This is a genomic window from Oerskovia flava (genome assembly GCF_026163685.1).
Classification (GTDB): Bacteria; Actinomycetota; Actinomycetes; order Actinomycetales; family Cellulomonadaceae; genus Oerskovia_A; species Oerskovia_A flava.
Map to the genome: position 1 here is coordinate 56,595 of NZ_JAOXSR010000007.1, position 114,914 is coordinate 171,508.

The following is a 114,914-nucleotide window of genomic DNA, read 5'->3' on the forward strand; positions in this document are numbered from 1 at the left end:
CGCGACGGCGTGCTCCAGGTTGCGCGCCAGCCGGTCGATGTCCGCGGCCGGGCGCAGGATGTCGTTGCCGCCGCCGACGAGGCTCACGAGGTCGGGACGCATCTCGAGCGCCGCGGGCACCTGCTCGGTGAGGATCGAGCGCAGGCGTCGGCCACGGATGGCGAGGTTCGCGTACTGCAGGGGCGGGGCGTCGCCGGCGGCGCGCCGGGCGGCCAGGTGCTGCGCGAGGAGGTCGGCCCAGCCGCGTTGGTGGTCCTCGTCGCCGGGGTACGGGTCCCACAGCCCCTCCGTGAAGGAGTCCCCGATCGCTGCGTAGCTGGTCCAGCGCGGGAGGTCCGTGGTCGTCTCGGGGCGTGTCGGGAGCGTGCTCACTCGTCCATTGTGGCCCGGGAGCAGACATCCGCTCGTCAGGTGGTCGGCAGGCGCCAGTCCACCGGCTCCGCGCCCTGGGCGACGAGCAGCTCGTTGACCCGGGAGAACGGCCGTGAGCCGAAGAACCCACGGCGCGCCGACAAAGGGCTCGGGTGGGCACTGGCGACGACCGGCGTGTCGCCGAGCAGCGGCCGCAGCGTCCCGGCGTCGCGGCCCCACAGGATCGCCACGAGCGGGGCGTCGCGCGCCACGAGGGCGCGGATCGCCGCCTCGGTGATCTCCTCCCAGCCGTGCCCGCGGTGCGAGCCCGACTCGCCGGGGCGCACGGTGAGGACCCTGTTGAGGAGCATGACGCCCTGGTCGCTCCACGCCGAGAGGTCTCCGTTCGCGGGGGTCGGGGCGCCGACGTCGGTCCCCAGCTCCGCGAAGATGTTCTGCAGCGAGCGCGGCACGGGCCGCACGTGCGGCTGGACGGAGAAGGACAGCCCCATGGGGTGCCCGGGCGTCGGGTAGGGGTCCTGCCCGACGACGAGCACCCGCACCTGGGCGAGGGGCCGGGCGAAGGCCCGCAGGACGTCGTCGGGCGCCGGCAGGTACTCGCGGCCGGCACGGACCTCGGCACGCAGGAAGTCGCCCGTGGTGCGCAGCACGCCCTCGACCGGGGTGAGTGCCTCGGCCCAGTCCGCCGCCATGAGGTCGGTCAGGGGCCGTCGAGCGCTCGCGGGCCCGTCGTGCGGACCGTCGGCGGCTGGGTTCGTGGTGGTGTCCGTCCCGTTCACGACGCCGAGGTTACGTCAGGGTGCGCCTGCATGACACGGGTGTAGTTCGCACGTAACCTGGTGTCCGACCCCGGCCCGTCGGGTGACGGGCACGCGGACCGAGCGCGAGGAGTGGTGATGACCGAGGCAGCAGCCCACGTCGAGGACGTCGCGGGCTCCCCGGACCCCGGCTCCCGGCTCTCGGAGCGGGACCAGCAGATCCTGGCCTTCGAGCGGCAGTGGTGGAAGTACGCCGGCGCCAAGGAGCAGGCCGTCAAGGATCTCTTCGACATGTCCGCCACCCGGTACTACCAGGCGCTCAACGCGCTCATCGACTCGCAGGCGGCGCTCGAGCACGACCCGATGCTGGTCAAGAGGCTGCGGCGGATGCGATCGACCCGTCAGCGGGCCCGCTCCGCGCGCCGTCTCGGTGGTCTCTGAACCGACCACTGAACCGCCCTCGGTGCTCCCCGACGGACCACCGAGATCGATCCGCACCGCCCCGCACGCTTTAGCGACGGCGGGCAGCCGGGCTACCCTGTCGCCGTGACCAAGAGCCAATACCCCTACGCGCCCGACGAGTTCGACGTCCCCGCGCCGGAGGGGGCACCGGTCGGAGTCCACCGCACACCGCGCAGCCGCTGGAGCAAGACGTGGCCGTTCCTGGTCGTCGCCGTGGTGTTCGCCGGCCTCGCGCTGGGTGGAGTCTCCCTGCTCTCGCGCGGCGACTCCCCGCCGCCGGTCGCCGAGACGCCCACCTCGCAGGAGCCCACCGAGCCGACCGACGGTGAGGATGCCGACGGCGCCGGGGACGAGGGCGCCGGCGACGTCGACGGTGAGACCGAGGGCTCCGAGGAGGGCGCCGAGACCGAGGGGTCGGAGGAGGGCGCCGAGGAGGGCACCGAGGACGAGTCGACCGACGAGCCCACGGGCGACGTCGACCTGACGCTGGGCGTGCGGGTGCTCAACGGTGCGGGTGTCGACGGCCTCGCCGGCGCCGGGTCGGACGTGCTCACGGAGGCCGGCTTCACGTCGGTGGAGGCGGTGACCTACGAGGGCGAGGCGCTCCCGGCGAGCGCCGTCTGGTACCAGGGTGCGGAGAACGAGGACACGGCCCGCGAGATCGCCCGCCTGCTGGGGATCAGCGCCGTCGAGGAGGTCTCGCCGCTACGCGCTCCCGTGGCCGTGATCTTCATGACGGACTTCCGGTCCTGAGCGCACCGCTCGCGCGGTGGCCCCTGCGGGCCGCGCCGCACTAGGCTCGAGGACCAGCGTCCGGAGACCCGGGAGGTGGCGCATGAGCGAGACGGTCGACGCCGTCGTCGTCGGATCGGGCCCGAACGGGCTCGCCGCCGCCGTCACGCTCGCGCGCGCCGGTCTGACGGTCCGGGTGCTGGAAGCCCAGCCCACTGTGGGCGGTGGCGCCCGCACCCTCGACCTCGGCCTGGCCGACGGGATCGAGCACGACATCTGCTCGGCGGTGCACCCGCTGGCGTGGGCGTCGCCCTTCTTCGAGGCGTTCGACCTCAGGGCCCGCGGGGTCGACCTGCTCGTCCCGGAGATCTCGTTCGCGCAGCCGCTCGACGAGGGCAGGGCGGGGATCGCCTACCACTCGGTCGAGCGGACCGCGGAGCGGATCGGCGGGCCCGACGGCGCGGCGTGGTCGGCGCTGCTCGGTCCGTTCTCGCGGAGCTGGCGGGAGGTCGTGGCGCTCGCGCTGGGTGACAAGCGCAGCATCCCGTCGGGCCTCGTGCCGGGCGGCCTGACGACGGCGGCACGGTTCGGCGCGGCGGTGCTCGAGCAGGGCACGCGTGCGTGGAACCGGCGGTTCGCCGGGGACGAGGCCGCGGCGCTGCTGACCGGGGTCGCGGCGCACGCGATCACCCCGCTCCCGTCGCTCGGCGGGGCCGGGACCGCGCTGCTGCTCGGGTCGCTCGCGCACGCCGAGGGCGGGTGGCCGATCCCGCGCGGCGGGTCGGGGGCGATCGTCGCCGCGCTGGTCGCGGACCTCCTCGCCCACGGGGGCGAGGTCGTCACCGACCACCCGGTGCGCACCCGCCGGGACCTGCCGCCGGCGCGGGCGTACCTCTTCGACACCACCCCGCGCGCGGTGCTGGAGGTCTTCGGTGAGCGGGTGCCGACGAAGGCGGCCCAGGCGCTCGCGCGCTTCCGGTACGGCAACGCGGCCGCCAAGGTCGACTTCGTCCTGTCCGGCCCGGTGCCCTGGGCCGAGCCCGAGGTCGGCCGCGCGGGCACGGTGCACGTCGGTGGGAGCCGCGCGCAGATGGCGGCGGCCGAGGCCGCCGTCGCGGCCGGGCGCCACGCCGGGCGCCCGCTCGTGCTCGTGAGCGACCCGACCGTCGTCGACCCGAGCCGAGGGTCGGGCGGCCTGCGGCCGCTGTGGAGCTACGCGCACGTACCCGCCGGCTCGACGGTCGACGTCACCGAGGCCGTGACGGCGCAGATCGAGCGCTTCGCGCCGGGGTTCCGGGACGTCGTCGTCTCCTCGCGGTGTGTGCCCGCGGCGCACATGAGCGAGCACAACGCGAACTACGTGGGCGGCGACATCGCCGCCGGTGCGGTGACGATGTGGCAGATGGTGGCCCGACCGAGCCTGCGCCGGGACCCGTACGACACGGGTGTCGACGGCGTGTACCTGTGCTCGGCGTCGACCCCGCCCGGCCCGGGGGTCCACGGCCTGGGCGGGTGGAACGCGGCCCGTCGTGTGCTGCGCCGGGAGTTCGACCTCCGCTCCGAGCCGTCCCTCGCCCCACCGCCCCCGCCGAGGTAGAACTCCTGTCGCCGAGGTAGAGCTCCTGTGCGTGACCGGGGTTCTACCTCGACGACAGGGGTTCTACCTCGCGGCGTCCAGCTCGACCAGGGTGAGCACGACGACCGCCGACGTCCAGGCGAGCGGCGCGACCGCCGCCGGCGAGCCGTCCGCGAGGACCTTCTCCGGCAGCGCGCCGGACGTGGTGCGGTGCTCCTCGAGCCAGTGCAGCGCGGCGCCCGCGATCTCGGGGTGGCCGTTCGACGCCGCGGCGAGCGCGTAGAGCGACGTCTGCGGCGTCCAGGAGATCCCGTCCTCACGCCAGCCCGCGCCGGGGGCGAGGCCACCCGCCGGTCGCAGCATCGGTGTGGCCGAGGCGGTCCAGGCCTCGGGCGCCCCGGCGAGCGCCTCGGGCTGGAACGGCGGCAGCACGAACGCGGTCGCGGCGTCCTGCGGCCCGCCCGTCGCGTGGCGGGAGTACTCCGGCCCGAACGTCGCCTCGACCGCCGACCGCAGGCGCTGCGCCGCGACGCGCGCGCGGGCCGCGCGGTCCGCGGCTCGCAGCTCGGCGGTCGGGGAACGCCAGTCGACGGTGGGGTAGAGGGCGGCCGCGGCCTCGAGCCCGGCGAGCAGCGGCGCGGCGGTACCCAGGGTGAGCACCTCCTCGTCGACCTCCCAGTAGTCGCTGGACACCGGCGGCAGACCGCTGGGCGTGTCGACGAGGTCGAGGACGTGGTCGGTGCTGGCGTCGAGCAGGGGAGCGAGCCCGCGCGCGACGGCGTCCCGTCGCGCCGGGTCGCCGATCTCGTCGAGGAGCACGCCCACGGACCACAGCGCCCACCCGTTGCCGTCGGACTGCAGGCCGCGGTCGTCGGGGACGCCCGACCCGTCGGGCAGGTAGCGCGCGTGGAAGGAGCCGTCGTCCTCCTGGACCTCCTGCAGGAACGTCAGGACCCGCACCGCGTCCTCGACGTGCCCGGTCCGGGCGTAGGCGGCCGCCACGAAGGAGCTGTCGCGAGGCCACACGTACCGCCAGTACGGCGACGGCGCCGCGAGCGAGGCGCCGTTCGGCAGCGTGAGGGCGTGCATGTCGAGCAGCGCGGAGACCCCCAGCTCCTCGAACCCGCCGCCCCGGCCGGGGGTCTCGCCCTCGGCGAGCCAGTCCTGCGACGCGCGGGCGGCGTCGTGGGCGGCGTCGGCGTCGGCGAGCGTGGTGGTCCGCGTCGTCGGGCCGGCGACGTGGGCGAGGCGTGTGCCGTCGTCGTCCCCCCACTCGATCCCCGCGGCGAACAGGGCCGGGTCGAGGGCGTCCGGGTCGAGCACCCGGCTCCCGTCGAGGTAGGTGACGCCGCCCCCCGGCGGGACCTGCAGGAGGGTGCCGTCCGCGGTCAGGGCCACACCGTCCTGGTAGAGGTCGATGTGCTCGCCGGGCTCCGCCGGGGGAGCCACGCCGGCGCCCGAGGCGAGCAGCGTCGCGGGCAGCGCGACGGCGAGCCCGACGGCGACGTACCGCCACCTCGATGTTGCGCGGATCACACGGGCATCCTAGATGCCGCACACGGGCGGCCGGTGCGCGCCCTGCGGTGCAGCCGTTCTTCGCTGCGCGCGATACCGGCGGTCGCGCCTTGCACTCTCAGGGGGAGAGTGCCAATAATGGCGTTAGCACTCGCACTACGAGAGTGACAGACTGAGGTAGTACCCGAGGTCGCCAGGTGAGGCTCCAGCGTTCGTGACGTGACCAGAACGTCGTGCGCGGGAGCCGTCCGTCGCGGGCGCCGGCCGACCACACCACGACCAGCGGAGGATCACACCCCCATGGCAAAGATCATTGCCTTCAACGAGGAGGCCCGTCGCGGTATGGAGCGTGGGCTCAACGTCCTCGCCGACACCGTGAAGGTCACGCTCGGCCCCAAGGGCCGCAACGTCGTCCTCGACAAGAAGTGGGGCGCGCCCACCATCACGAACGATGGTGTGAGCATCGCCAAGGAGATCGAGCTCGAGGAGCCGTACGAGAAGATCGGCGCCGAGCTCGTCAAGGAGGTCGCCAAGAAGACCGACGACGTCGCGGGTGACGGCACCACCACCGCCACCGTGCTCGCCCAGGCGCTCGTGCGCGAGGGTCTGCGCAACGTCGCCGCCGGCTCGAACCCGATCGCCCTCAAGCGCGGCATCGAGAAGGCCGTCGAGGCCGTCACGGAGCAGCTGCTCATCGCGGCGAAGGACATCGAGACGAAGGAAGAGATCGCCGCCACGGCCGCGATCTCGGCCGGCGACCCGGCGATCGGCGAGCTCATCGCCGAGGCGCTCGACAAGGTCGGCAAGGAAGGCGTCATCACCGTCGAGGAGTCGAACACGTTCGGCCTCGAGCTCGAGCTCACCGAGGGTATGCGCTTCGACAAGGGCTTCCTCGCCCGCTACTTCGAGACGGACCCGGAGCGCCAGGAGGCCGTCCTCGAGGACCCGTACGTCCTGATCGTCGAGTCGAAGATCTCGAACGTCAAGGACCTGCTGCCGCTGCTCGACCAGGTCATGAAGGCCGGTCGTTCGCTGCTCATCATCGCGGAGGACGTCGAGGGCGAGGCCCTGGCCACCCTCGTGCTGAACAAGATCCGTGGCACCTTCAAGTCCGTCGCCGTCAAGGCTCCGGGCTTCGGCGACCGCCGCAAGGCCATGCTGCAGGACATCGCGATCCTCACCGGTGGCCAGGTCATCTCCGAGACCGTCGGCCTCAAGCTGGAGACCGCGACCCTCGACCTGCTCGGCCAGGCTCGCAAGGTCGTCGTCACCAAGGACGAGACCACGATCGTCGAGGGTGCCGGCGACGCCGACCTCATCGGCGGCCGCGTGAACCAGATCCGCTCCGAGATCGAGAAGTCGGACTCCGACTACGACCGCGAGAAGCTCCAGGAGCGTCTCGCCAAGCTCGCCGGTGGTGTCGCGGTCATCAAGGCCGGCGCCGCGACCGAGGTGGAGCTCAAGGAGCGCAAGCACCGCATCGAGGACGCCGTCCGCAACGCGAAGGCTGCCGTCGAGGAGGGCATCGTCGCCGGTGGTGGCGTCGCGCTCATCCAGGCTGGTGCCGTGGCGTTCGAGAAGCTCGAGCTCGAGGGTGACGAGGCGACCGGTGCGCAGATCGTGCGTTCCGCGATCGACGCCCCGCTCAAGCAGATCGCGATCAACGCCGGCCTCGAGGGTGGCGTCGTCGCGGAGAAGGTCCGCAACCTCCCCTCCGGTCACGGCCTCAACGCCGCGACCGGTGAGTACGAGGACCTGCTCGCCGCCGGCGTGAACGACCCGGTCAAGGTCACGCGCTCCGCGCTGCAGAACGCCGCCTCCATCGCGGCGCTCTTCCTCACGACCGAGGCCGTCGTCGCCGACAAGCCGGAGAAGAACCCGGCTGCGCCTGCTGGCGACCCGGGCATGGGCGGCATGGACTTCTGATCCACCGCTGACACCGCGCGGCGCGAGCCGCACGCACACGAGGGCCGTCGCCCGGGTTCGCCCGGGCGGCGGCCTTCGTCGTGCCCGGAGACGTGCCCGACGCCGGCCGGGCACCCTGGCGAGCAGGCCGCACCGAGGCCTGGTACACGAACGTATAACGTGCCGTATACACGCCCGACACACGGGCCGTGAATCATCTGGTCATGCACCTGACACCGGCGGACACCGAGAAGCTCCTGCTCTCCGTCGCGGGCATCGTCGCCCGTGACAGGCGTGAGCGGGGGGTGCTGCTCAACTACCCCGAGGCCGTCGCGCTGCTCACCACGTGGGTGATCGAGCGCGCCCGGGACGGGCGCAGCGTCGAGGACCTGATGGTCGCGGGCCGCGAGGTGCTGCGCCGCGAGGACGTCATGGACGGTGTCGCCGAGATGCTGCCGGACGTCCAGGTGGAGGCGACGTTCCCCGACGGTCGCAAGCTCGTGACGATCCACGAGCCCATCGCCTGACCCGGTACGCGCACCCCAGCACGCCGCACCCCAGACCCGACATCCCCGACGCAGGAGGCACGATGGCCGGCATCACCACGAGCGGTCCAGGAGCGATCCGGCTCAAGCGCGGGACCGAGGACCTGCCCGTCGTCCTCAACGCCGACCGGACGGACGCCGAGCGCCTCACCCTCGTCGTCGTGAACACGGGCGACCGGCCCGTGCAGATCGGGTCCCACCTGCACCTGCCGGACGCGAACAGCGCGCTCGACTTCGACCGGGTCGCCGCGCACGGCTTCCGGCTCGACGTGCCGTCGGGCACCTCGCGCCGGTTCGAGCCGGGAGCCTCGGCCGAGGTGAACGCCGTGGCGCTGCGGGGGCGTCGGCGCGTCCCGGGCATCCAGCGCGGCAAGACCGACGGCGGCGCGCTCGCCGCGTTGCCAACCGAGTCGCCCGAGGAGGGCTGAGCCATGGAGATCCCTCGCGACCGCTACGTCGCCCTCTACGGCCCGACGACGGGTGACCAGGTGCGCCTCGGCGACACCGATCTGTGGATCGAGATCGAGCAGGACCGCACGTTCGGCGGCGAGGAGGCCGTCTTCGGCGGCGGCAAGTCGATCCGCGAGTCCATGGCGCAGGGCACGACCACCCGCGCCGAGGGTGCGCTCGACTCGGTGATCACCAACGCGATCGTCCTCGACTGGTGGGGTGTGGTGCGGGCCGACGTCGGCGTCCGCGACGGCCAGATCGTCGCGCTCGGGCGGGCCGGCAACCCCGACATCGCCGACGGCGTGCACCCCGACCTGCACATCGGTCCGAGCACGGACGTCATCAGCGGCGAGGGCAAGATCCTCACCGCCGGGGCGATCGACTCGCACGTGCACCTCATCTCGCCCTCCCAGATCCTCGAGGCGCTCGCGACGGGCGTCACGACGATCGCCGGCGGCGGGACGGGGCCGAGCGAGGGTTCGAAGGCGACGACCGTCACGCCGGGCGCCTGGCACCTCGAGGCCATGCACCGCAGCCTGGACCGGCTGCCCGTCAACGTGCTCCTGCTCGGCAAGGGCAACACCGTGAGCGACGAGGCGTTCCGCGAGCAGGCGCTCGCCGGCGCCGGCGGGTACAAGGTGCACGAGGACTGGGGCTCGACCCCGGCAGCGATCGACGCCGCTCTGCGCGGCGCGCAGGAGTGGGGCCTGCAGGTCGCGCTGCACTCGGACTCCCTCAACGAGGCCGGGTTCGTCGAGTCGACGCTGCGGGCCATCGGCGGCCGGTCGATCCACGCGTTCCACGCCGAGGGCGCGGGCGGCGGGCACGCCCCCGACATCCTCACGGTCGCGAGCCACCCGAACGTCATCCCGGGCTCGACCAACCCCACCCTGCCGCACACCGTCAACACCGTCGCCGAGCACCTCGACATGCTCATGGTGTGCCACCACCTCAACCCGGCCGTGCCGGAGGACCTCGCGTTCGCCGAGTCCCGGATCCGCGGCACGACCATCGCGGCCGAGGACGTCCTGCACGACATGGGTGCGATGTCGATCACGTCGTCCGACGCGCAGGCCATGGGCCGCATCGGCGAGGTCGTCACCCGCACCTGGCAGGTCGCGCACGTCATGAAGGCCCGGCGCGGAGACCTCGGGGGAGGGCTGCCGGCGGACAACCTGCGCGCGCGGCGCTACGTCGCGAAGTACACGATCAACCCGGCCGTCGCGCACGGCATCGACGCGTACGTCGGCTCGGTCGAGGCGGGCAAGGTCGCGGACCTCGTCCTGTGGGAGCCCAAGTTCTTCGGGATCCGCCCGAGCGTCGTCATGAAGGGCGGCGCCCTCGTGTGGGGTGCGCTCGGTGACCCGAACGCGTCCATCCCGTCACCGCAGCCCGTGCTCATGCGCCCGGCGCTCGCCGACGCGATCGGCGCCGACGTGTCGATGTCGTTCGTGTCGCCCGCGGCGCTCGCGGACGGCATCGAGGACCGGCTCGGGCTCGACCGCGCGCTCCTGCCGGTGGCCGACACGCGCGCCGTCGGCAAGGCGCAGATGAAGAACAACGACTACCTGCCCCGCATCGACATCGATCCCGAGTCGTTCGCGATCGAGGTCGACGGTGAGCTGATCGTGCCCGCACCCGCCGACCGGCTGCCGCTCGCGCAGCTGTACTCGCTGTTCTGAGGCCGGAGTGCTGGTGACCTCGGACGGCCGGGCCGAGCTGGTCCTCGCGCTCCTCGCCGACGCACGCCTGCCGACGGGTGGGCACACGCAGTCCGCCGGGCTCGAGCCGGCGTTGCGTGGTGGGATGGACGCGGCCGACGTCCCCGCGTACATCAGCGCTCGGCTCACGAGCGTGGTGCGGGTCGAGGCGGCGACGGCGGTCGTGGCGCGGCACGTCGTGTCCGGCCTCGGCGTCGTCCCGCCCGACGGCGTCCTCCCGCCAGGCAGCCTGTTGCCCGACGCCGTGCCCGACGCCGTGCCCGACGCCGCGCGCCGCCTCGCCGACACGTGGCTCGCCTGGGCGGCCCGGACACCCTCCCCGGCGCTGCGCGAGACGTCGCAGCGGCTCGGCCGTGGCTACCTGCGGCTCCTGCGCCGCCTGTGGGCGGGGCACCCGGCGGTCCTGGCGCTCGACGCGGCGGCCCGCCTCGTCGTCCCGACGGGCTGGGAGAGCGCACCGGGCCGCGCGGGCGACCCCGCGCCGTCGGGCCGGCGGGAACCGCCTCCGCCCCGTCCGCTCGTGCTCGGGGTGACGGCCGCGTGCGCCGGCCTGTCGGCGGTCCAGGTCGCGCGCCTCGTCGGGTACGAGGACGTGCAGACCGTGGCGTCCGCCACCCTCAAGCTCGAGCCGATCGACCCGGTCGTCGCGACCGGCTGGGTGCTCGCCGCCCATGCCCGCATCGACGCGACCGCGTGCGACGTCGCCCACCTCACCGACCCCCGGGGCATCCCCGCCGCCGGCGCACCGCTCGTCGAGCAGTGGGCCGAGAACCATGCACGCACCACCGAGAGGCTGTTCAATGCCTGACCACCTGCCTGACCACCTGCCTGACCACCAGCACGACCACCCCGCCGTTCCTGCCGTACCCGCCGTGCCCCCGGCCTCCACGCGGTCGCTGCGCCTCGGCGTCGCGGGCCCCGTGGGCACGGGCAAGAGCTCGCTCATCGCTCTGCTGTGCCGCGAGCTGTCCGCCGACCTGCGCCTCGGCGTCATCACGAACGACATCTACACCGACGAGGACGCCCGGTTCCTGCGCTCGGCCGGGGTGCTCGACCCCGAGCGCATCCGCGCGGTCGAGACGGGCGCGTGCCCGCACACCGCGATCCGCGACGACGTCACGGCGAACCTCATCGCGGTCGAGGACCTCGAGGCGGACTTCGCACCGCTCGACGTCGTGCTCGTCGAGTCCGGCGGTGACAACCTCACGGCGACGTTCTCGCCCGCCCTGGTCGACGCGCAGATCTTCGTGCTCGACGTCGCGGGCGGTGGCGACGTGGCCCGCAAGGGTGGTCCGGGCATCGCCCGGGCGGACCTGCTGGTGGTCAACAAGACGGACCTCGCCCCCTACGTCGGCGTCGACGTGCCGCAGATGGTGGCCGACGCGACCGCGGCGCGCGAGGGCCAGCCGGTGCTCGCGCTCTCGCGGATCGACCCGCCGTCGGTCAGCGCGCTCACCGACTGGTTGCGAGGGCTGCTCGCCGCGCACCGCGCCGGCTCGCACGTCCCGCAGGACCCCGGCCCGATGGCGCCGCACTTCCACGCCGACGAGGAGGGCGGCGGGGTCCTGCACACGCACGGCGACGGGGACGCCCAGCACGACCACGACCACAACCACGAGCACGTCGGACGCTGACACCGCTCGAACAGGCACGCGAGAAGGAGGAGGGGCGGATGGAGGTCACGCGCGTCGCCTCGCACGGCACGCCGGGCGGACGTGTGCGCTGCACGCTGGAGCCCGCCGCGCTGAGCCCACGCGTGCTGCGCACCGGCCAGGCGTCCGCACAGGTTGCGCTCATCGCCACGCGCGCTCTGCTCCTCGGGGGTGACGACGTCCGCCTCGAGGTCCGCGTCGGCGCCGGGACCGTGCTCGAGCTCGTCGAGATCTCCGGGACCGTCGCGTACCACGGGCGCGGCCGGGCGGCGTCGTGGACGGTCGACGTGCACGTCGAGGCCGGCGGCCGGCTCGTGTGGGACGCGCTGCCGTTCGTCGTGGCCGAGGGAGCGGACGTCGAGCGACGGACGCACGTTCACCTCGAGCCCGGCGCGGTCGCCCTGCTGCGCGAGACCCTCGTCCTCGGGAGAACGGGGGAGAGCGGTGGCCGGTTGCGGACGACGACCCGCGCCGACCTCCAGGTGGAGCACACCGGACCTCCCGCGGGCCCGGGCGCCCCCTCGACGCACGAGCTCTTCGTCGAGGACCTCGACCTCGGCGCCCAGCGGTCGCTGCCCGGGATCCTCGGCACCGGTCGCGTCCTCGACACCGTCCTGCTCCTCGGCGCCCGGCCCGCGCCGGACGAGGCACCCGGTCCGCTGCGGCTCGACCTCGCCGGTCCGGGTGCGCTCGCCCGCCACCTCGGACCCAGCACGCACGACGCCCGCACCCAGGGTGTCTTCGCCCGCTGGGCCGCCGGGACGCGCGCCGTGCCCGCACCTCCCGCCGCACCCTCCCCGACGCGACCCACGACCCGACCCACGACCCCGCTGGTGACCGCTCGACCCTCGACGACAGGAGCCTGACATGCACGTCCCCGACCACTTCCTCAACGACCCGACGTCGGTGGCGACCGGTGTCGCCTCCCTCGCGGCCGTCGGCTACGCCGTCCACCGGGCGCGACCCGAGCTCACCCGGGACCGGGTCGTCCTGGCCGCCGCGACGACGGGCTTCGTCTTCGCGGTCCAGATGATCAACTACCCCGTCGCGGCCGGCACGAGCGGGCACCTCATGGGCGGCGCGCTCGCCGCAGCGCTGGTGGGACCGTGGCTCGGGATGCTCTCGGTGACGCTCGTGCTCCTGGTGCAGGCGGTGGTCTTCGCCGACGGCGGGCTGACGGCCCTCGGGACGAACGTCCTGCTCATGGCCGTGGTCGGCACCCTCGTCGGCTGGGCGGTGACCCGGGGAACGCTGCGCCTGGCCCGTGGTCGCGGCGCACCGTTCGCCGCCGGGGCCGGGGCGCTCGTGAGCGTGCCGGTCTCCGCCCTGGTCTTCGCGGCACTGTTCGCCGTGGGCGGGACCGTCGCGGTGCCGCTCGGCACGCTCGTGGCGCAGATGCTCGCGGTGCACACCCTCATCGGTGTGGGCGAAGCCCTCATCACGGTCGGGGTCGTCTCGCTGGTCTTCGCGGTGGCGCCGGGCACGGCCGTGCTCGACACGCGCGCCCGGGCCCACTCCACCCGCGCTGCGGCGACGCTCGGTGCGGGGGCGCTGCTCGCCGCCGTCGTGCTGTCCTCCTTCGCCGCCGCCACCCCGGACGGGCTGGAGGCGACCGCCGAGTCCGTCGGGTTCGCGGGCGCCGCCCGGGACCACGCCCTCGGTACGTTCCCGCTCGCGGACTACGGGGAGGTCGGCGAGATCTTCGTCGGCGTCGCCGGGCTGATCGGCGTCGCGCTGTGCGTCGTGCTCGCGCTCGGTGGGCTCGTCGGCAGCCGCCGCGCGCCCCGCGTCGTGACCTGATCGTGACCGTCGGACACGCACAGTTAACAGCACGGTGAGACTCGGCGAAACACGGCGTCCCTAGCGTCTACGTCAGTGGGCACAGCGTTGTATACGCCTCCGCGGCACACCCCCGCCCGGCACCCGCACCCCCCGCTCGACCTCTGCCGTCCCTGCCCGAAAGGACCCTCGGTGACTCCCTCACGCGCATCGACCCGCCTCCTCCCCGCAGCCGCCATCACCCTCGCGCTCGTCCTGTCCGCCTGCGGTGCCCGGACCGACTCCGGCGAGACCGACGGCGGCTCCTCGGCCGCCGCGGAGAGCTGTGTCGACACCTCCGGCGACTCCGTGAAGATCGGATTCCTCAACTCGTTGTCCGGCACCATGGCGATCTCCGAGCAGACCGTCCACGACTCCCTCCAGCTCGCCGCCGAGGAGATCAACGCCGACGGCGGAGTCCTCGGCAAGGAGCTCGTCATCGTCTCCGAGGACGGCGCCTCCGAGCCCACGACCTTCGCCGAGAAGGCCGAGAAGCTCATCACCAGCGACTGCGTCGCGGCCGTCTTCGGCGGCTGGACGTCCGCCTCGCGCAAGGCCATGCTCCCCGTGTTCGAGTCCCAGGACTCCCTGCTCTTCTACCCCGTGCAGTACGAGGGCCTCGAGTCCTCGCCCAACATCTTCTACACCGGGGCCACGACGAACCAGCAGATCGTCCCCGGGCTCGACTACCTCAAGGAGCAGGGCGTCGAGTCGATCTTCCTCGTCGGCTCCGACTACGTCTTCCCCCGCACGGCGAACAAGATCATCAACGCCTACGCCGAGGCGAACGACATCGAGGTGCTCGGCGAGGAGTACGCGCCGCTCGGGCACACCGACTTCTCCACCATCGTCAACAAGGTGAACTCCGCCGACGCCGACGCCGTCTTCAACACGCTCAACGGCGACTCCAACGTCGCGTTCTTCAAGGAGTACAAGAACGTCGGCCTCGGCCCGGACGAGATGCCCGTCGTCTCCGTGTCCATCGCGGAGGAGGAGGTGGGCGGCATCGGCGTCGAGAACGTCGAGGGCCAGCTCACCGCCTGGAACTACTACCAGACGATCGACAGCCCCGAGAACGCCACGTTCGTCGAGGCGTTCAAGGCCAAGTACGGCGAGGACCGCGTCACGTCCGACCCGATGGAGGCCGCGTACACGTCGCTGTACCTGTGGAAGGGCATGGTCGAGAAGGCCGAGTCGTTCGACGTCGCGGACGTCCAGGAAGCGGCCGGCGGCGTCTCGTTCGACGCCCCCGAGGGCTCGGTGACGGTGAACGGCGACAACCACCACATCGCCAAGACGGCGCTCATCGGCAAGATTGGCGCCGACGGACTCATCCACACCGAGTGGAGCTCGGGCGAGCCCATCGAGCCCGACCCGTACCTCGAGGGCTACGACTGGGCCGAGGGCCTCTCGTAGTCGGTCCCGGGGGCGGCCTTCGGGTCGCCCCCGGTTCGCCTCCGGGTCGCCTTCGGGGGCTTTCGGGTCGTCTTCGGCGATGGGCGGGGTGGGGGGGGCGGGGGGGGGGGGGGGGGGGGGGGGTGGGGGGTGGGGGGGGGGGGGGGCCCGGTTGCGCCGGGGGGGCTGGGCCCCCCCCCCCCCCCCCCCCCCCCCCCCGCCGGCCCCCCCCACCCCGCCCTCCACCTCTCCCGTCAGGTCACCTCGGGCCCGCTCGGCCCCGCTCGACCCTCGGTCGGTTCTGTGGGCCGGGTGTGCCGACGAGCGACCGCCGCCCTCCTCCAGAGACCGTCACCCCCACCGAGCACCACACGTACGAACTGTCCGTCCGCACGCACTCACCGGAAGGCGCGACGCCCCATGGATGTGCTCTTCTCCCAGCTGTTCGCCGGGCTCAGTCTCGGCTCGGTCCTGCTCCTCGCCGCTCTCGGTCTCGCGCTGACGTTCGGTCAGATGGGCGTCATCAACATGGCGCACGGCGAGTTCATGATGGCCGGTGCCTACACGGCCTTCGTCGTCCAGGGGATCTTCTCGAGCGCGGGGGTCTCCCTGCTCGTGTCGCTGCCGCTCGGGTTCCTCGTGGGTGGTGTGCTCGGCCTGCTGCTCGAGGCGACGCTCATCCACCGGATGTACCGCAGGCCGCTGGACACGCTGCTCGTCACCTGGGGTGTCGCGCTCGTGCTCCAGCAGCTCGCGCGGGACATCTTCGGTGCGCCGAACGTGGACGTGCGGGCACCGGCCTGGCTGAGCGGCGCGGTCGACGTCTTCGGGGTGGGCATCCCGAAGACGCGCCTGTTCATCCTGGCGCTCGCGATCGTATGCGTCGTCGCCCTGGCCCTCGTGCTCAAGCTGACGCCGCTCGGCCGCCGGATCCGCGCCGTCGTGCAGAACCGCGACCTCGCCGAGGCGAGCGGGATCTCCACCCGGCGCACGGACCGCCTCACCTTCTTCATCGGTTCCGGACTGGCGGGCATCGCGGGGGTCGCTCTCACGCTGCTCGGGTCCGTCGGCCCGACGCTTGGCACCAACTACATCGTCGACGCCTTCCTCGTCGTCGTCGCCGGCGGGATCGGGCAGATCAAGGGCACCGTCATCGCGGCGTTCGCGCTCGGCCTGCTGCAGGCGACCATCGAGTTCTCGACGACGGCCAGCCTCGCCAAGGTGCTGGTGTTCGTCGTGATCGTCATCTTCCTGCAGGTCCGCCCACAAGGACTCGTCAGCGTCCGGACGAGGAGCCTCGCATGACCACGATCCAGACCACCGTCGGTGGCCTCTACCGCTCGAGCCGGGCCCGAGCGGTCACGGGCTTCGGGGTCGCCGCGATCCTGCTGTTCGCCGTCGCGCCCGCCACCATGACGATGTTCCGTCTCGGCCTCCTCGCGAAGTTCCTGTGCCTCGCGATGGTCGCCGTCGGCATCGGCCTGGCCTGGGGGCGCGGCGGCATGCTGACCCTCGGGCAGGGTGTGTTCTTCGGCCTGGGCGCCTACATCATGGCGATGCACCTCAAGCTGGCCGACGCCGGACCCGGCGGTGTGCCCGACTTCATGATGCTCTACGGCTCCGGCGAGGTGCCGTGGTGGTGGGAGCCGATGCGCTCGCCTGTCCTGACGATCGTGCTCGTCGTCGCCGTGCCGACAGGGCTCGCGATCCTGCTCGGGCTCGCCGTCTTCACCCGCCGCGTGCGGGGCGCGTACTTCGCGATCCTGTCCCAGGCGCTCGCCGCGGCGTTCGCGATCCTCCTTATCGGCCAGCAGGCGACCACCGGCGGGACGAACGGGCTCAACGGCTTCCGGTCGTTCTTCGGCTACGACCTGTCCGACCCGCTCAACAAGCGCATGCTCTTCTTCATCGCGGCGGGCGCCCTGCTCGTCATGGTGGCGGTCGTGCGCCAGCTCATGCACTCGCGCTTCGGCGAACTGCTCGTGGCCGTGCGCGACCAGGAGAACCGGGTGCGGTTCCTCGGGTACGACCCCGCGAAGGTCAAGGTCGTCGCGTACGCCGTGGCGGCCGCGATGGCCGCGATCGGCGGTGCGCTGTTCGTGCCGATCGTCGGCATCATCTCGCCGGCCGACGTCGGGGTGGTCCCCTCGATCGGGTTCCTCATCGGCGTGGCCATCGGTGGGCGGGCGACCCTGCTCGGACCCGTCCTCGGGTCGATCGCCGTGAGCTGGGCGCAGACCAGCCTCTCGGAGAGCTTCCCGTCGGGGTGGATCTACTTCCAGGGTGCGCTGTTCATCCTCGTGGTGGCGTTCCTGCCCGGCGGACTGGCCTCCCTCGTGGGGAAGTGGCGCCGTCGGCGCACCACGCAGGACCCGCCCGACGGCGCCCCTCACCCCTCCGTTCCCGCGACCTCGGGGAGTGCAGCATGACCGACCGGACCGGACCAGACGTCACGCAGGACACCGCGCCACAGACCGCCGTACCGACCGCCCCGAAGCCCGAGCCGAAGCCCGCGCCCGAGCTGAGCGGCGACCTGCCGCCCGACCCGACGCTCGCTCCGGAGACCGGGCCGGTGCCCGAGACCGGGATCGAGGGCGACGGCCTCGACCTCGACGCGGCGGCCGCCGTGCTCGGCGACGACGAGTCGCGGTTCCGCCACGACTACCTGGAGGTGCGCGGGCTGCGCGTCGAGTTCGACGGGTTCGTCGCGGTCCAGGGGATCGACCTCACGGTCGTCCAGGGAGACCTGCGGTTCCTCATCGGCCCCAACGGCGCCGGGAAGACGACGATCGTCGACGCCATCACGGGCCTGACGAAGGGCACGGGGTCGGTGAAGTTCGGCGGGACCGAGCTCCTCGGCAAGAAGGTCCACACGATCGCGCGGGCCGGCGTCGGGCGCACGTTCCAGACGGCGAGCGTCTTCGAGGAGCTCAGCGTGCTGCAGAACCTCGACATCGCCGCGGGCTCGGGGCGGGGGCCGCTGAGCATGCTGCGGCGTCGGCGCGGGGTCCCGGAGGTGGTCGAGCAGGCGCTCGAGACGATCGGGCTCGCGCACCTGCGCGACGTGCAGGCCGGGATCCTCGCGCACGGCCAGAAGCAGTGGCTCGAGATCGGCATGCTCCTCGTGCAGGACTCCCGCCTGCTGCTGCTGGACGAGCCCGTCGCGGGGATGAGCCACGCCGAGCGCGAGCAGACCGGTGAGCTGCTGCAGCGGATCGGTGCGCAGCGCACGGTCGTCGTCGTCGAGCACGACATGGAGTTCCTGCGCAGCTTCGCGACGTCCGTGACGGTGCTGCACCTCGGTGCCGTCCTCTCGGAGGGCACCTACGCCGAGGTCCAGGCGGACCCGCGCGTCCAGGAGGTCTACCTCGGATCGGCGGGCGCCACGCGAGGCGCCCGTCGCGGTACGAGCCGGAAGGAGAAGTGATGCTCGAGATCCTCGACGTCCACGTGGGGTACGGGCGCACCATGGTGCTCCACGGTGTCGACGTGCACGTGCCCACCGGCGGCGTGACCGCCGTCCTCGGCCACAACGGGGCCGGGAAGACGACCCTGCTGCGCGCCGCCGTCGGGCTGCTCAAGCCGCGCAGCGGCCGCATCCTGCTCGACGGCGAGGACATCACCCGGCTCCCGACGTTCGAGCGGGTGCGGCGCGGGCTGGCGTACGTGCCGCAGGGGCAGCAGTCCTTCGGCGAGCTCACGGCGCGCGAGAACCTCCAGCTCGTCGCCGACACCCGCAAGGACGGCGCGCAGCGCATGGCCGACGCCATGGACCTGTTCCCCGCCCTCGCGGGGTTCCTCGGACGGCGCGCCGGCCTGCTCTCGGGCGGGCAGCGCCAGCAGCTGGCGATCGCCCGCGCGCTCATCACCGGTCCCCGGGTGCTCCTTCTCGACGAGCCGACCGAGGGCATCCAGCCGTCGGTCGTCACGGAGATCGAGGACGCCATCCTCGAGCTGACGGACACCGGCGACCTGTCGGTGCTCCTCGTCGAGCAGCACGTCGGCTTCGCGCTGGGTGCCGCCGAGCGGTACACGGTCCTCGAGTCGGGCCGGTCCGCGACCAGCGGCGCCGGGGGTGAGGAGGCCGAGGAGGCCGTCCGCGCGGCGATGGCGGTGTGAGCGCTCAGGTTCGGCGCACGATGCGCGAAGATGGCGGAGGGGCCCAGGACGTGGCGGACGGACGAGCAGGAGAACGACGATGGACATCGTGAGCGCACCGACGGCCGGCGCCCCACCCTCGCTGCGGGACGCGGTCTACACCCGTCTGCGGACCGAGATCCTCAACGGGCAGGTCGACCCGCGCGAGCGGCTCACGGAACCGAAGCTCAGCAAGTGGTTCGAGGTCTCCCGGACGCCGGTGCGCGAGGCGCTGTCCCGCCTGCTCTCGGACGGGCTCATCGAACGGACCGACTTCGGGTACGCCGTCGTCGTGCCGAGCCTCGCCGAGCTCCGCGACCTCTACGAGCTGCGGGTCACGCTCGAGCTGCGCGGCGTCGACCGCATCATCGAGAACCCCGAGCTGGGCTACGACACGGACGCGCTCTCGGCGGAGCTGGCCCGCTGGCACGAGCTCCGGGCGGAACCGCCGGAGCCCGACCCGAGCTTCGTCGTCCTCGACGAGCGCTTCCACACCGCCCTGTCCCGTGCGGCCGGGAACACCCGTCTCACCGAGGCGCTCGTCGCGGTCAACGAGAAGGTGCGCGCCGTGCGGATGTACGACTTCGTCGAGCACGAGCGGATCGGCATCACCATCGCCGAGCACATCGAGATCCTCGAGCTCGCGATCGCCGGCCGTCTCCCCGAGGCCCGCACGGCGCTGCACCAGCACGTCGGCGAGTCGCTCGCCGTCGTCATGGAGCGTGCCGCACGAGCCCTGTCGCGCATGGCGCTCGCGGGCTGACGGCCGCTCGGGCGCCGGTCGGGCGCCCGGCGTAACCGCGCGGTTACACGATGAGCGACATCGAGAAACACCGCCGCCCTAACCTCGCTGGATACCGGGGTGTATACACCCCCTCCCGCTCTGTGGGAGAGCTGTCCACCGCGAGGAGCGCAGATGTTCAACCCGCAGTTCGACACGGTGCTGGTCGCGAACAGGGGAGAGATCGCCTGTCGCCTCGTCCGCGGGGCTCGCGAGCTCGGGCTGCGGACTGTCGCCGTCTGCTCGACGGCCGACACCGACGCCCCGCACGTCCGCCTCGCCGACGAGGCGGTGCTCCTCGGCCCGGCACCCGCCGCGCAGAGCTACCTGGACGCCGAGTCGATCCTCGACGCCGCGCTGCGGACGGGGGCGGGGGCGATCCACCCCGGTTACGGGTTCCTCTCCGAGAACGCCGCGTTCGCGCAGGCCGTCGAGGCCGCGGGGCTCGCGTTCGTCGGACCGACCCCCGAGCAGATCCGCGTCTTCGGGGACAAGTCGAGCGCGCGGGACGCAGCCCGCGCGTGCGGCGCCCCGCTCGTCGCCGGGACGGGCGTCCTCGACGGTGTCGAGGACGCGCTCGAGCGCGCCGACGCCATCGGGTATCCCGTGATGCTCAAGGCCGTCGGCGGTGGTGGCGGGATCGGCATGCAGGCCTGCGCCGACGCGTCCGAGCTCGCCGCCGCCTACCTGCGCGTGGAGCGCCTCGCGACCTCCAGCTTCGGGTCCGGCGGGCTCTTCCTCGAGCGGTTCGTCGCCCGCGCCCGGCACCTCGAGGTCCAGGTGTTCGGCGACGGCGACGGCCGGGTCGTCAGCCTCGGCGACCGCGACTGCTCCCTGCAGCGCCGGCACCAGAAGGTCGTCGAGGAGGCGCCCGCGCCCGGGCTGCCGGACACGGTCCGCGCCCAGCTGCACGCCAGCGCGCGCGCCCTGGCGGCGTCGGTCGCGTACCGGTCCGCCGGCACCGTCGAGTACGTCTACGACGTCGAGCGGGACGAGCTGTCGTTCCTCGAGATGAACACCCGCCTGCAGGTCGAGCACCCCGTCACCGAGGAGGTGACCGCGGTCGACCTCGTCCACTGGATGCTGCGCCTCGCGCAGGGCGAGGCCGACCTCCTGGCGGACGTCCCGGCGTCGGGCCCGCCGGTGCGCGGGCACGCCGTCGAGGCGCGGGTGTACGCCGAGGACCCGCGTCGCGACCACCGCCCGAGCGCCGGACTCCTCACGCACGTGACGCTGCCGGATGCTGACAGCTCTGACGACGCCGACTGCCCAGGCGGTGGCATCCGGGTCGACACGTGGGTCGAGGCGGGCCAGGAGGTCACGAGCCACTACGACCCGCTGCTCGCGAAGATCATCGCCCACGGTCCCGACCGCCAGGCCGCCCTCGACGCGCTCGGGGCCGCGCTCGGCCGGGCACGCATCACCGGTCTCCAGACGAACCTCCCGCTCCTGCGCGCCGCGGTCGACGCGCCCGCGGTGCGTGCCGCGACGCACACGACCGGGACGCTCGCGGGCGTGCACGACGACGAGCCGTGGATCGACGTCCTCACCCCCGGGGTCATGACGACCGTCCAGGACTGGCCCGGCAGGCTCGGGCACTGGGACGTCGGCATCAGCCCGTCCGGGCCCATGGACGACCTGTCGTTCCGCGCCGGCAACCGCGCGCTGGGCAACTCCGAGGGAGCGCCAGGCCTGGAGTGCACGCTCACCGGGCCGCGGCTGCGGTTCAGCCACGACACGCTCGTGTGCGTCACCGGTGCACCCGCGCCCGTGACCCTCGACGGCACGCCGGTCCCGCAGTGGGAGCCGGTCGCGGTCGCGGCCGGGTCCGTGCTCGACGTCGGCGCACCGCACGACACCGGCCTGCGCACCTACGTGCTGGTGCGCGGCGGGCTCGACGTACCGTCCTACCTCGGGTCGGCGTCCACGTTCACGCTCGGTGGGTTCGGCGGGTACACGGGGCGGGCGCTCGCGCTGGGCGACGTCCTCGTGCCCGGTGCGGTCCCCGACGACGCCCCACGGCCGGCCCCCGTGCCGGACGCCGCACGTCCGGCGCTCGGCCACGACTGGGAGCTGGCCGTCCAGGAAGGTCCGCAGCCGGCGCCGTCGTACTTCACGCGCGAGGACATGGCCCAGCTCTACGCGACGACCTGGGGCGTCCAGTCGCACGCCAACCGGACCGGGATCCGCCTGACGGGACCAGCGCCCACGTGGGCGCGGCCGGACGGCGGCGACGCCGGGCTGCACCCGTCGAACCTGCACGACAACCCGTACTCGGTCGGCGCGCTGAACGTCAGCGGGGACACACCCATCCTGCTCGGGCCCGACGGGCCCAGCCTCGGAGGGTTCGCGTGCCCGCTGACGGTCGTCGCCGGGTCGCGGTGGAAGCTGGGGCAGATCCGGCCGGGCGACACCGTGCGGTTCGTCCCGGTCGACGACGACGGCGCCCGCCGGCTCCGGACCGACGACACCGTCCGTGCCCGGGCACAGGTCACCGGTCCCCGCACCGCGCCGACCGACGACGGGGTCCTCGGGAGCTCCGGTGCGCCGCAGGGGGGCGCACCGGGCACCGCGGCCCCGACGCGCCCGGCCGTCACCTATCTGCGGGGCGGCGACGACAACCTGCTCGTCGAGTACGGCGACCCGGTGCTCGACCTCGGGGTGCGGCTGCGCGTGCACGCGCTCGCCGAGGCCCTGCGCGCCGCCGCACCCCGCGGCCTCGTCGACATCACCCCCGGGGTGCGGAGCCTGCACCTGCACACCGACCCGGACGTCCTGCCCCTCGACCACCTCGTCGGGCTGCTCGCCGAGCTCGAGGACGACCTGCCCGGGTCCGACGACCTCGTCGTGCCCAGCCGGCGGATCCACCTGCCCATGAGCTGGGACGACCCGTCGATCCGCGACGCGATCGACCGCTACTCGGCGGGCGTGCGCACGAGCGCCCCGTGGTTGCCGTCGAACATCGAGTTCATCCGGCGGATCAACGGTCTCGAGTCGGTCGACGACGTACGGCGCACGGTGTTCGACGCGGAGTACCTCGTGCTCGGGCTGGGCGACGTCTACCTCGGCGCGCCCCTCGCCGTGCCGCTCGACCCGCGTCACCGCCTCATGACGACGAAGTACAACCCGGCGCGCACCTGGACGCCGTCGGACGCCGTGGGCCTGGGCGGCACGTACCTGTGCGTCTACGGCATGGAGAGCCCCGGCGGGTACCAGCTCGTCGGACGGACGGTGCCGATCTGGAGCGGGCACCGCCAGCGCGGCGTCTTCGAGCCCGGTGTGCCGTGGCTCCTGCGGTTCTTCGACCGGATCGTGTGGGAGCCCGTGAGCCCGGCCGAGCTCACCGAGCGCCGCGCCGCGTTCGCCGCGGGCCGGCTCGACGTCCACGTCGAGGAGGGCGAGTTCTCCCTGCGCGAGCACCTGGCCTTCCTCGACGAGAACGCCGACGACATCGCGCGCTTCCGGGAGCGGCAGGGGGTCTCGTTCGCGGCCGAGCGCACGGCCTGGGAGCTCGCCGGAGAGCTCGACCCCGTCGCGGCACAGACCGACCATGTCTCGGCACAGACCGACACGGTCGCCGAGGCCGACGGAGGACTCGACGTGCCCGACGGCCACCACGTCGTCCACGCCCCGATGGTCGGGAGCGTGTGGCGCCTCGAGGTGGGCCACGACCAGCAGGTGGCCGCGGGCGACGAGCTCCTCGTCCTCGAGGCGATGAAGCTCGAGCTGCGCGTCACCTCGCCCGTCGCCGGGCGCGTCGCACGCCTGCTGGTCGAGCCCGGGGAGCAGGTCCGCCCCGGGACCGCGCTCGCGCTCGTCGCGGCCGACGGCGGCGCATGACGCCGCCCACCGTCCCGCACCCCACGGACGCCGCCGGGTCTCCCGCGTCGCCCGTCGCACCGTCCGCCCGAGGAGGCACCCGCATGACGACCACGCACGACCTCACCAGCACCGATGGCCCCCACCTCGTCCGCGACGACACGCCCGGACCCGTCGTCGAGCGGGTGCACCGTGCCCTGGCGCGCCTGGACGAGGTGGATCGCCCGGAGGTGTGGATCACGCTGCGCGGTGCGCAAGACCTGCTCGCCGAGGCGGCCCGGCTCGACGCGCGGGTGCGCCGCGGCGAGGACCTGCCGCTCGCGGGCCTCCTGCTCGCGGTGAAGGACAACATCGACGTCGCGGGTCTGCGGACGACGGCCGGCGCGCCGTCGTACGCGACCGTCGCGGAGCGGTCCGCGCCGTGCGTCGAGCGTCTGGTCGCCGCGGGCGTCGTCGTGGTCGGCAAGACGAACCTCGACCAGTTCGCCACCGGGCTCGTCGGGGTGCGCAGCCCGTACGGGGCGGTGCGCCACGCGACGCACCCCGAGCGGGTGTCCGGCGGGTCGAGCTCCGGGTCGGCGGTGGCGGTGGCGCTCGGCGTCGTGGACCTCGCTCTCGGGACGGACACTGCCGGGTCAGGCCGCGTGCCAGCCGCCCTGCACGGGATCGTCGGCATCAAGACGACCCCCGGCCTCGTCCCGACCGAGGGTGTGGTGCCCGCTTGCCGCAGCTTCGACGTCGTGACGACCTTCAGCCGGGACGTCGCGCTCGGCCGCCGCGCGACGGCGATCATGACGGGCGGACGTCGGACCGCACCCGCCGACGCCCGTCTCGGCCTGCGTCAGGCCCCCGTCGTCGGGGTACCTCGGCCACAGGACCTCGAACCGCTCGAACCGGCCTACCGCGCGGCGTTCACCAACGTGCCCGCCCGCCTCGAGGCGCTCGGTGCACGTGTCGTGGAGATCGACGTGCAGCCGCTGCTGGCTGCCGCCCGCCTGCTGTACGACGGCGCCCTCGTCGCGGAGCGGTACGCGGCCGTGGGACCGGCCGTCGAGTCGGGCGCGCCTGACCTCGACCCGACGGTCGCGGCCATCATCCGCGCCGGACGCGACGTCCCCGCCCACGCGTACGTCGCGGACCGCGCCCAGCTCGACGCCGCGCGTGCGGTGCTCACCGAGCTGCTCGACGGCGTGGACCTGCTCGTCACACCGACGACCACCGAGCACCCGACCATCGCGGACGTCCTCCGCGACCCCGTCGCGATCAACGCGCGCATGGGGACGTACACGAACTTCGTCAACCTCCTCGACCTGGCGGCGGTCTCGGTGCCGGCGGGGAGCGTGGGCGCGGCCGGGACCGAGCGGCCGTTCGGTGTGACGGTCGTGGCGAGGACGGCGGACGACGACCTGGCGCTCGACCTCGCCGAGCGCTGGTGCGGCTCGGCGCCCGGCACCGCGGTGTCGCCGAGCACCGCGGTGTCGCCGAGCACCGCGGTGTCGCCGAGCATCGCGGTGGCGGCAGGCACGCCGGTCGCGCGTCTCCTCGTCGTCGGTGCGCACCTGCGGGGGCAGCCCCTGCACCACCAGCTCGAGGACCTCGGGGCGCGTATGGTCCGTCCGGTCCGCACGGCCGACGCGTACCGGCTCGTCGCGCTGTCGACGGTGCCGCCCAAGCCGGGTCTGGTACCCACGAGCCCGGGGGAGGGCGCCGGTGTGGAGGGCGAGCTGTACGAGCTGTCCGCAGGTGCGCTCGGGGCGTTCCTCGCCGCGCTGCCCGCACCCATGACGCTCGGACCCGTGACCCTCGACGACGGCGAGGTCGTCACCGGGTTCGGCTGCACGGCCGAGGCCGCGGACGACGGGCACGACATCACGCATCTCGCGTCGTGGCGGGCCTACCTCGCGTCGTGAGCCGCGAGTCCCGTGCCGGTCACCGACCTCAGCGGGTGGTGAAGAGGCGCGAGGCCTGTGACTCGGCGTCGGCGTAGGTCTGCGCGGCGGAGCCGAGCGCGGCGGTGATCGCGTCGAGCGACGTCTCGACCTGCGTCTGCGTCGTCTGCCACTGACCCATCACCCCGGTGAAGGCGGTCGCGGCGCCGCCGCGCCAGCTCGACTGGAGGTCCTGCAGGTGCCGCATCATGGCACCGACCTCGGCCCGGATCGCGGTCACCGACCCGTTGACGGCCCCGCTGGCCTGCGCGACCCGTGCGCTGTCGACCTCGTACCTGCTCATGTCGCTCCGTCCTGGCCACACCCGTCGCGGGTGCCCCTGTGTCGTGGCGAGGTCGGGGTGTCCCGGCCTCGTAGCAACGACGGTAGGGGAGGAGGGGACGTGCGTGCCGGGCGCCGAGAGCAACCTGTGGACAACCACGTCCGTAGGACGTCTGTGGACCGGCGTGCGCCGGTGGCAGGGTCAGCCGCTCGTGGACGCCTGTTCTGGCGTCGTCGGCTGCGCCTCTGTCTGCGCGGCCTCTGTCTGCGCCGCTGCCTGTGCCTCGAGCTTGCGACGGGCCTTGTGCAGGCGCTGCAGCTCGGCATCGAGGTTCTGTCGGGCGGGTTCCTCCCACGCCGCTCCGAGCGGGCTCGAGAACAGGCTCGCCCGGTCCAAGAGCTTGGTGAGGATCGCGATGCGCGCGGTGACGTAGCGGTCGTCGGGGATGTGCGCGTACTCGCTGCGCACGTCACGCAGGTACTCCTTGTACCGCTGGGGCTCCGAGGCGAGCATCGACAGGTCCGCGTCGCACAGCACGGCGCAGTCGAAGTCGGTCGGGTCGGGAGCGTGCCGCACGAGTGCGTTGACGAGGTGGGCCACGCGGCGAGCCGACGCCTCGGGGACGCCGAGCGCCGTCAGCTCCTCGAGCGCGAGGCGGGCGCTCGCCGTCTCGTCCTCACCACCCTTGTGGGAGTAGGCGGCCTTGTCCTTCGCGTCGAACACCGCGCCGTGGTACCAGGCGGCGAGCCGGACGAGGTCGGGGTCGTGGGTCTCCTCGGACAGCTCGTCGACCCGGCCGAGGACCTCGGCGAGGTGGCGCAGGTTGTGGAACGAGCGGCCCGGTTGGTCCCAGCGGTCGAGGAGCTGCTGCCCGACGGCGCGGATCTCGTTCGCGGGAGCCGTGGCCCCTGCGCCGACGCAGCTGCGCGTCCAGGACGCGAGGAACCATTGCGGTGCGTCAAGACTGGTGACGCCCATGAGTTTGCCTTTTCGACGGGAACAGGTGATCTATCGGTGTGTCGCTCTCTCGAGCCTACGTCCAGCGAGCCGACGATCCGCCATCGTAGTCCGCCCGGGGCAGCCGGACGGACACCGTGAGCCCGCCGCCGTCGGTCGCCTCGACCGACACCTTGCCCTGGTGCGCCCCGACGATCGCGGCGACGATCGCCAGACCCAGCCCGGACCCGCCCGACGACCGGTTGCGCGAGGAGTCGGCGCGGTAGAAGCGCTCGAAGATCCGGGAGGCCTGCTCTGCGGACACGCCCGGACCGTGGTCGCGGACCTGCAGGACGGCGAAGCCCTCGTCGTCGGCACCTCTCCCTTCCTCGGTGCCGTCGCCGACGACGATCTCCACGGGAGACCCGGCGGGGGTGTGGCGCGCGACGTTTCCGATGAGGTTGGCCAGGACCTGCCGGAGCCGGTCCTCGTCGCCGGTCACCCGCACCGGGGCGGGGGGACCGCCGTCGGGCCCGGTCACGGTGACCTCGCGCTCCGGGTCGAGCGCGTGCAGGTCCTGGGCGGAGTCGCGGGCGAGCGCCAGAAGGTCGACGGGCTCGTGGCGCACCGGGCGGCCCTCGTCGAGCCGCGCGAGGGCCAGCAGGTCGTTGACGAGGGTCCCCATGCGGGTGGCCGAGTCCTCGATGCGACCCATGGTGTCGTCGACCTTCTCGGGGGTGTCGAGCGCGCCCATGCGGTAGAGCTCGCCGTACCCGCGCACGGTCGCGAGCGGTGTGCGCAGCTCGTGGCTCGCGTCCGAGACGAACCGCCGCATCCGCTCCTCGGACGCCTCCTGGGCGGCGAACGCCTGCTCGATCTGCGCGAGCATCGCGTTGAGCGACGCGGCCAGGCTGCCGACCTCCGTCGTGGGCGGCGCCGGGCGGACACGCCGGGCGAGGTCTCCTGCCGCGATGCCCGCCGCCGTCTCCTCGATCTCGCGCAGCGGACGCAGCGCGCGCTGGACGGCGAGGAACGCGACCGCGCCCCCGATGAGCGCGATGCCGAGAGCCGACACGGCCAGGACCTGCCCGAGGAACTTGACCGTCTCGTGGATCCCCGTGAGCGGTAGCGCGACGAAGGCGCTGTCCACGGTTCCCGTCGTCGTCGACCGGGTGAGCGGGATGACGCGCCACTGCGTCGGGTCGGTCGGGGCGCCCAGCGGGGAGGACATCGAGTCGACGGTGAAGGGCTCGCCGTCCAGGGCTCGGATCTCCGCTTCGGAGAGCGCGGGGATGTCCGGGGTCCCGTAGCGCTCCACGGTGCGTTCCGTCCGCCGCTCAGCCTCCGAGCCACCGGCGAAGCGGTACAGCACGAAGTAGTCCGAGGGCATGCTCGCGGAGCTGCCCGGGAAGGTCTGGAAGGGCTTGTTCGCGAGGTCCTGCGCGGTCCGTGAGAGCTGCTCGTCGACCTGGTCCACGAGGTAGTTCGAGACCACGGTCGTCGTCGCGAGCGCGGCGATGCCCTGTCCGGCGACGAGGAGGAGCACGATGATCGCGACCAGTCGTGCCCACAGGGGGGTGCGGTCGAGCCTGCTCCAGCGTGACGGGACGGGCCTGCCGTAGGGGCGCTGCATCGTCGGGCCGGGTGGGGGTGGTGGTGGCGGGTGCGTCGTCGTGGCCCGGGTGGTCGGCGCGCTCATGGCCGTGCGGCGCCGCCGGTCGCGCCGGGGGGCTGGCGCAGCAGGTACCCGACGCCGCGCTTGGTGTGGATGAGCGGCGTGACGGGAACCTCGCCGCCGTCCGGGCCCGGCACGGTGAGGTTGTCGATCTTGCGCCGCAGGTAGGAGATGTACGACTCGACGATGTTCGCGTCGCCGCCCCAGTCGTACTGCCACACGTGGTCGAGGATCTGCGACTTGGAGAGCACCCGGCCGGAGTTGAGCATGAGGTAGCGCAGCAGCTTGAACTCCGTGGGGGACAGGTCGACCTCCTGGCCCCCACGGCGCACCTCGTGCGAGTCCTCGTCGAGCTCGAGGTCTGCGAAGCGCAGCACCGCGTCGTCGACGGGCTCGGCGTGCGTACGACGCAGCACCGCGCGGATACGGGCGACGACCTCCTCGAGGCTGAACGGCTTGGTCACGTAGTCGTCGCCGCCGACCGTGAGGCCCTGGATCTTGTCCTGGGTGTCGTCGCGCGCGGTGAGGAACAGGACCGGGGTGTGGTGGCCCTTCTCGCGCATCCGACGCGTGACGGTGAACCCGTCCATGTCGGGGAGCATGACGTCGAGGACCACGAGGTCGGGCTCGACGTCGCGCACCAGGGCGAGCGCGCTCGCACCGTCGTCTGCCGCGAAGACCTCGAAGCCCGCGAACCGCAGGGACGTCGAGAGCAGCTCACGGATGTTGGGCTCGTCGTCGACGACGACCAGGCGCGCCTCGGGTGTGCTCATCCTCCCAGTGTGCGCGCGTCGTCTGGTAGTCGCCTGGGAACGTCCTCGGCCCGGGCTGACCTCGAGAGCTAGACCGCCGTGCCGAACTCCCGGATCGTGATCCCGGTGAAGCTCGCGGGGCCACCGTCGGTGTAGAACGAGATGCCGGTGTCCGACGCGGTGAAGTGCACCTGCTGGGAGAGCACCGTGTGCCCGGCGTTGACGAACACCTCGACGCTCTGGGTGTCGACGAAGATGCGCAGGTGCACCGAGCGGGCGTTCGCGTCGATCGGCGCGGCGGCGCGGGTGTAGGGCACCAGCGAGAACACGCCGAGGTCCGAGGGCCCGCGGTCGACGTACAGCTCGTCGCCGTACTTGCCGATGTTCGTGTGGCGGGAGCCGTCGGCGGACCGGCCGACGGACACACCGACGTTCGTCGCCGCGTCCCACGCGATGTCGAGCTCGAGCTCGTACGCGCGCCCGTTCCACGGCAGGACCGTGCTGCCGTCGACGGTCCGGTCGGGGAGCGTCGTCGTCGCGGTGGCGTAGGCGGCCAGCGCCTCGACGGGGCTGCTGAGCAGGCTGTACCAACCGCCCGGCTGCCGGTCGAGGCGCAGCTCGCGGACGATCGAGTTCTGACCGTTGTAGCCGTCCGTCGCATCGGTGGGGACGTCGCGGGCGGCGTACTTCCAGTTGTTCATCCAGGCGATCGCCAGACGGCGCTCGTCCGGTGCGTCGGCCTTGGGCCACGTCACGGCCCCGTACCAGTCCCAGCCCCAGTCGAGCCACTGCGGCGTCAGGTCGTCCGCGATGAACTGCTCGCCGTCCCAGGTGCCCGTCCAGTAGGCGTAGGTCATCGGCAGGCCGACGCCGTAGGCGTCCATGCTCGCGCCGAGCACCCAGTGGCGGGTGCCGTCGTCGGCGGTCATCTCGAACAGGTCGGGGCACTCGATGCCGCCGAGCGCGGTGTTCGGGAAGTCGAAGTTGCGCTGCAGCTGCCAGTCCCGCAGGTTCGGGGAGGTGTAGAACGCCGCGTAGCGCGCCCGCCCGATGACGCACACCCACTCGCCGCGCGTCACGTCCCAGTGGATCTTCGGGTCGCGGAACCACTCGGCGTTCTCGATCTCCGCGGGGGTCGTCGCGGTGCGGCCGTCGACGTTGACGATGACCGGGTCCGGCAGCGCGGTGAAGGTGTAGCCCCCGTCGGTCGACCAGTAGAGGTACTGCTCCTGGTACCTGCGGACGCCGTCGGTCGGTTGCGTCGCGAGGGCGACGACGGCCCCGGCGCCGAAACCGGCCGTGTCGGCCGTGTCGACGACGGCCGATCCGGACCACACGGGGAAGTCCGGCTGCAGGGGCATCACCGCGCCGTGGTGCGTGAAGGACACACCGTCGGCGGTCGTCGCGTGGTCCCAGCCGCCCGGGCCGTTGTTCTGGTCCGAGTGCAGGTAGTACAGCTGGTAGGCGCCGTTCGTGGTGACCGGCCGCTGCGGGTCGCAGAGCCAGCCCGAGGGTGGTGTCATGTGGTACCTCGCCCGCAGCGAGGTCTGGGCCTGCGCTGCGACGGGGAAGGCCCCGCCCATGAACAGGGCGAGCGCCCCGACTCCTGCGCCCTGCAGGACGGTCCGTCGTGAGATGCCATGCGTCATCGCTGATTCCTCTCGGTTGCGCGGGCGCGCCGGTGCGCCCGCCTCGGTCTGTCGGCGGTGCTAGGGGTGGCTCGCCTCAGGCGAGCGCGTCGGCTCGGTCGGCGAGGACGGGTGCACCCGCTCCGTCCGGGACGGGGACGTCGACCGCGGTAAGGGTGACCGGGCTGTGCCGCTCGGTGTCGAGCGTCATGGTCGTGGAGCCGCTGCCCAGCACGACGAGGTTCGACACGGTCGACTCCCCGTCGTTGACGAACACCTCCAGCAGCGGCCCGTCGAGGCTCAGCAGCAGCCGCGCGGGCGCCGCGGCGTCGAGCGCGACCGTGCTCGACCAGGGGAAGTCGGGATGCACCGACTCCGCCGCGCTGCCGCTCCGCGTGATCCGGAGCGTCCCGGACCCGGGCGTGTGCTCGACGTCCACCCGTGCGTCGCCCTCGCCCTGCAGCCCGAGCCGGAGGGCCCCGGTCGACGCAGGGTCCCACCGGAGCTCGACGAGCGCGTGGTCGCTCAGTGCGACGTCGCGGGGTTGCGCGGCGCCGAGCACGGTGGTCCGGGTCGCACGGGCCAGGTGCGCCCGGACGAAGCCCGGCGGTTCCTGCACGAGGCGCGGTGCGCCCTCGATCGTGCGCAGGGAGAGCCGACGGGGCAGGGACATCGCGCCCCGCCACGGCGCCGAGGGGAACGTGTCGGCGTAGCGCCAGTTGCTCATCCAGCCGAGCATGATCGCGGCCCCGCCCGGAGCGCCGTCGAAGGTGACGCCCGCGTAGAAGTCACGGCCGTGGTCCAGCCGGACGAGCCGTGGCTCGTCCGCCGTGAACCTCACCCCGTCGAAGTGCCCGACGACGTAGCTCATCGACGAGCCCTCGGGGTCGGCGTGGTCACCGACCGGGTTGGTGCTGAGCGTGAGCACCCACCGGACGTCGTGCGGGTCGCCGTCGACGGCCAGCGGGATCAGGTCAGGGCACTCCCAGACGACGTGCTCGTCGCCGAGCGGGCCGAAGGTGCTCAGGTGCTCCCACGAGCGCAGGTCGTCCGACGCGTAGAACAGGACCTGCCGGTCGTCGGCCTCGACGCAGAGCATGATCCACCGGACGCCGCCGGCGTCGTCGGTGACGCGGACGACCTTCGGGTCGCGGAACGCGCTCGTGCCGCGGTCGAGCACCGGGTTGTCGGGGTCGAGCTCCCAGGTGAAGCCGCCGTCGCGGCTGGTCGCCCTCGACTGCGCCTGGTGGTCGTCGTCGTAGGCGCTCGTGTAGTACGCGGTCAGCAGGTCCTCGTCACCGGGCCGCGGCGCGACCACGGAACCCGAGTAGATCTGCTCGCCGGGCAGGTAGGGCAGCGCCACGGGATGCTCGGTCCAGTGCTCCAGGTCGGTGCTCGTGGCATGGCCCCAGCTCATGTTGCCCCAGTGCGAGCCCTCCGGGTTGTGCTGGAAGTACAGGTGCCACAGGCCGCGGTGGACGACGAGCCCGTTGGGGTCGTTCATCCAGTGGCGCTGGGGCGCGAAGTGGAACGCGGGTCGCGGTACCCGAGGTGCGGTGCGCACGGTCGTCACCTCAGATCGACTGTCGCCGGACCGGCGGGCAGGCGATGCGCTGGGGACGCGCGTCGTCCGCGGCCTGGCGGCCGAGGAGCACCCGGACGCCGGCGGCGCCGAGCTCGTAGTGGGGGAGCGCGACCGTCGACAGCGGGGGGCGCAGGTGGGCGGCGATGACGTCCTGGTTGTCGAAACCCATGACGGCGACGTCGTCCGGGATGCGCAGACCGTGATCGCGCAGGCCGTCGTAGAGCCCCATCGCGACCCGGTCGTTGTGGCAGAACACGGCCGTCGCGCCCGAGTCGACGATGCTGGCCGTCGCGGCGTACCCGCCCTCCTGCTCGGGCGCGGCGGGAAGCACGAGCGACTCGTCGACGGCGACACCCGCGGCCTCGAGCGCGGAGCGGTACCCGGCGAGGCGTCCGCTCTGCGCCGGCGAGGGCGTCGTCGTGTTGATGAACGCGATCCGGCGGTGGCCGGCCGCGAGCAGGCCCTCGGTCGCCGTGCGTCCGCCCTGCTCCTCGTCGGGGACGACGGCGGGCAGGCCGCTCCCGTCGGCGAAGCAGTTGACCAGCACCGTGTCGGTCTGGTGCAGGGCTTCGGGGACGACGATCTCGCGGTGGTACCAGGTCGAGTAGAGGATCCCGTGGACCTGGTGCTCGAGCATCATGGCGATCGCCTCGACCTCGGCCGCGGTGTTGCCGTCGGTGTTGGCGACGAGCAGGACGTAACCGTGCTTCCACGCCTCGTCCTGCGCGCCGTGGATGATCTGACCGGCGAACGGGGTCGTGGCGATCGCGTCCGCGACGAGGCCGATGAAGCGCGAGCTCCCGCGCGAGAGCGTCTTCGCGAGCGCGTTCGGCCGGTACCCGAGCTGGACGACCGCCTCCTGGACCCGGCGTCGGGCGTCGTCACCGATGCGTGCGCCGGGCTTGTCGTTCACGACGTGCGAGACGGTCGCCACGGACACGCCCGCGACCTTGGCGACGTCACGCATCGTGACGGGCGCGCCGTTCTTGCCGTGCTCCGAGGCCTTCATCCCTTGGTCGCTCCGCTCTCGAGACCGTTGATCATCGCCTTGTTCAGGACGAGGAACACCAGCAGCAACGGTGTCACCGTGACGCATACTGCCGCGAAAGTCGCCGTCCAGTCAGTGTTGCCCATCGCGCCGATGTAGTTCTGCAGGCCGAGCGGGATGGTCTTGAGCCCGTCGGAGAGCACGAAGGTGTTCGCGAAGATGAAGTCGTTCCAGATGAAGATGCTGTTGACCAGCACGACCGTGACGATCGTGTTCAGCGACAGCGGGAACGTGATCTGGGCGAAGATCCGGTAGGGACCTGCCCGGTCGAGGGACGCGGCCTCGTACATCTCCCGGGGGATGTACTGGTAGAACGACGAGAACAGGTAGACGGCCATCGGCAGCGAGAACGCCGCGAGCGGGATGATCATCGACAGGTGCGTGTCGAGCAGCCCGACGCGCGAGTAGTCGATGAACAGCGGCACGAGCGCGATCTGGACGGGCACGATGATGCCGAGCAGGAACAGCGCACGGACGAACCCGCTGAAGCGGAACCCGAGCACCTGGAGGGCGTAGGCGGCCATCATGCCCGCGACGACGATGAGGGCGCTGGCTCCGAGCGTCACGACGAGGCTGTTGAGGATGTTCAGCCCGAGGTCGCCCGTCGCGAAGGCTCTCGCGTAGTTGTCGAGGGTGAACTCGGACGGCAGCGCGAACGGGTTGCCGGACGCGAAGTCCGTCGCCGTGCGGAAGCTCGTCAGGAAGAGCCACGCGAGCGGGTACACCTGCACGATCACGATCAGCACGACCGTGACGGTCAGCAGCGTGCGCTGCACCTGGTGCCTCGAGGAGCGGACCGGGGCCCTGCGCGGGCCCGGCTGTGCCGGCTGCGCGGGGGTGGCCGGCGCGGTGAGGACGGGGGTGGTCACGAGTCGTCCCTTCGACGGAGCAGGAGGAAGATGAGGCCGACGGCGACCAGGCACTCGACGACGATGAAGACGGAGATCGCGCTCGCGTAGCCGTAGTCGGTGTGGACGAACGCCGTCTTGTACATGTAGGTCGTCAGCAGCTCGGACGCCTGGCCGGGGCCACCGTTGGTGAGCAGGTAGGGGATGTCGAAGCCGCGGAGGGCGAACGTCGTCGCCATGACCGTGGTCGTGATCCACACGGGCCGGATGTAGGGGAAGCGGATGCGCCAGAACACCTTCCACCACGAGGCGCCGTCGAGGCGTGCGGCCTCTTCGAGCTCGCGCGGCACCGCGATGAGGGCCGCGTAGATGATGAGCATGTAGAGCCCGGTGAACCGCCAGCCTTCCGGGACGGAGACCGCGGCCAGCACCGTCTGCACGTTCGAGAGCCACGCCGTCTGCAGGCCTTCCAGGCCGACCCACCCGAGGATCTGGTTCAGCAGCCCGAGCGGTTCGAGCGAGTAGATGCGCAGGAACAGGAAGGCGATCGCGACGGTCGAGATCACCGCGGGCAGCAGGTAGAGCGTCTTGACGAGCTCGCGCGCCCGGGGGAGCGCGGTGAGCAGCGCTGCGACGACCAGCGCGCCGCCGAGCTGCAGCACGAGGCAGATCGCCAGGTAGCCGAGCGCGTTCCCGAACGACGTCCAGAAGACGTCGTCGCGGGTGAGCATCTTGACGTAGTTGTCGAGCCCGACGAACGTCATGTCGGTGATGCCGTCCCACCTGTACAGGCTCAGGACCAGCGACTGCACGATCGGCAGCAGCACCGCGGCGCCGTAGAGGAGGAGCGGCGGCACGAGGAACACTGCCACGGAGAGCGCGGACCGACGAGGGAGCATCGACGTCCTCATCGGCGTCCGCCGCCGGGGCGGACGCGGACGCGCCTCGCCCACCCCGGTGTGCGTGATCTCAGCCATCGCTGTTCTCCGCGAGGCTCGCATCCATGGTCTCGATGAACTCGTCCGGTGTGATGTCACCCTGGACCAGGAGGGTCAGCTCCTGCTGGAGCCGCGTGTTCGTCGCCGGGTCGAGCTGGGTGTCCCACGGCATCGCGATCGCCGGGCCCACCGCGTCCGCCTCCTCGACGGCACGTGCGTACAGCTCGGTCGCGTCGTCGGGGATGACGGTCTCGGCCGTCGTCGTCGGCGACAGCGCGCCGGTCGCCGCGTAGATCGTGGGGTACCGTTCGAGCGCGAAGGCGAGGAAGTCCCGCACGAGCGGGTCGTACGTCCGGGCGTTGACGGCCATGCCGATGCCGGACGGCGTGACGTACTCGTCGTCGGCCGTGACGGCACCGTCGATGGTCGGCAGCGTGAAGTAGTCGACCGTGTCGCGCACGGCGGGGTCGAGCGACTCCGTGGCGAGGTTGCTCAGCTCCCAGGTCCCGATGTTGTAGACGGCGGCGCGACCCGACGTGAAGAGCGCCTGCGCGTCCGCGTACCCGGTCGACGAGAAGCCCTCCTGGAAGCACCCTGCCTGGCCGAGGCCGTACAGCCACTCCGCGGCCGCCCTGCCGGCGGGATCGGCGAAGGACGCGTCACCGTTCTTCAGCTCCTGGACGTAGTCCGGGCCCGCCATCCGGAACGGGTAGTAGGCCATGTACCGCTCCAGCGGCCACTGGTCCTGACCGTCGAGCGCGATCGGCGTGATGCCCTCGGCGCGGAGCGCCTCGCACATCTGCGGGAAGTCGTCGAGCGTCGCCGGGATCTCGACGCCCGCGTCGTCGAAGAGCGCGGAGTTGTACCAGAAGAACTCGAGCTGGAACTCGAACGGCACCATGTACAGCGAGCCGTCGTCGAACCGCTGGTAGTTCAGGGCCGCCTCGCGGTAGTCGTCGGCGAGGCCGAGGTCGTCGAGCAGCACGTCGACGTCGACCATCCGCCCCTGATCGGCGAGCTTCTGCGCGAACGGGGTCGCGTCGGTGTCGAAGAGCTCGGGCAGCTTGTTCGCGGCGGCGAGCGTCTCGTACTTCTGGATGTACGACGGGCGGTCGGGCGTGGTGATGAGGTTGAGCGAGAAGCCGGGGTGCTCCTCGGCGTACTCGTCGGCGATCTGCTCCATCGTCGTGATCACCCCGCCGTCCGCCGGGCGTGACAGCAGCCACGCGATCTCGCGGGCGACGATCTCGCCGTCAGGGTCGACGTCGGTGGGGTCGGCGCCGGTGGACCCGCCGGCACAGCTCGAGAGCACGAGGGCTGCGGCGACGGCGAGGGCTGGCGCTCTGCGCGTGGTGCGGGACATGGTCACAATCTCCTTTGATTCAACGGCGGGCGGGAGTCGGGTAGGGCGGAACTGCTAGGGCACAGCGGCGACGAGGTTTTCCTCCGACCGCTCGGGCGCGGTCTCGTCGCTGCCGCGGGCGAAGACGACGAGCTCGTCGACCGTGACGACGCCCTCGCCCACGAAGGCGCCGACGCGGCCGGTCGGCCGGTCGTAGAGGCGGGTGCTCAGCACCGTGGCGTCGTCGACGGTCGCGACGCAGAGGTCGCCGTCGACGATCACCTCGATCTCGTGGTCCCCGGGCTCGAGCGAGCAGGGGCGCTCCAGCTCGACGGCGAACGGCACGTCGCCGGAGATCTGCCACTGCTCGGCACCGGTCGTGCGACGCGGCCAGCGGTCGAGCACCAGGCGCCCGCGTTGCGGTTCGAGGCGCAGCGCGTAGCCCTCGTCGCCGTCGGCGCTCGCCCGCAGCAGCACACCGCACTCGCTCGTGCGCGGGGTGATGTGGAAGCGGGCGACGAGCCGGAACGAGGTCGGCGCGTCGGCCGGGGTCAGGACGTCCGCGTAGCCGTCGGGCGCGCGCAGGGTCGTCCCGGCGACGAGCTCGTCGACCGGTCGTGCGAACGTCTCCCGCAGCTCTGCGGTCGGGTGCAGCGCGAGCGTCCCGTCCGCTCGCTGCTCGGCCTCGAGCACGGACAGGGTCCCGGCCCACTGCCAGGCGCCGTCGTCGTGCGACCCCTCGCGGGAGGCGATCCAGCCGAAGAAGAACCGGCGGCCGTCTCGCTCGGCCGACTTGGCCGCGTAGTACGCGCGCCCGTCGAGCGTGTCGTGCTCGGGGACGATCCACGGACCGTCCAGGCTGCGCGCCATGCGGTAGCGCGTCGTGAAGGTCTCGCTGAACTCGGAGTAGACGAGGTACCACCACTCGCCCCACTGGAACACCTCGGGGCACTCGTGCGCGATGTATCGGCGCGGGTCCCAGAACGGCGCGGCGGCCTCCCAGGTCGTGAGGTCGCGCGACGTGCACTGCGCGATCACGCCGCGTCGCCGCGCAGGGCCCTCGGCGTGGCGTGCGGTGATGAGCATCCGCCAGAGCTGCGCGTCCTCGTCCCACAGGACGAAGGGGTCGCGCCAGTCCCCGGTCTCGTAGCCGGCGGTCGCGCCGAAGGTGTCGGACGCGTGCCGCTGCCAGGTCTGCATCCCGTCACGGCTCGTCGCGTGCATCACCACCTGCAGCGCCCGCCCGTCCGGCCCCGTCCGTGCGGGGTTCTGGCCGGTGTAGAAGGCGTGGTGCGTGCCGTCGCCGTCGAGCACGATGCTGCCGGTGTAGACGTTGAAGTCCTCGGCGGCAGGACCGCCGGACGCCAGGGCCTCGCCGGCCTCGCGGAAGTCGACGAGGTTCTCCGTCACCACGCGGTGCCACGGCATGCCGTCCTGCGGGACGTTGCGCGACTCGTGCAGGTAGAAGAGGTGGAACGCCTCACCCTCCTGCCAGGGGATGACGTCCCCGACCCATGCGCCCTTCGGCTGGTAGAACCCGCGCTGGCTCATCCTCACCCCATCGTTTGGTTAATCGGTTACGCAGGACGATAGGGCCTCCACGCGACGTGGTCAAGCGGTTAATCAGATCGTGACCGAACGTCCTGCGGGAGGCGGGGGATCCACGTCACCGGCACGTCCGGTGGTCGACGAGCCGGCGGGAGGGCAGGCTCGACCTGCGCGCACCGCTCGGTCCGCGGGAGGAACGACGATCGGGCCCCACCATGGTCAGCGACCTGTCACCACGGCTCCGTCGCGTCGTGGACGCCCTGCCGCTCCGCGCCGGTGCGCGAGTCATCGAGGTCGGGGGAGCGCCGGGTGCGGCGGCGCGGGAGGTGGCGGCGCGGGTCGGCCCGCGCGGCCACGTGCTGGTGGTCGATCGGTCGCCGGCGGGCGTCGCCCGCACCCAGCACGGGTGCGCGGACCTCGTCGCGGCCGGCACGCTGTCGACGCTCTGTGCGCCGGTGGAGGACTTCCGGCTCCCGGCCGGGGAAGACCTGTTCGACCTCGCGTTCGCCTGCCGCGTCGGCGCGCTCGACGGGCGTCACCCCCACCTCTACGAGCCCGCTCTCGCCTGCCTGCGCGCCGCGCTCGTCCCCGGCGGCAGGCTCTACGTCGACACCGGCACGCCGTTGACCGCGGTGCAGGTCTGAACCGCGGTGGACGCCTGACCCGCCGAGCGACCCGCGGCGGTCGTGCGTGGGGTCGGGTGCGGCAGGATGGCGCTCGTGCGGATCACGGTGGACCAACGACGACGCCAGCTCGTGGCGCGCCAGCTCGCGCTCGCGGACGACCACCCCGGTCTGCCGGCGGCACGCTCACCCGAGGACGTCGTGGACCGGCTCCTGGCGCTGCACGCGACCGACGCGCCGACGGTGTACCTCTCCGTCCTCGCGCGGGTGCCGGGTCTCACGCTCGCGGACGTGCGGGACGCGCTCTACGAGCGCCGCACCCTCGTCAAGGTGCTCGCGATGCGCCGCACGATGTTCGTCGTGCGGCGCGAGGCCGTGCCGCTCGTGCACGCAGCGGCCGGTGCCGCGGTCGCCCGGCGGCTGCGGGCGCGCCTGCTCAAGGAGCTCGCGACACTTCCCACCGACCCGCCGGTGGACGACGCGACGTCGTTCCTGGCCGACGTCGAGGCCCAGGTGCACGCCGCCCTCGCGGAGCACGGTCCGCTCGACGGGGCGAGCCTGTCGCGGGTGGTGCCAGCCCTGCGCACGGCGTTCCTGCCGACCACCGACAAGGCGTGGGACGTGCGCCGCTCGATGACCTCCCAGCTGCTCTCGCTGCTGTCCGCCGAGGGCGTCGTCGTCCGTGGCGAGCCCCGGGGGAGCTGGGCCTCCAACCGGCACGTGTGGACGCCCGTCGAGCAGTGGCTTCCCGACGGCCTCCCGGCCGTCGACGAGGTCGCCGCCCGCACGGCCCTGGCGCGGGCCTGGCTCGAGGTCTTCGGTCCGGCGACGGTCGAGGACCTGCGGTGGTGGACCGGCTGGAACCTCGGGCACACGCGCGCGGCCCTCGCCGAGCTCGACGTGACGGCCGTCGAGCTCGAGATCGGGTCAGGTGGGGCACCGGAGGTCCGCGACGGCGTGATGCTGCGCGGCACGCACCTGCCCGAGCCTGCCGAGATCCCGCTCGAGGGCCACGTGGCGCTGCTGCCCGCGCTGGACCCGACGACGATGGGCTGGGCGGCGCGCGACTGGTATCTCGGCCCTCACCGCGCGCAGCTCTTCGATACCGCGGGCAACGCCGGGGCGACGACCTGGTGGGAGGGTCGGATCGTCGGCGCGTGGGTGGTGCGACCCGGCGGCGAGCCCGCGGTCCGGCTGCTCGAGGACGTCGGGCGGGACGCCGAGGCCGCCGTCGCCGCGGAGGCCACCCGCCTCGCGGCGCTCCTGGGAGGTGACGGGGTGACGGCGTCGTTCCCCACCCCGCTGTACCGCGACCTGCGCGGCTGACCCGCGCCTCGGGGACCCGAGGCGCGGGCCGGACGCCCCGCGGTTCAGAGGTAGCGCAGCGGGTCGAACTCCTCCAGCGGGATGATCCGCACGCGCGGCAGCATCGTCGTGAACGCGCCGGCGTTGTCCTCGAGGTCGTAGAAGCCGAGGCCCCGCGAGGCGAGCTCGGTGAAGCGGGCGTTGACGAACTCCCGGAAGCACAGCAGGCCGACGCGCCGGTCGCCGTCGTCCAGCAGGCCCTCCACCTGGGGGATGAAGTCACCGTCGTGGCTGGCGAGCAGCACGTCGCCGGCACGGGAGTCCAGGGCCTCCAGCGTGCGCTGGATACCGATGTCGACGACCTTCTCCGAGCCGGAACCGGCCAGCGGGATGGGCCGGTAGCCCATCGCGAGCAGCGCCTGGACGAACGCCATCGGCATCTGCCCGGACGACGCGTTGAGGAAGAACAGGGGCGTGACGGGCTGGCCCCACAGGTTCTGGGCGAAGTCGACGATCCGGTCCCACCGGGGTCGTTCCTCCGGGTTGGGCCGGTGGCCCAGGACGTTCATCCCGAGGGTCGCGTCGATGTTCTCCCCGTCGACGATCAGGTACGTGCGGCGCTCGGGTGCCGGCGAGGCGGCAGAGGGCACGAGCAGGGGACCGTTCGACGTGGGGGAGTCCGACATGGGGTCAGCCTAGACGGTCAGCGGACCCGTAGGGTGGGTGGATGATCCGCCACACCGTCGTGTTCCGGCTCCGTCACGCCCCCGGGTCCGACGCCGAGTCCTCGTTCCTCACCGATGCCCGTGTGCTCGCCGGGATTCCCGGCGTGCACCGGTTCGAGCAGCTGCGCCAGACCAGCCCCAAGAACGACTACCACTTCGGGTTCTCCATGGAGTTCGACGACGCCGACGCCTACCGGGCGTACGACGCGCACCCGGACCACCGCGCGTTCGTCGCCGAGCGCTGGGTCCCCGAGGTCGAGGACTTCCTCGAGATCGACTACGTACCGCTCGACGCCTGACAGCCCGAGGGCCGATGACCTGCTCGGTCACCGGCCCTCGTCGACCGTCGCGAGGTTCACGCCCCGGGCGTCACCAGGTCTCGGGCTGCGGAGCGTCCTCGACCGGCGTCACGGCCGTCGGGGTGATCTGCGGGGCGGTCGACGTCGGCCCGCCCTTGAGGGCCGCGAGGCGTGCCTCGATCTCGATCGACTCGCCCGACGACTCCAGCTCGGCGAACTGGGCGTCCAGGCTCGACGCCGCGACCTCGGCCTGGCCCAGCGCCTGCGCCTCCTCGCGGCGCACCATCTCCTCGAAGCGGGACACCTCGCTCGTCGGGTCGAGGACGTTGATCGAGCTGAGCGCGCCCTGGACGGTCTGCTGCGCCTCGGCGCTCTTCTGCCGGGCCACGAGCGAGTCGCGCTTCGACTTCAGCTGGCCGAGCTTGTCCTTCATCTGGGCGAGCCCGGACTTGAGCTTCTCCACGGTCTCGCGCTGAGACGTGATGAGCGGCTCGGCCTGGCGGACCTCGGACTCGGCGGCGATCTGCTTGCCGAGCGCGACCTTCGCCAGGTGGTCGAACTTGTCCGCGTTGACGGTGTCGCCGCCGGCGCGGTAGCGGTCGGCCTGGGCAGAGGCCGCGAGGGCCTTCTGGCCCCACTCCTGCACGGCAGAGACGTCCTCGTTGTAGTCCTGCTCCGCGAGGCGCAGGTTGCCGATCGTCTGTGCGATCGCCTGCTCCGCCTCCGCGATGTTGTTCGTGTAGTCGCGCACCAGCTGGTCCAGCATCTTCTGCGGGTCCTCTGCGCCGTCGATCAACGCGTTGATGTTCGCCTTCGCGAGCTGGCTGATTCGTCCGAAGATGCTCTGCTTCTGCGCCATGGGGATGTCCCTCTCTCAGGTGTCGATCACTGCTGACGGTGCTGGCTGACGTGCGAGGTTGAAGGTCAGAAGCGGCCTCCGCGCGAGGACCGGCCACCGGACGAGCGCCCGCCCGACGAGCGGCCGCCGGACGACCGGCCCGAGCTCCCGAGGCTGCCGCCCCTGCTGCGGCTGCGGCTACCGCCCCGGCTGCTGCCGCCGAACCCGCCGCCGCCGAACCCGCCGCCGCCGAACCCGCCGCCGCTGAACCCGCCGCCTCCGTACCCGCCGCCGTAGCCGCGGTTCCCGCCGCCGAGCATGCGGTCGAGGAGGATGCCGCCGAGGATCATGCCGCCGACGTTGCTGCCGCCGCCGGAGCCACCGCCCGTGCCGTAGCCGCCGCCCTGCTGGGACCAGGACGAGGCGTCGCGCTGGGCGAGCTGCGTCGCGGACTGGGCCCGTGCGTCGGCCTGCTGCGCGTGGGTGAGGGCGGTCACCGGGTCGGTCGGGGCGAGCGTGCGCGCCTCGCCGAGCAGGCGGATCGCCTCCGAGAGCTGGGTGCGGGCCTCGGGCCCGACGGCGCCGCGCCGCGTCTCGATGAAGTCGTTCGTGGCCCGGATCTGGGACTCGACCCGGCCCACGGTCTCGCGCAGCAGCGCGCTCGCCCGGGCGGCGTGCTCGGCCTGCTCGCGGTGCGGGGCGAGCGCCGCGTCGAGCGCGGCCTCGGCGTCGGTCAGGCGCCGCAGCGCCGCGATGGGGTCGCCCCCGCTGCGGACGCTCCCGGCGTTCGCGACGGCCGCCTGGGCCTCGGTGACCAGCGGTGCGACCGCCGGGTCGCCGGGCAGGAGGCGTCCGGCGTCGGCCATGTCGGCCGTGATCGAGGCGACCGCGCGGTCCAGGCGTGTGCCCGCTTCCGCGAGGTCGGACCCTGCGCGGTCCACCGCGTCGAGGAGCGTGACGGCCTGCCCGACGGCGTTCTCCGCCGCGCGCGCGAGCGTCACCGCGGTCGCCCGGTCGTCGGTGGTGAGAGCGGCGCGCCCCTGCGCGACGGTCTCGCGCGCGCCGGCCAGCAGGGCGGCGGCCTGGTCGGGGTTCTGCGAGACCGAGGCGAGCGCCGTCGCGGGGTAGGTGGTCGCGAGGGTCGCGAGCGTGGCGCGCGCGGCGTCGAGCCGACCCTCGATCTCCCCGGCGCGCCGGTCCGTCGCGTCCAGCACCTCGGGCGCGCGGGCCTGCAGGTCACGCAGCTCGTCGAAGGTCTCGGACTGCTCGTCGAGGGCGTCGTCCACCTCGTCGCACAGCGTGATGATCTGCACCATCATCGTGCGCGCGACCGGCTCGGTCTCGGGGACGTCGTCGTCGAGCTGCTGACGCAGGGCGAAAGCCCGGCCGACCTTCGCCGTGCACGCGTCGAGGACGGCCGCGAACTCCCCGGTCGCGTCGAGCCCGAACTGGGCCTGCGCGAACCCGAGCTCCTCCTCCGACGTCTTCATCGCGTCGTCGACCGCCACGAGCGCCGAGCTCGCCCGGCGGTCGAGCTCGGGCGTCGGCAGCGCCGAGAGCTCGTCCGCCCCGGCACCCTGCGCGCCGCCCGTCGAGCCGTTGCGGCGGCGCAGGAACGCGCGGACGACGAACACCCCCACGACCACCACGGCGCCGATCAGCAGCAGCACGAGCACCGGTGAGGTCCCCGAGCCCGAACCGCCCGCGGCCTCCCGCGTGGTGTCGGCGGCCGCGATCGCGGCACCCGCCCAGGCGTCCTCGCGCAGCTCGTCCTCGGTGGCGGACTCGATCCGGTCGAGGTCCGACGACGACAGCGCGACGTTGGTGTCGTACGACAGCCCGTAGCGGCGCTCCTCGGTCGCGACCGCGAGCAGCAGGTCGTTGGTGCCGAGCCCGGACTCGTTCGCCGTGGCGTCGGCCCACCCGGCGCCGTCGAGCCCGTCGAACGTCTCGACGAACACCACGAAGAGCTGCAGGTCCGTCTCGTCCGCCAGCCGGTCGATCGCCGCCTGCACGTCGTCGGTCTCACCGCCCAGCACGCCCGCCGAGTCCGTGATCTCCCCGTCCACGTCGAGCGGGGGCTCGGCGCGGGCCACGCTCGCACCCCCCGTCGCCAGGGCGAGGAGCAGGGTGAGCAGGGCCGCGCTCAGGAGGGTCAACCGCCAGGGCGCGCGCAGCGACGCGGGCATCAAGGTCACCTCGTGATCCTTTCCCACGCCGCACCCCCGCGCAATCCACGACCACCGCCCGGCAGGCTTCTCACCCGCCCGAACGCGCGGGTCCGGTCCCTTTCGGTGCCGTCGCGAGCGCGCCGTCAACCGCGCCGGGCGGGTCCTTGCTGCCGATGACGAGACAGCGGACCCACCCTCTACTGCGCAGTGTCGGAGATGCCCAGATCCTCCGCGTCCACGATGCGGTAGGCGTAGCCCTGCTCCGCCAGGAAGCGCTGCCGGTGCGCGGCGAAGTCCTGGTCCACGGTGTCGCGGGCGACGACGGCGTAGAAGTGGGCGGTGCGGCCGTCGGCCTTGGGGCGCATGATCCGCCCCAGGCGCTGCGCCTCCTCCTGGCGGGAGCCGAACGACCCGGACACCTGGATCGCGACGGACGCCTCGGGCAGGTCGATGGAGAAGTTCGCGACCTTGCTCACGACGAGCCGGTTGATCTCGCCGGAACGGAACTCCTCGAACAGGCGCTGGCGTTCGCGGACCGTCGTCGCGCCGGTGATGAGCGGCGCGTCGAGGTGCGCGGCGAGCTCCTCGAGCTGGTCGATGTACTGGCCGATGACGAGGACCTGGTCGTCCGGGTGCTGGGCGACGATCTGCTCGACCACCCGGTTCTTGCCCGTGGCGCTCGCCGCGAGGCGGTACTTGTCCTCGGGCTCGGCGGTCGCGTACGTCATGCGGTCGGACTCGGGGAGCGTGAGGCGCACCTCGACGCAGTCGGCGGGCGCGATGTACCCCTGCGCCTCGATGTCCTTCCACGGCGCGTCGTAGCGCTTGGGGCCGATGAGGCTGAACACCTCGTCCTCGCGGCCGTCCTCGCGCACGAGCGTCGCGGTGAGCCCGAGCCGGCGCCGCGCCTGCAGGTCCGCGGTCATGCGGAAGATCGGCGCCGGCAGCAGGTGCACCTCGTCGTAGACGACGAGGCCCCAGTCGCGGGCGTCGAGCAGCTCGAGGTGCGTGTAGACGCCCTTCCGCTTGGTCGTCAGCACCTGGTAGGTCGCGATCGTCACCGGGCGGATCTCCTTGCGGGCGCCCGAGTACTCGCCGATCTCGTCCTCGGTGAGGCTGGTGCGCCGCACGAGCTCGTCGCGCCACTGCCGGGCGCTGACGGTGTTGGTGACGAGGATGAGCGTGGTCGTCCCGCTCTTGGCCATCGCGCCCGCGCCGACGATCGTCTTGCCGGCGCCGCACGGCAGCACGACGACGCCGGAGCCGCCGTGCCAGAACCCTTCGACGGCCTGCGCCTGGTACGGGCGCATCTCCCAGGGCTTGCCGGGTGCGTCGGACGGGTCCGCACCGTCGGGCACGCGCGGCGGGACGGTCGTGGTGAGCTCGATGGCGTGCTTCTCGCCGTCGACGTACCCGGCGAGGTCCTCGGCGGGCCAGCCGAGCTTGACGAGGACCTGCTTGAGGTGGCCGCGCTCGGACGGGTGGACGAGCACGGTGAGGTCGTCGACCCGCTCGCCCACGAGACCGGCGGTGCGCTTGGACTTGAGGACCTCGGCGAGGACGGCGCGGTCGGTCGCCTCTAGCACGAGGCCGTGCGTCGGGTGCTGGGACAGGGTGAGGCGCCCGTAGCGCGACATCGTCTCGGCGACGTCCACGAGCAGGGCGTGCGGCACCGAGTAGCGGCTGTACTCCAGGAGGACGGCGACGACCTGCTCCGCGTCGTGCCCGGCGGCGCGCGCGTTCCACAGCCCGAGCGGCGTCAGCCGGTAGGTGTGGACGTGCTCGGGCGCGCGCTCCAGCTCGGCGAAGGGCGCGATCGCACGACGCGCCTCACCGGCGCGGGGGTGGTCGACCTCGAGCAGCAGCGACTTGTCGCTCTGCACGATGAGGGGGCCGTCGTTCATGCGTCTCCTTCTGCACGAGGGAGAGCACCTGTCGGCGACGGGTGCTCTATGCCGACGACCCGTCGTCGGGGTCGTCGGGTAGGTCAAGGGTGACGGACGCGATGCGGTGGACCGCGACCGTGAGCTCGGCGTCCCGCACGAGATCCTGTGCGCGCAGGCGACCCGCCTCGAGCGTGACGGGCCGCACCCGGCGGCGTGCCGGCGAGCCCTGCGGCCCCACGACCTCCAACCAGACCATGGTGCCTGCGTCGATCGCCTCGCGCAGGAGCGACAACGCGTCGGCGGGGTCCGTTGTTCCGGAGCCCTCCCGCACGCGGGCCCGTTCCGGCCCGCCCCACGGACCCTGCCCGACGTCGGTCCCGCCGCGGCGAGGGCCGTCGCCACCGTCCGTGGTCGGGCCGGGCCCCGTGCGCTGGGCGTCGTCGGTGCGCCCGGTGGCCCGCAGCTGGGCGACGAGCCGCTCCGCCGCGGCCCGCGGGCTCGTCACCTCGACCTGCCGCCCCCGGAAGCCGCCGCGCCGTGGCGCCGGCCGGGCCGGGGGGTGCTGGTCCTCGGTGCGCAGCACCCGGCCGTCCGGCCCCTCCACCGCGGAGACCAGGCCGTGCGCGCGCAGGGCGTCCTGCAGGTCCGCGGCGGGGGCGTGCGCGACGAGCACCGTGGGGGCGATCCGCACGAGCGTGAGGTGCCGCAGCGAGAGGTCCTCGACCAGGCCGGTGAGCAGCACCGGGTCCTCCGCGCGGACGTAGCTCATGGCCGCACCGACGCGCAGCCGGCCGTGGCGGCGCGCGGTGTCCCGCACGAGGTACTCCAGCGGCTGGGGGAGCGGGGTGCGCGAGTGCGCGGCGAGGTCGGTGAGCAGGTCCTCCGCGCCACGACCCTGGTCGAGGGCGCGCACCACCGAGTCGGGCGTGAACCGGACCGTCGTCGCGGCGCCGCGCGACTCGACCTCCGCGACGGCGTCGACGAGCCGCTCGAGGTCGCCCGACGGCCTGCCCGGGATGATGCCCGTGAGGTCGCCCTGGAGGAGCAGGTCGTCGACCTCGGGGGGCAGGACCCCCTCGAGCGCCGCCGCGAGCGCGGCGGTCGCGCCGCCGCCCCCACCCGGACCGGCGGCGCGCTCGATCGGCACCGGCGCCGTCGTCGGCTCCGTGCCGTCGGCCGGCTCGGGGGACCCCGCCAGGACCCGGCAGAGCTCGACGCCCTGCGGTGCGAGCGCACCGACCCCGGTCACGCCGAGCGCCTCGGCCTCGCGCAGCAGCCCGCGCACCGCCTGGGCGGGCGGCGCGGCGCGAGGGGTGTGCCAGTGCAGGACCTCGAGCACGGCGTCCTCGTCGAGCGCCGCACCGGGCTGCGCCGCGAGGGCGTCGAGCACGGCCCGGCGCAGGCGCACCACCCACGGCCGGTGCATGTCCTGCTCGAGCGGGGAGCGGCGGGCGCCCTTCTCGTCGCGCGTTCCCACGAGCCACGGGGTGCGCGGGGATGCCCCCCACGCGGCCGTGAGCACGGCCCACCGCGCGGACAGGGTCTGCTCGGCCCAGTCCGTGGCCGCCACGGTGACGGCGTACGACGGCGGGTCGTCGCCGTCGTCGGCCACCAGCCCCGCGGCGAAGGCCAGCTCGGCCGCGAGGACGGCCGCCTCGTCGTGCGTCCCGAGCTCGCGGGCGAGCCGGCGCAGGTCCCGGACCGACAGGCCGCCCGAGCGCAGCACGCTCGGCGGGTCCAGACGCCAGGCAGCGACGACGTGCGACACGTGCCGCACGATCTCGCGGGCGGCGTCGGCCGACTCGGCGGCGACGGTCGCCTCGGGTCGCTGCGGGGCCTCGGGGCGCGGGGGCCGGGCGTCGACCCGGGCGTGGGTGCGCCCGCCGCGCAGCGCCAGGGCCACCTCGCGCGGTAGGACGACGTGGCGCTCGTCGGAGCCCAGCAGCAGGCTGCGCTCGGTCAACCACCGGGTCGCGGTGACGCCCCGAGGGTCCGCGGTCGGGGCCACGCCGACAGGTGGGCCCCACGTGAGCGCCGCGAGGATCTCGCGCGCCCCGGGCGGCGCGTCGGCCAGCTCACGGCCCAGGTCGGCGGGGACGCGTCGACCGCGCGGGCCGAGCCCGGCCGGGTACGGGCCGAGCGCCTCGGCCAGGCCCGGCGACGGGCGCAGGTCGACGGCCGGACCGCCCGGCCTCGCGGCCGCGTCCCACACCAGCGCCTGCTCGACGAGCCGGTCGAGCGCGGCGAGCACGAGGTCGGCGTCGGGCTCGTCCCCCGCTTCCTCGGTGAGTGCTGCGAGCAGGGCGGTGGGGTCGAGCGGCGCGCCGGTCGGGGACGCGGACCCCTCCCCGAGCACCACCACGGCCTCCAGGACCTGGACCTCGAGCACGTCGAGCCGCACGAGCGCGCGGTCGATGCTCGTGCGGCTGGAGGCGCGGGCTGCGAGCGAGCGCAGCGTCGAGGGCGACGGGCGGCCCAGGTCCGGGCGGCGGAGCAGGAGCGCAACCAGGTCCTCGTCGCTGCGGGAGCGAAGAGCGTCGCTGAACGTACGGCCACCGGGCGTACTGGGGCTGGGCATCGTCCCGATCCTATGTCGCCGACCGCCGCTCGACCGTCGGGCGGGCGCGCGGGTGGTGCGGATGCGGTGATGGAGCGTGACGGCCGGTAACCTTGAGGTTCTGGTTCCCACGAGCACAAACGAGGTTCACGTGCCCACCGGCAAGGTCAAGTGGTTCGATACCGAACGCGGCTTCGGATTTATCGCCGCCGAAGACGGCGACGAGGTGTTCCTGCACGCCTCCGCGCTGCCCGCGGGCGCTCCTGCTCCCAAGCCGGGGGCGCGCGTCGACTTCGGTGTCGCGGACGGCAAGCGTGGCCCGCAGGCGCTCGCGGTCAAGCTTCTCGACCCGGTGCCCTCGGTCGCGAAGGCGCGTCGTCGGCCCGCCGACGAGATGGCGATCATCGTCGAGGACCTCATCAAGGAGCTCGACGGGGTCGGCAACGGTCTGCGCCGTGGCCGCTTCCCCGAGAAGCCCAAGGCGACGACGGTCGCGACCGTGCTGCGCGCCGTCGCCGACGAGCTCGAGGCCTGAGATGACGGTGGCCGCAGCGGAGGAGAAGCGCACGACGACCCGCAAGGTGTCTGCGCGTGCCGCGAAGGACGCGGTGCTGCTCGGCGCCGTCGAGGTCGCCCGTGCCGCGGCCGAGGAGGTCGCGGAGCGAGTGGCCGACGTCGGCGAGCACCTGGGCACGCTCGTCGAGGACGACCGGCTCGTCTCGCACTACTTCGCGTGCACGCTGCGCGGGTACCGCGGGTGGCGCTGGACCGTGACGCTCGCGCGCATCCCGCGCAGCCGCAACGCGACGGTGTGCGAGGTCGAGCTGCTCCCGGGCGACGAGGCGATCCTCGCCCCTGCCTGGCTGCCCTGGTCCGAGCGCATCCGCCCGGGTGACATCGGCGCCGGCGACGTGCTGCCGTTCGTCCCCGACGACCCGCGCCTCGAGCCCGGGTTCACGTCGAGCGGTGACGAGGAGGTCGATGCGGTCGCGATCGACGAGCTCGCGCTCGCCCGGGTGCGGGTGCTCTCCCCGCAGGGCCGCGACGAGGCCGCCGAGCGGTGGTACCGGGGCACCCGCGGGCCGACGACGCCGGGCGCCGTCGCGTCCGCCGAGGGCTGCGGTACGTGCGGCTTCCTCGTTCCGCTCCAGGGCGCGCTGGGTCAGCTCTTCGGCGTCTGCGTCAACGAGTGGTCGCCCGACGACGGCAAGGTCGTGAGCCTCGACCACGGATGCGGCGCGCACTCCGAGACCGACGTGGAGCCGCACCCGACCGACTGGCCGGCGCCCGCGCCCGTGATCGACGAGCTGGGCGTGGAGATCGTCGACGGGGCGGTCCCCGAACGGTGACCGAGGACGTCTTCGGGACGGCGGCGCTGCGCGGCGCGGTCACGGAGGCGTGGCGCGGCTCGCCGACGAGGTTCCGCGAGGACGCGAACACCGAGGAGGACCACGCCCACGGGTATTACCGGGGGCGGGTCGTCGTCGAGCTCGCGCAGAACGCGGCGGACGCCGCGGCGCGGGCTGGAGAGCCCGGGCGACTGACCCTCCACCTGCGGCGCGACCCCGCCGGCACCTGGTCGCTGCGCGCGCACAACACCGGTCTGCCCCTGGATGCCGACGGTGTGGCGTCCCTGGCGTCGATGCGCGCCTCGGCGAAGACCCACCCCGGCCAGGTCGGCCGCTTCGGCGTCGGGTTCGCCGCGGTGCGGTCCGTCGCCGACGAGATCTCCGTGCGGTCCGTGGGCGGCGGGGTGCGGTTCTCCCTGGAGGCCACCCGCGAGGCGCTCGAGGAGGCGTCGCGCGGCACCGCCGGCGGGGACGTCGACGACGCCGGGCGCCGCCTCGCGCAGGCCGTGGCCGAGCGCGGCGACGCGCTGCCCGTCCTACGCCTGCCCTTCCCGGCCGACGGCGTCACGGACGGGACCGTCGTCGAGCTGCGCCTGCGGGACGCCGCCGCGGTCGTCGAGGTCCGGCGCCAGCTCGCGGAGGTCGACGACGCCCTGCTGCTCGCGCTGCCGGCGCTCGCCGAGATCGTCGTCAGCACCGACCCGGAGGCCCTCGCCGGCGGCGCCGACGACCAGGGACGTGAGCACGGGCCCACGACGCGCCGGCTCGCCGACGTGGGGTCGCGGTGGACGGTCCTGCGGGCGGGCGGCGACCTGCCGCCGGACGTCGTCGCGTCGTTGCCCGTCGAGCTGCGCCGGTCCGCGTGGACGGTCGTGTGGGCCCTGCGGTCGGACGACGGCCGCCCCCGCCCCCTCGTGGCGGCACCCGTGCTGCACGGCCCCACTCCCACGGACGAGCCGCTGACGTTCCCCGCACTGCTCGTCGCGTCGTTCCCGCTCGACCCCGGGCGTCGCCACGTCGCTCCCGGTCCGGTGACCGACGCCGTCGCGCAGCACGCGGGGCTCCAGTTCGCCCGGCTGCTCGCCGACGTCGCGTCCACGGGCTCCGACGTCCTCGACCTCGTGCCGACCGGGATGCCCGCCGGTGCGCTCGACGCGGCGATCCGGGACGCGGCGCTCGCCGCGCTGCGGAGCACGCCGCTGCTCGCTGGCGCCGACCCGGGCGTCGACGACCCGGACGTCAACCCGGACCTCGACGACAGAGCCGCGGGTGCGCTCGTCGCACCGCAGGACGCCCAGATGCTGCTCGGTCCGGCGGGCCGCGACCCGCGGGTGCAACAGGTGCTGGGACGCGCGGTGGGCGACCTCGTCGACGTCCCCGCCCGGCAGCACGCGCTCGCGCGGTCGCTCGGTGTGCGGGCGCGCGACCTGGCGGACCTGCTCGACGACGTCCCCGCGGGCCTCCCGCCCGAGCGGTGGCACGAGGTGTACGCGGCGCTGGCCCCGTCGGTCGGCGAGCAAGGCGTCGCGGAGTCGCTCGGCGCCATGGTGGTGCCGCTCGCGGACGGGCGTCGGGTCCGCGGCCCACGGGGGACGGCGCTCCTGCCAGAGGGCTCCGGTGGCCGGCTCGGGGAGCTCGCGCGCGCCCTGGAGGTGCGGGTCGTCGACCCGGCCGCGGCCCATCCGGTCCTCGAGCGGCTGGGTGCCGTGCCGACGTCGGCCCGCCGGCTCCTCGACGACGCGACCGTCCGCGCCGCGGTGCGGGAGGCCGCACAGACCCTGCTCGACGACCCGCACGACGACCTCGCCCTCGAGGTGACGTCCGCGGCGCTCGAGCTCGTCGCGCTCGCGACCGGCGAGGCGGGCGCGAGCGACGACCTACCCTTCTGGCTCGGGGAGCTCCCGCTGGCCACCGACGAGGGCGACCTGTTGCCCGCGCGGGACTGCGTACTGCCCGGCAGCTGGGCGGCGGACGTCTTCGACGCGCTCGTGCCCGTCGCCGCGGACGTGGTCGACCGCTGGGGGCAAGACGTCCTGCGCGCGGTCGGCGTCCACACCGGCCTCGCGGTCTACCGGGTCGTCGACGTGCTCGTGCCGCTCGACGGGTCCTCCGACGCCGGCGATCACGACGATCTGGCCGGTCCAGGGAGCGACGCAGGTGACGGGCCGCAGGCGTGGCTCGCGTCCTGGTCTTCCTACGTGGCGTACCTGGGGGAGACGCTGGGCGCAGGAGCGTGGGTCGGTGACGTCGAGGCGGTCTCCGACCTCGACGCGGTCGCTGACGACGCCTGGCCCGACCTGCTCGCTCGCCTCGCCCAGGACCCGGCGGCTCGAGCCGCGCTCGTCACCCCCGTCCGTGCGGAGGGCGGCGCGGGCGCGCACATCCGCACCGCGCCGTCGTACACCGCGTGGTGGCTCCGCGAGCACCTGGGTGCGCCCTTCGCCGCCGACGTCCCGCTCCTGGCCCCCGTGCCGCCCGCCGTCGCGGGCCTCGACCCCATCGTGCGGCGGGCGCTGGGCGAGGTGGCGGACCTCGGCGAGGTCACCCCGCAGGACTGGCCCTGCGTCCTGGCCGCGCTGCCCGACGTCGGCAGCCCGGTCGACCCGCACGTCGCCCTGGCCGTGTGGCGGGGCCTGGCGGCGCTGGCCGCGACGGGGACCGAGCTCGACCCGCTCCCGGACCGGTTGCCCGCCCTGCACGGCCAGGACGTCCAGGTCGTCGACGCCGGTGACGTGGCCGTCACGTCGTCGACCCAGCACGCCCAGCTCGCACCCGTCGTGCCGACGACCGGGGACACCGACGCGCTCGCCGACCTCCTCGACCTGCCGGTCGTGCCCGGCGAGGGCCATGCCGAGCGGCCGGACGAACCGGGCGTCGCGGTGCCGCTCGACCCGCGCGTGCGGGCGCTCGGACCGCTGCCCGCGCACTGGTTCGAGCACGACGACCTGACGGTCGGAGGGCAGGGCGTCGACTGGTGGGTCGCCGGCGGCGAGGTGCACGCCGCGACCTCGGCCGGCCTCGCGCGCGCCCTCGCGGAGGTCTGCGGACGCCCCGGCTGGCGGCACCTGTTCGCCGCGGCGCTCGCGGAGCCCGGCGAGGCGGCGACGCTCCTCCCGGAGACCGTCTGGGACGACCGGGGCGGCGTCAGCCCTGCCGGGACGCCTCCTCGGTGACCACCGAGCACAGGGCGTCGACGCCCGCGGTGATCTGCGCGAACGCGACGTCGTAGGCGCCCTCGCCCCGGCCGTAGGGGTCGGCGAGGTCGTTCTCGTGCGCGGTGTTCGCGAACCGCGCCCGGAGCCCGGTCGCGTGCGCCAGGAGGTCGCGGAGGCGCTCGGCGTCGCTCGCGGCACCCGCGGGCGCCTCGTGCCCTCCGGCGAGTCGCGCGAGCTCGAGGAAGGTGAACGTCGAGCGCAGCGCCGCCGGGTGCAGGCGGAGCACCGCCTGGCGGTGCTCCGCGGTCATGGTGATCACCACGTCGGCCGCGGCGACGATCGGCGTCGTGAGCTGGCGGGAGCGGAAGGTGTGCGGGTCGACGCCCTCGGCGGCGACCCGGCGTGCCATGGAGTCCGTCATCGGGTCGCCGACGAGCGCACGCGTCCCTGCGCTCGAGACGCTGACGGAGTCGTCGAGACGGGCGGCCAGGAGGCGATCGGCGGCGGGCGAGCGGCAGATGTTGCCGGTGCACACGACGAGGACGGAGGTGGGCATACGAGCCTTCCGGTCGGTGTGACGTTCCCGGCAAATCTAGCGCCCGCTGCGTTCTGACCGCAGACTCGTGCGCAGGGATCAAGAGGGGGCACTCGTGACACATCCCGGTTGGGGTTCGCAGTGGGCTGGTGTGCAGGTCGTGGAACCACCGCGGGAGGAGGGGCCCACGCCCCGTGTCCGTGCGGTGCGAGGACGCCGGCGGCCGCGGCGCCGGCGGACGGTCCTGATCGTCGTCGCGGCCGTGCTCGTCGTCGCGATCGCGGTGATGGCCTGGGTCGCGGTCGACGCCCTGCGCGCGCGCACGGCGCTGACCCAGGCGGCGCAGACCGTGGCCGAGCTGCAGCAGGTCGTCGTCGACGGTGACACCGCCCGGGCCGAGGCGCTCGTCGCCGACCTCCAGCGCACGTCGGCGCGGTCGGTCGAGCTGACGACGGGTCCGCACTGGCGGGTGGCGTCGACGCTGCCCTGGGTCGGCCCGAACACCGACGCGGTGACGACCCTGGCGGACGTCGTCGACGACCTCGCGCAGGACGCGTTGCCGCAGCTCACCGAGGCTGCGCGGGTCGCGGCCCCGGGTGCGATGACACCCGTCGACGGGAGGGTGGACCTGGCGCCGATCGAGGCCGTGCGGGCCGACGTCGTGCGCGCGGACGCGGCGGTGGGAAACGCTGTCGAGCGGGTGCGGGCGCTCGAGGGAGCGGGTCTCGTCGACGTGCTCGACGAGGCTGCGTCGACCTTGACCGCCGAGCTCGTCGAGGTGCACGCGACGACCGCGACGGCCGCGCGTGCGGTCCAGCTCGTCCCGCCCATGCTGGGCACCGACGGCCCGCGCGACTACCTGCTGCTCGTGCAGAACAACGCCGAGCCGCGGGCGACCGGAGGCATCCCGGGGTCCGTGGTGCACCTGCGCGCGGACGACGGTGAGGTGACCTTCGTCGGGCAGGAGTCCGGGAGCGACCTGGGTGCCCTGGACGAGCCCGCCCTGGCACTCAGCGGGGCGGAGCAGGCGTTGTTCGGCCCGGACCTCGGGCGCTACATGCTCAACGTGAACTTCACGCCGGACTTTCCGCGGTCCGCGGAGCTGGCACGGGCGATCTGGGCGGAGCGGTTCGGGGAGGACGTCGACGGCGTCCTGTCGATGGACCCGGTGGCGCTCTCCCTGGTGCTCGGGGCCTCCGGCGCCGTGGAGGTCGACGACCCGACGGGCGTGACGGCCGCGCTGACGGCCGAGAACGCCGTGGACCTGCTGCTCAACCGCGTCTACCTCGACATCGAGGACACCGGCGCGCAGGACGAGTTCTTCGGCGCCGCGGCGGGCGCAGTCTTCGACTCGGCGATCTCGGGCGAGGGCGACGCGGCAGCCGTCGTCACCTCGTTGGCGGAGGCTGCTCGCCAGGGCCGCTTTCTCGTCTGGTCGGCGCACGAGCAGGAACAGTCGTTGCTCGGCGGAACGGTGCTCAGCGGTGATCTTGTGGGCGAAAGGTCCGGTTCGCCGGTGGTAGGCGTGTACCTCAATGCGTCGAGTGCCGCGAAGATGGGGTACTACCTCGACACCTCATTCGATGTGACGCGCATCACATGTCGGCCCGACGGGTCGCAGTCGTTGACCCTCGCGGTCACCCTGACGTCCACCCTCGACGAGGGTGGTGCGGGGGGTCTGCCCGCATACGTGACGAGCTCTGCGGACCGCAGCGGGACCATCCACACCAACCTCCTCGTGTACGCCCCGCGAGGCGGCGGAATCCTGGAATCCAGCGGATCCGACGGCGTCGACCAGCTCTTCTCGCAGTCCCACGAGGGCCTGGTCGTGGGCGGTCGTACGGTCGCCGTACCGCCGGGCGGCGAGCAGACGTACACGTACGCGATCGTCACCGGGAAGAACCAGCGCGGGCCGCTCGAGCTCCGCACCACCCCGGGGGCGCGGGAATCTCGGACCGTGTCGGGGGGTCGCGAGTGCGGGTGAAGTGTGCTTCATTTGAAAAAGGACCAACGGTGCACGAACGCACCGCGGTCCGCGGTACCCGGTCAACATTGTGTTAACCGTACCCAGGGGGGATTACATGTTCGTTCGTCGTGCTTTCGCTGTGGCTGGAATCGCCACAGCCCTCATTCTCAGCCCGGTCGCCGCTCAGGCATACGAGGCGGATGACTACACCGTCGGGGTCTCCGAGACCACACCGGTCGCGGGGGAGACGTTCACCGTCACCATCGACGGACCGGCCGGCAACCCGACCATCGCGCTGACCGTCTCGTCCGACGCCGTCCCGGACAGCGCCATCACCATCGCGGGCTCGAGGACCCTCGTGAAGGACACCGACGCCAACGGCGACGCGACCTTCGCGGTGACGCTCACGCAGCCTGCCACGTACACGATCGTCGCGACCGACGCCGACGGCACGGTCATCTCGACGCAGACCGTCCAGGTCCTCAGCTCGTCCGCCGCAGGCGGGTCCGGCGACGCCGGGTCCGGCGCCGCCGGCTCGGGCGACGCTGCGGGCAGCAGCGGCTCGGGCAGCTGGCTGCCGGCCACCGGCGCGTCCACCGTGCCGCTCGCGATCGGCGCCGGTGCGCTCGTCGCCGGTGGTGGCGTACTCCTGCTGATGCTGCGCAAGCAGCGCAGCGCCAAGGCCTGACCCGCCGCCGCGCAGCGGCGACGCACAGGTACGCGCAGACAGGTACGCGGGCTCGCCCCGCCGTACCACGTGGCCGGACGCGGCAAGACCCCCGGGGACGCAGTCGTTCCGACTCCCGGGGGTCTTGCCGTCCTCCGAGCACCTCTCGATCGTCCGCGTTCTGCAGGAAGAGCGCCGTCGTCACCAGTTGTGCCGCCGGCGCGCTCAGGGGGCTCCGCATGACAGTTCACGAGACGAGAGGACCGGGAATCAGTGGATTTCCCGTCCCTCGACCATTCGACACCGGGCAGCTCGCCCGCATCGCCACGGGGACGTCCCGGCGGCCGTCCTGGAGGGCGCGCCTGCCGCGTGCCGTCCTTCTCACCGACACCGTCGCGGTCGTGCTGGCGCTCGCGGCTGCGTCCGTGATCCGCTTCGACACGCTGGTGCCACGCGGTTCGACCTACGCGGGCATCACGGTGCTCCTCGTCGTGGGCTGGCTCTTCACGCTCGTGGTGGCTGACACCCACGACACTGCGATCCTCGGCGCGGGCGCCACGGAGTACATCCGGGTCACGAACGCCACCGTGGTGTTCTTCGGGCTCGTCGCGATCGCCGCGTACCTCGCCAAGTTCGACCTGGCGCGAGGGTATTTCGCCGTCGCGCTCCCGCTCGGCCTGCTGCTCCTGCTCGTGGGCCGGCACACCGTCCGCCGGAACCTCGCGGCACGCCGCGCGACGGGCCGGTGCCAGTCGAAGACCGTCGTCGTCGGCGGGCGGGAGGGCTCGGCCCACCTCGTCGGCCAGCTCCGCGAGGCGAGCGCTGCCGGCTTCGACGTCGTCGGGCTGTGCGTCCCGGGCGGGCAGCGCCACGAGGGGGAGCAGATCGCCGGCGTCCCGGTCGTCGGGGACGTGTCCGACGCCGCGGGCGTGCTCGGGGTCCTCGGTGCCGACACGATCGTGGTCACCGAGGCCGACGAGATCACCCCCAAGAGCCTCAAGCGGCTCGCGTGGGAGCTCGAGCCGTGGGGCGCCGACCTCATCCTGGCCCCGAAGCTCACCGACGTCGCCGGTCCGCGCATCCACACCCGTCCGGTCGCCGGCCTGCCGCTCCTGCACGTCGAGGCGCCCGGCTACTCCGGTCCGCAGCACATGCTCAAGCGGCTGTTCGACGTCGTGGCGACCACCGTGCTCGTCCTGCTCTTCGCGCTGCCCATGATCGTCACGGCCGTCGCCATCAAGGTGACGAGCCCGGGGCCCGTCCTGTTCCGCCAGGAGCGGGTCGGCGTCCAGGGCAGGCCGTTCACGGTGCTGAAGTTCCGGTCGATGGTCGACGGCGCCGAGTCCCGTCTCGAAGAGGTGCTGGGCGTCGGCAACGTCGGGGTGTTCTACAAGAGCACGACCGACCCCCGCATCACGAAGGTCGGCGCGTTCATCCGCCGGTACTCCATCGACGAGCTGCCGCAGCTGTTCAACGTGCTCCAGGGCAGCATGAGCCTCGTGGGCCCACGCCCGCAGGTCGGGCTCGAGGTCGAGCAGTACGACGACGAGATCGGTCGCCGCCTGCTCGTCAAGCCCGGGCTGACCGGGCTGTGGCAGGTCAGCGGTCGCAACAACCTCACCCTCGACGAGAGCGTGCGTCTCGACCTGTACTACGTGGAGAACTGGACCATGGCCGGCGACCTGGTGATCCTCTTCCGGACGGCCAAAGCCGTCCTCGGGAGGGACGGTGCGTACTGAGCGGAACCGGACCTTGGTGGTCGGATGATCGGACAGTTCGCGTGGCTTACGTGCGGTCGGTTGTTCGCTGCCGTCCTGCAGGCCTTTACGTTCGGAGCGCTGGCACTCGCGGTGAATCCCGTGACTCTCGGTGCGGTCGGCACCGCGCTGGCAGTGCTCCTGGTCCTGCAGACCGTCTGTGACCTCGGTGTCGCGACGTATCTGGTGCGGACGCGTGCCACCGATCCCCACGGCGGTCGGATCCGCGCGGGCGTAGCGGTCAACCGGATCACCACCGTCCCGCTGTTCCTGCTGGCTGCTCTCGTCGCACTGGCAGTGGGCTCGTGGAGCACGGCCGTCTCCGGACTCGTCCTCCTGCCGCTCGCGGTCTGGGCTGCTGCCGAGCGGAACGCCGAGACGGTTGCGGGTCTTGCGGTGGCCGACGGCCGCGCGGGCATCTCGGTCGCGAACCTCGTGTCCCGCCGAGTGGTCGCCCTCGTGGTCTTCGCCGCGCTCGCGTGGCAGGGCGCGGACCCGGTTCTCGGCTACGGGATCGGGATGGCCGTCGGGGCGCTCGTCTCGGTGGCGTGGATCAACGCGGTGATGCGAGCCAGGATCGCGCCGGACAGGGTCGCCCTCGGCGTCGTCGTCCGCGAGGCGCGGCCGTACTGGGCGAACTCCGTCGCCGTTCAAGCGCGGAACCTGGACGTCGCGGTCGTCGCGGGCCTGGCGGGCGCGGCCGCGGGAGGAATCTACTCGCTCGCGAGCAGGCTCACCGTTCCCCTCCGGCTCGTACCGACGTCTCTCGCGGCGGCACTCCTGCCGCACGCTGCACGCGCGAGCGGCACCGCAGAGCAGGCCCGAGTTCGTGGCACTGTCTACTGGCTCGTCGCCGCGATCTCTGCGGTATACCTCGTTCTCGCAGCCATGATGCCCACGCTCGTGCAGAGCTCCTCGCTCTTCGAGGAGTTCGCGCCGGCGATCCTGCCGATCCAGATCTTGCTCGTGGCGCTCCCGTTCGGTGCCGTCGCATCCGTAGCGACCTCGCTTCTCCAGGCGCAGGGTTATGCGGGATTCGTCTCCTGGACAGCAGCACTGATGTCGGCCGTGTGCCTCGTCGGGGCGGCCATCGGCGCGGTCGTCGCCGGCGCGGCAGGTGCGGCGCTGGCCTTCGGAGCAGCGCTCGCGCTGCAGGCGCTCGTCCTGACGTCCAAGCTCGTCGCTGTGCACCGAACGCGTGACACGACCGGTCGGCAGCCCAGGACGATGTCGCATGCCTGAGGGGGGAAGCACGTGAGAAGACGCCGAACGATCGCGTTCTGCAGCATCATGGCGCAGACGGACAACCTCGGGGACATCGTCATCCGACGAGAGATGCTCGACTGGTTGCTCGGATCCTGCGACCAGGTCGTCGTCCTCCGAGGAGATCTGCCTGCGTCGTACGTCGCCGCTTTCGGCAGGCACGACCGGATCACGTTCGTGCGAAGCCCGCTGTCCTTCCAGGCGGCACTTCTCGGAGCGGTCGTGCGTCCGGGCTCCCGTCCCGTTCTCGTGTTCGCACCGGGCCCGGCAACCCTCGTCGACGCCCCGAAGCCCTTGCTCAAGGCGTGCGCGAACCTCGCCAACGTCGCGCTCGTGCGGATCGGGAGGGGTGCCGTCTTCACGGTGGGGCGCGCGGTGCGAGGGACGGCGTCGGTCGCCCGTCTCATCGAGCGTTCGAGCGCGAGACTCCAGTCGCTCTACGTCGCTCGCGACGCCGTGACGCGGTCGATCGTCGGCGCCGAGGTGGTGGTGGCCCCAGATCTCGCGTTCGCGCGAGCCGATCGTCCGACCTCGACGTCGGGATCGACCCGGAACCTCGTCCTCTCGTTCCGGGGAGACCGCGTGGCGGACGACGAGCTCGTCGCCCGCAGCGTCGTCGCGGCGACAAAGCTCGGTCTGCTCCCCGTCCTCGTGACGCAGGTGGCTCGCGACGATCCCCAGCACGCGCGACTCGCACGGGACCACGGTGTCGAGCACGTGTCGTGGGACGGGCGCGACCACGCGACACAGATCGATCGTGTCACGGGCATCATGACCCAGGCAGACGTCGTGGTGAGCGACCGGCTGCACGCGCTGATCCTGGGAGCACGCAGCGGAGCCGTTGCTGTGCCCGTCATCCATCCAGGAACAGACAAGCTCTCCACGACCCTTGCGGTGGTCCCTTCCGCCACCGGGCCGCATGCCACTGCGGACGTCCTTCGAGACTGCGGTCTCGAGCCCCAGGTCATCGACCCGGCGGCAGCAGGTTCCACGTTGGCTCGGGTGCGTGCGCTCTTCGAGGCGCGTGTATCGGAAGTGGACCAGCGAACATGACGGATGCTCCGGTGACGGTGGCGGCGGTCACGACCGTGCTCGGGATCGTGCTGCTGATCGGTGCGAGCGGCCTGCGCCGAGGTGGCCTCGTCGGCCCCCTCGGGCTCGCCACGTTCATGGTCGTCGCGATCTACGGTGTCCGGCCGCTCTACATGGTGCAGCGTGACTCGTTCGACTTCTACGGACTGCGTGTGACGGATGGCTTCGCCCTGGCGACGTGGATCGGCCTTGCCGCCCTGGTGGCGATGTACCTCGGCTACACGGCCTCGGCGATGCATCGTTCCAGGAGCCGCGCACGTGTCGACGGGAGCGAACGGAAGTCGCCGTCCACGGGCGGGATCCACGCCGCCGACCCCACCCCCACCCATGTCGCCGGGAAGCCGGAGATCTCGATCCTGGCCGCGTCCGTCGCGTGTGCCGGACTCGTGGTGGCGTGGTTCGTCCTCCTCGCGGTCTACGGAGGCGGCGCGGCCTTCCTCACTCTGATGTTCTCGGGGCGATCTGCCCAGGTGAGCCAGAGGATGGAGGGGATGCCCGCCGTGGTCATGGCACTCCCGGTCGTCGGCGTGCTGGTCGTGGCAGTCGTGCGCGTCCTCGTCGAGAGAACTCGCAGGCTTCATCGCCCGGAGCGGCTGACGTACTGGGTCGTGACACTCCTCGCGATCGTGCCGACCTCCGTTCTCGGGACGAGACGGTTTCTCCTCCCCGTGCTCCTCGCAGCGATCATCGCGGCACTCGCCCCGTCCTGGAACCGGCGGATCCGGTTGCGGCATGCGGGCATCGGGCTCGTCGGTCTCCTTGCCCTGGCCATCATCCCGTTCGTGCGGAGCGCCGGTTCACGTACCGGCGACGCGTCCCTGGCCGGCGCGATGCGCGACTACTACGCGACGGAGGGTCCTGCCGCAGTGATGGAGAACTTCTTCCTCTCGTACGACACCGAGATGTTCGCCTACGTCTCGTACGTGGCTCCGCGACTTGGCGGTGATCTACCACTGGGCATGGGGCGCGGTACTTTCCTCGAGGTCATGATGGCGCCCGTGCCTGCTGCGCTCGTCCCCACGGAATCGTGGAGCAACGAAAGGCTGCGCACCATCTTCGGAGGGTCCTGCGTCGAGTACCTCTGCCCGGTACCGAGCCTTCCTGGAGCGTTGTACTTCGACTTCGCGTTGCCTGGTGTGATCGTCGGGATGTTCCTCTTCGGCTGGGCACTTCATGTCGCCGGACAATCCTTCACCAGCGCGACGGGCACGAGGCTCGTCGTCGTCGTCGCATTCATCAGCTTCATCCCGAACATCGTCCGGGGTAATCCTGCTTCCCAGCTCGCGATTCTTGTGCAGGTGATCATCGTCGCGGTGGGGGTCCTCTGGTTGCTCCGAAAGATGAGTGGGCTGACCAGGGTGAGGAACGGTGGTCGTATCTCTGGTGAAGAGGGCGGGAAGCTGCTCCCGAGGGGCGTAGATGAGGCGCATTCTGCGTCGAGGGGTTTGATGAACGAGTCGAAGCGAGGGACGCACTGATGGATGATCTCGGCTTCTATCTCGCCGTCCTGCCACGTTATCGGCGTGCGTGCATGGAGGCGGTGCGTCAGCAGATGCAGGGTCGCGTCCGTGTGTGGGTGAGTGACGCTCACCTTGACCAGAGCGTCCGGAGCGACACGGGAGTCGAGTGGTACGAGAAGGTGCGGATGGTTCGCGTCGCTGGAGGGCGTGCATTCGTGCAGTTCGGCGGGTGGCGTGGCGCGCTGCGGCCGAGGACCCTCGTGATCGATCTCAACCCGCGAAGCGGGACCGCGTGGTTGCTGCTCCTCGTCCGCAAGCTCCTGCGCCGACGAACGGTCGTGTGGGGCCATGTCTATCCCCGCGGCGGTGCTGAGGCGAAGACCGCTGGTGTACGGCGGGCCATGCGGCGACTCGCCGACGGGACGATCTCCTACACGCACACCGACGCTGCCCGCGCGCGAGCAGACCTGCCGGGCTCGCCCGTGTGGACGGCGACGAACGCCCTGTATCCGGAACGTGACATCACGGTCGCCGCGGGGTCGGCGGACGAGCGGGTCTCGGTCATCTACGTCGGGCGGTTCGTCGCAGCCAAGAAGGTCTCGCTGCTCGTCGAAGCCTTCGCGGCCGCACACGACCGCGAACCGTCCCTCGAGCTGGTCCTCGTCGGAGACGGCGTTCTACGTGCCGACATCGAGAAGGCATCGCGGCGCCTCGGCGTCAGCGAGGTCGTCCACATGCCCGGATGGATCGACAGCACGGAAGGCCTCCGCGAGTACTACGCGCGAGCCTTCGTCGCGGTCTCGCCAGGCTTCGCAGGCCTCTCGCTGACGCAGGCTGCGGGCTTCGGGATCCGGACGCTCGTCTCGCGGGACGAGCCGCACTCGCCGGAGATCGAGCTGGCAGAGCACGGCGCGGTGCGCTGGTTCGAGACGGACTCCGTGGAGAGCCTCGCCGAAGAGCTCCTCGCTGCCTGGCGCTTGCGCCGGCACGCTCCGGATGCAGGGCTCTCCCGGTGGGTCGGGCGCAACTACTCGGCAGAGTCGATGGCCGCAGGGATTCTTGCTGCGGCGGAACACGACGGGTCGAGCCGCGACGCAGGTAGCACCGAAATGAAGGTGGCGTAATGCAAGAGTCTCCATCTCTGTACGACACACGGACGCAGATCGCGCCAATGCTGGTGCGGCCTGTCCGGGCGATCTCTCGAAAGCTCGGAGTCCGCCGGAACGTGGTTTATGGCATGGACTTCCGGGTCGGGCGGTTCTCGGTGATCAGCGCACCGCACAGACTGGAGATTGGTGACTCGGTCTCCATCGGCCCTTGGTCGATCGTCGAGGTGGACGGGACCATCGGGGACTTCTGTCTGATCGGCCAGTCCGTACAGATCATCGGCCGGGACGACCATGCGATCGACGAGGTCGGCGTCCCGGTCGGGCTGTCGACCTGGGTGGCCGAACGGGAGGAGACCGCGCGGGATCGGGTCACGATCGGTCGCGACGTGTGGATCGGCGGCGCAACGGTGGTTCTCAGCGGGATCTCGATCGGGGAGGGCGCGATCATCGGCGCGGGCTCCGTCGTGACGCGAGATGTTCCGCCCTACGGCGTGGCCGTGGGTAGTCCTGCGCGAGTGGTGCGACAGCGCTTCGGCGACCCGGACGCGGAGGTCCGGCACTCGCGAGAGCTGGATCGCCTGGCCCAGGAACTGAGGAGCCGGGCATCTGGTGCCAAGAAGCGTTCACCAGGTGCGTGATCCTGCGCCGGCACCGCCGGCGAGGCGCGCTACCTCCCGGCGGTACGGTCGCCAGCGGCGTCAGAACCGTGTTCGGGCGGAGAGCTCTCGGCCGTCCCACACCGCGCCGTCGGGCACGGTGCCGCGCACGACCGAGCCGGGTGTCGCGAGCGACGAGCGGCCGAACCGCGTCCCGCCCAGGACGATGCAGCGGGTGGTGATCCACGTTCCTGCCCCGACGTGGACGGGGGCGGTGACGAGGGCCATATCGTGCCGGTGCCGGTGGCTGCCCGTGGTGATGAACGTCTCCTGGGAGACCACGACGTCGTGCTCGAGCCACACGTGGTCCTGGTTGTGGAACCAGGCTCCCTCGCCAATCCAGCAGTCGTCACCGATGTGCAGCTTCCAGGGAAAACGAACACGAGTCCTTGGTCGGAAGATGACGTTCTCGCCGATCTCCGCGCCGAAAAGCCGTAGTGCCGCGATCCTGAGCCCTGAACTGATCTGCCACGGGTTGGTGACGAACAGCAGCTCGACCACGCTCCAGAGGTACACGACGATTGTCGGCCGGTCCCACGAGGAGCGTTCACCCGGAGCGTTTGCCAGCGAGACCACAGGAATTTTCCTGGGCGTAACATCGGATTCCATCTGCCCCCCAGCGAATCGACTCGCGCACGGTTATGGTACTCGCGTGAACACGGATGAACTGAGCGTCCTCGTGATCGGCGCGAACTACTCTCCAGAACCTACCGGAAACGCGCCCTACACGTCGTCGCTGAGCCGTGCCCTGAAGCAACGAGGTATCGGCGTACGGGTCATCACGACGTTTCCGCACTATCCCGAGTGGCGTATTCGTGAAGGCTACGGCGGCTCGTCGCGACGGGAGCTGGTCGACGGCGTCGACGTGCTCCGCCTGCGTCACTACGTCCCGTCGTCGCCGAGCCCCGTCCGGCGCCTGCTCGCGGAGCTCAGCTTCGGCGTCCGATCAGCGGCGACGCGCTGGCCGCAGGCCGATGTCGTCCTGCTCGTCTCGCCGTCCCTCTTCGCCGCCGCCGTAGCGATGTCCCGGGTGCAGATCGGCCGGGCGTTCCGGGGCCGGTCAGGTCGAGGAGTCGTCCTGTGGACGCAGGACCTGTACTCGCTCGGGGTCACCGAGACCGGCACCGCATCGGGCCGGCTGGCGCGAGCGGTGCACCAGGTGGAGAGCTGGGTCGTGCGCAAGGCCGACGGCGTCGTCGCCATCCACGACCGGTTCGCCGAGCATCTCCGGAGTGCGCTGGGCGCCGTGCCGGACCGCGTGACGACCGTCCGCAACTGGACCCACCTGCGGTCCCGGCCCGCGCCCGACGTCGCCGCGACCAGACGGTCCCTCGGGTGGGCCGACGGCGAGACGATCGTCCTCCACGCCGGGAACCAGGGGGCGAAGCAGGGCCTGGAGAACGTGGTGGAGGCCGCCCGTCGGGTGGACGCTCGCGGCGAGCGGGTGCGCTTCGTCCTGCTCGGTGACGGGAGCCGGCGCCGGGCGCTCGAGGAGTCCGCCCGGGGGGTCCGCGCGATCCAGTTCGTCGACCCGCTGGACGACGAGCAGTTCCCGGCAGCACTCGCCGCTGCGGACATCCTGCTGGTCAACGAGCTGGCGGGCCTCGCCGAGATGTCCGTCCCGAGCAAGCTCACCTCGTACTTCGACGCGGCCCGTCCGGTCCTGGCGGCGACGTCGTCGAGCTCGACCACCGCGCACGAGATCGCCGCATCAGGTGGCGGGGTCCGTGTCGACGCGGAGAACCCCGACGCGCTGGTGGATGCCGCGGTCGAGCTGGGGAACGACGTCGAGCACGCCCGTGCGCTCGGCCTGGCGGGCAACCGCTACCGGCACGAGGTGCTGTCCGAGGACGCGGCCGTGACCCGGTTCCACGACTGGCTGGCTCGCCACGCTGACCGCCCGCGGGGTCGCCCAGGGGCGTCCCGCGTCGCAGCGAACGAACCGACGACCTAGCTCGAACGATCGGCCGGCACACCGCCGACGACCACAGGGGGAATCATGAAGAAGGCTCTGATCACGGGGATCACAGGACAGGACGGTTCGTACCTGGCCGAGCTGCTCCTGCACAAGGGGTACGAGGTCCACGGACTCATCCGTCGCGCGTCGACGTTCAACACCGCTCGCATCGAGCACCTGTACCAGGACCCGCACGAGGAGGACGCCCGGCTGTTCCTGCACTACGCGGACCTGTCCGACGGTGCGCGGCTCGTGTCGCTGCTGTCGCAGATCCACCCGGACGAGGTCTACAACCTCGCCGCGCAGTCGCACGTGCGGGTCTCGTTCGACGAGCCGGAGCACACGGCCGACACGACGGGCACGGGAGCGGTCCGGCTGCTGGAGGCCGTGCGCCTGGCCGGGATCGAGACGAAGTACTACCAGGCGTCGTCGTCGGAGCTCTACGGCGCGACCCCGCCGCCGCAGAGCGAGACCACACCGTTCTACCCGCGCTCCCCGTACGCGGCGGCGAAGCTGTACGCGTACTGGATCACGAAGAACTACCGCGAGGCGTACGACATGTTCGCGGTGAACGGCATCCTGTTCAACCACGAGTCGCCGCGGCGCGGGGAGACGTTCGTGACGCGCAAGATCACGCGCGCGGTCGCCGCGATCCAGGCGGGCCGCCAGGAGCACCTGTACATGGGGAACCTGGACGCGATCCGCGACTGGGGCTACGCGGCCGAGTACGTCGAGGGCATGTGGCGGATGCTGCAGGTCGACGAGCCCGACGACTACGTCCTCGCGACGGGGACGGGGCTGACCGTCCGCGACTTCCTGCAGGAGTCGTTCTCGCACGTCGGGCTGCGCTGGGAGGACCACGTGCGCTTCGACGAGCGCTACCTGCGCCCCACGGAGGTGGACGCCCTCGTGGGTGACCCGAGCAAGGCGAACGCGGAGCTCGGCTGGAAGGCGGTCGTCGACGGTCGCGCCCTCGCGAAGATCATGGTGGACGCCGACGTCGAGGCGCTCGAGCACGCCGGGACACCGTGGATCGACAAGGTCGCGCTCGCGACGTGGGACGCCGCATGACGGCCACGGATGCCCGCGACCAGGTCGCGCACACCCCCGCACCCCTCGACCGGGATGCGACGTTCTACGTCGCCGGGCACCGTGGGCTGGTCGGGTCGGCGATCTGGCGCCGGCTCGAGGCGGCCGGGTTCGGCCGGCTCGTGGGCCGTAGCTCGTCAGAGCTGGACCTGCGGGACCGGGACGCGGTCTTCGCGTACCTGGGTGAGGTGCGGCCCCGCTACGTCGTGCTGGCCGCGGCCAAGGTGGGCGGGATCCTGGCGAACTCGACGTACCCCGTGGAGTTCCTCAGCGACAACGTCCGCATCCAGACGAACGTCATGGACGCGGCCCGGCGCTACGGCGTCGAACGGCTGCTGTTCCTCGGCTCCTCCTGCATCTATCCCCGGCTCGCACCGCAGCCGATCACCGAGGACGCGTTGCTCACCGGCCCGCTCGAGCCGACGAACGACGCGTACGCCATCGCGAAGATCGCTGGCATCCTGCAGGTCCAGGCGGTGCGCCGTCAGGACGGGCGACCGTGGATCTCCGCGATGCCCACGAACCTCTACGGGCCGAACGACAACTTCTCCCCGCAGGGGTCGCACGTGCTGCCCGCGCTGATCCGCCGGTACGACGAGGCAGCGCGCTCGGGCGCGGACCACGTGACGAACTGGGGGACGGGCACTCCCCGTCGTGAGCTCATGCACAGCGACGACATGGCTGACGCCTGCCTGCACCTGCTCGAGAGCTACGACGGCCCGTCGCAGGTCAACGTGGGCACCGGCACCGACGCGACCATCGCGGAGATCGCAGCGCAGGTCGGGCGCGCCGTGGGGTTCGAGGGCGAGACGCGGTGGGACACCACCCAGCCCGACGGCACGCCGCAGAAGGTGCTCGACGTGTCCCTGCTCGCCTCGACGGGCTGGACCTCCCGCATCGACCTCGCGGACGGTCTCGCCCGCACGGTCGAGTGGTACCGGGACAACGCGTTCGAGCTGCGCGGATGACGGGGGTCCCAGCGGCTGCGAGATCGCGGTGCGCGGATAAACTCGGCCACAGGTCGCGAACTGAGGGGGCTCATGGAACTCGCTGACTACCTGCGCCTCCTGCGCAAACGATGGTTGTACATCGCGGTCGTGGGGATGATCGGGGTGCTGGCCGCCGTCGCGCTCTCGCTGGCGACGACACCCACCTACCAGGCCACGTCGCAGGTCTACGTGTCCGTGCGCGGTGCGGACACGTCCAACGACCTGGCGCAGGGCAGCGCGTTCACCGTGCGGCAGGTCAAGTCCTACTCCGAGCTCGTCACGAGCCCGCGGGTGCTCGAGCCCGTCATCGAGGAGCTCGGTCTGGAGGAGACGCCGGCCTCGCTCGCGCAGATGGTCAGCGCGACATCCCCGCTCGACACCGTCCTCATCAACATCGCGGTGACGGACGAGTCGGCCGATCTCGCCGCCCAGATCGCGAACTCGGCCGCGACGAACCTTGCGGCGGTCGTCGCCGAGCTCGAGAAGCCCGCCGACGCCCCCGAGTCTCCCGTCCAGATCAGCACGGTGCGCCCCGCGTCCGTGCCGGAGTCCCCGGCCTCGCCCAACATGCGGCTCAACGTCGCGCTCGGGCTCGTGCTCGGACTCGCCGTCGGGTTCGGCGTGGCGGTGCTGCGCGAGCTCCTCGACACCCGCATCCGTTCGCAGGACGACGTCCGGAGCGTGACGTCGTCGTCGATCATCGGTGCGATCACGTTCGACGAGGACGCCCCCGACCACCCGTTGATCGTGCAGGAGAGCCCGCAGAGCCCGCGTGCCGAGGCGTTCCGCCGCCTGCGCACCAACCTGCAGTTCCTCGAGCTCGACGGATCTGCCCGGGTGCTGGTCATGACGTCGGCCATCCCGGGCGAGGGCAAGACGACCACGAGCATCAACCTCGCGGTCATCCTGGCCGACGCCGGGATGCGGGTCGTGCTCGTCGACGCCGACCTGCGGCGCCCCTCCGTGTCGACGTACATGGGCGTCGAGGGTTCCGTCGGCCTCACCACGGTCCTCATCGGCCGGATCGGTCTCGAGGACGCGGTCCAGCCCTGGGGGAACCAGAACCTGCACGTGCTCGCGTCGGGCGAGATCCCGCCGAACCCGAGCGAGCTTCTCGGCTCGGCCGCCATGTCCGAGCTCATCCACAAGCTCGGTACGGAGTACGACGTCGTCATCCTCGACACCGCACCCCTCCTTCCCGTGACCGACGGCGCGATCCTCGCCAAGCTCGCCGGGGGAGCGGTCGTGGTGGTCGGCGCGGGCACGACGCACCGGCCTCAGCTCGAGGAGGCGCTCGGCGCGCTCGAGACCGTCGGCGCCCGCGTGCTCGGACTCGTCGTCAACAAGCTCCCGCAGGGCGGCGGCTCGGGCGGCTACCACTACGGGTACGAGTACTCGTCCCGGACGGAGCCCGAGCCTCTGCGGCGGGCCCGGCCGGGCGTGCGCATGATCGGGTGGCCCCGGCGTGAGGCGTCACGCGCGACGGTCGAGCCCGGCCGGCGTGCGGCGCGGACCCGGCCCGCACCGGTCGACCCGACCGAGAGCCGGCCCGCAGCGGATGCTCCGGCCGAGAGCCGGCCGACGTTCCCGTCGACGACCGGCGAGCTCCCCACCGAGACCGTGCCGTTCGACGCCGTCTTCGGTGCGCGCAAGGACGGCTGAGCCAGCCGTCGGCGTCGGTCGGTACCGTCGGCCACGTCCAGCAGCACCTCGTCACGACCATCCGTCACTGCAGGGGGAACGATGCGCATCTCGGTCATCGGTTGTGGGTATCTCGGAGCAGTCCACGCGTCGGCGATGGCCGCGCTCGGTCATGACGTCGTCGGCGTCGACGTCGACCCCGTCAAGGTCGCCGCGCTCCAGCGCGGAGACACCCCGTTCTTCGAGCCCGGCCTCCCGGAGCTGCTGACGGAGGCAGGGGCGACCGGCCGGCTGCGCTTCACGACGGACATGGACGCCGTCGCCGAGGCCCAGGTGCACTTCGTGTGCGTCGGGACCCCGCAGCAGGCGGACTCCTACGCAGCCGACGTCACCTACGTCGACGAGGCGTTCCGGGCCGTGGGCCGGCGGGCGGCGGTGGGGTCCGTCGTCGTCGGGAAGTCCACGGTGCCGGTGGGGACGGCGGCGCGGCTCGCCGAGACGCTCGCTCGCGAGGCGCCCGGTGTGCACCTCGCGTGGAACCCCGAGTTCCTCCGGGAGGGCCACGCCGTCGACGACACCCTGCACCCCGACCGGCTCGTCTACGGGGTCGACGGCAGCGAGGGGGACATCGCGACGGCGGTGCTCGACGAGGTGTACGCCGGCCAGCTCGCCGACGACGTCCCCCGGATCGTCATGGACTACGCGACCGCGGAGCTCGTCAAGGTCGCGGCGAACTCGTTCCTCGCCACCAAGATCTCGTTCATCAACGCCATGGCAGAGCTGTGCGAGGTCGCGGGCGGCGACGTGACGCTGCTCGCCGACGCGATCGGCCGCGACCCGCGCATCGGGCGGCGCTTCCTCGACGCAGGCCTCGGGTTCGGGGGCGGCTGCCTGCCCAAGGACATCCGCGCGTTCATGGCGCGTGCGGCCGAGCTGCATGCCGAGCCCGCCGTGAGCTTCCTGCGCGAGGTCGACTCGATCAACCTGCGACGTCGTGAGCGCATGGTCGACCTCACGGCGGGGGTGCTCGACGGCCGCCCGCTCGCCGGCGCCCGGATCGCGGTGCTCGGCGCCGCGTTCAAGCCCAACAGCGACGACGTGCGGGACTCCCCGGCGCTCGACGTCGCCCGCAAGCTCGCCGACCGCAGCGCGCACGTCGTCATCACCGACCCGCAGGCCGTGCCGAACGCACGCCGTCGCTTCCCCGACCTGCGCTACGTGCAGACCGCGGAGGAGGCCGTGCAGGGCGCCGACGCCGTCCTCCTGCTCACCGAGTGGGCCGAGTACCGGGCGCTCGACCCCGACAAGACGGCTCTCCTCGTCGCGTCACCGCGGATCGTGGACGGCCGCAACGTCCTCGATCCGCAGGTGTGGCGCGCCGCCGGCTGGGTCTACCGTGCGCTCGGTCGCCGGTAGCCGCGCCGCGGCAGCGGCGTCCGCGGGGCTGCTTCTGGCGGCCGCGGCGTGTACTCCGCCGAGCGTCGCCCCCGCGGACACGCCCCGCGGGCTGACGGCGGGCGACTACGCCCAGGCGCTCTTCGACGGGACGAACGCCGTCCGGGCCGAGCAGGACCTGCCGCCGTTCGAGGAGGACGAGTGCGCACGTGCGCAGGCGCTGGACCGGGCGGAGGCGCTCGTCGGCGCCGCTGAGCTCGAGCACGCACCGCTCGAACCCGTCGTGGAGGCGTGCGACCCCGCCAACGTCGCCGCCGAGAACCTCAGCCGGTCGGCCACCGCGCCCGCCGACGTTCTCGAAGCATGGTGGGAATCGCCTGGACACCGGTCCAACATCGTCGACCCGGAGCTCGGTCAGCTAGGTGTCGCGTGCGCGCCGACGGACGAGGGCGAGATGCTCTGCTCGCAGATCTTCCTCGGAGTCGTGGGCGACGAGGCGCCGACGCAGGGGTAGCAGCGCGAATCCTGCGGCTCCCGCGGAAAAACTGCGGGTTGCCTGCGGTGGACCGGCGTTCAGATTGCGCCGGCTACGACAGTCTCGGTCCCGAGAAAAGGGCACCCGAGGAGGTCGCTGATGTTCAGCCCATGGAGCGGTACTGCGAGCGGTGCCGCCGTTCCCACAGCAGGCCGATGCCGCCGAGCGCAATGCCGGCTGCCGAGGTCGCGACGAGGCGCGGGGTGTTCGCACCGACCGCGAGCAGCACAAGACCCACGACCAGGGCGAGTGCCCACAGGGCGATGCCTGCCAGGAGAACGGTGCGCAGGTCCACGACGAGCGGCGGGGGCCCGGGGCGTCGACGCTCCGGGTGCACGAGCAGCGAGATCAGGGACGGCACCCGCACAGTGTATCGAGGCAACCGTCGCCCGCCGGGTGAGGGCGCGGATTCACCCGCTCGCGGTGGCACGAACGCGCTCCACGGCGCTCTGTCCATGGTGCGGGGGGAACTTGATGACATGTGAGGGGGCCGTCGCTACCATGAGATCGTTGCCACCGCATCCCGGCACGCGCATCGCGGCGCGGTCACCGGGCGGCATGCAGGCGTGCCACGCGCCCGTAAAGGGCTGGACAGGCGTCCAGGTCCACTCGCAGGAATGGCGACCAAAGGCCCTTCTCAAGAATCGAACTCACCCGGGTGAAAAGGCCTCTTCTCGGGCTCTGAGAGGCGACCACGCTCCTAGTATGGGGCGGTCGAGGAACCGCTCGACGAACGAGCCGCCCAGCAGCGGGCAGTGGACGACGCCGACGAAGACGGCGCCCTCCGTGAGCAGCCGATCGGTGCGCCACGGGGAGGAGGGTTGAGATGAGCAACGACACCATGCGAGAGCCTCGTCGTGGGCTGCGCCAGATGATCGAGTCTGCGCGCGCGACGACGAACGCGGCACGCATCCGTGCCGCACGCGCGGCGTTCGCCGCGACCGGATGGCGCGACGACTACCGCCGCAAGACGCTGCTCTCCGACGCCGCCGCCGTGCTCGTCGCGGTCGGCCTCGCCTACGTCCTGCGCTTCGGCGAGCTGAGCAACCAGCCGCTCTACAGCGACATCGGCATCGGGTACGTGGTCCTCACCGTCCTCATCGCGGGTGGCTGGATGCTTGCACTCACCCTGCAGAAGTCGCGGGACACCCGCATCATCGGCAGCGGGCCGACGGAGTACCAGCGGGTCTTCGACGCGTCCTGGAAGCTCTTCGCCATCCTGACGATCCTCGCGTTCGCGACGGGCACGCAGGTCGCGCGCGGCTACCTGCTCTTCGCCTTCCCGGTCGGCCTCGCCGGCATCTTCCTCGGCCGGTACTGCTGGCGCCAGTGGCTGCACGCGCAGCGGGCCCACGGCCGGTACAAGTCCGCGGTGCTCGCCATCGGCTACCGCGACCAGGCGGAGCGGCTCATCCGTGACCTCAACGACCGCGACGAGTCGGGCTACCAGGTGGTCGGGGTGTGCATCCCGACCGGGCAGTTCGCAGAGGGCGAGACCGTGCTGGGTGTCCCCATCCTCGGCGACCTTCACCAGGCGGGGTCGATCGCCGCTCAGGTGAACGCCGACAGCGTCGCGGTGAGCGGTTCCGGGACGATCACGGCCGACGTCGTGCGCCGGCTCGGGTGGGAGCTCGAGCCCCGTGGTGTCGACCTCATGTTGACGGCCGAGCTCGCCGACGTCGCCGGCCCGCGGATCACGATCACCCCCGCGGAGACCGTGGCGCTGCTGCACGTGGACGCACCGCGTTTCACCGGCCCCAAGTTCGTCGTCAAGTCCGTCACCGACTGGCTCGGCGCCGCGCTGCTGACGATCGTGCTGCTGCCCATGCTGCTCGGTGTCGCCGTCGCGGTGGCCGTCACCAGCCGGGGCCCGGTCTTCTACACGCAGGACCGTGTGGGTCGTAACGGCAAGACGTTTCCCATGTACAAGTTCCGCTCGATGCGCGTCGGTGCCGACGCGGAGGTGGTGAAGCTCGAGGAGCAGAGCGACGGTGCCGGCCCGCTGTTCAAGATGCGCAACGACCCGCGGGTGACGCCCCTGGGCCGAATCCTGCGGCGGTACTCGATCGACGAGCTCCCGCAGATCCTCAACGTGCTGCGCGGGGACATGAGCCTCGTCGGCCCCCGCCCGCCGCTCCCGCGCGAGGTCAGCGCCTACGAGCAGCGGATGCGCCGGCGCCTCCTCGTCAAGCCAGGGCTCACCGGCCTGTGGCAGGTCGGCGGGCGCTCGGACCTCTCGTGGGAGCAGAGCGTGCGCCTCGACGTCTACTACGTCGAGAACTGGACGGTCTTCGGCGACTTCCTCATCCTCGCCCGCACCGCACGAGCCGTCCTCTCCGGCAGCGGCGCCTACTAGCGGCCCGGATCGCATCGACCGGACACACGACGACCGGCTGGCGGAGGTGCCAGCCGGTCGTCGTGCGTTCTCCGCGGCAGCGTGGGGAGGTCGCGGCGCTGCCCGGTGCTGCTAGCTCCTGGCCACCCGCAGCGTGAGGATCTCGAACGGTCGGAGCTCGACCGCCACGCCGTCGTCGCTCTCGGCGAGGTCGCGGGGCTCCTCGAGCGGCCGCTCGAGGAGGTCGGTCGCCGTCACGGCGCCGTGCGTGAAGTCGAGCCGGACCGTCGTCGCGGCGCGTGCCCCGAGGGACTCGTAGAGCCGGACGACGACGTCGCCGCTGCGGTCCTCGGCGAGCTTCACGGACTCGACCACGACCTGGGGGGTGGCCACCCGTACCAGCGGTGCGATCTCGCCGCTCCCGGCGACCCGGCGCTCGGGCAGGTTGATGGCGTAGCCCTGGCGCACGGCCTCGCCCACGTCGGCACCGAACGTCACGGCGCACCGGAAGGTGTGCTCGCCCTGGTCGGCCACCGGGTCCGGGAACAGGGGCGCCCGCAGGAGGGTGAGCCGCACCATCGAGCCGACGCCGTCATCGCCGCGGAGGCGGGTGACGTCGTGCCCGTAGGTGGCGTCGTTGGCCACGGACACCCCGAAGCCCGGCTCGCCGACGTGCACCCACCGGTGCGCGACCGTCTCGAAGCGCGCGGCGTCCCACGAGGTGTTGACGTGCGTGGGGCGCGTGACGTGGCCGAACTGCATCTCCGACGTCGCGTGCTGGCTGTGCACGTCGACCGGGAACGCGAGCTTGAGGAGCTTCTGCTTCTCGTGCCAGTCCACGTGCGTGGTGACGTGGAGGGTCGGGTCGTCGCCGTCGGCGAGGACGAGGTGCTGCTCGACGCGGCTCCCGGAGAAGGTGCGCACGAGTCGCAGGCCGGCGTCGCCGTCGGGCTCGAGCACGTCGAGGTCGACGAGGTCGGTGACGTTGCGGCGGTAGTGCGCGTCGATGTCCCAGGCCTCCCACGTGTTGGGGATGTCGCGGTGGAACTGGAGCAGGTTGCCCACCTGGCCGGCGGGCAGGACCTCGCGGCCTGATGCCAGGTGCCGCACCGACGTCACGAGTCCGCGACCGTCGACGACGACCCGCGCCCCCGCGTTCTCCAGCACCCAGCCGTCGCCGTCGGCGACCCTGGTCGCGGGCGTCACCGTGGTGGACGACACCGTGACCGATGCCGACCCGCCGAGCGCGGGCACGCCGTCGCGGGCGAACGGCGACGCGTTCACCACGACCTCGCCACCGCTCTCGCCCCCACCCTCACCGCTGCCCTCGGAGACCAGGCCGCGCAGCGACGCCGAGATCAGGCCCTCGAGCTCACCCGCGATGCGCTCGTAGTTCTGCTCCGCCTCCCGGTGCACCCACGCGATCGACGAGCCGGGCAGGATGTCGTGGAACTGCTGCAGCAGGACCGTCTGCCACGCGGACTCGAGCTCCTGGTACGGGTAGTCGTGGCCGGTGCGGACGGCCGCCGTCGTCGCCCACAGCTCGGCCTCCCGCAGCAGGTGCTCGCTGCGGCGGTTGCCTCGCTTGGTGCGCGACTGCGACGTGTAGGTGCCGCGGTGGTACTCGAGGTAGAGTTCTCCGACCCAGGTGGGTGCGTTCGGGTACTCGGCGCGCGCGGCGTCGAAGAACGCCTGCGGGGAGGACAGCGTGACCGTGGGCGACCCCTCGAGGTCGTGGGTGCGGTGCGCGGCGGAGACCATCTCGCGGGTGGGGCCACCGCCGCCGTCGCCGTAGCCGAACGGCACGAGCGAGGTGTTGGCGGCGCCCTTCTCCGCGAACTGGTCGGACGCCCGCGCGAGCTCGGGGGCGGAGAGGTCGGAGTTGTAGGTGTCGACGGGCGGGAAGTGCGTGAACACACGGCTGCCGTCGATGCCCTCCCACCAGAAGGTGTGGTGCGGGATCCGGTTGGTGTCGTTCCACGAGAGCTTCTGCGTGAGGAAGTCGGGGCAGCCGGCGAGCCGGGCGACCTGCGGGAACGAGCCCGTGTAGCCGAACGAGTCAGGCAGCCACACGTTCCGGGGCTCGACGCCGAGCTGCTCGATGAAGAACCGCTTGCCCTGGACGAACTGCCGCACGAGGGCCTCGGAGCCGACCATGTTGGTGTCGGACTCCACCCACATGCCGCCGACGGGGATGAAACGGCCCTCGGCCACACGCTCCTTGACCCGCTCGAACAGCTCGGGGTAGTACTGCTGGATCCAGGAGTACTGCTGGGCCGACGAGCACGCGAACGTGAAGTCGGGGTCGGCGTCCATCAGCGCGAGCACGTTGGAGACCGTCCGGCCGACCTTGCGCACGGTCTCGCGCACGGGCCACAGCCAGGCGGAGTCGATGTGCGCGTGCCCGACGGCGTGCACCCGGTGCGCGCTCGCCGTCGCCGTCGCGGCCAGGGCGGGAGCCAGTGCCTCGCGACCCGCGGTGGCGGTCCCCGCGACGTCGTCGGGGTCGACGGCGTCGCACATCCCCTCCAGCGCCCGCACCACCTCGGCGCGGCGGGGCGACGTCGTCGGCAGCGTGCTGACCAGGCCGCGGAGCGACGTCGCGTCGGCCACGAGCTCGTACACCTCGACGTCGAGCAGAACGACGTCGACGGCGCGCAGCACGTAGACGGGATCGGTGCCGGACGTGGCCTTGTCCCCGAGCTTCGTGGGCTTGGTCCACTGGTTGCCGGGGACGTCAGGGTTGGCCGCGCCCTCGACGTAGAGATCGATCGAGGACGGCTCCTGCGGCAGCGGCAGGTAGCTGTTGCGCGGCGAGATGCCCTTGAGGAGGACCCCGTCGGGCGACCACGCAGCGCCCTCGGCCTGGAAGCCGGGCTGCTGCGCGATGAAGCCGAGGTCGACGTCGAGCTCCACGCGGGTGCCGGGCAGCGGCCACTGGGCGGGGACGTCCCCGGTGACGTGGAACCACACGGTGCTCCACGGTGCGCCCCAGGGGGTGCCGACGGGGTGCGGGGCGTACTCCGCGGCGCGGGCCTGCGCGAACGGCACGGGTTCGCCCGGCGCGGTCCAGCTGCTGACCTCCAGGGGGTGCCGGTCACGGTGGATGGCCGGGGTGATCCACTCCGCCACGAACCTGTCGATCCGGGCGAGCGTGAGGTCGGTGCTGTCATGCATGGTGAGGCGTCCTTTCGGGCGACGAGGGGCGACGAGGGCCGACGAGGGCCGACGAGGGTACTGACGACGGGCACGACGGAGCGGCGGAGCCGCGGTCGTGAGCGGTGGGGGAGGAGCGGTCTGCGCTCACCCCTGCACATCACCCCTTCACGGCGCCCGCCATCGCGAACGAGCTGCCCGAGAGCCGCTGGACCAGCAGGTAGAGGAACAGCACGGGGACCGAGTAGAGGATCGAGAAGGCCGCGAGGCGCCCGTAGGAGACGGTGCCGTAGGTGCCGAAGAAGCTGAAGATGGCGACGGCGGCCGGCTGGCTGTTCTCGCTGAAGAGCAGCACGAACGGGACGAAGAAGTTCCCCCACGCCTGCGTGAACACGAAGATGAACACCACCGCGATGCCGGGCCGCATGAGCGGGACGACGATGCGCCACAGCGCCGTCATCGCGCTCGCGCCGTCGACCCATGCCGCCTCCTCGAGGGAGATCGGGATGGAGTCCATGAAGTTCTTCGTCATCCAGATCGCCATCGGCAGCGACGTCGCGGCGAGGAACAGGACCGTGCCCCACAGGCTGTCCAGCAGCCCGAAGGCCACGAACAGCGCGTAGACGGGGACCATCATCGCCGTGATCGGCAGGCAGGTGCCGAAGAGGATCCCGTACATGAACGGCTTGCGCCACCGCATCTGGTACCGCGAGAGCGGGTACGCCGCGAGCACCGAGCAGATCACCGTGATGACCGCCGTCCCCATCGAGAGGAGGAACGAGTTCCACAGCGGGCGGAACGTCGTGTCGACGTTCATGATCTCGGTGAAGTTGTCCAGCGTGACACTGGTCGGCAGCTTGACCGAGACCGTGGCGGCCGAGTCGAACGCGGCCAGGAGGATCCAGCCGAGCGGGATGACGAACGCGACACCGATCAGCAGGAGGATCAGCGACGACGCGATCTTGCTGTTGCGGGCGCGCGGCGAGGCGAGCGCGCCCGTGCGGAGCGGGCGGGGAGCGTCTCCCGGCGCGCGGGTGACGTCAGGGGTGACGGCGGTCATCAGTCCACCTCCGGCTTGAGCGCCTTGATGTACACGATGGCGAACAGGCCGCCGAGGACGAGGGTCACGGTCGCGATCGCGGTGCCGTAGCCGACCTGGGCGAACTTGAACGCCTCCTGGTAGGCGAGCACCGGCAGGGTCGAGCTCTCGACACCGGGTCCGCCGGCCGTCATCACCCAGATGAGGGTGAAGACACCGAGGGTCTGCAGCGTGGTGAGCATGAGGTTGGTGGAGATCGAGCGGCGGATCATCGGGAGCGTGATCCGGGTGAAGCGCTGCCAGCCTGAGGCGCCGTCGATCTCGGCCGCCTCGGAGATCTCCGGCGGCACCTCGGCCAGCGCCGCGGAGTAGACCATCATCGAGAAGGCCGTGCCGCGCCAGACGTTGGCGACGATCACCGCCAGCATGGGCGTGACCACGAGCCATGCCTGTCCCTCGATGCCGAGCCAGCCGAGCATGATGTTGAGCGTCCCGTCGGAGGCGAAGAACGCGTACAGCGCGAACGCCGCGACGATCTCCGGCAGCACCCACGAGACGACCACGATGGTGCTGACGACCGCACGGACCGGTCCGTGCGCCGTCTTCATCAGCAGTGCGAGGCCCATCCCCAGGAGGTTCTGCCCGATGAGCGCCGAGGCGATGACGAACACCAGCGTCAGGACGACGGACTTCCAGAACTGCGGGTTGGCGAACAGCTGCTCGTAGTTCTGGAGGCCGATGAACTCGGGGTCGGCGGCCCTCGGGCCGGTGAGGGACGCGTTCGTCAGCGAGCCGTAGAGCGAGTAGACGATCGGTCCGGCGAGGAAGAGGACGAGCAGGACGACAGCGGGGAGCAGCGGGGAGGACCGGAGCAGGGCCTGCGCCACCCGTCGGGACCCGGGCGACCTGCCCGGGTCCCGACGTCCCCGCCCGTCGAGGGCGAGGGAGGTCATGGATCAGCCCGCCTCCGTGACCATGTCGTCCCCGACGACCCGGGTCACCGCCTCGTCGTACGTGGCGGCGGCCTGCTCGGGTGTGGCCTGGCCGGTGATGACCGACTCCGCCGCGACCTGGATGTTGTTGGAGATCTGGGCGTAGTCGGGCGTCGCCGGACGGAAGTTCGTGTTCGGCACGAGCGAGGAGAAGAACTCGAAGGACGGGTTGAACGCGACGTAGTCCGGGTTGGACGCGACGTCGTCACGGGCGGCGATCTGGCTGTTCTCGGTCGCGAACTTGAAGCTGTTCTCCTCGTTGAGGGTCAGCGCGATGAAGTCGAACGCCGCCTGCGGGTCGGGGGCGTTCGCGCCGATGCTCAGCAGCCAGCCGCCGGACATCGAGGTCGAGCCGGGCGCCTGGCCGTTCTGGGTCGGCATGGCGGCCATCCCCATGACCTCTTCCCACTCGGGCCACGCGTTGTCGCCGGCCATCCAGCCGCCCGGAACCCACGAGCCGTCGATCGCGATCGCGAGCCGACCCTGCGGCAGCAGCTCACCGGAGACCCGGTTGGGCAGGTTGGTGTCGAGCGCGTCCTCGAGGTTCGGTGCGAGATCCTCGTCCTGGAGGGTCTTGAGGAAGGAGAGCGAGTCCTCGAAGCCCTGCGAGCCGACGATCCACTTCCCCTGCTCGGCGTCGTAGAGGGTGTCGTCCGTGCCGTACAGGAGCATCTCGAAGCCCTGCATCGAGGTGGCCTCGCCCTGCGCCTTGGAGGAGTAGACGTTCATCGGGATGACGTCGGGCACGTTCGCCTTGACGGTGCGCGCTGCGTCGAGCAGGTCGTCCCAGTTCTCGGGCTGCCAGTCGGTGGGGAGACCCGCCTGCTCGAAGATCTCCTTGTTGTAGTAGACGCCGCGGGTGTCGGTGCCCATCGAGACGCCGTAGATGCTGCCGTCGTCGCCCTTGCCGGCCTCGCGGATGCCCTCGGGGAACTGGTCCCAGTCCTCCCACTCGGCGAGGTACTCGTCCATCGGGAGGAGATAGCCGGCCGCGGCGTCGGGCCGCACCTGGAAGGTGTCCTCGTAGATGATGTCGGGCGCCGTGTCGGGAGAGCCGTTCATGAGGGCGAGCTTGGTGAAGTAGTCCGTCTCCTGCGACGCGATCGGTTCGAGCTCGATCGTCATGCCGGGGTTGGCCTCCTCGAACTCCGCCTTCGACTTCACCAGCAGGTCGTGGAGCTGGAAGAACGAGTCGGTCTTCTGGTAGGCGACCGTGATGGTGCTCGCGTCGCCCGAACCTTCGTCGCCGCTACCCGAGCACGCCGTGAGGACGAGGGCGAGGGCCGTGGTGGCCGTGACGAGCTGTGCTGTCTGACGCATGACGCTCCTTTGACGCATACGGGGCGTTCCTCGGCAGTGAAGAACGCGCTCAAGGTTTACTCTAACGATTGGAGTTAATAACGCAAGGGGTGGTCCGCGTCGTGACCAGATCGTTGCCCCGGCTGGAACGCCGGCTCAGGCGGTGACGGGCTGTGCCAGCAGGATCGAGGCGTGGGGCGTGAACGCTGCGTCGAGCACGCGGCTGGCTGCCCCCACGGCACCCAGCCACGGACCCAGGGCGGCGCCGCCCATCTCGACACCGTGGAGCTCACGCAGCGTGGCGTGCCCGGCGAACTCGGTCCGGGCGGCCGCGGAGAGCTGGGGCCTGAACCGCTCCCAGTTGGCGCCGCCCACCACGACGCGGTCGGCGTCGAGCAGGTCGGAGATCACCACGATCCCCCGGGCGAGGCGTCGCGAGGCGCGGGCCAGGATCTCGGTGGCCGCGCCGTCGTCGGCCTGGCTCGCGGTGGCCAGCAGTCCCATCGCGAGGTCGAGCTCGGCCGGGGTCGAGCGAGGCGTGGACTCGGCGAGCACTCCCGCCGCGACCGCCTCGGCGACGAGGTGGTCGAGCGAGACGCTCACGCCGAGGCAGCCCCGGTTGCCGCAGAAGCACTCGGGACCGTCGGCGTCGACGATGAGGTGGCCGATCTCTCCCGCGTTGCGCGAGCTGCCCGAGAGCACCTCGCCCCCGCGGGCGAACGCGAACCCGACACCGAACCCGAGGTAGACGAAGAGGGTGGTGCCGGCGATGTCGTGGTCGCCCTGCCAGAGCTCGGCGACCATGGCGGCCGCGACGTCCTTCTCCAGCAGCGTGGGCAGGCCGGTGGCGTCGGCGACCCGGTCGCGCAGCGGCACGTCGCCCCAGCTCTGCATGAGCGGGGGGTGGATGACGCGACCTCCCTCGGGGTCGATCGGCCCCGGGGCGGCGACCCCGAGCCCGACCACGGCGCCGTCGGGCACCAGTGCCTGCATCCGGGCGACCTCGCCGGCGAGCGCGTCGATGACGGCGGTGGGTCCGTCCGGGGTCGTGACGACCGAGCGGTCCACCATCGTCCCGGCGAGATCGATGAGCACTGTCGTGACGGAGACGGGGTCGACGTGGACGCCCAGCGCGTAGCCGGCCGCCGCGCGCAGGTGGAGCATCGTCCGGGGCTTGCCGCGTCCCGCGATCTGGCGCTCGCCCTCCTCGATGAGGCCGAGCTCGAGAAGGCGGCCCACGACGTTCGAGATCGTCTGGCCCGACAGGCCCGTGGTCGACGCCAGCTCCACGCGGCTCACGCTCTGGCTGGCACGACGGATCTGGTCGAGCACGACGAGCTGGTTGTAGTCGCCCATCCTCGGGAGATTCGTCCCGCGACGTCCCGGATACCTCATGGCCCCTGATTCTGTCGCCCTGCCCGGCGCAACGCCTGTCGATGCCCAGGTTACGTGCCCGAGAGTGCCACATCTCCTGCTCGACGGCGCCGCTCGCCCGTCGCGAGCGCGCGGGCCGGGTCGTCGGCACGGCAGACGGGCGGAGCCGACTCGCCGACAGACCTTCACCGTCCGTGCGACGGGCAGACAGGTGTATCTGGCACGATTCTCCCCATGGCAGCGAGCACCACGGTCGACAGCGCGCCCCAGGGGGCGCTGGACCGCTACTTCAAGATCACCGAGCGCGGTTCCACCCTGGGGACGGAGGTGCGCGGCGGGCTGGTGACGTTCTTCGCGATGGCGTACATCATCGTGCTGAACCCGCTCATCCTCGGCACCACACCGGACGGGACGGGCGCGTTCCTCGGCGGTGACGGCGGGCTCGCGAAGATCGCGGCCGCGACCGCGCTCGCGGCCGGTGTGCTGAGCATCCTCATGGGGGTCGTGGCGAACTTCCCGCTCGCGCTCGCTGCGGGGCTCGGACTCAACGCAGTCGTCGCGTTCTCGATCGCGTCGATCGAGGGCGTCACCTGGGCGGATGCGATGGGCCTGGTGGTGATCGAGGGCATCATCATCCTCGTCCTGGTCCTCACGGGGTTCCGCGAGGCGGTGTTCAAGGCGGTGCCCGTCGAGCTGAAGACCGCCATCAGCGTGGGCATCGGGCTGTTCATCGCCCTCATCGGCTTCGTCAACGCCGGGTTCGTGCGCGTTCCCGAGGGCGGCGGCACGCCGCTCGAGATGGGCCTGGGCGGCTCGCTGGCCGGCTGGCCCATCCTCGTCTTCGTCGTCGGACTGCTGCTGATCGTCGCGCTGTCGGTGCGCAAGGTGAAGGGCGCGCTGCTCATCGGGATCCTCGCGGCGACCGTCCTCGCGGTCGTCATCGAGCAGGTCACGCGGATCGGCCCGCGCATCGGCGCGGACGGAACCGTCAACCCGACCGGTTGGAACCTCAACAGCCCCGACCTGCCGTCGAGCCCGGTCGCCGTGCCGGACTTCTCCCTGCTCGGGCAGTTCTCGCTGCTCGGGTCGATCCAGAACATCGGCATCGTCGCGGCGGTCCTCCTGGTGTTCTCGCTCCTGCTCGCCGACTTCTTCGACACCATGGGGACCATGGTCGCCGTCGGCGGCGAGGCCAAGCTGCTGGACGCCGAGGGCAACCCGCCGAGCACACGCAGGATCCTCGTCGTGGACTCGATCGCCGCGGCAGCCGGCGGGGCGGCGAGCGTCTCGTCCAACACGAGCTACGTGGAGTCCGCGGCCGGCGTCGGCGAGGGCGCCCGGACCGGGCTCGCCTCGGTCGTCACCGGCGTCGCGTTCCTCCTCGCGACGTTCCTCTCTCCGCTCGTGGCGCTCGTGCCCTACGAGGCGGCGACCCCCGCCCTGGTCTTCGTCGGGTTCCTCATGATGACGCAGGTCACCGGCATCCGGTGGAACGACTGGGAGGTCGCGATCCCCGCCTTCCTAACCATCGTCCTCATGCCGTTCACGTACTCGATCACCGCCGGCCTGGGCGCGGGCTTCATCGCCTTCGTCGTCGTCAAGCTCGCGGTGGGCAGGCCCCGTCAGATCCACCCACTCATGTGGGTGGCCGCCGCGCTCTTCCTCGCGTACTTCACGCTGGGACCGATCCAGGAGGCCCTGGGGGTCTGATCCGTGCCGTTCCACCCGCTCGAGAACACGGTCCAGCGCTACGACTGGGGCTCCATGACGGCGCTGCAGGAGCTCCTCGGCCAGGAGGTCGACGGCGCACCCGCAGCAGAGCTCTGGATGGGTGCGCACCCCATGGGGCCGTCGATGGTCCGGGCTGCCGACGGCTCCGTGCTCTCGCTCGCCGAGCTGATCCGCAGCGCCCCGTCCGCCCACCTCGGTACGCGCGTGCTCGAGGACTACGGGCCGCGCCTGCCGTACCTGCTCAAGGTGCTCGCGGCCGACAAGGCCCTCTCGCTGCAGGTGCACCCCAAACCGCACCTGGCCCGCGCGGGCTTCAACCGGGAGAACCGCGCCGGCCTGGCGAAGGACTCGCCGGTCCGCAGCTTCCACGACGACCAGCACAAGCCGGAGATGGTCGTCGCGGTCTCCCGATTCGAAGGGCTCTCGGGCTTCCGCAGGCCGGGACGGGTCGTCGAGCTGATGGCTGGTCTGCGGGGCGACCTCGTCGGTCGGATGCGCGAGATCCTCGAGGCGGACCCGACGGCGGAGGGGGTGCGCGCGGCGTTCACCCTCGCGCTGCACGCGCGCCAGGAGCCCGACGTCGCGACGGACCTGGCCGTGTCCGTCGCCGACGTCCGCTCCAGGGTCGCCGCGGGGACGTCGTCACCGCGCGCCGATGCGACCGTCCTGATGCTCGCCGAGCAGCACCCTGGGGACCCGGGCGCGATCGTGTCGCTGATGCTCAACCGGGTGACCCTCGAGCCGGGGGAATCGATGTTCGTCCCGGCCGGTGACGTCCACGCCTATCTCTCGGGCTGTGCCGTGGAAGTCATGGCCAGCTCCGACAACGTCCTGCGTGCCGGGCTGACGAGCAAGCGGGTCGACGTCGACGCGCTGCTGGAGTGCGCGACGTGCACCCCCGCGCCCGCCGCGCGGCCCCGGGTCTCGCGCGCCCCGGGGGGCCTCAAGGCGTACCGGGCCCCGATCCCCGAGTTCGCGCTCCTGGTGGGTCGCGTACGGCCGGGGCGGGACGCCGTCGTGCACCCGTCCGGGCCGCGGGTGGCGCTGTGCCTGGAGGGCGAGGTGCGGCTGCGGTCGTGGACCGGGGAGGAGCACACGCTGCGGCAAGGGGAGTCGGCGTTCGTCCCCCACGACGTCGGCGACCTCGCGCTGGCCGGCGCCGGGATCGTCGTGGTGGCGTACGTGCCCTGACGTCGAGCGCGTGGCCAGGCACCCTTTCCTTACTCTAGGTAATGAGTTAAGGTAACGAGATGCCTGCTGCGGAGACGACTGCCCCGACCAAGAGCCAGTGCCGTCCCGAGAACCTCGGCGGTGAGCTGCGCGTCGCCCTGACCCACATCTCCCGTCGGCTGCGTGCCCAGCGCGGCGAGGCCGACCTCCCCGAGGGACAGTTCGGCGTCCTCACGGTGCTGTTCAAGCACGGCGAGATGTCCCCGGGCGCGCTGGCCGCGCACGAGCGCGTGCGGCCGCCGTCGATGACCCGGGCGGTGAACTCGCTCGTCGAGCTCGGCCTGGTCGCCAAGGTCGAGCACCCGACGGACGGCCGCCAGGTCGTGGTGACCCTCACCGACGACGGCGTGCGCGAGGTCACCGAGACCCGTCGCCGCCGCGACGCGTGGCTCACGCAGCAGCTGACCGACCTCACCCCCGACGAGAGAGAGACCTTGGCCCGCGCCAGTGAGCTGCTGAAGAGGATCGCCGCCGGATGAGCGCGACGTTCTCCTCCCTGAAGTACTTCAACTACCGTCTGTGGTTCGCCTCCGCCCTGGTGGCGAACATCGGCACCTGGATGCAGCGCGTCGCCCAGGACTGGCTCGTGCTGACCGACCTCACGGACAACTCCGGTGTCTCCGTCGGGATCGTCACGGCCCTGCAGTTCGCGCCCGTGCTGCTGCTGTCCGCCTGGGCAGGGCTCCTCGCCGACCGCCTCCCGCGCCGCAAGCTCCTCATCGGCACGCAGAGCGCGATGGGCGTCCTCGCGCTCGGGCTCGGTGCGCTCGTGCTCTCCGGCCACGTCGAGCTCTGGCACGTCTACGTGTTCGCCGGTCTCCTCGGCTGCGTCTCCGCGATCGACGCGCCCGTCCGCCAGACCTTCGTCGCCGAGATGGTCCCGTCGGACCGGCTCTCGAACGCCGTCGGGCTCAACAGCGCGTCGTTCAACGCCGCACGCCTCATCGGCCCCGGCGCGGCCGGCCTGCTCATCGCGCTCGTCGGCACCGGCTGGATCTTCGTCATCAACGGCGTGACCTTCGCCGCGACCATCGTCGCCCTGACCCGCATGCGCTCCCGCGAGCTGCACGCGATGCCGAGCGCGAGCCGGAGCAAGGGGCAGATCCGCGAGGGGATCCGCTACGTTCGCGGCCGCACGGACATCGTCGTCATCATGGTGGTGGTCGGCGTCGTGTCGACGTTCGGGCTGAACTTCCAGCTCACCTCGGCCATGATGGCGCGCGTCGAGTTCGACAAGGGTCCGAGCGAGTACGGCATCCTCGGCTCGGTGCTCGCGATCGGCTCGCTCACCGGGGCGCTGCTGGCCGCACGGCGTGAACGACCGCGCGTCCGGCTGGTGATCGGCTCGGCCTTCGGCTTCGCGGTCGCGACGGGGGTGATGGCGCTGATGCCGACCTACCCGTCGTTCGCGATCGCCTGCATCCCCGTGGGTCTCGCGTCGCTGACCATGATGACCGCGGCCAACACGACGATCCAGATGAGCACCGACCCGGCGATGCGCGGTCGGGTCATGTCGCTGTACATGATCGTGTTCCTCGGGGCCACGCCGATCGGGTCACCGATCGTGGGGTGGATCGCCGAGGAGTGGGGACCGCGCTGGGCCATCGGCATCGGCTCCATCTCAGCCCTGCTGGTCTCCGTCGGCGCCGCCCTCTGGGCGATGCGCAGCTGGCACCTGCAGGTGCGCTACCGGTTCCTGCAGCGCCCGCACCTGCTCGTGCGCTACCTCGAGGCCGAGCCGCCGGGTCGGGGCGCGCGCGACCGCACGCGCAGCGAGCTGGAGCGCGAGGAGGCGGAGGACGCCGCCTCGGCGGCCTAGTTCCGGACGTGGCGTCAGCCGCGGGCGTGCAGCTGCTCCACGACGTGGTCCACGCAGCGCGTCAGCGCACGCACGTCCTCGGGGTCGATCGCGGGGAACATCGCGACCCGCAGCTGGTTGCGGCCCAGCTTGCGGTACGGGAAGACGTCGAGCACTCCGTGCGCCCGCAGGGCCGCGATGACCTGGGTCGCGTCGATCGTCGGGTCGAGGTCGATCGTCCCGACGACGGTCGAGCGCTCCTCGGGGCGCGTGACGAACGGCGTCGCCCAGCTGCGCTCCTCGGCCCAGGCGTACAGGATCTCGGCCGACGCCGCCGACCGACCCACCGCCCAGGGCAGGCCGCCCTGGGCCAGGATCCACTCCAGCTGCTCGACGAGCATCACCAGGGTCGCGACGGCGGGGGTGTTGAGCGTCTGGTCCTGGCGCGAGTTCACCAGGGCCGTGCGCAGCGAGAGCGACTCGGGCACCCAGCGCCCGCTCGACTCGATCTCCTCCGACCGGGCCACCGCGTCGGGCGAGAGCAGCGCGATCCACAGGCCGCCGTCGGACCCGAAGACCTTCTGCGGCGCGAAGTAGTACACGTCGGTCTCGGTGACGTCCACGGGCAGGGCGCCTGCGCCCGACGTCGCGTCGATCACCGTGAGCGCACCCTGCTCGCGCGATCCGGGCACACGCCGGACCGGCGCCATGGCGCCCGTGGAGGTCTCGTTGTGCGGCCACGCATAGACGTCGACGCCCTCGGCGAACCGGGGGAGCGCGACGGTCCCCGGCTCGGCGGTGACGACCTCGGAGTCGGCGAGGAACGGCGCCCGGGACGTCGACGTGGCGAACTTGGCGCCGAACTCCCCGAACGCCGCGTGCTGGGCGCGCTCGCGCACGAGGCACAGCGTGGCCATGTCCCAGAACGTCGTCGACCCGCCGTTGCCGAGAGCGACCTCGTAGCCCTCGGAGAGGTCGAACAGTGTGGTGAGACCCTCGCGGGCGCGCCGCACGAGCGAGCGCACCGGGGACTGGCGGTGCGATGTACCGAGCACGGACCCGCCCGCCACGACGAGCGCGCGGACCTGCTCCGCGCGGACCTTGCTGGGCCCGGAGCCGAAGCGTCCGTCCGCGGGCAGCAGGTGGGGCGGGATGGTGAGTGCGGTGTCCGGGGCGTTCACGGGGCCACGATACGCGGGCAGGTGGGACCCGGTGTTCGGCGTCCGGACATAAACTGTTCCGAGCGGCCCGCCGGTGCAGGCAGGTGCCATCAAGCGATGAGTGACAGGAGCGCGACGTGACCGATCTGATCGATACCACCGAGATGTATCTGAAGACGATCTACGAGCTCGACGAGGAAGGCATCGTCCCCCTGCGCGCGCGCATCGCGGAGCGGCTCGGCCACTCGGGCCCGACGGTCTCTCAGACGGTGGCGCGCATGGAGCGCGACGGTCTCGTGATCGTGACGGGGGACCGTCATCTCGAGCTCACCCCGGTCGGCCACGACAAGGCGATGCGCGTCATGCGCAAGCACCGGCTCGCCGAGCGGCTGCTCACGGACGTCATCAAGCTCGACTGGGAGCACGTGCACGTCGAGGCGTGCCGGTGGGAGCACGTCATGAGCGAGCTCGTCGAGAAGCGGCTCATCGGGCTTCTCGACCACCCGCACTACGACCCGTACGGCAACCCCATCCCGGGCCTGGCCGAGCTCGGGGAGCAGTACGAGGACGTCGAGTACCTCGACGGGGTCGTGGCCCTGCCGTCGTACGTCGCCGCGGCGTCGCCCGCGGTCGGCCGGCTGGAGGTCACCGTCCAGCGCATCGCGGAGCCCCTGCAGACCGACATCGAGCTGCTCGCGCGCCTCGCGACGGCGGGCGTGCTGCCGCAGCGGGCGGTCACGGTGGAGCAGGGCGACGGTGTCCTCACGGTCGCGGCCGACGGCGCCGACATGGTCCTCGACCTGCCGGACGACGTCGCGCGGCACATCTTCGTCAGCGCTCGCTGAGGCCCCTGCGCACCGGGTGCTGGAGGGGCGTCGTGGCCTGTCAGCGCGCTGTTCTTGGTGCGTCGTGACAGGAACGTGACATTTGCTGGAGGGTCCTGTACGGTCAGACCTGCTCCTGAGATGAACCCATTGCAGGAGCCCTCCGGTGGAACGCCAAACCCTGTCACCACGGGAGGTTCACGACGACCCGATGACAGGGGCGGGGGACCCAATATCTGGGTGCTGTTCGCAGCATCCTCGGGGTGAAGCCGGTCGGACCACGGTCCGGACGGCCGGGTGATTTCTCCCACCCGAACCCGACAGCTGACCTCGTAGGCGTACATGGAGAGGGTTCACGTGACCGTAAGCACCACACGCGCTCGCCACCGTGCAGCGCGTCGCCCTGTGACGCCACTGACCAACATGGCCCAGGCTGCCTCTGACAGCATGTCCACCGTCGGTCGTCGCACCGCCGTCGTCGCCGCGTCCTCGGGCCTGCTGGTCTCGATGATCGGTGCCGCCGCCCCCGCGACCGCCGCCCCCGTCGACAGCGAGTCCGGCAAGCTCAACACCATCGACCTCAGCGCCCTCACGGCGCAGGCGCGCGCAGCCCTCGAGGCGGCTCCCGCCGTGACGGTGGATGCCGAGGCCGAGTGGGCCATCGAGTCCGCACCCGTCAAGGTGACACCTGCCCCCGAGCCGGAGCCCGAGCCGGAGCCGGAGCCCGTCGTCGAGGTGCGCAGCGAGTCCACCACCAGCCGCACCGCCGAGCGCACCACCACGGAGCAGGCCGCGCCCGAGGCCGAGCAGGCCGCCCCCGCGACCGAGCAGGCCGAGGTCAACGTCCCGGCCTCCGCCCACGGGTCCACGATCATCTCGATCGCCAGCCGCTACGTCGGTGTCCCGTACGTGTACGGCGGCACGACGCCGGACGGGTTCGACTGCTCCGGCTTCACCAGCTACGTCTACGCCCAGGTGGGCATCAGCCTTCCTCGCACGTCCAGTGCGCAGGGCTCGGTCGGCACCAAGGTCCCGCGCTCGCAGGCTCAGCCGGGCGACCTCATCTGGACCCCCGGTCACATCTCGATCTACGCCGGCGACAACATGCAGATCGACGCGCCGCGCCCCGGCAAGACGATCCAGTTCCGCCAGATCTGGCAGTCCAACCCGACGTTCATCCGGGTTGCCTGACCACACCGCACGGCTTGTCGGAGCCCCGCCCCGCTGCTCACGCAGCGCGGCGGGGCTTCGTCGTTCTCGAACAGGCTTCCCGGCCGTCAGGTTCGGACGGATCGTCACGCCGGCCGGCCGTGCCGCGCGTGGGTCTTTGCCCTTTCCTTCGATAGGTTTGTCCCATGATGGTGCAGCTGCCATCGGGAAGAGGGAGAACGATGACTCACGCGGATGCCGTGCTCGTCGGAGTCGACGGATCAGCGCCCAGCCTGCACGCCCTGGACTGGGCTGCCGCGTACGCGAAGCAGGTCGGCTGGCCCCTGCACGTGGTCTGTACGTACTCCCTGCCCTCTTTCACCGCCGCCTCGCTCGACGGCGGCTACGCGGCCCTGGACGACACCGCCATCCAGGAGGGCGCACGCGCCGTCCTGGAGGAGGCCCGCGGCCGTGCGGAGGCCGCCGGCGTGCGGACCACCGCGACGGTCACCACGGGTGACGCCGCCGGGGTCCTCGTCGAGATGTCCAAGGAGTACGGCCTGGTCGTTGTCGGTACCCGTGGCCGCGGCGGCTTCGCGGAGCGACTCCTGGGGACCGTCTCGTCGGCGTTGCCCGCCCACTCGCACTGTCCGACGGTCGTGGTGCCGCTGCGCCAGCGCGGGCACGACGAGCAGAGCGAGGAGATCGAGCTCCCCGCCATCCGGCCCGTGCAGCGCATCGTGGTCGGCGTCGACGGCTCTCCGGCGGCGGAGATCGCGCTGCGCAAGGCGATCCGGCAGGCGATCGCATGGGGCGCCGAGCTCGTGGCCGTGGCCGGTGTCCCGGTCGGAGCCGGCGCCGGGCTGCTCGCGTGGCTGCCGGCGTCGATCGACCACGAGCAGGTCCTCGCAGACGTCACGGAAGGGCTCAACGTCATCATCGACCGCCACGAGGCGGACAACCCGGGCCTGCGGATCCGGCGCATCGTGCTCGACGGCACGGGTGCCGAGCTGCTCACCGAGTTCTCGACCGCCACCGATCTGCTCGTCGTCGGCTCGCGCGGCCGGGGAGGGTTCCGCGGCCTGCTGCTCGGCTCGACCAGCCAGGCCGTGCTGCACCACTCCGAGTGCCCCGTGATGGTCGTGACGAAGCGCTGCGAGGAGACCGAGCCGCAGGCGGAGGCGGTCTGAGACCCGCCGCCGCCTGCGGTCACCGCACCAGGCAGAGGTCGCTCAGCTGCGGTTGCGGTACAGGCGCATCGTGATGGGCGCGAAGACGATGGTGAGCCCGACCGCGGCGATGAGGACCCAGCCGATCTGGTCGAACGACGTCGTCCCGCCCATCAAGCCGCGCACTGCCGTCGCGAGGTGGCTGACGGGGTTGATGTCCACCCAGCGCTGCAGGAGCGCGGGCATCGTCGAGGGGTCGACGAAGATGTTGGACGCGAACGTCAACGGCATCAGCACCAGCATCGACGTGCCCATGACGGCATTCGGTGTGCGCAGCAGCAGCCCGAGGATCGTGAAGATCCAGCTGAGCGCGAAGGCGAACACCAGCAGGAGCAGCACGCCGAGCACCACCCCCACTACACCGCCGTCGGGCCGGAACCCGAGCGCGAGCCCGAGGGCGAGGGTGATGACCGAGGCGATCGTGTAGCGCACGGTGTCACCGATGAGGGCGCCGACGATCGGGGCCGGTCGCCAGATCGGCAGCGAGCGGAACCGGTCGAACACACCCTTGGTGATGTCCGTGTTGAGCGTGTACCCCGTGTAGACCGTCGTGAACAGGACGGTCTGCACGAGGATCCCCGGCAGCAGGTACTGCAGGTACGTCGTCACGTCGCCCGCGAGCGCCCCGCCGAACAGGTACGTGAACATCAGCGTGAAGATGATCGGCGTCAGGGTGACGTCGAAGAGCTGCTCGGGCACGTGCTTGATCTTCAGCAGCGCACGCCATGTGAACGTCAGCGTCGCCGAGACCGGTGACGGCCGGGACGGCCTGTCGTCGAGGGCGATCGCCGCGCGGAGCTTGGACGCCTCGGGGGTCGTGTCGAGCTCGGTCGTGGTTTGCGTGGCCATCACGCCACCTCCTCGGTGATGTCGTCGGTCGGCTGGCCCGTGAGCGCGAGGAAGACCTCGTCGAGGCTGGGCTGACCGAGGGAGAACTCGGGGACCGTGATGCCGGCGTCGGCGAGCGTCGGCAACAGCCGCCCGACGTCGACGGCACCGTCGTCGGGGACGCGCGCCGCGAGGGCGTAGGGGTCGGGGGCGAGCGTGACCTCGGTGCCGAGGACCTGCTCGACGAGCTCGGCGGCCCGGGCACGGTCGGCGGAGTCCGCGACCCGCAGGTGCACCGCCCCCTCGCCGACCGACCGCTTGAGCTCCGTCGCGGTGCCCTCGGCGATGACCTTGCCGTGGTCGATCACCGCGATGCGGTCCGCGAGCTGGTCTGCCTCCTCGAGGTACTGCGTCGTGAGCAGCACCGTCGCGCCGTCGGCCACGAGCACCCGCACGATGTCCCACACCTGGTTGCGGCTGCGCGGGTCGAGGCCCGTGGTCGGCTCGTCGAGGAACAGAACCTTGGGGCTCATGACCAGGCTGGCCGCGAGGTCGATCCGACGCCGCATGCCGCCGGAGTAGGTCTTGACCTGGCGCGAGCCCGCGTCGGCGAGCCCGAACGCGTCGAGGAGCTGCCCGGCCCGGCCCTTCGCGCGGGAGCCGGTGAACCCGTACAGCCGGGCCAGCATCACGAGGTTCTCGGTGCCCGTGAGGTCCTCGTCGACGGACGCATACTGCCCGGTGAGCCCGACGACGGAGCGCACCGCGTCCGCGTCGGTGAGCACGTCGTGGCCGAGCACCCGCGCGGTGCCCGCGTCGGGCCGCAGGAGGGTCGCGAGCATCCGTACCGCCGTCGTCTTGCCGGCACCGTTGGGCCCGAGAACTCCGTACACCGTCCCCTCGGGGACGGCGAGGTCGATGCCGTCCACCGCCTTCGTCGTGGTCTTGCCGCTGGTGAAGTGCTTGACGAGGCCCCTCGCCTCGATCGCCAGCTCCTGCTGCGTCGCCATGTCGTCTCCTGGTGTCGATGGGCGGGGCAGACCCGTGCCGGTGCCCCGCTGTGGTGAGGACTGCCGCTGGCGGTCGAACTCATCGCCGCGGGTGTCGCCCACCCGTCCATCCTGCGCCGAGCCACCCACGAGCACCAGGGATATTCGTCATGCCGCGGGGGGCGCGAGCTCCTCGAGGGCGGCGGTGAGGGCGTCGAGCCCATGGTCGAGGTCGGCGCGCGAGATCGTCAGGGGCGGAGCGAGGCGGATCGTCGAGCCGTGCGTGTCCTTGGCGAGCACACCCCGGGCGAGGAGGGCCTCGCACAGGTCACGTCCCGTCCCGCGGGCGGGGTCGAGGTCGAGCCCGGCCCAGAGCCCGACGCCGCGCGTCCGGACCAGGAGCCCGGCGTCGACCAGCGCGGCGAGCCGTGCGTGCAGGACCTTCCCGAGCTCGCGGGCCGCGGCCTGCGGTGCGTCCGTGGCCAGCAGGTCGATCACCGCGAGCGCGACGGCGCAGGCGAGCGGGTTGCCGCCGAACGTGCTCCCGTGCGTCCCGGGCGTGAGCACACCGAGCACGTCCCGGCGCCCCACGACGGCGGAGACCGGGAGCACACCACCACCGAGCGCCTTGCCGAGGGTGACAAGGTCAGGTCGTACGCCCCACAGCTCGCTGGCGAGCGTCGTGCCCGTGCGGCCGAGACCTGACTGGATCTCGTCGGCGATCAGCAGGATGTCGTGCTCCGCGGTGATCGCGCGGACCGCGGGCCAGTAGTCGTCTGCCGGGACGACGACGCCCGACTCACCCTGCACCGGCTCGAGGAGCACGGCGACGGTCGTGTCGTCGATCGCGTCACGGAGCGCCGCGGCGTCGCCGTAGGGGACCGTCCGGAAGCCCGGGGTGTACGGGTCGAACCCGCGGCGCGCGTCGTCGTCGTCGGAGAAGGACACGATGGTCGTGGTGCGCCCGTGGAAGTTGCCGGAGCCGACGACGATCGTCGCGGCGCCGGGCTCGACTCCCTTGACGTCGTAGCCCCACTTACGGGCGACCTTGATGGCGGTCTCGACCGCCTCGGCACCGGTGTTCATGGGCAGCACCATGGTGCCGTCCGCGCCGCCGGCGGTGAGCGGGCCGACGAGCGCGGACAGCCGCTGCGCGAAGGGCAGCAGCAGGTCGTGGTCGAACGCGCGCGACGTGAGGGTGACCCGACCGAGCTGCCGGACGGCGGCGTCGACGAGCTGCGGGTGCCGGTGCCCGAAGTTCAGGGCGGAGTACCCGGCCAGCAGGTCGAGGTAGCGGCGGCCGGCGGTGTCGGTGACCCAGGCACCCTCGGCGGACTCGATGGTCACCGGCAGCGGGTGGTAGTTGTGCGCGAGCACGTCGGGGTCGGGCTCCTGCCCGTAGGCGCCTGCCGCGCGGACCTCCTGCGCGGTCATGCGACGGCCTGACGGCTCGTGGTGCCACGGATCTCGAGGGTGCAGCACTTGGCGCCGCCGCCGCCGAGCAGCAGCTCGGAGGTGTCGACGCCGACCGGTGCGTAGCCGCGCTCGCTCAGCGCGTCCGCGAGGTGGGTGGCGCGCGGGTTCATGACGACGTGCACGCCGTCGCTCACGGCGTTGAGACCGAGGACGACGGCGTCCTCCTCGTGCGCGAGGTGCGCGTCGGGAAAGCGCTCGGCGAGGACCTCGCGGGACTCGGGGGAGAAGGCCGGCGGGTAGTAGGCGACGTCGACGCCGATGCCGGTCGCGGCGTCGGGCAGGAAGGTCCTGCCGTCGTTGCCGCGCAGCACCACGAGCGCGGTGTCGAGGTGGTAGAAGCGGGGGTCCACGAGCTCGAGGCTGACGACCTCGCGGCCCCAGAGCGTCGAGGCCTCGGTGTGCGCGGTGCGCTCGGTGCGGAAGCCGGTCCCGGCGAGGACGACGTCGCCTGCGACGAGGAGGTCACCCTCGCCCTCGTTGACGTGGTCGGCCTGGTGCGTGACGTACCCGTGGTCGGCGAACCACTTGAGGTAGGCGGGGCCCTCGGCCGCGCGCTCGGCGTGGCGGAACAGCGCCGAGTAGACGAGCCCGTCGACCACGGTGGCACCGTTGGCGGCGTACACCATGTCGGGCAGGCCAGGCTCCGGCTCGATGGTCTCGACCGTGTGCCCGAGCTCGAGGTAGGTGTCGCGCAGCCGTTCCCACTGGGAGACCGCGAGCGCGGTGTCGACCGGGCGGGAGCGGTCCATCCACGGGTTGATCTCGTAGCTGACGGTGAAGTACGTGGGCCGGCACATCAGGTAGTGCCGGGCGGAGCCTTCGAGCATCGGCGTCTCCTCGGTCGCGGTGCGGTCCCGGGGTGTGGACCGCCCTTCTGGCCAGGGTACGGCCGCCACGCCGGTCTCGGGGCGGTCGACACGGCACTCACGAAGGGTTGACGTCGATACACTAGCGATATATCGTTACTGCATCGACGAGGTGATCACTCCCCGCCGGTCCACCCTCTTCCGCATCCCAGGAGAACCCCATGAAGCGCCACCACACGCACCAGCAGCACCCGTTCGCCCGACCGGTCGCCTCCGGCGACCAGGGCCGTCCTCGCCGCCGTCGCGGTGACTTCCCGGACCTCGACGACACCGGCTCCTTCCGTGAGGGCAGGTCCCACCATGGCGGGCACGGTGGTCCCGACGGTCCTGGTGGCCGCGGGCACCGTGGCCCCGGCGAGGGCCGCCACGGACCGCGGGGTCGCCGTCGTGGCGGGCGCGCCGGCCGCGGCGACGTCCGCGCCGCCGTCCTGCTCCTGCTGGTGGACGAGCCCATGCACGGCTACCAGCTCATCCAGGAGATCGAGAACCGCAGCGAGGGGACCTGGCGACCGAGCCCCGGCGCCGTGTACCCCGCGCTCGCCCTGCTCGAGGACGAGGGGCTCGTGCGGCTCGACGCCGAGGGTGGGCGCAAGCTCGCCAGCCTCACCGAGGAGGGTCGCACCTACGTGACCGAGCACGCCGCCGAGCTCGGCGACCCGTGGCGCGACGTCGCCGGCGGGTCCCGTCCGCAGCGCGAGCTGCGCGGGAAGGTCGAGGCCGTGGCCGCGGCGGCCGTGCAGGTCGCCCGGACCGGCAGCGACGCCCAGGCGCGCGCGGCGCTCGACGTCCTCGAGCGCACCCGCCGCGAGCTCTACCTGGTCCTCGCAGGTCCGCTCGACGGACCGGTCGACGGACCGGTCGACGGACCGGTCGACGGACCGGTCGACGGACCCGGCGACGGGTCCGCTGACGGGCCGGGCGCGGAGCCCGGGGCCTCGCAGGGCTAGGGCGTCGCGCCGTGGCGGATCAGCCGCCCCAGGCGCCCGAGCGACGCCCGCATCATCTGACGCAGCAGCGCGTCGACCACGGGGCCGGTGACCGTTCGCGGCACCGGTCCTGCCATGTGCACGTCCTCCCACCACACGACCCGGCTGCGGCCGGCGTCGAGCGGCCACACCTCGAAGCCCGCGTCGCCGAGCAGCGCGGGCCCGAGCTTGCGCACGCGGGTCGTTCCGGGCCGCACCCCCTGCGGCGGGGTGCACTCCTCGACCCGCATCCGGTCCGGGAAACCGGGCGCTCCCCGGAGCGCGAACGGCCCCGACACCATCGTGAACTCCTGCCCGACGGCGGGCAGCCCACCCTCGTGCGCACCCTCGTGCTCGGCCCGGGTCAGCGGGATCCAGCGGGGGTGCGTCGCCGTGTCCGCGACCCAGGCGAAGGCCACCGAGGCGTCCACGGGGAACGTGCGGGAGACCTCGACGCGCCGCCGCTCGTCCGCGGCCGCCGACGAGCCGCTCACCGGCGTCCGAACGGCAGGAGGCGGCGCCGACGGCGCCGTGCGTCGTCCCGGGGCGCGTCGTCGGGCTGGTCCGTCACAACCCGGACCGCGTCGCCCCGGTCCTCGTCGGGCAGCGGTACGAGCGTGGGACGTGCCTGCGGGTCGGCGGACTCCACGACCTCGAGGAGGCGACCGAACGCCGACGGCGGAGGGCCGAAGGCCCGCCGCGACTGCCCGATCACACCGTGACCCAGCGCCCGCGCACCGGCGACCCCGACGATCGCGCCCACCCCGAACGGCACGAGCCGGCCGAGCGCGAGCCCACCCTGCTTCGCGAGCTGCGTACGCAGGAAGCGGTTCGCCAGCGCCTTGTTGACCTTGACGATCGTGCCGGACGGCATGCTCGTCAGCATGACCTTGCCCCAGGCGAACGAGGACCCGCCCACGGCCCGCTCGACGTCGCGCGCGCCCTTCTCGCCGAGGACCGAGGCGAGGAGCAGCGCCCGGCGTCTTTCCACGTCGTCCACCGCGATCCCGTGGACGTCCGCGACCGCGAGCGAGAACGCCGCCGACGAGGCGAAGAACGTCGCGACGTCACCCGACGTGAGCGCGATACCGACCCCGGTCCCGACCGCAGGGAACGCGGCCGCCGTGCCCACCGCGCCACCGGCCGCGGCCACGACCAGCAGGTACTCCCGCTCGAGGAGGTGCACGATCCCGGCCGGGCTCGTTTCAGGGTTGCGCCGGCGCAGGGAGTCCACGTGCGCGCGGATCGCCGTCGACGGGATGGTCACGGCCTTGTCCAGGGCGGCGTCGAGCAGCGGTGTCGCCCGGTAGGACGTCCAGTCCGTCCGGGACGGTGCGTCCGTCGGGTCTGTCGTCGCCGGGACGGCCGGGTCCCGGCGGGCGACGTCCCTCGACTTCTTCGCTGCGCTCACGTGCCTCGCCTCCGCTCGATCGGGTGCTCTCGCCGGCTCGTCCCTGGGGCTAGACCTCGCGTCCCGAGCCCTCCGGCTGGAAGAGGGTCTCCACTGTGGCACCGTTCTTGATCGTTCGCCCGACGGTGCACGTCTTGTCGATCGCGCGCTCCGCGACCGTGAGCAACCGCTCGCGCGCCTCGTCGTCGAGCGGCGACAGGTCGATGTCGAAGTGCTCCGTGATGACGGGGTAGCGGTCCTCCTCGAGGTCCTTGACGCCCTCGACGCGGATCGTCACCGCGTAGTCGTCGCCGAGCCGTCGTGCGAACGTGCGGTCGCTGCTCATGCCCGCGCACGCCGCGAGGGCGATCTTCAGCAGCTCTCCCGGCGTGAAGACGGCGCCGGCGCTCGCCGGACCGATCGACACGCTCGCGCCGCGCGCGGAGTGGCCGGTGTACGTGCGGATCCCCGTGCGCTCGACCCACAGCGCGTCGGTCGGTGCCGGCGACGACGGGGCGATCGCCTCGTCGTCGGGCTGGCTGGCGGACGTGTCGGTGGAGGGCGTGGTCTGGGTCATGGACACGATCTTCCCACCCGCGGCCACCCGTGGCACCGTGGTCCAGGTCTGTGGACCTCAGGTCCGGGCGACGGGCGTGATGACCGAGAAGGTGGCCCCCAGCGGGTCGGCGACGACCGCGACGCGGCCGTGCGCACTGTCGAGAGGGCCCTGCAGGACCGAGCCGCCGAGCGCGACGACCCGCTCGGCGGCGGCGTCCGCGTCCTCGACGCCGAAGTAGACGCCCCAGTACGACGGGATGCCCTCGGGCAGCACCGTCGACGCGTCCATGAGGCCCGCGAGCTCCTGGCCGCCCGACTCCTGCACCAGGTACCGGAACCCCGGGGCGTCGCTCTCGACGCGCGTGGTCCAGCCCATGACGCCCTCGTAGAACGGCAGCGCCGCGTCGATGTCGCGCGTGAGCAGCTCGTGCCACACGGGGGTGCCCGGCTCGTCGGCGACCTCGAACCCCGCCATGCCCGCCGGCTCCCACAGCCCGACCGCCGCACCCGACGGGTCGCCGACCATCGCCATGACACCCTGCCCCGGGATCGCCATGGCGTCCACCATGACCTCCGCCCCGGCCGCGCGCGCCCGCGCGAGGGTGTCCGCGACGTCGGGCGCGTACAGGTAGACCGACCACACGACCGGCTGGCCTTCGGCCATCAGCGGACCGAGGCCCGCGACAGCCGCGCCGCGGTGGGTCAGTACACCGTAGTGGCCGAACTCCTCGCCGAAGTCCCGGAACTCCCAGCCGAAGAGCTCGCCGTAGAACGCGACGCTCCGTGGGACGTCGGACGTCCCGAGGTCGTTCCAGATCGGTGCTCCCGGAGGCATGGTGGCTCGTGCAGGCATCGTCAGCTCCTCGCCGTGCGTGCCGCCGCCGTCCGCGGCGACCCGGGGACGGCCGCCCCGGTCCCTCGACCATCCCACCACCGGGCCGCCCACCGCGACCCCTTCGGGAGGGTGATCGTGCCTAGACTGGCGACCGTGGCCACCGACTCACCGTCCGACATCCCGACCCCGTACGAGGACCTCCTGCGCGACGTCCTGGAGAACGGGAGACCGAAGGGCGACCGGACGGGGACGGGCACCCGCAGCGTGTTCGGCCGCCAGATCCGCTTCGACCTGTCGCAGGGGTTCCCGCTCGTCACGACCAAGCGCGTGCACCTGAGGTCGATCGCGTACGAGCTGCTGTGGTTCCTGCGCGGCGACGCGAACGTGCGCTGGCTGCAGGAGCGCGGCGTGAGCATCTGGGACGAGTGGGCGGACGCCGACGGCGGGCTCGGCCCGGTCTACGGGGTGCAGTGGCGGTCGTGGCCGACGCCGGACGGGCGGCACGTCGACCAGGTCGCGCAGGTCATCGAGCAGATCCGGTCGAACCCGGACTCGCGCCGGCACATCGTCTCGGCGTGGAACGTCGCCGAGCTGGAGAACATGGCCCTGCCGCCGTGCCACGCGTTCTTCCAGTTCTACGTCGCCGACGGCAAGCTGTCGTGCCAGCTCTACCAGCGCTCGGCGGACCTGTTCCTCGGCGTGCCGTTCAACATCGCCTCGTACGCGCTGCTCGTCCACATGGTCGCGGCGCAGACCGGGCTCGAGGTGGGCGACTTCGTCTGGACGGGCGGCGACGTCCACATCTACGACAACCACGTCGAGCAGGTGCGCGAGCAGCTCACCCGCGCGCCCTACCCGTACCCGACGCTGCGCCTCGCACAGCGCGGCTCGATCGACGAGTACGAGTACGAGGACATCGAGGTCGTCGACTACCAGCACCACCCGACGATCAAGGCCCCGATCGCCGTATGACCACCCCCGGTACACGTGTGGGCGGGACGGTGGCGGGTATCAGGGGCTCGATTGTCGCCATGATCCCGCCCACAGCGGGTCGGGGGTGGGTGGCGTGATCGGGGTCGTCTGGGCGCAGGCGCGCGACGGTGCCGGGCGGCCCGTCATCGGGGCGGGCGGGACCATGCCGTGGCACCTGCCCGAGGACCTCGCGCACTTCCGCCGCCTCACGTCGGGCCACCCCGTCGTCATGGGCCGGCGCACCTGGGACTCGCTCCCGCCGAGGTTCCGGCCGCTGCCCGGCCGGACGAACGTCGTCGTCACCCGCCAGGCCGGATGGGTGCCCGACGCCGGCCCCGCACCGACGCAGAGCGCCGTACCCGTCGTCGTGGCCGGGTCGGTCGACGTGGCGCTCGCCCGCGCCGAGGAGTCCGCCGCGCACGGCGAGGTCTGGGTCGTCGGCGGGGCGCAGGTCTACGCCGCGACGCTCGCACTGGCGGACCGGTGCGTCGTGACCGAGATCGACGCGGTGGTCGAGGGTGACACGTTCGCACCGCACGTGCCGGACGGGTGGAGCGCGGACGCGGGGGAGTGGGCGACGTCGTCCACCGGGCTGCGGTACCGGGTCGTCACCCACCACCGGGACTGACCCGGCCGGCCTCCGGGGCGCACGGCATCCGCGCGTCCCGCTAGGTTGACGCGCTATCTAGTCAGCGATAGGTTCTAGTGGTGGACGACGACAACTGGCCCCCGGAGTGGCTGCGCGGTGTGCTGTCCGTCTGCGTGCTGCGTGTGCTCGCCGACGGCACCACCTACGGCTACGCGATCGCCGCGGCGCTCGCGGACCGCGGCCTCGGACCGCTCAAGGGCGGCACGCTCTACCCGCTGCTCAAGCGCCTGGAGGAGGCGGGCTGGGTCGTCACCGAGTGGCGCGCCGGGGACGGCGGTCCGGGGCGCAAGTACTACGCGCTGACCGCGGCCGGCGAGGTCGAGCTGGCGCGGTCGGCCGCCCTCTGGGAGCAGTTCACCACCATGACGCGGACGATCATCGCGGACGGCGCGACGCGCCCGTCGCAGACCGAGGAGGAGCTCGTATGAGCAGCACGACCCGCCGGCGGAGCGAGCGCCGGTACGCACTGGAGCGCGAGCTCGCCCCGCACGTGGACCCGGCCTGGACCGAGGCGGTGCTGCTGGAGCTGCGCATCCAAGGAGTGTCCGGCACGCACGTCGGCGAGGCGATCCGGGAGGTCGAGTCCCACTGCGCGGAGAGCGGGCAGAGCGCCGACGAGGCATTCGGCGACCCGGTCGGCTACGCCCGGAGCCTCGGCCTGCCGCACAGCCCGGCGCAGAGCTCCGCCGCGACCGTCCGCGCCGTGCTGCCGACGCTCGTCCAGCTCGCGGGCATGTTCCTCGTGCTGTGGACCGTGCCCGCCCTCGCCGCGGGCGACGCCGTGACCATCACGCTCGGGCACGTGCTCGCGGTCGTCGTCCTCGTCGCCGTCAACGTCGCGCTGGCCCGGTGGCCCGAGCCCGTCCTGCGCGCGGTCGTGCGCCGCCCCGTCCTGGCCGCGCTGGCGATCGGCGGCGGCATCACCGCGATCGTCGTGCCGCTGCTGCTCCTGCAGGCCGGGCTCTTCTCGGTCCCCGCCGCGGCCGCTGGCTGCCTCGGGCTCGTCCTGCTCGCGGTCGGGGTGGCCGTCGAGCTGTCGAAGGGTCGGCGGGCCGAGAGCCAGGACCCCGTGCTCTGGCCGCTCCAGGACGAGGAGTCCGCCGAGCGGCGGCGGCACGAGTCCCGGCGCGTCGGGCTGCTCGGTGTCCTGCTCGTCCCCGCCTGGACGGTCGTCGTCGGCGCGCTGCTCTGGTGGATCACGAGCGCCGCCTGACGCCGCGACGACGCCGCACGGGCCGGGCGGGTCAGACGGTCTCGATGGGCTCGAGCCGGGTCGTGCCGGCGGGCTGGGGTTCCTCGAGGGTCTCGACACCCGGCCGGGGGGAGAGGAGCCGGGCGACCGCGGCGTCGAGGTGGCTCGTCAGCGCCGCGACGAGGCCGTCCTCGTCCCGCGCCTCGAGGAGGTCGACGAGCGTCGCGTGGGTCTCGGGGGAGTCCTTGCGCACGACGTACTCGTCGCTCACGGTGTAGCTGGCGATGCGCACCTCGACGATGAGGGACGACATGTAGCGGCGCAGGTAGGGATTGCCGCTCGCGGACACCAGCGTCCAGTGCAGGGTGAGGTCGGCGTCCCCGATCCGTCGCGCGTCCTGCGTGCGGCCGGCCTCGACGAGCGCGTCGTACGCCGCCCGGACGGTCGCGATCGCGGCGTCGGTGCCGTGGCGGACGAGCAGCCGCGCCGCGTGCGTCTCGACGGCCAGGCGCGCGGCGTACAGCGCCGGCACCTTCTCCGGGCCGATGCGCACGACGCTCAGGCCACGCCCCGGGGTCGAGGCCAGCAGCCCTTCCTGGACGAGCCGCTGGGCGGCCTCGCGCAGCGGACCCCGGCTGACGCCGAGCTGTCCGGCGATCTCGATCTCGCGGATCGGTGAACCCACCCGCAGCGCACCGGAGTAGATCGCGTTCCGCAGCTCGACGGTGATGAGGTCCACCGTCGAGGGCCGGGTCACCGGCGACATCAGAGGGGGCGCACCGAGCGGCGCCCGAGAGGTCGAGGGCATCGACTCTCCTTTCGATTCGGTCACGATCTGCGTCCTATCATCCCTGCTCCACCGGCCGGGGGCGGCCGCACGACGCGCGGGCGGCCGGGTGGGTCCGTCGCGCCCGGCGCCCGTCCCCGGGTTGCCGCGCGGGGCCGGGAGGCCCCCCAGATCCCGCACGATCCCGCGGTCCGTCGGTCGCGGCACCGACGGACGGGACGACACGGGAGCCGTGCGCCGGTGACCGCGGCGGCCACCAGCGGGAGAACCCGTCGTCGAGATTGTAGACAATCAGACGATCAGACACTCGGATTGTCTGGACGTCCGACAGTCGCTAACGTAGCCAGCCGTCCCCCGAACGAACCGAGATCCACGATGATCCGGGCCCCTCGACGGCGCCGTGCGCCGAACCGCGGGTCCGGGTGTCCGAAGGGAACCATGTCCTCCTCCATCACCTCCACGCCTCGTGGCCGCGCGCTCCTCGCCGCCGGTGCCGTCCTCGCCCTGACGACCGTCGCGGCGTGCACCAGCACCGAGGGCGAGACCGGCGGGGGAGGTGACGGTGCGAGCGCGCTCGAGCAGCTCCAGGAGTCGGGCACCGTCACCGTCGGGTTCGCCGGCGAGGCCCCGTACAGCTACGAGGACAGTGGCGAGCTCACGGGCGCGACCGTCGCCCTGCACCGCGAGATCTTCGGAGAGCTCGGCATCGAGACCGTCGAGGGCGTCAACACGGACTTCGGCTCGCTCATCCCGGGTCTGACGGCAGACCGCTTCGACGCCATCAGCGCGGGCATGTCGATCCTGCCCGACCGCTGCTCGCAGGCCGCCTTCAGCGAGCCCGAGTTCATGTACACCACGGCGTTCCTCGTCCCCGAGGGCAACCCGGACGGTCTGACCGACATGCAGTCCGCCGAGGCCGCGGGCGTCACGCTCGCGACGATGAGCGGCGCGATCGAGGGCTCCTATGCGAGCGACCTCGGCATCGAGAACCTCGAGGTGGGCACCCCGCAGGACGGCCTCGACGCCGTCGTCGCCGGCCGTGCGGACGCCTTCGCGCTCACGGGGATCTCGCTCAACACGCTCGCCGAGGGCACCGACGCGCCGATCGAGGTGACGGAGTCCTTCGTCGCCGAGATCGACGGCGTTCCGCAGATCGGTGCCGGCGGCACGGTGTTCCGGACGAACGACACCGAGCTCCTCGAGGCCTACAACGAGAAGCTCGCCGAGATCGTCGCCGACGAGGACCGCTACCTGGAGATCGTCGGTGAGTTCGGCTTCACCGCGGCCGAGCGTCCCGTCGACGGCCTGACGACCGAGGGCCTGTGCGAGGGCAACCTCGACGACCTGGCCACCGAGCTCGCACCGGAGCTCGGCCTCGACGGCTGAGGTCCTCGGTGTCCGACAATCTCCAGACGCTCGGCGACGCGCTGCCGAGGCTCGGCGACGCGGTGCTCGTCACCCTTCAGCTGACCCTCGGCGGCGCGGCGCTGGCGTTCGTCCTCGCGCTGCTGCTCGGCTTCGGCTCGCGCTCGCACCGCGGGGCGGTGCGCGTCCCGTCGCGCGTGGTCGTCGAGTTCTTCCGCGGCACGTCGCTCATCGTCCAGATGTTCTGGCTCTTCTACGTGCTGCCGGTCTTCGGGTTCCGGCTCGAGTCCCTCGCCTGCGGCGTCCTCGCCCTCGGCCTCAACTACGGCGCCTACGGTGCCGAGGTCGTGCGCGGGTCGATCAACTCGGTGCCCGCCGGGCAGTGGGAGGCGTCGACGGCGCTGAACCTCGGTCACGTCCACCGCCTGCGGCGGGTGATCTTCCCGCAGGCATGGGCCCTCATGATCCCCATGTTCACCAACCTGCTCATCCAGCTGCTCAAGGGGTCGGCGCTCGCGACGTACATCCTGCTGCACGACCTCAACTACTTCACGGAGCAGCTGCGGCGCAGCACGCAGGACACGTTCTTCTCCTTCACCTTCGGCCTGCTGGTGTACTTCGCGATCGCGTACCTCCTCACGCTCGTCATGAACGCGCTCGAGGTCCGGGCGAAGAACCGGCTGGGCGCCGGACCGACCCTGCGCGAGGTGCTGCGCATCGCGCCCGTGCCCGCGACCGCGAAGGCAGGTGCCGCATGAACGACATCTGGAGCTGGCAGCGTGCGGCCGACGTCCTGCCGCTGCTGCTCGAAGGGTTCCGGATCACGGTGCTGGCGACCGTCGTCGGGATGGCCATCGCGTCCGTCCTCGGCCTGCTCGTCGCGCTCGTGCGACGCGCGCCGTCCCGCTGGGTCACGCTCCCGGTCGGCTTCCTCGTGGAGTTCATCCGCTCGACGCCGCTCGTCGTCCAGCTCGTGTTCGTCTACCTCCTCGTCCCCGGGCTGTCGTCCCTGACCATCGGGTTCCTCGTGCTCGGCGTGCACTACGCGACGTACATGTCCGAGGTGTACCGCGCGGGGATCGACGCGGTGCCCCGCGGGCAGTGGGAGGCGGCCACGGCGCTGAACCTGCCGCGAGCCCGCACGTGGCGCGCCGTCGTCCTGCCGCAGGCGATCCGCAAGACGCTGCCGGGTCTGGGCAACTACGCCATCTCCATGTTCAAGGAGACGCCGTTCCTCTTCGCGATCGGTGTCGTCGAGATGTTCACCGCCGCACAGCAGTACGGCAGCAGCAACTACGCCTACACCGAGGCCATCACGATGGTCGGGATCCTCTTCCTCGCGGCGAGCTACCCGACGTCGGTCCTCGTGCGCCGATTGGAGACCCGCCTTGCCTGAGTCGACCAGCACCACCGCACCCCTGCCCACGACGGAGGACGCCGTGACCGACCGGGACACGACCCCGGCCATCGAGTTCCGGGGCGTCGTCAAGCGCTTCGGGGACAACACCGTGCTCGACGGCCTGGACTTCACGGTGGCCAAGGGTGACCGCGTCACCCTCATCGGCCCGTCGGGGTCGGGCAAGACGACGATCCTGCGCCTGCTCATGACGCTCGAGGAGTCGAACGGCGGGCTCATCCTCATCGACGGCGAGCCGTACACCCACGAGATGCGCGGGGGCAAGCGCGTGGCCGTCCCGGAGAAGCGCCGGCGTCAGGTGCGGCGGCGCGTCGGGATGGTGTTCCAGCAGTTCAACCTGTTCCCCAACATGAGCGTGCTGGAGAACATCATCGAGGCGCCCGTGCACGTGCTCGGCCTCTCGACGGCGCAGGCGGTCGTCCGCGCCGAGGAGCTCCTGGAGCAGGTCGGTCTCGCGGACAAGCGCGACGCCCGCTGCACCCAGCTCTCGGGCGGCCAGCAGCAGCGGGTGGCGATCGCCCGGGCGCTGGCGATGGACCCGGAGATCCTGCTGCTCGACGAGGTGACGAGCGCGCTCGACCCCGAGATCGTCGCCGACGTGCTCGGTGTGCTGCGGGAGGTCGCCGAGACCACCGACATCACGATGCTCATCGTCACGCACGAGATGCAGTTCGCCCGCGACGTGTCCAACCGCGTCCTGATGTTCGACCACGGTCGGATCATCGAGGAGGCGGAGCCCGAGGTGATCTTCACGGCGCCCCGCGAGGAGCGCACGCAGCAGTTCCTCAGCGCCGTCCTGGGCGAGGACACCGCCGACCGCTCGTGACCGCCGGGGGCCGGCGCCTTCGCGCCGGCCCCCGCCCGGGCGCTAGGCTGTCGCCCGTCCCATCGCGCCTGTAGCTCAGGGGATAGAGCACCGCTCTCCTAAAGCGGGTGTCGCCAGTTCGAATCTGGCCAGGCGCACCGTCCTGTCGCCGGATCGCCCTCGTGCGTCCGTCAGCACCATGCCCTCGCCCTGACGGGGCGAGGGCGCACGCATTTTCGTCCGTATTCCCAGCGGGCGCTCAGGAATGCGCTCGTTGGACAGGTCATATGGACACTCGTCCAGTTTCACCCGCTGGACCGCTCCTGGACGTTTGACGAGCGGGTGCGGGCCGGTGCAGACTAATCACCGACGGCGCACATCGCCTGCCCCCTGCGCGGTGTGCGCCGTCTTTACTCTTCTTCGGTGACGTCTCCCGAATTCCCCACCTGGATTGTTGTCCAGAGCATTCTTTCCCCTCAGGCGCGATGCCGTCGACCGGCGCTGATCGGCCGCCCGGTGCCCGTCGCCCGGTCCCGGATCCTCGTGTGAATCGGTGTCCGTCGGCGTGCCGATGCCCTCCCCGGGCGCCACGGCGTCTAGCGTTCTGAGGGTGACCGCCGCCGCACGTGACGCATCTGCCGCCCGGAGCGTGGCCGATCCTGATCGGCTGCGCGACGACCACCCGACCGAGCACGCGCTCGACCCCTCGTCCGAGGTGCCGGACGACGCGACCGGCCGCCCCCAGGCGCCACCGCGCCGCCCGGTCCTCGTCGCCGCTCCGACCGACGCCGAGCTCGTCGATCACGCCGTCGAACGCTGGCGCCAGGGTCTCGTCGAGCTGGCGGGCGGATCGTCGCTCGCGGACGTCGGGCTGCTGGGGGAGGCTGTCGTCGACCTCACCGCCGCGCACCCGTCCGGCATCGCCCAGCTCTTCGCGGGCCGACCGACCCGGCTGTCCAACCTCTTCCGCGAGGGCGGCTCCCTGCCCGCCGCGCGCCGTCGTGCACGTGCGGTGGTCGTCCGCGCCCAGGAGCACGCCCAGCGCTACGGCGTCTCGCCGACGTACCTCGCGATCGGGGTCGCGACGTGGAGCGAGGAGGGCGCGTCACGCCTCCCGGAGGACGACGTCGCCGCGCTGGCCCGGGCGACCGGTCACCACCGGGACGTCCCCGAGCAGGCTCCCCAGCTCACGGCGGCCCCGCACGGGCCGACCGACGCGCACGACCCGGAGAGTGCCGACGGGCAGGGGACGGGGTCCGACCGCCCGGACGGCACGACCGAGCCGGACGTGCACGCCCCGCGCACCGCCCGGGCGCCGGTGCTCCTGCGGCCCCTGACGATCACCCCGCGCGGCGACGGCGAGACGGACTACGAGCTGACGCTCGAGCCGACCGCGGAGATCAACCCCACCCTCGCGCGCACCCTCCGGGGGCACGGCGCCCTGCTCGATCCCGTGGCGCTCGCCCGGTCGACCTTCACCGGGTCGGGCTTCGACCCGTCCGACGCGCTCCAGCGGGTCACCGCGCTCGGGCGTGCGGTGCTCGGGGACTTCGCGCTCGACCACCGCCTGCTCGTCGGGACGTTCGTCCACCCCGGGCAGGTGCTCGTCGACGACCTCGACGAGATCTCGGCCGGCCTGGACCGGCACGAGGTCGTCGCCGCGGTCGCCGGCTCCGACAAGGCCGCGCGCTCGCTCGCGCGCGAGCTGCCCGCCCCGCCCGTCGGAGACGCCGACCCGGCCCTCGAGCGCGGTGTCGGCGACCTCGGCGCGTCCCAGCGCCACGTCGTCGACGCCCTCGCCACCGGCAGCCACCTGTTCGTCGACGCGCCCGCAGGGTCCGACGTCGCGGGCACCCTGGCCGCGGTCGTCGCCGAGGCCGCGGCGAGCGGACGCAACGTCCTCTACGTGCCGGGGCACCGGCGCGCGGCCGACGCGCTCACCGCCCGGCTCGACGCGCTCGGGCTCGGTGGCCTGCTGCTCGACGTCGCGCCCGAGCCGACGTGGCGCACGGCCGTCTCCCACCGCCTGCTCAGCGCGATGGCGGCGGAGCCCGAGCACATCGACGACGACGCCGTCGCGCGGGTCCGTGACGCGCTGCTCGGTGCGCGTGCCCAGCTCTCGGGGTACATCGGTGCGCTGCACCTCGTGCGCGACCCCTGGAAGGTCTCCGCCTACGACGCCCTGCAGGCGCTCGCGCGCCTCACCTCGGAGCGGCCGGCGCCGTCCACGACCGTCCGGCTCGCGCCCGACGTCGTGCTGGACATCGGCCCCCTGCGCCGTGGTGAGCTCGCGCAGGACCTGGTCCGCGCCGCCGCTCTCGGCGCCTTCACGCTCCGCGCGACGTCGACCCCCTGGTACGGCGCGAACCTCACGTCGGGCGCGGAGGCCGCGGACACGCTGGTGCGCATCGAGCGGGTCGTGCACCAGACGCTCCCCGGTCTGCGGGAGCAGGTCACGCAGGTCGCCGCCACCACGGGGCTCGTGCCCGCCACGACCGTGCGCCAGTGGGGCGACCAGCTCCGGATGCTCGCCGGGATGCGCGGCACGCTCGACGTGTTCCAGCCGCTGATCTTCGAGCGCACCGCCCAGGACATGGTCAACGCCACGGGCACGCGCCAGTGGCGCACCGAGCACCGGATCGAGATGGGATGGTTCCTGCGCCGCCGGCTGCGCAAGCAGGCCAAGGACATGGTCCGTCCGGGCGTGCGTGTCGAGGACATGCACAGCGCCCTGCAGGAGGTCCAGGCGCAGCGCGCCGTCTGGCAGGCCCAGTGCCCGCGCGGCGGCTGGCCGACGCTGCCCTCGGGCCTCGCCGCGATCGAGGACACCTACGAGGCCGTGCGCATCGACCTGGAGGACCTCGAGCCGGTGCTCGCGCCGACGCTCGGGGGCACCGCGCTGCTCGACACCCCGCTCGCCGACCTCACGGCGCGGCTGACGGCGCTCGCCGAGGACGACGAGTCCCTCGAGAACCTCCCGGAGCGCACCGCGCTGCTGCGCCGGCTGCGCGAGGCCGGGCTCGGGGACCTGCTGGCCGACCTCACGGCGCGACGCGTCGAGGGCGACATCGTCGCCGCCGAGCTGGACCTCGCCTGGTGGAGCTCGGTGTTCGAGCAGATCCTCGCGCAGGCGCCCGCCCTGGCGACGCAGGACGGTGCGGGGCTCGAAGCGCTCGCCGGCCGGTTCCGCGAGCTCGACCGGCAGCACATCGCGTCGCTCGCGGCTCCCGTGCGGGCTGCCGTCCGGGAGCACCTCGGGACGGCGATGCGCGAGCACCGCGTCGAGGCCGAGGCCCTGTTCACCGAGCTGCTCGAGGGCCGCCTGACGAGCCTGCGCGACGTGGCCGAGCGGTTCGGCCCTCTGCTGCGGCGGCTGCGGCCGTGCGTCATCGCGACGCCCACGCTCGTACCGCACCTGTTCGACACCCCGCGCACGGTCGACGTCGTGGTGCTCGACGCCGTCGAGCACGTGCCGGTCGAGCTCGTCCTGTCCGCGGTCGCGCGCGGCCGCCAGGTCGTCGTCGTCGCGGACCCGCGGGTCGCGTCGAGCACGGCCGTGCCCGAGCTCGCCCGCGTCCTGCCGCGGGTCGCCCTGGAGGTCGACGGCACCCGCCGGGACGCCGGGCTCACCGACTTCCTCGTCCAGCACGGCTACGCGGGCGTCCTGCGCCCCACCCCGCAGCCGCGCGCCGAGGCGCTCGTGCACCTCGACCTCGTGCCCGGTACGGGGATGCCCGACGCGACGTCGGGCGCGGTGGAGAGCACCCAGGCCGAGGTCGACCGCGTCGTGGAGATCGCGATCGAGCACGCGCTGACCCGGCCCGAGGAGTCGCTGGGGATCGTCACGGTCTCCGCCCTGCACGCCGACCGCGTCCGCGAGGCGCTGCTCGTGGAGGTGCGGCAGAACCCCGCCCTCGCGGGCTTCTTCTCCGCGTCCCGGGCCGAGCCCGTGGTCGTCTCGGAGCTGACCGGCGTCGCCGGGCTCACGCGCGACACCATCGTGCTCTCTGTCGGGTTCGGCAAGACGCCGCACGGCCGCGTCCTGCACCGCTTCGGCGTGCTCAACCTGCCGGGCAGCGAGGCGATGCTCCTCGACACCGTCTCCTCGACCCGCCGGCGTCTGCACGTCGTCACGTGCTTCACCGCCGAGGACCTCGACCCCGACCGCCTGCGCGGACCGGGCGCCAAGCTCCTTGCCGACGTGCTCGACCTCGCGGCCCGGCGGGACGGCGTGGCCGACCAGGTCGCCCTCGGGAACGGCGTCGACGTCGGGGGCAACCCGGACCGTCTGGTGATCGACCTCGCGGAGCGGCTCTGGCGCGCCGGACTGGCCGTCGAGACCGACTACGGTACGGGCGACGGGGACCGGATCCCGCTCGTCGTCGGGCACCCGGACCTCCCGGGCGAGCTGCTCGTCGCCGTCCTCACGGACGACGCCGCCTACACCGCCGAGCCGAGCGTGCGTGTGCGCGACCGCCAGCTGGCCGAGCGGCTGCAGCGGGCCGGATGGGTCGTCTCCCAGGTCTGGTCGGCGGCTGTGTTCCTCGACCCGGGCAAGGAGGCCGAGCGCATCCGCCGGGTGGTGCACGCCGTGCGGGACGCCCGGCTGCCCGAGACCGGCGGGATCACCCCGAAGAGCGTGGTCGTGCCCGTGCTCGACGACGACGCGGTGCACGCGGCGGACGACGAGGTCCCCGGGGGAGAGGGCCCCGTCGGCGTCGTCTGATCCCGTCCGCGAGACACTGGTGCCATGACCGACCTGCCCGACGACGCCCCCGACCCTGCCGACCCGTCCGAGCCCGGGCGTGCGGCCGGGTCCGGGCGGCGCGAGATCCCGCGTCGCCCGCGCCGGGTGGTGCGGCGCGGCACCGAGACGTCGGCCGTCGACGGCGCCAGCGGCGACGAGCGCGGGACGTGGGGCGAGAGCGGGCCCGTCGACGGGTCCGGCGCCAACGACGAACGGCTGCGCCGGGACGTCCCACCGCACTGGTGAGCGCCCTGGCGCAGCCGGTGTGCTGGTCGGCCCGGCCCGTGCCGGTCCTGACCGTGGGTCAGAGGGTCGGTCGGTCCGCCGGACCGGCCGGCGGTGCAGGCGGGGCGGCGGGGCCGCCGCGGGCGGCGTTCTGGGCGGCGAGCAGGTCGCGGATCTCCTGCAGGACGAGCACGTCCTCGGCCGGGGCCGCGGGCTCCTCCTCCTCGCCCGACTTGCGGCGCGAGGCGAGGGCGTTCATCGGCATGACGATGACGAAGTAGATCGCGGCGGCGACGATGAGGAACTTGAGGAGCGCGTCGAGGAAGAGCCCGACGCTGAAGACGGCCTCGTTGATCGTGAACACGCCAACCTTGGTGAGATCGGTCGCGCCGAAGATCGCGGCGATCAACGGCGTGAAGAGCCCGTCGACCAGTGCGGCGACGACCGCGCTGAACGCCGCGCCGATGACGATGCCGACCGCGAGGTCGACCACGTTGCCGCGGAGCACGAACTCCTTGAAACCGCCGAGCACGTTCTTCATCTGAGGTCCTTTCACGTGGGGGCCGCGTGGCGACCGCGCCACGTGTGTGCGGGAGCGATCCTTCCACGACCCCCGGCCGGCGCGCAGGACGTCCGGCGGTGCACGCCGGACGCGTCCAGGACGACGACCTCGCTCACGGGACGAGCACCGCAGCGACGGTGCCCCAGCCGGAGACGGTCGCGATCTGCACGGCCTCCTGCGGCGTGACCGCCACCAGGGTCACCCCGGCGGCGGCGTCCCCGGACCCGCCGAGGAGCCCGCCCGCGGCGGTCGGCGGCGGGGTGCCGGGCAGCACGATCGCGCCCCGCGCGAGGTACGGGGTGGGCGGGTCGTCGCCGGTGTCGTGCCCACTGCTGTGACCGCTGCCGTCGGCGCCGACGAGCAGGTCGACACGGTCCCCCGGGACCAGCAGCGCGGCCACGGCGGAGTCGCTCAGGCGCACGGGTGCGACCACCGTGCCGGCCGGGGCGGACGCCGTGACCTCCCCGGCCGCCACGAGCTCCGGGGTGAGGGGCAGCCCGCGCGCCAGGGCCAGCGACGCGGTGCGCCCCGAGGCGGCGTCCTGCGTGCTCAGCACGCCGTCCGGAGCGAGGCCGACCGGCAGGTGCACGACGTCGAGGTCGTCGACCCGCAGGACGGTCCCGGCGTCGACCGCGCGAGCCGTCACGACCACGGGCTCGGTCGGTGGAGGTGCCGGCCGGAGCTCGCCCACCACGACCGCGGCCGCGAGCCCGCACGCGACGGCGGCGACGACGAACCGCAGGCGCCACAGCAGGGCGCTCGAGCGACGCCGGAGCCGACCGGACCGCGGGGGGCGCGCACCGGCGTCGGGCAGGACGGGCGAGGGAGCGGAGGGCATACCGCAGACGCTAGGTCCGCACCGATGCCCGACGTCGGTCGGTGACCCGGGCCTGTGGACGCCCCGGCGGCGGGGTCGACCTGTGGACGGCGACGACCGGGGTGTCAGCTCGCCGCGGCCGGAGCGCTCGACGTGCTGGACGAGCCCGAGGATGAGGACCCGGAGGACGACGACGCGGCAGAGCTCGATGAGGAACCGGACGACGACGACCCGGCAGAGCTCGTCGAGTCCGACGAGCCGGAGCCGGACGACGAGGACTCCGAGGAGCTCGACCCCTTGCTGCTCCGGGTCTTCGAGCCGTTCGACGACGCGCGGGAGTCCGTGCGGTAGAAGCCCGACCCCTTGAAGGTCACGCCGACGGAGGAGAACACCTTGCGCAGCCGGCCGGCGCACTGGGGGCACACCGTGAGCGCGTCGTCCGAGAACGACTGGTGGATGTCGAAGGCGTGGTCGCAGGCGGTGCACGCGTACGCGTAGGTGGGCACGGGCTCTCCCTGGTCGTGATGGGCTCGGCGGGTCGGGTGCGGTCCGGAGCGCGCGCCCGCTCGGGGCCGTCGACCGGCCGAGCTGCTGGCACTCCTGGGAACCGAGTGCTAATCATACGCCCACCTCTCGCGGGGTAGTCTCGCTCCGTGTCTGCTGCAGCCCCTGCCGAGGTCCACGGCGAGCCCGGAGCCCCTGGAACACCCACGACGCCTGCGCGGCGGCGCGGCCGCCGAGCGATCCTGCGCAAGCTGCTGCTCGCGGTGGCGCTCCTGCTCGTCGTGACGCTCGTCGCGGGGACGGTCCTGGCGGTCGTCACGGTCCGTCGGCCGTTGCCCGAGACCAGCGGCGAGGTCCAGCTGTCGGGGCTCTCCGGCGAGGTCTCCGTGCTGCGCGACGACCAGGGCGTGCCGCAGATCTACGCCGACACGGCCGAGGACCTGTTCAGGGCGCAGGGGTTCGTCCACGCCCAGGACCGCTTCTTCGAGATGGACTACCGCCGCCACGTGACCTCGGGGCGCATCGCCGAGCTCGTCGGTGACAACCCGGCGGCGATCGCGGGCGACAAGGTCATCCGGACGTTCGGGTGGCGCCGCGTCGCCGAGCAGGAGTGGGCCATCCTCGACGCCGAGACCAAGACCTATCTGCAGGCGTACGCCGAGGGCGTCAACGCCTACCTCGCCGAGCGCAGCCCCGGCGAGCTCGGGTTCGAGTACACCGTGCTCGACGTCACCGTCTCGGTCGACGACCCCGAGCCCTGGGACCCGATCGACTCGCTCGCCTGGCTCAAGGCCATGGCCTGGGACCTGCGCGGCAACTACGACCACGAGCTCGACCGGGCGCGCGCCTACAGCACGCTGCAGGACGCGGAACGGGTCGACGAGCTCTTCCCGGCCTACCCGTTCGACGTCAACGTCCCGATCATCGACGCGGACGAGGCCGACGCCCAGCAGGTCGACCGGCAGGTCGAGCCCGCCAGCGGGTTCGGCGAGGCGCTCGAGTCCGACGCGCTCCACGAGGCGATCGAGGCCGCCGACCGCGCGCTCGCCTCCACACCGGTCCTGGTGGGTCGCGGGGAGGGCACCGGGTCCAACTCGTTCGTCGTGTCCGGCGAGCACACCGCCAGCGGTCTGCCCTTGCTGGCCAACGACCCGCACCTGTCCCTGGGCGCTCCGAGCATCTGGGCGCAGGTCGGGCTGCACTGCAACGTCGTCGGCCCCGAGTGTCCCTTCGACGTCGCCGGCTTCTCCTTCGCGGGCTACCCCGGTGTGATCATCGGGCACAACGCCGACCTCGCCTGGGGCCTGACGAACATGGGCGCCGACGTCACCGACTTCTTCATCGAGCGTGTCCGGTCGGGTGCCACGCTGCGTGGCGACGAGTGGGTGCCGCTCGAGACGCGCACCGAGACCATCGAGGTGAACGGCGGAGACGACGTCCTCCTCGAGGTCCAGTCCACCGTCCACGGCCCGATCGTCTCGACCGTGCTCGACCTCGACGAGATCAAGGACGCGCCCCGGGAGGGCTTCGAGTTCGGGGAGCTGGCGGTCTCCCTGCAGTGGACGGCGCTCGAACCCGGGCGCACGGCCGACGCGATCTTCGCCTTCAACCGTGCGGCCGACGCCGAGGACGTCCGCGCTGCGGCCGCGCTGTTCGAGGTCCCTGCCCAGAACATCGTCTTCGCGACCACCGACGGGCAGATCGGCTACCAGGCACCCGGCAAGATCCCGGTCCGCCGAGACGTCGAGGGGCCCGTCCCCTCGGACGGCACGTGGCCCCGGCCGGGCTGGGACGAGCGCTACGACTGGGACGGGTTCGTCGACCCGGACGACATGCCGCGCGTCGTCGACCCGGCCGAGGGGTTCATCGTCGCCGCGAACCAGGCGGTCCTTCCCGAGGGTGCCGGCCCGCACCTGACGAGGGACTGGGACTACGGCTACCGGTCCCAGCGCATCCGCGCACTCATCGAGGACGAGATCCGCGGCGGTCGTCCCCTCGACACCGACGCCATGAACGAGATCATGCTCGACGACTGGAACCCCTACGCCGAGATCCTCGTGCCGCTGCTCCTCGAGCAGGACGTCGAGGACGACTTCGCCGCGGACGGTCAGGAGCTCCTTGCCGACTGGGACTACACGACGGACACCGACTCCGCGGCGGCAGCCTACTTCGCCGCCGTGTGGCGCAACCTCCTCCGGACGACCTTCTGGGACGAGCTGCCCGCGGACGCCTACCCGAGCGGAGGGAGCCGGTGGCTCGCCGTCGTGCAGGGCCTGCTCGACGACCCCGAGGACCCGTTCTGGGACGACAGGTCCACCGTGAGCGTGCTCGAGACCCGTGACGAAGCGCTCCTGCAGGCTCTCGTCTCCGCCCGCCTCGACCTCACCGTCGAGCTCGGCAAGAACACGAGCGACTGGGAGTGGGGCACGCTCCACGTCCTGGAGCTGGAGCACCCCGTGCTGGGCGGGGACGGCATCCCCG

General features: G+C 72.4%; 99 protein-coding genes, 1 tRNA gene, 1 pseudogene and 1 riboswitch (2 of these 102 cut by a window edge). Of the genes and pseudogenes, 61 read left to right on the forward strand and 40 right to left on the reverse strand.

Annotated elements, in window-relative coordinates:
- Together OHL10_RS12385 and OHL10_RS12390 are read right to left on the reverse strand one after the other, a co-directional pair.
- A protein-coding gene (locus OHL10_RS12385) for an SGNH/GDSL hydrolase family protein (protein ID WP_265522526.1) crosses the window boundary here: on the reverse strand, positions 1-372 show its start. The gene continues 498 nt to the left of window position 1, outside the view; the window shows 372 of its 870 coding nt (coding positions 1-372); its start codon is at positions 370-372; its stop codon lies beyond the left edge, outside the window.
- A 35-nt stretch (positions 373-407) separates the two neighbouring features.
- The gene (locus tag OHL10_RS12390; RefSeq protein ID WP_425499009.1) at positions 408-1,064 is read right to left on the reverse strand and encodes a uracil-DNA glycosylase; all 657 of its coding nucleotides are present in this window, start codon (positions 1,062-1,064) and stop codon (positions 408-410) included.
- 204 nt (positions 1,065-1,268) lie between these two features.
- Here OHL10_RS12390 and OHL10_RS12395 point away from each other — a divergent pair, with 204 nt between their 5' ends.
- From OHL10_RS12395 to OHL10_RS12405, 3 genes are all read left to right on the forward strand, one after another.
- Entirely contained in the window at positions 1,269-1,571 is a 303-nt protein-coding gene (locus tag OHL10_RS12395; protein WP_265522527.1) for a DUF3263 domain-containing protein, read from the forward strand.
- Between the two features lie 105 nt (positions 1,572-1,676).
- On the forward strand, positions 1,677-2,345 hold the full coding sequence (locus OHL10_RS12400; RefSeq protein ID WP_265522528.1) for a LytR C-terminal domain-containing protein: 669 nt from the start codon (positions 1,677-1,679) through the stop codon (positions 2,343-2,345).
- A gap of 82 nt (positions 2,346-2,427) precedes the next feature.
- Positions 2,428-3,921, forward strand: a complete 1,494-nt coding sequence (locus OHL10_RS12405; RefSeq protein WP_265522529.1) for a phytoene desaturase family protein — start codon at positions 2,428-2,430, stop codon at positions 3,919-3,921.
- A gap of 63 nt (positions 3,922-3,984) precedes the next feature.
- Here the strand turns inward: OHL10_RS12405 and OHL10_RS12410 are convergent, their stop codons facing one another.
- A complete protein-coding gene (locus OHL10_RS12410; RefSeq protein WP_265522530.1) occupies positions 3,985-5,436 on the reverse strand; it encodes a glycoside hydrolase family 15 in 1,452 nt (483 codons plus the stop codon).
- A 279-nt stretch (positions 5,437-5,715) separates the two neighbouring features.
- Between OHL10_RS12410 and groL the strand changes: the two genes are divergently transcribed.
- From groL to atzF, 16 genes are all read left to right on the forward strand, one after another.
- On the forward strand, positions 5,716-7,341 hold the full coding sequence (gene groL, locus OHL10_RS12415; RefSeq protein WP_265522531.1) for a chaperonin GroEL: 1,626 nt from the start codon (positions 5,716-5,718) through the stop codon (positions 7,339-7,341).
- A gap of 203 nt (positions 7,342-7,544) precedes the next feature.
- Complete coding sequence (locus OHL10_RS12420) at positions 7,545-7,847, forward strand: urease subunit gamma (protein ID WP_265522532.1); 303 nt, start codon at positions 7,545-7,547, stop codon at positions 7,845-7,847.
- A 62-nt stretch (positions 7,848-7,909) separates the two neighbouring features.
- Entirely contained in the window at positions 7,910-8,293 is a 384-nt protein-coding gene (gene ureB, locus OHL10_RS12425; protein ID WP_265522533.1) for an urease subunit beta, read from the forward strand.
- Between the two features lie 3 nt (positions 8,294-8,296).
- Positions 8,297-9,997, forward strand: coding sequence for an urease subunit alpha (locus OHL10_RS12430; protein ID WP_265522534.1), 1,701 nt, complete (start codon positions 8,297-8,299; stop codon positions 9,995-9,997).
- A gap of 13 nt (positions 9,998-10,010) precedes the next feature.
- Entirely contained in the window at positions 10,011-10,844 is an 834-nt protein-coding gene (locus OHL10_RS12435) for an urease accessory UreF family protein (RefSeq protein WP_265522535.1), read from the forward strand.
- A complete protein-coding gene (gene ureG, locus OHL10_RS12440) occupies positions 10,837-11,670 on the forward strand; it encodes an urease accessory protein UreG (protein ID WP_265522536.1) in 834 nt (277 codons plus the stop codon). The genes OHL10_RS12435 and ureG overlap by 8 nt, the downstream gene beginning before the upstream one ends.
- 38 nt (positions 11,671-11,708) lie before the next feature.
- Positions 11,709-12,554: an urease accessory protein UreD gene (locus OHL10_RS12445; protein ID WP_265522537.1), complete on the forward strand. Its 846-nt coding sequence runs from the start codon at positions 11,709-11,711 to the stop codon at positions 12,552-12,554.
- Position 12,555: 1 nt separating this feature from the next.
- Positions 12,556-13,488 carry an energy-coupling factor ABC transporter permease gene (locus OHL10_RS12450; RefSeq protein ID WP_265522538.1) on the forward strand — a complete coding sequence of 311 codons (933 nt, stop codon included), beginning with the start codon at positions 12,556-12,558 and terminating at the stop codon, positions 13,486-13,488.
- Positions 13,489-13,659: 171 nt separating this feature from the next.
- The gene (gene urtA, locus OHL10_RS12455) at positions 13,660-14,922 is read left to right on the forward strand and encodes an urea ABC transporter substrate-binding protein (protein WP_265522539.1); all 1,263 of its coding nucleotides are present in this window, start codon (positions 13,660-13,662) and stop codon (positions 14,920-14,922) included.
- A 399-nt stretch (positions 14,923-15,321) separates the two neighbouring features.
- Positions 15,322-16,206: an urea ABC transporter permease subunit UrtB gene (gene urtB / locus OHL10_RS12460; RefSeq protein ID WP_265522540.1), complete on the forward strand. Its 885-nt coding sequence runs from the start codon at positions 15,322-15,324 to the stop codon at positions 16,204-16,206.
- Positions 16,203-17,330, forward strand: a complete 1,128-nt coding sequence (gene urtC, locus OHL10_RS12465; protein WP_265522541.1) for an urea ABC transporter permease subunit UrtC — start codon at positions 16,203-16,205, stop codon at positions 17,328-17,330. The genes urtB and urtC overlap by 4 nt, the downstream gene beginning before the upstream one ends.
- Complete coding sequence (gene urtD, locus OHL10_RS12470; protein WP_265522542.1) at positions 17,327-18,328, forward strand: urea ABC transporter ATP-binding protein UrtD; 1,002 nt, start codon at positions 17,327-17,329, stop codon at positions 18,326-18,328. The genes urtC and urtD overlap by 4 nt, the downstream gene beginning before the upstream one ends.
- Positions 18,328-19,020, forward strand: coding sequence for an urea ABC transporter ATP-binding subunit UrtE (gene urtE, locus OHL10_RS12475; protein WP_265522543.1), 693 nt, complete (start codon positions 18,328-18,330; stop codon positions 19,018-19,020). The genes urtD and urtE overlap by 1 nt, the downstream gene beginning before the upstream one ends.
- A gap of 88 nt (positions 19,021-19,108) precedes the next feature.
- Positions 19,109-19,801 carry a GntR family transcriptional regulator gene (locus OHL10_RS12480; protein WP_265522544.1) on the forward strand — a complete coding sequence of 231 codons (693 nt, stop codon included), beginning with the start codon at positions 19,109-19,111 and terminating at the stop codon, positions 19,799-19,801.
- Positions 19,802-19,954: 153 nt separating this feature from the next.
- Entirely contained in the window at positions 19,955-23,659 is a 3,705-nt protein-coding gene (gene uca / locus OHL10_RS12485; RefSeq protein ID WP_265522545.1) for an urea carboxylase, read from the forward strand.
- A gap of 83 nt (positions 23,660-23,742) precedes the next feature.
- Positions 23,743-25,548 (forward strand): allophanate hydrolase, encoded by a 1,806-nt coding sequence (gene atzF / locus OHL10_RS12490; protein WP_265522546.1) that lies wholly within the window; start codon positions 23,743-23,745, stop codon positions 25,546-25,548.
- Between the two features lie 28 nt (positions 25,549-25,576).
- Here atzF and OHL10_RS12495 read toward each other — a convergent pair whose 3' ends face one another.
- The 11 genes from OHL10_RS12495 to OHL10_RS12545 form a co-directional block, all read right to left on the reverse strand.
- Positions 25,577-25,870, reverse strand: coding sequence for a WXG100 family type VII secretion target (locus OHL10_RS12495; protein WP_265522547.1), 294 nt, complete (start codon positions 25,868-25,870; stop codon positions 25,577-25,579).
- 180 nt (positions 25,871-26,050) lie between these two features.
- Complete coding sequence (locus OHL10_RS12500) at positions 26,051-26,827, reverse strand: HD domain-containing protein (protein ID WP_265522548.1); 777 nt, start codon at positions 26,825-26,827, stop codon at positions 26,051-26,053.
- 55 nt (positions 26,828-26,882) lie between these two features.
- A complete protein-coding gene (locus OHL10_RS12505; RefSeq protein ID WP_265522549.1) occupies positions 26,883-28,484 on the reverse strand; it encodes a sensor histidine kinase in 1,602 nt (533 codons plus the stop codon).
- On the reverse strand, positions 28,481-29,233 hold the full coding sequence (locus OHL10_RS12510; protein ID WP_265522550.1) for a response regulator transcription factor: 753 nt from the start codon (positions 29,231-29,233) through the stop codon (positions 28,481-28,483). Before OHL10_RS12510 ends, OHL10_RS12505 begins: the two co-directional genes overlap by 4 nt.
- A gap of 68 nt (positions 29,234-29,301) precedes the next feature.
- On the reverse strand, positions 29,302-30,861 hold the full coding sequence (locus tag OHL10_RS12515; RefSeq protein WP_265522551.1) for a glycoside hydrolase family 32 protein: 1,560 nt from the start codon (positions 30,859-30,861) through the stop codon (positions 29,302-29,304).
- 76 nt (positions 30,862-30,937) lie between these two features.
- Positions 30,938-32,404, reverse strand: a complete 1,467-nt coding sequence (locus OHL10_RS12520) for a glycoside hydrolase family 32 protein (RefSeq protein ID WP_265522552.1) — start codon at positions 32,402-32,404, stop codon at positions 30,938-30,940.
- Between the two features lie 10 nt (positions 32,405-32,414).
- On the reverse strand, positions 32,415-33,434 hold the full coding sequence (locus tag OHL10_RS12525) for a LacI family DNA-binding transcriptional regulator (RefSeq protein ID WP_265522553.1): 1,020 nt from the start codon (positions 33,432-33,434) through the stop codon (positions 32,415-32,417).
- Positions 33,431-34,342: a carbohydrate ABC transporter permease gene (locus OHL10_RS12530; protein WP_265522554.1), complete on the reverse strand. Its 912-nt coding sequence runs from the start codon at positions 34,340-34,342 to the stop codon at positions 33,431-33,433. The genes OHL10_RS12525 and OHL10_RS12530 overlap by 4 nt, the downstream gene beginning before the upstream one ends.
- Positions 34,339-35,220, reverse strand: a complete 882-nt coding sequence (locus OHL10_RS12535) for a carbohydrate ABC transporter permease (protein WP_265522673.1) — start codon at positions 35,218-35,220, stop codon at positions 34,339-34,341. Before OHL10_RS12535 ends, OHL10_RS12530 begins: the two co-directional genes overlap by 4 nt.
- Before the next feature lie 70 nt (positions 35,221-35,290).
- Positions 35,291-36,622 carry an ABC transporter substrate-binding protein gene (locus OHL10_RS12540; RefSeq protein WP_265522555.1) on the reverse strand — a complete coding sequence of 444 codons (1,332 nt, stop codon included), beginning with the start codon at positions 36,620-36,622 and terminating at the stop codon, positions 35,291-35,293.
- A 54-nt stretch (positions 36,623-36,676) separates the two neighbouring features.
- Complete coding sequence (locus OHL10_RS12545; RefSeq protein WP_265522556.1) at positions 36,677-38,152, reverse strand: family 43 glycosylhydrolase; 1,476 nt, start codon at positions 38,150-38,152, stop codon at positions 36,677-36,679.
- A 212-nt stretch (positions 38,153-38,364) separates the two neighbouring features.
- On the opposite strand from OHL10_RS12545, the gene OHL10_RS12550 reads away from it, so the two are divergent.
- Together OHL10_RS12550 and OHL10_RS12555 are read left to right on the forward strand one after the other, a co-directional pair.
- Positions 38,365-38,793, forward strand: a complete 429-nt coding sequence (locus tag OHL10_RS12550) for a class I SAM-dependent methyltransferase (RefSeq protein WP_265522557.1) — start codon at positions 38,365-38,367, stop codon at positions 38,791-38,793.
- Between the two features lie 75 nt (positions 38,794-38,868).
- Entirely contained in the window at positions 38,869-40,098 is a 1,230-nt protein-coding gene (locus OHL10_RS12555; protein ID WP_265522558.1) for a winged helix DNA-binding domain-containing protein, read from the forward strand.
- 44 nt (positions 40,099-40,142) lie between these two features.
- On the opposite strand, the gene OHL10_RS12560 is transcribed toward OHL10_RS12555, so the two are convergent.
- Positions 40,143-40,646: an NYN domain-containing protein gene (locus OHL10_RS12560; protein WP_265522674.1), complete on the reverse strand. Its 504-nt coding sequence runs from the start codon at positions 40,644-40,646 to the stop codon at positions 40,143-40,145.
- Between the two features lie 158 nt (positions 40,647-40,804).
- Here OHL10_RS12560 and OHL10_RS12565 point away from each other — a divergent pair, with 158 nt between their 5' ends.
- Complete coding sequence (locus tag OHL10_RS12565) at positions 40,805-41,101, forward strand: Dabb family protein (protein ID WP_265522559.1); 297 nt, start codon at positions 40,805-40,807, stop codon at positions 41,099-41,101.
- 70 nt (positions 41,102-41,171) lie between these two features.
- On the opposite strand, the gene OHL10_RS12570 is transcribed toward OHL10_RS12565, so the two are convergent.
- The 4 genes from OHL10_RS12570 to OHL10_RS12585 form a co-directional block, all read right to left on the reverse strand.
- Positions 41,172-41,960 carry a PspA/IM30 family protein gene (locus OHL10_RS12570; protein ID WP_265522560.1) on the reverse strand — a complete coding sequence of 263 codons (789 nt, stop codon included), beginning with the start codon at positions 41,958-41,960 and terminating at the stop codon, positions 41,172-41,174.
- A 65-nt stretch (positions 41,961-42,025) separates the two neighbouring features.
- Positions 42,026-44,128: a TPM domain-containing protein gene (locus tag OHL10_RS12575; RefSeq protein ID WP_265522675.1), complete on the reverse strand. Its 2,103-nt coding sequence runs from the start codon at positions 44,126-44,128 to the stop codon at positions 42,026-42,028.
- A 179-nt stretch (positions 44,129-44,307) separates the two neighbouring features.
- A complete protein-coding gene (locus tag OHL10_RS12580; protein WP_265522561.1) occupies positions 44,308-46,014 on the reverse strand; it encodes a DNA repair helicase XPB in 1,707 nt (568 codons plus the stop codon).
- Positions 46,015-46,060: 46 nt separating this feature from the next.
- A complete protein-coding gene (locus OHL10_RS12585) occupies positions 46,061-48,574 on the reverse strand; it encodes a helicase-associated domain-containing protein (protein WP_265522562.1) in 2,514 nt (837 codons plus the stop codon).
- A gap of 130 nt (positions 48,575-48,704) precedes the next feature.
- Between OHL10_RS12585 and OHL10_RS18645 the strand changes: the two genes are divergently transcribed.
- Genes OHL10_RS18645 through OHL10_RS12600 form a run of 3 tightly spaced genes read left to right on the forward strand, consistent with a single transcriptional unit; the run spans position 48,705 to position 53,075 of the window.
- Positions 48,705-49,088, forward strand: coding sequence for a cold-shock protein (locus tag OHL10_RS18645; RefSeq protein ID WP_322645556.1), 384 nt, complete (start codon positions 48,705-48,707; stop codon positions 49,086-49,088).
- Position 49,089: 1 nt separating this feature from the next.
- Positions 49,090-49,902, forward strand: a complete 813-nt coding sequence (locus OHL10_RS12595) for a DUF3027 domain-containing protein (RefSeq protein WP_265522563.1) — start codon at positions 49,090-49,092, stop codon at positions 49,900-49,902.
- On the forward strand, positions 49,899-53,075 hold the full coding sequence (locus OHL10_RS12600; RefSeq protein WP_265522564.1) for a sacsin N-terminal ATP-binding-like domain-containing protein: 3,177 nt from the start codon (positions 49,899-49,901) through the stop codon (positions 53,073-53,075). The genes OHL10_RS12595 and OHL10_RS12600 overlap by 4 nt, the downstream gene beginning before the upstream one ends.
- On the opposite strand, the gene OHL10_RS12605 is transcribed toward OHL10_RS12600, so the two are convergent.
- Positions 53,047-53,613 (reverse strand): arsenate reductase/protein-tyrosine-phosphatase family protein, encoded by a 567-nt coding sequence (locus OHL10_RS12605; RefSeq protein ID WP_265522565.1) that lies wholly within the window; start codon positions 53,611-53,613, stop codon positions 53,047-53,049. The two genes, OHL10_RS12600 and OHL10_RS12605, sit on opposite strands and share 29 nt — an antisense overlap.
- Before the next feature lie 139 nt (positions 53,614-53,752).
- Between OHL10_RS12605 and OHL10_RS12610 the strand changes: the two genes are divergently transcribed.
- The 8 genes from OHL10_RS12610 (at position 53,753) to OHL10_RS12645 (ending at position 63,544) form a co-directional block, all read left to right on the forward strand.
- Entirely contained in the window at positions 53,753-55,576 is a 1,824-nt protein-coding gene (locus OHL10_RS12610; RefSeq protein WP_265522566.1) for a DUF4012 domain-containing protein, read from the forward strand.
- A 121-nt stretch (positions 55,577-55,697) separates the two neighbouring features.
- Positions 55,698-56,246, forward strand: coding sequence for an LPXTG cell wall anchor domain-containing protein (locus OHL10_RS12615; RefSeq protein ID WP_265522567.1), 549 nt, complete (start codon positions 55,698-55,700; stop codon positions 56,244-56,246).
- A gap of 218 nt (positions 56,247-56,464) precedes the next feature.
- A complete protein-coding gene (locus OHL10_RS12620) occupies positions 56,465-57,964 on the forward strand; it encodes a sugar transferase (RefSeq protein WP_265522568.1) in 1,500 nt (499 codons plus the stop codon).
- A gap of 24 nt (positions 57,965-57,988) precedes the next feature.
- On the forward strand, positions 57,989-59,224 hold the full coding sequence (locus OHL10_RS12625) for a lipopolysaccharide biosynthesis protein (RefSeq protein ID WP_265522569.1): 1,236 nt from the start codon (positions 57,989-57,991) through the stop codon (positions 59,222-59,224).
- A gap of 12 nt (positions 59,225-59,236) precedes the next feature.
- Positions 59,237-60,298, forward strand: a complete 1,062-nt coding sequence (locus OHL10_RS12630) for a polysaccharide pyruvyl transferase family protein (RefSeq protein ID WP_265522570.1) — start codon at positions 59,237-59,239, stop codon at positions 60,296-60,298.
- A 116-nt stretch (positions 60,299-60,414) separates the two neighbouring features.
- Positions 60,415-61,815, forward strand: coding sequence for a hypothetical protein (locus OHL10_RS12635; protein ID WP_265522571.1), 1,401 nt, complete (start codon positions 60,415-60,417; stop codon positions 61,813-61,815).
- A 242-nt stretch (positions 61,816-62,057) separates the two neighbouring features.
- Positions 62,058-62,921: a glycosyltransferase family 4 protein gene (locus tag OHL10_RS12640; protein WP_265522572.1), complete on the forward strand. Its 864-nt coding sequence runs from the start codon at positions 62,058-62,060 to the stop codon at positions 62,919-62,921.
- A 113-nt stretch (positions 62,922-63,034) separates the two neighbouring features.
- Positions 63,035-63,544 (forward strand): DapH/DapD/GlmU-related protein, encoded by a 510-nt coding sequence (locus OHL10_RS12645; RefSeq protein WP_265522573.1) that lies wholly within the window; start codon positions 63,035-63,037, stop codon positions 63,542-63,544.
- A 60-nt stretch (positions 63,545-63,604) separates the two neighbouring features.
- On the opposite strand, the gene OHL10_RS12650 is transcribed toward OHL10_RS12645, so the two are convergent.
- Positions 63,605-64,078 (reverse strand): LbetaH domain-containing protein, encoded by a 474-nt coding sequence (locus tag OHL10_RS12650; protein ID WP_265522574.1) that lies wholly within the window; start codon positions 64,076-64,078, stop codon positions 63,605-63,607.
- Between the two features lie 136 nt (positions 64,079-64,214).
- Here OHL10_RS12650 and OHL10_RS12655 point away from each other — a divergent pair, with 136 nt between their 5' ends.
- From OHL10_RS12655 to OHL10_RS12680, 6 genes are all read left to right on the forward strand, one after another.
- A complete protein-coding gene (locus tag OHL10_RS12655; RefSeq protein WP_265522575.1) occupies positions 64,215-65,516 on the forward strand; it encodes a glycosyltransferase in 1,302 nt (433 codons plus the stop codon).
- A gap of 42 nt (positions 65,517-65,558) precedes the next feature.
- Complete coding sequence (gmd, locus tag OHL10_RS12660; RefSeq protein ID WP_265522676.1) at positions 65,559-66,590, forward strand: GDP-mannose 4,6-dehydratase; 1,032 nt, start codon at positions 65,559-65,561, stop codon at positions 66,588-66,590.
- Positions 66,587-67,576, forward strand: a complete 990-nt coding sequence (locus tag OHL10_RS12665; RefSeq protein WP_265522576.1) for a GDP-L-fucose synthase family protein — start codon at positions 66,587-66,589, stop codon at positions 67,574-67,576. The genes gmd and OHL10_RS12665 overlap by 4 nt, the downstream gene beginning before the upstream one ends.
- A 72-nt stretch (positions 67,577-67,648) precedes the next feature.
- Positions 67,649-69,259, forward strand: a complete 1,611-nt coding sequence (locus tag OHL10_RS12670) for a tyrosine-protein kinase domain-containing protein (RefSeq protein WP_265522577.1) — start codon at positions 67,649-67,651, stop codon at positions 69,257-69,259.
- An 81-nt stretch (positions 69,260-69,340) separates the two neighbouring features.
- A complete protein-coding gene (locus tag OHL10_RS12675) occupies positions 69,341-70,654 on the forward strand; it encodes a UDP-glucose dehydrogenase family protein (protein WP_265522578.1) in 1,314 nt (437 codons plus the stop codon).
- Positions 70,635-71,147 (forward strand): CAP domain-containing protein, encoded by a 513-nt coding sequence (locus tag OHL10_RS12680; protein WP_265522579.1) that lies wholly within the window; start codon positions 70,635-70,637, stop codon positions 71,145-71,147. Before OHL10_RS12675 ends, OHL10_RS12680 begins: the two co-directional genes overlap by 20 nt.
- Positions 71,148-71,271: 124 nt before the next feature.
- Here the strand turns inward: OHL10_RS12680 and OHL10_RS12685 are convergent, their stop codons facing one another.
- Positions 71,272-71,529 (reverse strand): DUF2530 domain-containing protein, encoded by a 258-nt coding sequence (locus OHL10_RS12685; RefSeq protein ID WP_265522580.1) that lies wholly within the window; start codon positions 71,527-71,529, stop codon positions 71,272-71,274.
- 465 nt (positions 71,530-71,994) lie between these two features.
- On the opposite strand from OHL10_RS12685, the gene OHL10_RS12690 reads away from it, so the two are divergent.
- Positions 71,995-73,524 carry a sugar transferase gene (locus OHL10_RS12690; protein ID WP_265522581.1) on the forward strand — a complete coding sequence of 510 codons (1,530 nt, stop codon included), beginning with the start codon at positions 71,995-71,997 and terminating at the stop codon, positions 73,522-73,524.
- A gap of 111 nt (positions 73,525-73,635) precedes the next feature.
- Here OHL10_RS12690 and OHL10_RS12695 read toward each other — a convergent pair whose 3' ends face one another.
- The 5 genes from OHL10_RS12695 to OHL10_RS12715 form a co-directional block, all read right to left on the reverse strand.
- Positions 73,636-76,680, reverse strand: coding sequence for an alpha-mannosidase (locus OHL10_RS12695; protein WP_265522582.1), 3,045 nt, complete (start codon positions 76,678-76,680; stop codon positions 73,636-73,638).
- Between the two features lie 139 nt (positions 76,681-76,819).
- Complete coding sequence (locus OHL10_RS12700; RefSeq protein ID WP_265522583.1) at positions 76,820-77,719, reverse strand: carbohydrate ABC transporter permease; 900 nt, start codon at positions 77,717-77,719, stop codon at positions 76,820-76,822.
- On the reverse strand, positions 77,719-78,651 hold the full coding sequence (locus OHL10_RS12705; protein ID WP_265522584.1) for a carbohydrate ABC transporter permease: 933 nt from the start codon (positions 78,649-78,651) through the stop codon (positions 77,719-77,721). Before OHL10_RS12705 ends, OHL10_RS12700 begins: the two co-directional genes overlap by 1 nt.
- A gap of 3 nt (positions 78,652-78,654) precedes the next feature.
- Entirely contained in the window at positions 78,655-80,010 is a 1,356-nt protein-coding gene (locus tag OHL10_RS12710; RefSeq protein WP_265522585.1) for an extracellular solute-binding protein, read from the reverse strand.
- A 135-nt stretch (positions 80,011-80,145) separates the two neighbouring features.
- Entirely contained in the window at positions 80,146-81,345 is a 1,200-nt protein-coding gene (locus OHL10_RS12715; protein ID WP_265522586.1) for an ROK family transcriptional regulator, read from the reverse strand.
- Positions 81,346-81,597: 252 nt separating this feature from the next.
- Here OHL10_RS12715 and OHL10_RS12720 point away from each other — a divergent pair, with 252 nt between their 5' ends.
- Genes OHL10_RS12720 through OHL10_RS12735 form a run of 4 tightly spaced genes read left to right on the forward strand, consistent with a single transcriptional unit; the run spans position 81,598 to position 86,143 of the window.
- Positions 81,598-83,073 (forward strand): NCS2 family permease, encoded by a 1,476-nt coding sequence (locus OHL10_RS12720; protein WP_265522587.1) that lies wholly within the window; start codon positions 81,598-81,600, stop codon positions 83,071-83,073.
- Positions 83,074-83,076: 3 nt separating this feature from the next.
- On the forward strand, positions 83,077-84,285 hold the full coding sequence (gene manA / locus OHL10_RS12725) for a mannose-6-phosphate isomerase, class I (protein ID WP_265522588.1): 1,209 nt from the start codon (positions 83,077-83,079) through the stop codon (positions 84,283-84,285).
- Between the two features lie 59 nt (positions 84,286-84,344).
- Complete coding sequence (locus OHL10_RS12730) at positions 84,345-84,803, forward strand: MarR family winged helix-turn-helix transcriptional regulator (protein WP_265522589.1); 459 nt, start codon at positions 84,345-84,347, stop codon at positions 84,801-84,803.
- Positions 84,800-86,143, forward strand: a complete 1,344-nt coding sequence (locus tag OHL10_RS12735) for an MFS transporter (RefSeq protein ID WP_265522590.1) — start codon at positions 84,800-84,802, stop codon at positions 86,141-86,143. The genes OHL10_RS12730 and OHL10_RS12735 overlap by 4 nt, the downstream gene beginning before the upstream one ends.
- A gap of 14 nt (positions 86,144-86,157) precedes the next feature.
- Here the strand turns inward: OHL10_RS12735 and serC are convergent, their stop codons facing one another.
- The gene (gene serC, locus OHL10_RS12740; protein WP_265522591.1) at positions 86,158-87,303 is read right to left on the reverse strand and encodes a phosphoserine transaminase; all 1,146 of its coding nucleotides are present in this window, start codon (positions 87,301-87,303) and stop codon (positions 86,158-86,160) included.
- Positions 87,304-87,419: 116 nt separating this feature from the next.
- Here serC and OHL10_RS12745 point away from each other — a divergent pair, with 116 nt between their 5' ends.
- The 3 genes from OHL10_RS12745 to OHL10_RS12755 all read left to right on the forward strand — a co-directional run bounded on the left by OHL10_RS12745 (position 87,420) and on the right by OHL10_RS12755 (position 90,445).
- The gene (locus OHL10_RS12745; protein WP_265522592.1) at positions 87,420-88,127 is read left to right on the forward strand and encodes an iron-dependent transcriptional repressor DtxR; all 708 of its coding nucleotides are present in this window, start codon (positions 87,420-87,422) and stop codon (positions 88,125-88,127) included.
- Between the two features lie 170 nt (positions 88,128-88,297).
- A riboswitch (cyclic di-AMP (ydaO/yuaA leader) is annotated at positions 88,298-88,461 on the forward strand.
- 92 nt (positions 88,462-88,553) lie between these two features.
- Complete coding sequence (locus OHL10_RS12750) at positions 88,554-89,297, forward strand: C40 family peptidase (protein ID WP_425499004.1); 744 nt, start codon at positions 88,554-88,556, stop codon at positions 89,295-89,297.
- Positions 89,298-89,497: 200 nt separating this feature from the next.
- Positions 89,498-90,445, forward strand: coding sequence for a universal stress protein (locus OHL10_RS12755; protein ID WP_265522594.1), 948 nt, complete (start codon positions 89,498-89,500; stop codon positions 90,443-90,445).
- 42 nt (positions 90,446-90,487) lie between these two features.
- On the opposite strand, the gene OHL10_RS12760 is transcribed toward OHL10_RS12755, so the two are convergent.
- From OHL10_RS12760 to ddaH, 4 genes are all read right to left on the reverse strand, one after another.
- Positions 90,488-91,333: an ABC transporter permease gene (locus tag OHL10_RS12760; RefSeq protein WP_265522595.1), complete on the reverse strand. Its 846-nt coding sequence runs from the start codon at positions 91,331-91,333 to the stop codon at positions 90,488-90,490.
- On the reverse strand, positions 91,333-92,322 hold the full coding sequence (locus OHL10_RS12765; RefSeq protein ID WP_265522596.1) for an ATP-binding cassette domain-containing protein: 990 nt from the start codon (positions 92,320-92,322) through the stop codon (positions 91,333-91,335). Before OHL10_RS12765 ends, OHL10_RS12760 begins: the two co-directional genes overlap by 1 nt.
- A 147-nt stretch (positions 92,323-92,469) precedes the next feature.
- Entirely contained in the window at positions 92,470-93,735 is a 1,266-nt protein-coding gene (gene rocD, locus OHL10_RS12770; RefSeq protein ID WP_265522597.1) for an ornithine--oxo-acid transaminase, read from the reverse strand.
- Complete coding sequence (ddaH, locus tag OHL10_RS12775) at positions 93,732-94,604, reverse strand: dimethylargininase (protein WP_265522598.1); 873 nt, start codon at positions 94,602-94,604, stop codon at positions 93,732-93,734. The genes rocD and ddaH overlap by 4 nt, the downstream gene beginning before the upstream one ends.
- A 200-nt stretch (positions 94,605-94,804) precedes the next feature.
- Here ddaH and OHL10_RS12780 point away from each other — a divergent pair, with 200 nt between their 5' ends.
- Positions 94,805-95,590 carry a PadR family transcriptional regulator gene (locus OHL10_RS12780; RefSeq protein WP_265522599.1) on the forward strand — a complete coding sequence of 262 codons (786 nt, stop codon included), beginning with the start codon at positions 94,805-94,807 and terminating at the stop codon, positions 95,588-95,590.
- On the opposite strand, the gene OHL10_RS12785 is transcribed toward OHL10_RS12780, so the two are convergent.
- From OHL10_RS12785 to OHL10_RS12800, 4 genes are read right to left on the reverse strand one after another with little or no spacing between them, the layout of a single operon-like run.
- Positions 95,587-96,102 carry an SRPBCC family protein gene (locus tag OHL10_RS12785; protein WP_265522600.1) on the reverse strand — a complete coding sequence of 172 codons (516 nt, stop codon included), beginning with the start codon at positions 96,100-96,102 and terminating at the stop codon, positions 95,587-95,589. The genes OHL10_RS12780 and OHL10_RS12785 overlap by 4 nt on opposite strands.
- The gene (locus OHL10_RS12790) at positions 96,099-97,019 is read right to left on the reverse strand and encodes a hypothetical protein (RefSeq protein WP_265522601.1); all 921 of its coding nucleotides are present in this window, start codon (positions 97,017-97,019) and stop codon (positions 96,099-96,101) included. The genes OHL10_RS12785 and OHL10_RS12790 overlap by 4 nt, the downstream gene beginning before the upstream one ends.
- Positions 97,020-97,068: 49 nt before the next feature.
- Positions 97,069-97,575 (reverse strand): OsmC family protein, encoded by a 507-nt coding sequence (locus OHL10_RS12795; protein WP_265522602.1) that lies wholly within the window; start codon positions 97,573-97,575, stop codon positions 97,069-97,071.
- A 57-nt stretch (positions 97,576-97,632) separates the two neighbouring features.
- Complete coding sequence (locus OHL10_RS12800; RefSeq protein ID WP_265522603.1) at positions 97,633-98,409, reverse strand: VOC family protein; 777 nt, start codon at positions 98,407-98,409, stop codon at positions 97,633-97,635.
- Between the two features lie 135 nt (positions 98,410-98,544).
- Between OHL10_RS12800 and OHL10_RS12805 the strand changes: the two genes are divergently transcribed.
- From OHL10_RS12805 to OHL10_RS12820, 4 genes are all read left to right on the forward strand, one after another.
- Positions 98,545-99,363, forward strand: coding sequence for a thymidylate synthase (locus OHL10_RS12805; RefSeq protein WP_265522604.1), 819 nt, complete (start codon positions 98,545-98,547; stop codon positions 99,361-99,363).
- A gap of 94 nt (positions 99,364-99,457) precedes the next feature.
- Positions 99,458-99,991 (forward strand): dihydrofolate reductase, encoded by a 534-nt coding sequence (locus OHL10_RS12810; RefSeq protein ID WP_265522605.1) that lies wholly within the window; start codon positions 99,458-99,460, stop codon positions 99,989-99,991.
- A gap of 80 nt (positions 99,992-100,071) precedes the next feature.
- Positions 100,072-100,440: a PadR family transcriptional regulator gene (locus OHL10_RS12815; protein WP_265522606.1), complete on the forward strand. Its 369-nt coding sequence runs from the start codon at positions 100,072-100,074 to the stop codon at positions 100,438-100,440.
- On the forward strand, positions 100,437-101,225 hold the full coding sequence (locus OHL10_RS12820; RefSeq protein WP_265522607.1) for a hypothetical protein: 789 nt from the start codon (positions 100,437-100,439) through the stop codon (positions 101,223-101,225). Before OHL10_RS12815 ends, OHL10_RS12820 begins: the two co-directional genes overlap by 4 nt.
- Positions 101,226-101,256: 31 nt before the next feature.
- On the opposite strand, the gene OHL10_RS12825 is transcribed toward OHL10_RS12820, so the two are convergent.
- On the reverse strand, positions 101,257-102,012 hold the full coding sequence (locus OHL10_RS12825; protein WP_265522608.1) for a GntR family transcriptional regulator: 756 nt from the start codon (positions 102,010-102,012) through the stop codon (positions 101,257-101,259).
- Positions 102,013-102,429: 417 nt separating this feature from the next.
- Here OHL10_RS12825 and OHL10_RS12830 point away from each other — a divergent pair, with 417 nt between their 5' ends.
- The 7 genes from OHL10_RS12830 to OHL10_RS12860 all read left to right on the forward strand — a co-directional run bounded on the left by OHL10_RS12830 (position 102,430) and on the right by OHL10_RS12860 (position 110,571).
- The gene (locus OHL10_RS12830) at positions 102,430-103,377 is read left to right on the forward strand and encodes a transporter substrate-binding domain-containing protein (RefSeq protein ID WP_265522609.1); all 948 of its coding nucleotides are present in this window, start codon (positions 102,430-102,432) and stop codon (positions 103,375-103,377) included.
- Between the two features lie 8 nt (positions 103,378-103,385).
- Positions 103,386-104,114 (forward strand): ectoine/hydroxyectoine ABC transporter permease subunit EhuC, encoded by a 729-nt coding sequence (gene ehuC / locus OHL10_RS12835; RefSeq protein WP_265522610.1) that lies wholly within the window; start codon positions 103,386-103,388, stop codon positions 104,112-104,114.
- Entirely contained in the window at positions 104,111-104,752 is a 642-nt protein-coding gene (ehuD, locus tag OHL10_RS12840; protein WP_265522611.1) for an ectoine/hydroxyectoine ABC transporter permease subunit EhuD, read from the forward strand. Before ehuC ends, ehuD begins: the two co-directional genes overlap by 4 nt.
- A gap of 43 nt (positions 104,753-104,795) precedes the next feature.
- A complete protein-coding gene (ehuA, locus tag OHL10_RS12845) occupies positions 104,796-105,599 on the forward strand; it encodes an ectoine/hydroxyectoine ABC transporter ATP-binding protein EhuA (RefSeq protein WP_265522677.1) in 804 nt (267 codons plus the stop codon).
- A gap of 64 nt (positions 105,600-105,663) precedes the next feature.
- A tRNA-Arg gene (locus OHL10_RS12850) sits at positions 105,664-105,736 on the forward strand.
- 452 nt (positions 105,737-106,188) lie between these two features.
- Positions 106,189-110,304 (forward strand): hypothetical protein, encoded by a 4,116-nt coding sequence (locus tag OHL10_RS12855; protein WP_265522612.1) that lies wholly within the window; start codon positions 106,189-106,191, stop codon positions 110,302-110,304.
- A 24-nt stretch (positions 110,305-110,328) separates the two neighbouring features.
- Positions 110,329-110,571 (forward strand): hypothetical protein, encoded by a 243-nt coding sequence (locus OHL10_RS12860; protein ID WP_265522613.1) that lies wholly within the window; start codon positions 110,329-110,331, stop codon positions 110,569-110,571.
- Positions 110,572-110,629: 58 nt separating this feature from the next.
- Here OHL10_RS12860 and mscL read toward each other — a convergent pair whose 3' ends face one another.
- Positions 110,630-111,091 carry a large conductance mechanosensitive channel protein MscL gene (gene mscL, locus OHL10_RS12865; protein ID WP_265522614.1) on the reverse strand — a complete coding sequence of 154 codons (462 nt, stop codon included), beginning with the start codon at positions 111,089-111,091 and terminating at the stop codon, positions 110,630-110,632.
- Positions 111,092-111,224: 133 nt separating this feature from the next.
- On the reverse strand, positions 111,225-111,950 hold the full coding sequence (locus OHL10_RS12870) for an SAF domain-containing protein (protein ID WP_265522615.1): 726 nt from the start codon (positions 111,948-111,950) through the stop codon (positions 111,225-111,227).
- Positions 111,951-112,082: 132 nt separating this feature from the next.
- On the opposite strand from OHL10_RS12870, the gene OHL10_RS18650 reads away from it, so the two are divergent.
- On the forward strand, positions 112,083-112,280 hold the full coding sequence (locus tag OHL10_RS18650; RefSeq protein WP_322645559.1) for a hypothetical protein: 198 nt from the start codon (positions 112,083-112,085) through the stop codon (positions 112,278-112,280).
- A gap of 62 nt (positions 112,281-112,342) precedes the next feature.
- Here OHL10_RS18650 and OHL10_RS18655 read toward each other — a convergent pair.
- Positions 112,343-112,435, reverse strand: a pseudogene (locus OHL10_RS18655) (FmdB family zinc ribbon protein); the annotation flags it as partial.
- Positions 112,436-112,684: 249 nt separating this feature from the next.
- Between OHL10_RS18655 and OHL10_RS12880 the strand changes: the two are divergent.
- Positions 112,685-114,914, forward strand: partial view of a penicillin acylase family protein gene (locus OHL10_RS12880; protein ID WP_265522678.1) — the 5' portion only. The gene runs 314 nt beyond the window's last position; the window shows 2,230 of its 2,544 coding nt (coding positions 1-2,230); its start codon is at positions 112,685-112,687; the stop codon falls past the right edge of the window.

Bases quoted from the DNA above. Each gene is read 5' to 3' on its own strand.
- OHL10_RS12765 (WP_265522596.1), bottom strand. From the start codon at position 92,322: ATGGCGACGCAGCAGGAGCTGGCGATCGAGGCGAGGGGCCTCGTCAAG.
- OHL10_RS12710 (WP_265522585.1), bottom strand. From the start codon at position 80,010: ATGCGTCAGACAGCACAGCTCGTCACGGCCACCACGGCCCTCGCCCTC.
- OHL10_RS12820 (WP_265522607.1), top strand. From the start codon at position 100,437: ATGAGCAGCACGACCCGCCGGCGGAGCGAGCGCCGGTACGCACTGGAG.
- OHL10_RS12825 (WP_265522608.1), bottom strand. From the start codon at position 102,012: ATGCCCTCGACCTCTCGGGCGCCGCTCGGTGCGCCCCCTCTGATGTCG.
- OHL10_RS12445 (WP_265522537.1), top strand. From the start codon at position 11,709: ATGGAGGTCACGCGCGTCGCCTCGCACGGCACGCCGGGCGGACGTGTG.
- OHL10_RS12755 (WP_265522594.1), top strand. From the start codon at position 89,498: ATGACTCACGCGGATGCCGTGCTCGTCGGAGTCGACGGATCAGCGCCC.
- OHL10_RS12430 (WP_265522534.1), top strand. From the start codon at position 8,297: ATGGAGATCCCTCGCGACCGCTACGTCGCCCTCTACGGCCCGACGACG.
- OHL10_RS12525 (WP_265522553.1), bottom strand. From the start codon at position 33,434: ATGAAGGCCTCGGAGCACGGCAAGAACGGCGCGCCCGTCACGATGCGT.
- urtB (WP_265522540.1), top strand. From the start codon at position 15,322: ATGGATGTGCTCTTCTCCCAGCTGTTCGCCGGGCTCAGTCTCGGCTCG.
- OHL10_RS12395 (WP_265522527.1), top strand. From the start codon at position 1,269: ATGACCGAGGCAGCAGCCCACGTCGAGGACGTCGCGGGCTCCCCGGAC.
- OHL10_RS12795 (WP_265522602.1), bottom strand. From the start codon at position 97,575: ATGACCCAGACCACGCCCTCCACCGACACGTCCGCCAGCCAGCCCGAC.
- OHL10_RS12690 (WP_265522581.1), top strand. From the start codon at position 71,995: ATGAGCAACGACACCATGCGAGAGCCTCGTCGTGGGCTGCGCCAGATG.
- OHL10_RS12570 (WP_265522560.1), bottom strand. From the start codon at position 41,960: ATGGCGCAGAAGCAGAGCATCTTCGGACGAATCAGCCAGCTCGCGAAG.
- ddaH (WP_265522598.1), bottom strand. From the start codon at position 94,604: ATGCTCGAAGGCTCCGCCCGGCACTACCTGATGTGCCGGCCCACGTAC.
- OHL10_RS12580 (WP_265522561.1), bottom strand. From the start codon at position 46,014: ATGAACGACGGCCCCCTCATCGTGCAGAGCGACAAGTCGCTGCTGCTC.
- ureG (WP_265522536.1), top strand. From the start codon at position 10,837: ATGCCTGACCACCTGCCTGACCACCTGCCTGACCACCAGCACGACCAC.
- OHL10_RS12550 (WP_265522557.1), top strand. From the start codon at position 38,365: ATGGTCAGCGACCTGTCACCACGGCTCCGTCGCGTCGTGGACGCCCTG.
- rocD (WP_265522597.1), bottom strand. From the start codon at position 93,735: ATGACCGCGCAGGAGGTCCGCGCGGCAGGCGCCTACGGGCAGGAGCCC.
- mscL (WP_265522614.1), bottom strand. From the start codon at position 111,091: ATGAAGAACGTGCTCGGCGGTTTCAAGGAGTTCGTGCTCCGCGGCAAC.
- OHL10_RS12515 (WP_265522551.1), bottom strand. From the start codon at position 30,861: ATGACGCATGGCATCTCACGACGGACCGTCCTGCAGGGCGCAGGAGTC.
- OHL10_RS12540 (WP_265522555.1), bottom strand. From the start codon at position 36,622: ATGTCCCGCACCACGCGCAGAGCGCCAGCCCTCGCCGTCGCCGCAGCC.
- OHL10_RS12420 (WP_265522532.1), top strand. From the start codon at position 7,545: ATGCACCTGACACCGGCGGACACCGAGAAGCTCCTGCTCTCCGTCGCG.
- groL (WP_265522531.1), top strand. From the start codon at position 5,716: ATGGCAAAGATCATTGCCTTCAACGAGGAGGCCCGTCGCGGTATGGAG.
- OHL10_RS12695 (WP_265522582.1), bottom strand. From the start codon at position 76,680: ATGCATGACAGCACCGACCTCACGCTCGCCCGGATCGACAGGTTCGTG.
- OHL10_RS12700 (WP_265522583.1), bottom strand. From the start codon at position 77,719: ATGACCGCCGTCACCCCTGACGTCACCCGCGCGCCGGGAGACGCTCCC.
- OHL10_RS12560 (WP_265522674.1), bottom strand. From the start codon at position 40,646: ATGAACGTCCTGGGCCACCGGCCCAACCCGGAGGAACGACCCCGGTGG.
- OHL10_RS12750 (WP_425499004.1), top strand. From the start codon at position 88,554: ATGTCCACCGTCGGTCGTCGCACCGCCGTCGTCGCCGCGTCCTCGGGC.
- OHL10_RS12500 (WP_265522548.1), bottom strand. From the start codon at position 26,827: ATGGGCGTCACCAGTCTTGACGCACCGCAATGGTTCCTCGCGTCCTGG.
- OHL10_RS12390 (WP_425499009.1), bottom strand. From the start codon at position 1,064: ATGGCGGCGGACTGGGCCGAGGCACTCACCCCGGTCGAGGGCGTGCTG.
- OHL10_RS12830 (WP_265522609.1), top strand. From the start codon at position 102,430: ATGTCCTCCTCCATCACCTCCACGCCTCGTGGCCGCGCGCTCCTCGCC.
- OHL10_RS12575 (WP_265522675.1), bottom strand. From the start codon at position 44,128: ATGCCCGCGTCGCTGCGCGCGCCCTGGCGGTTGACCCTCCTGAGCGCG.
- OHL10_RS12505 (WP_265522549.1), bottom strand. From the start codon at position 28,484: ATGAGCGCGCCGACCACCCGGGCCACGACGACGCACCCGCCACCACCA.
- ureB (WP_265522533.1), top strand. From the start codon at position 7,910: ATGGCCGGCATCACCACGAGCGGTCCAGGAGCGATCCGGCTCAAGCGC.
- OHL10_RS12450 (WP_265522538.1), top strand. From the start codon at position 12,556: ATGCACGTCCCCGACCACTTCCTCAACGACCCGACGTCGGTGGCGACC.
- OHL10_RS12585 (WP_265522562.1), bottom strand. From the start codon at position 48,574: ATGCCCAGCCCCAGTACGCCCGGTGGCCGTACGTTCAGCGACGCTCTT.
- OHL10_RS12495 (WP_265522547.1), bottom strand. From the start codon at position 25,870: ATGAGCAGGTACGAGGTCGACAGCGCACGGGTCGCGCAGGCCAGCGGG.
- OHL10_RS12645 (WP_265522573.1), top strand. From the start codon at position 63,035: ATGGACTTCCGGGTCGGGCGGTTCTCGGTGATCAGCGCACCGCACAGA.
- OHL10_RS12705 (WP_265522584.1), bottom strand. From the start codon at position 78,651: ATGACCTCCCTCGCCCTCGACGGGCGGGGACGTCGGGACCCGGGCAGG.
- atzF (WP_265522546.1), top strand. From the start codon at position 23,743: ATGACGACCACGCACGACCTCACCAGCACCGATGGCCCCCACCTCGTC.
- OHL10_RS12535 (WP_265522673.1), bottom strand. From the start codon at position 35,220: ATGCTCCCTCGTCGGTCCGCGCTCTCCGTGGCAGTGTTCCTCGTGCCG.
- OHL10_RS12620 (WP_265522568.1), top strand. From the start codon at position 56,465: ATGACAGTTCACGAGACGAGAGGACCGGGAATCAGTGGATTTCCCGTC.
- OHL10_RS12605 (WP_265522565.1), bottom strand. From the start codon at position 53,613: ATGCCCACCTCCGTCCTCGTCGTGTGCACCGGCAACATCTGCCGCTCG.
- OHL10_RS12735 (WP_265522590.1), top strand. From the start codon at position 84,800: ATGAGCGCGACGTTCTCCTCCCTGAAGTACTTCAACTACCGTCTGTGG.
- OHL10_RS12625 (WP_265522569.1), top strand. From the start codon at position 57,989: ATGATCGGACAGTTCGCGTGGCTTACGTGCGGTCGGTTGTTCGCTGCC.
- OHL10_RS12860 (WP_265522613.1), top strand. From the start codon at position 110,329: ATGACCGACCTGCCCGACGACGCCCCCGACCCTGCCGACCCGTCCGAG.
- OHL10_RS12800 (WP_265522603.1), bottom strand. From the start codon at position 98,409: ATGCCTGCACGAGCCACCATGCCTCCGGGAGCACCGATCTGGAACGAC.
- uca (WP_265522545.1), top strand. From the start codon at position 19,955: ATGTTCAACCCGCAGTTCGACACGGTGCTGGTCGCGAACAGGGGAGAG.
- OHL10_RS12720 (WP_265522587.1), top strand. From the start codon at position 81,598: ATGGCAGCGAGCACCACGGTCGACAGCGCGCCCCAGGGGGCGCTGGAC.
- OHL10_RS12565 (WP_265522559.1), top strand. From the start codon at position 40,805: ATGATCCGCCACACCGTCGTGTTCCGGCTCCGTCACGCCCCCGGGTCC.
- OHL10_RS12510 (WP_265522550.1), bottom strand. From the start codon at position 29,233: ATGAGCACACCCGAGGCGCGCCTGGTCGTCGTCGACGACGAGCCCAAC.
- OHL10_RS12405 (WP_265522529.1), top strand. From the start codon at position 2,428: ATGAGCGAGACGGTCGACGCCGTCGTCGTCGGATCGGGCCCGAACGGG.
- OHL10_RS12780 (WP_265522599.1), top strand. From the start codon at position 94,805: ATGAAGCGCCACCACACGCACCAGCAGCACCCGTTCGCCCGACCGGTC.
- urtE (WP_265522543.1), top strand. From the start codon at position 18,328: ATGCTCGAGATCCTCGACGTCCACGTGGGGTACGGGCGCACCATGGTG.
- OHL10_RS12670 (WP_265522577.1), top strand. From the start codon at position 67,649: ATGGAACTCGCTGACTACCTGCGCCTCCTGCGCAAACGATGGTTGTAC.
- OHL10_RS12730 (WP_265522589.1), top strand. From the start codon at position 84,345: ATGCCTGCTGCGGAGACGACTGCCCCGACCAAGAGCCAGTGCCGTCCC.
- urtC (WP_265522541.1), top strand. From the start codon at position 16,203: ATGACCACGATCCAGACCACCGTCGGTGGCCTCTACCGCTCGAGCCGG.
- OHL10_RS12870 (WP_265522615.1), bottom strand. From the start codon at position 111,950: ATGCCCTCCGCTCCCTCGCCCGTCCTGCCCGACGCCGGTGCGCGCCCC.
- OHL10_RS12635 (WP_265522571.1), top strand. From the start codon at position 60,415: ATGGTCGTCGCGATCTACGGTGTCCGGCCGCTCTACATGGTGCAGCGT.
- OHL10_RS12675 (WP_265522578.1), top strand. From the start codon at position 69,341: ATGCGCATCTCGGTCATCGGTTGTGGGTATCTCGGAGCAGTCCACGCG.
- urtD (WP_265522542.1), top strand. From the start codon at position 17,327: ATGACCGACCGGACCGGACCAGACGTCACGCAGGACACCGCGCCACAG.
- ehuD (WP_265522611.1), top strand. From the start codon at position 104,111: ATGAACGACATCTGGAGCTGGCAGCGTGCGGCCGACGTCCTGCCGCTG.
- OHL10_RS12715 (WP_265522586.1), bottom strand. From the start codon at position 81,345: ATGGGCGACTACAACCAGCTCGTCGTGCTCGACCAGATCCGTCGTGCC.
- OHL10_RS12760 (WP_265522595.1), bottom strand. From the start codon at position 91,333: ATGGCCACGCAAACCACGACCGAGCTCGACACGACCCCCGAGGCGTCC.
- OHL10_RS12595 (WP_265522563.1), top strand. From the start codon at position 49,090: ATGACGGTGGCCGCAGCGGAGGAGAAGCGCACGACGACCCGCAAGGTG.
- OHL10_RS12665 (WP_265522576.1), top strand. From the start codon at position 66,587: ATGACGGCCACGGATGCCCGCGACCAGGTCGCGCACACCCCCGCACCC.
- OHL10_RS12545 (WP_265522556.1), bottom strand. From the start codon at position 38,152: ATGAGCCAGCGCGGGTTCTACCAGCCGAAGGGCGCATGGGTCGGGGAC.